This is a genomic window from Telluria sp. AZSoR62 (assembly GCF_058111565.1).
The window spans coordinates 223,550-334,960 of the sequence record NZ_JBYTST010000003.1; the positions used below are offsets into that span (position 1 = coordinate 223,550).

Here is a 111,411-nt window from a genome sequence, read left to right on the forward strand (position 1 = left end):
CGGGCACGGCGGTCTCGTCCTGCTGCGCGGAATAGGGGCCGCCCATGGCGATCGGCTCGCTGCTGGTCACCGGCTCGAAACTCAGGCCGCCCAGGTCGAAATCGAGCGCATTGTCTTCGGCGCGCTGCGCGGCCACGGGGCTCGCCGCCGGGACTGCGGTGGCATCCTGGTCGTGGTCCATGGCGGCATAGGCCGCGCCGCCGGCCAGCGCACCGGCTGCCGCGCCGGATACCGCGCCGGCGCCGAAGCCCGATGCCGGCCCGCTGCTGCGGAACGAATCTTCCAGCTGCTGCGAGAGCAGCGACTGCTGGTCGCGTTCCTGCGGGCTCGGCACGTGCGCCACGGGCGCCGCGCCGCCGGCGCTGGCATACAGCGGGTTGGATGGATCGATGCTCTGGCCCAGCGCCGCCGCCTGCGCCCATTCGTCGCCCTGGCGGCGGGTGATGCCCGACAGTTCGTTGGCCTGGCTCTCAAACGCACGCGTATCCTTGCGCGCGGCGTAGATTTCGAGGAGCTTGAGGCGCACCGCATGGCGCTCCGGATGATTGCGCAGCGCTTCCTTCAGGATCTCTTCGGCCTGGGCGTCGCGGCCGTAGGCGATATAGACGTCGGCTTCGGCGACCGGATCGACTTCGTTCGTGTCCAGCTGCGACGCCGACGGCGCGAAGCTGGAATTGAACACGCTGTTGCTGGTATCGACGCTCTGGCCGCCCGCTTCGGCGTACAGCGAATGCGCAGCCTTGGTCGGCACGCCCAGCACCGAGGGCTCGGCGTCCAGGATGCGTTCGTTGTCTTTCTTCTTCTTGCGGCGCGACAGCCCGAAGGCGCCCAGCAGCAGCACGGCAGCGCCGGCGGCAACCAGGTTGATGTTGTCCATCAGCGTGTCGGCCAGGGTCTTTTCTTCGGCCTTGACCTTTTTCTTCGGCTTGGCAGCGGCCTTGTCGGCCGGCTTGGCCACCGGCGCCGCCGTCGCCTCGACGGTCTTGCCGGCGGCGGCGCCTGCCGCTGCTCCGGCGGCAGTGCCGGCAGCGCCGGCTGCCGCGGCATTCTGGGTGTCGGTACCGGTGCGGCTCTTGACCGTCATCAGCGTTTCCAGCTCGCTGACATTGCGCTCGAGTTCCTTGACCCTGGCCTGGGCCAGCGCCAGTTCGCGCTCGCGCGCGATGCGGTCTTCGGCGCTCGCGGTATCGCCGGCGGCCCCGGCGGTGGCCTGGGTCGCCTTCGACAGGCGCAGCTGGTCCTGCGATTCGTTGGCGGCGGTCGCGCGTTCCTCGACCTTGGCGGTGATCTTGCCGGCCGCGCTCTGGCCGGCCTGCGGCGTGCGCTGCGGCGCGGCGCTGGCCACCTGGCCGGCGAGCTTGTTGCGGTAGGCGTTGAAATCGGCGGCATGGGCCACGACGACGGCGTTGGCCTCGCCTTCGCCGCTGCCGCGCAGCGCGCCGGCATCCGGCACGCTCAGGATCTGGCCCGATTTCAGGCGGTTCATGTTGTTGCCGATGAAGGCGTCCGGATTGGCGCGGTAGAGCGACACCAGCATCATGTCGAGCGAGATGTCGGCCGGCTTGAGCCGGGTCGCGATCTTGCTCAGGGTGTCGCCCGGGCGCACCCGGTAGCTCGACGGCGCATCGACGGCCGGCGTCGCGCGTGGGCTTGGCGCAGCCGTCTCGCGGCGCGGCTCCTGCACCGGGGCGGCCGGCGGCGGCGTGGCCGCGCGCGGCTGGGCGGCAGCTGCGGCTGCGGTTGCGGTTGCGGCGGCTGCGGCGGCCGGGCGCTGGGCCTCGGCGGCCACCTGGGCCGGCTGGGTGGCGCGCAGCTCGGCCGGGTCGAGCAGGAAGGTGTATTCGCGCACCAGGCGACCGTTACTCCACGACAGCTCGAGCAGCATGTCGACAAAAGGCTCGTTCAGCGGCTGGGTCGAGCTCAGGCGGATGAACTGGCGGCCGGCGCGGTTCTCGACGTTGAAGCGCAGCGACAGCAGCGCCGGATTGAATTCGATATTGGCCGCGCGGAAGGCTTCCGGCGAGGCCAGTTTCACTGCCAGGCTGGATGCGTCTTCGCCCGCCGTGGTCGTCAGTTCGATCTCGGCGCGCAGCGGCTGGCCGAGGGCCGACAATACCGTCAGTTTGCCGAGGCCGGCGGCCGCGGCGACAGGCGACAGGAGCACGGCACTGGCGACTGCCGCGGTGACTGTTTTCAGCGCGAATGCCATGAGCGGAGGACGATGGGAAAATGACATATTTGGCAGTGAAGATAGTTGGCTCTGAGCAAGAAACGCCCGGGGAGTCTCAACATAACACCATGCTTTGGAGCATGCAAGCATCCTGCGCACATCCATCGCGCAGCAGGGGATCATGTGTGGCCAGAACCACCCCCACGGGCCAATTTCGATAGCGTTTGATTACCAGCTCTTGGCATTCTTGCAGGAGGTTTGGCAAAGCTGCCAACATGCCCCGCTTGGGTAGCGGCAGGACGGGCCGGGGCCCGTCCCGCACCGGGTTTTACTTGTCCAGCACGATGCGCAGCATGCGGCGCAGCGGTTCGGCCGCGCCCCACAGCAGCTGGTCGCCCACCGTAAAGGCCGACAGGTAGTCGCCGCCCATCGACATCTTGCGCAAGCGTCCCACCGGGATGCCCAGGCCACCGGTCACGGCAGCCGGCGACAGCTCGCGCATCGAGGCTTCGCGCGTGTTCGGCACCACCTTCACCCACTGGTTGTGCGAGGCGATGATGTCGTTGATCTCATCCAGGGGCACGTCTTTCGTGAGCTTGATGGTCAGGGCCTGCGAATGGCAGCGCATGGCGCCGATGCGCACGCACAGGCCGTCCACCGGAATCGCGCGCGTGCCGAAACCCTCGCCGCGGCCGAGGATCTTGTTGGTCTCGGCGCCGGCCTTCCATTCTTCCTTGGACTGGCCATTGCCCAGGTCCTTGTCGATCCACGGAATCAGGTTGCCGGCCAGCGGCACGCCGAACTGCTTCGTTTCTTCGCCGGAGAGTCCATGCTGGGTGGCCAGCACGGTGCGGTCGATTTCCAGGATTGCCGAGGCCGGATTGTCCAGCAGCGGCTTGACGGCGCCGTTGATGGTGCCGAACTGGGTGAGGAGCTCGCGCATGTGCTGGGCGCCGCCGCCGGACGCGGCCTGGTAGGTCATGGACGTCATCCACTCGACCAGGCCCTGCTCGAACAGGCCGCCCAGGCCGATCAGCATGCACGACACGGTGCAGTTGCCGCCAATGTAGTTCTTCACGCCGCGCGACATGGCGTTCTTGATCACGTCCTGGTTGACCGGGTCGAGCACGATGACGGCGTCCTCGTTCATGCGCAGGGTCGAGGCGGCGTCGATCCAGTAGCCGTTCCAGCCGCTCGCGCGCAGTTGGGGGAAGACTTCGCTGGTGTAGTCGCCGCCCTGGCAGGAAATGATGATCTCGCATTTGGAGAGTTCGGCGATGTCGCTGGCGCTCTTCAGGGTGGTTTCGTTCCTGGCCATGCTCGGGGCCGCGCCGCCCGGGTTCGAGGTGGTGAAGAACACCGGCTCGATGTGGTCGAAATCGCCCTCCTCCTGCATGCGCTGCATCAGGACCGAACCCACCATGCCGCGCCAACCTACCAGGCCTACTAAAGTCATTGTTCTCTCTCAGGTATGAAAATTTTGCGAATATTTTACCGGAGGGCAGCGACCACCGCGTCGCCCATCTCGCGGGTGCCGACCCGCTGGGTGCCGGCCTCGAAAATGTCGGGGGTGCGCAGGCCCTGCGCCAGCACGCGCTTGACGGCGGCCTCGATGCGCTCGGCCTGCTCCACGCGCCCGAACGTAAAGCGCAGCATCATCGCGGCGGACAAGATGGTCGCCAGCGGATTGGCCACGCCCTTGCCCGCGATGTCGGGCGCCGAGCCGTGCGAAGGCTCGTACAGGCCCTTGTTGTTGGCGTCCAGCGAAGCCGAGGGCAGCATGCCGATCGAACCGGTCAGCATGGCGGCGGCATCGGACAGGATGTCGCCGAACATGTTGCCGGTAACGAGCACGTCGAATTTTTTCGGCGCGCGCACCAGCTGCATGGCGGCGTTATCGACATACATGTGCTCGAGCTCGACGTCCGGGTATTCCCGGTGGACCTCGGTAACGATGTCGCGCCAGAACTGGAAGGTTTCCAGCACATTGGCCTTGTCGACGCTGGTCACGCGGCGACTCCGTTTGCGCGCGGCCTGGAAGGCGACGTGGGCGATGCGGCGGATCTCGCCTTCGGCGTAGCGCATGGTGTCGAAGCCTTCGCGCTGGCCCGCAAACGGGCCGTCCGGGCATTCGCGCACGCCGCGCGGCTTGCCGAAATAGATGTCGCCGGTGAGCTCGCGGATGATCAGGATATCCAGGCCCGCGACCACTTCCGGCTTGAGGGTCGAGGCGCCGGCCAATTCCGGATACAGGATGGCCGGGCGCAGGTTGGCGAACAGCCCGAGTTCGCGGCGCAGCCCGAGGATGGCCTGCTCGGGACGCAGCGCGCGCTCGAGCGCGTCGTACCGGTAATCGCCCACCGCCCCGAACAGCACCGCATCGGCCTGTTTCGCCAGCGTCAGGGTCGATTCCGGCAGCGGGTGGCCGTGCGCGGCATAGCCGGCGCCGCCCACTTGCGCGGCCTGCATTTCGAAGGGCTCGCCCAGCGCATCGAGCACCTTCACGGCCTCGTTCATGATCTCGGGGCCGATACCGTCGCCCGGCAGGATTGCGATGTTCATGCAGGCTCTTTCAGATCGTGTTGGCCAGCCAGGGCTGGGCCGCCAGGTGACGTTGTTCGAAGCCGCGGATCTCGTCGGCATGGCGCAGGGTCAGGCCGATGTCGTCCAGGCCGTTCAAGAGGCAGTATTTGCGGAAGTCGTCGATGGCGAAGCCGTAGGACAGGCTGCCGTCGATGCTCCCCACCAGCTGCTGCTCCAGGTCGACCACCAGACTGAAACCCGGCGTGCGCGCCACTGCCTGGAACAGCTCCTCGACTGCGCTTTCTTCCAGCACGATCGGCAGCAGGCCGCTCTTGTAGCAGTTATTGAAGAAGATGTCGGCGAAGCTCGGCGCCACGATGGCGCGAAACCCGTACTGCTGCAGGGCCCAGGGCGCATGCTCGCGCGAGGAGCCGCAGCCGAAATTCTTGCGCGCCAGCAGGATCGAGGCCCCGGCGTAACGCGGCTGGTTCAGCACGAAGTCCGGGTTGAGCGGACGGTTCGTACAATCCTGGCCCGGCTCGCCGTGGTCGAGGTAGCGCCATTCGTCGAACAGGTTGGGGCCGAAGCCGGTGCGGCGGATCGACTTCAGGAACTGCTTCGGGATGATGGCATCGGTATCGACATTGGCGCGGTCGAGCGGCGCTACCAGTCCTGCGTGTACGGTGAATGTGTCCATCTGCCTTGCCTTATCGTGCCCGTGCGGGCTGGTTTTCTTATTTGCCGCCGGCGCCGGTGACGACCTGGCCGACCTTCTGCACGTCCCGGCCAATGCCCGAGATGGTGTTGCAGCCGGTGAGGACGAAGGCTGCCAGTGCTGCGAGTGCGATTGCTTTTTTCATGATGATCCAGTGTTGATAGAACGGTTAAAACGGTATTAACGCATCAGAGTGCGCGTACGTCGACAAAGTGGCCGGCGATTCCTGCCGCCGCCGCCATCGCGGGCGAGACCAGGTGGGTGCGGCCGCCCTGCCCCTGGCGTCCCTCGAAGTTGCGGTTCGAGGTCGAGGCGCAGCGCTCGCCCGGTTCGAGGCGGTCGGCATTCATGGCCAGGCACATCGAGCAGCCCGGTTCGCGCCATTCGAAGCCGGCGTCGAGGAAGATGCGGTCCAGTCCTTCGCGCTCGGCCTGCTCCTTCACGAGGCCCGAGCCCGGCACCACCATGGCCAGCTTGACGCTGGCCGCGCGCTGGCGGCCGCGCACGACGTCGGCTGCGGCGCGCAGGTCTTCAATGCGCGAATTGGTGCAGGAGCCGATGAAGACCTTGTCGATCATGATTCTCTCGATCGGCGTGTTCGGCGCCAGGTCCATGTAGGCCAGCGCCTTTTCCATGGCGCCGCGGCGCACGGCGTCCGGTTCCAGGCTCGGGTCGGGTACGCGGCCGTCGACCGAGGTGACCATTTCCGGCGATGTGCCCCAGGTGACCTGGGGGCGGATGGCCGAGGCATCGAGCGTCACGACGGTGTCAAAAGCCGCGCCCTGGTCCGAGTGCAGGGTGCGCCAGTAGGCCACGGCCTGCTCCCATTGTTCGGCTGCCGGCGAGAACGGGCGGCCCTTCACGTAGTCGATCGTGGTGTCGTCCACCGCGACCATGCCGGCGCGGGCGCCCGCTTCGATCGCCATGTTACAGACCGTCATGCGCCCTTCCATCGACAGCGCGCGGATGGTCGAGCCGCCGAATTCGATGGCGTAGCCGGTGCCCCCGGCGGTGCCGATTTCGCCGATCACGGCCAGCACGATGTCCTTCGCAGTCACGCCCGGACCCAGGAGGCCGTCGACCTGCACCAGCATCGATCTCGATTTCTTGGCCAGCAGGGTCTGGGTGGCCAGTACGTGCTCGACTTCCGAGGTGCCGATGCCGTGCGCCAGGCAGCCGAAGGCGCCGTGGGTGGAGGTGTGCGAATCGCCGCAGACCACCGTCATGCCGGGCAAGGTGGCGCCCTGCTCCGGCCCGATCACGTGGACGATGCCCTGGCGCTTGTCGTTCATGTCGAAATAGGTCAGGCCGAAGCTCCTGGCGTTGCCGTCCAGGGTCTCGACCTGCAGGCGCGAGGTGGGATCCAGGATGCCCTGGGCGCGGTCGGTGGTCGGCACGTTGTGGTCGGCCACTGCCAGGTTGGCGGACGTGCGCCACAGTCCGCGTCCCGCTTCGCGCAGGCCTTCGAAGGCCTGGGGGCTGGTCACTTCGTGCACCAGGTGGCGGTCGATGTACAGGACGGTGGTGCCGTCAGGGTCGGCACGCACGACATGGGAATCCCAGAGTTTGTCGTAGAGCGTTTTTGGCATGGTCAATCCGTAAGCGTGCTCCGCTGATGCGGGGCCGGATTTTGATTATGCCATAATTGTGCACTGCCGCACCAAGAGGGGGCGGCGCATTTTTCTGCCAATCAACGGTAACTCATGCAAATATAATTTGCATAGACAACTCAACGTGCAAATAAAAAAAGCCTGCGCGGCGTGCACAGGCTTTTGTATGCGCTTTTGTCACACTACGGGGGAAGCCCCGCATGGCGCACTGCGTCAGAATGGTTTATGCCGCCACGCGCAAATTGCTGCGGCATCCATCCATCAGGAAGGACAGGCCCACCACCAGCACCAGTTCGCCCTCGGCCGAACGCGCGGTACCCGTGATGCCTTCGACGCTCAAGGCCGTCATCGGCTTGATCACCAGGTCGGCCGTGCCATCGACCGCTTCCACCGCCAGGATATACGGCTGCGGTGCGTTGATGACGATGCCCACGCGTTCCGAGCAGGCTTCGTAACCCAGCGCCAGGGCCAGCGAACGCACCGGCAGCGGGCGGCCCTGATCTTTCAGCACCGGGGCGCCGCCGACGCACTGGAACTCTTCCGGCAGCTCGACCACGCGCTCGACGACGGCCATCGGCAGCGCCAGCGAGGCGCTCGAGGTCGACACCAGCATGGTCGGCACGATCGACAGTTCGATCGGCAGGCGGATCGCGAACTTGGTGCCGTGGCCCAGCGAGGAATCGATGCGGATCGCGCCGCGGTTCTTTTCCACCGCCGTCTTCACCACGTCCATGCCCACGCCGCGGCCCGAGACCGACGAGGCGACTTCCTTGGTCGAGAAGCCCGGCAGGAACACCAGCTGGTAGGCGTCTTCGTCGCTCTGGGCGCCGTTTTCGCCGATCAGGCCCTTGTCGATCGCCTTCTTGCGCAGCTTGATCGGGTCCATGCCCTTGCCGTCGTCCTGCAGCACGATCATGACGCTGTTGGCTTCCTGCCAGGCTTTGAGCAAGATGAAGGCCTTGGCCGGCTTGCCGTTGGCGACGCGCTCTTCCGGCGACTCGACGCCGTGGTCGAGCGCGTTGCGCAGCATGTGCACCAGCGGATCGTACAGGCTGTCCACCACGACGCGGTCGACTTCGGTCTCGGCGCCTTCGATGGTCAGCTCGACGTCCTTGCCGAGGTCCTTGGCCAGCTCGCGCACCAGGCGCGGGAATTTCTGGAACAGGCGGCCCACCGGCTGCATGCGGGTCGCCAGCGTGGCGCGCTGCAGTTCGGCCGAATAGCGCGAGGCGCGTTCCAGCGTTTCGGTCAGCGTGGCCATCAGGGCGGCGGCAGGCCCCTCGAACTTGAACTGCTGCAGGCGCTCGAGCAGCACGGCGGCCTGGTTGGCGGCCTGCACCGACTCGCCCGCCACTTCCAGCAGCGCGTCGAGCTTGACCGCATCGATGCGGATGCTTTCGTCTTTCGCAGGGGCCGCTGCGGCGCGCGCATCGGCCACCTTGTCGCTGCGGCGGTCGACGCCATCCCAGCCGCCCGCGCGTGCCGGCGCGGCGGCCTCGCCCTGCGCTGCCGGTGCAGCGGCTGCGGGAACGGCAGCCGGCGCGGCATCGGCGGAGCCGGCGGCGATGGCGGCGCTGGCCGGCACCACGGCGTTGTACATTGCGGTCCAGTCCAGGCCATCGTCGCCGGCGGCGACCGGGGCCGCGGCCGCTGCAACCGGGGCGGCGGCGACAGCGGCAGGCGCCGGCGCTGCAGCAGCTGCCGGAGCAGGCGCGGCGGCCGCCTTGCCTTCGATCGCGTCCGTGAGGATGCGCTCGAGGGCGGCCGGCATTTGCGCCAGGCCTTCCGGCGGCGTGCCGTTGTTCAGGTCATTGAGCTGGTCGGCCACGAAGCCCGAGGCTTCGAGCGCCGCTTCGATCGCCAGCGGCGTGACCGGCGCCTGGCCGGTGCGCAGGGCATCGAACAGGTTCTCGGTCAGGTGGCAGGCCGCGACCAGCGCGGGCAGGCCCATGAAGCCGGCGCCGCCCTTGATCGTGTGGAAGGAGCGGAAGACCGCATTGAGCGTTTCCTTGTTGTCCGGATCGCGTTCGAGGCGCAGTAAATGTTCTTCAACATTGACTGCAAGGTCCATCGCCTCGACGACGAAGTCCTTGAGCATATCGTCCATTAGAACCCCAGATCGGCGAGAAGGTCGTCAACGTTGTCTTGATTCAGTGCCGACTCCGGCACCGACGGGCCCGACATCAGCGGCGCCGGTGGCGGCGGCGCTTCTTTCTTGGCCAGCTTTTCCTTCAGGTCGGCCGGCGCGTGGTCGCGCAGCAGCTGCGCCAGTTCCGATTCCACGGTCTGGGTGATCTTGACCACTTTCTTGATCAGCTGGCCGGTGATGTCCTGGAAGTCCTGGGCCATCATGATTTCGAGCAGGCGCGCCTTTTCGGCTTCGGTCGCTTCGTTCACGGTGGCGGCGAACTGACGCGAGTCGCCGGCCAGGGCCTTGAATTCGTCCAGGCTCAGCTTGCCGGAATACAAATCGGCCCAGCGCGATTCCATGTCCTTGGCCTGCTTCGACAGCAGGTCCTGGGCCGGCATGCCGTCATCCAGGGTGTTGAGCACCTTGTTGGCGGCCTGTTCGGTCAGGGTGGCGACGTATTCCAGGCGGTCCTGGGCGTCGACGATGGCCGACGAGGCTTCGGTCAGCGCCTTGTCGTAGCCCAGTTCGCGCAGCGAATCGTGCAGCAGGCGCACGATGCCGCCGAGGCGTTCGAACATGCCATGCTCTGCTTCGCCGGCAGCGCCGGCCGGGGCCTGGACCGCGGCGGGTGCGGCAGCCGGGGCCGGGGCGGCAGCGGCCACCGGAGCGGCGCTGGACGAGACCTGGTCGAACAGCGACTCGAGGTCGTCCTCGTCGATGGCGGGTGCGGCAGCGGGCGCAGGTTCGGCGGCAGGCGCGCTGGCGCGCTGCGCCGCCACTTCCTCGAATAGTGCGTCGAAATCGTCAGCGGCGTCGGTCATAATCCCTGCTTCTCCATGGTGTTGTGTTCGCAATGAGCATTGCAATTCGGTCGGTGCTGCGGCCATCGGACCGCGCAAACGCGCGCGGTGGCAGATGGTAAGAGTCTGCACGGGAGTGTAGCAGCGTGGTTGCCGTAGGTAAATGTCGGCGAGGGCAGTGCAACAAAATGGACAAGGAATCTTAATTCCGCGACAATCAAAATGCACGGTTCCTGAATGTTTACACAAGGTTGGTGTTGTTTTTCGTAATCGCGATAGCCGGATTCCTGGAAGTTGTTGTCTGCCTGGAAGCGGCCTGATGTTTGATCGAGCTCAACAGTTTGCGTTCCCGCAATAGCCGCCACGTCCCGGACAGCACAGAATGGCGTGGCCATTGGAGGAGTCAACCATGTACCGCAAAATCCTGATCACTACCGACGGCTCGGCGGTGTCGCAGCATACGGCCTGCGCCGGTGTCAAATTTGCGCAACAGATGGGCGCCGAGGTACTGGCCCTGTTTGTCGCGCCCGATTACCAATACCCCGTGTATGTAGAGATCATTCCTCCGTCCTACCCCAGCGAAGAAGAATACATCGCGCAAATGCGCCGCCTGGGCGAGGACTACATGGGGAGAATCATGCGCTCGTGCGCTGACGCCAGCCTCAAGCATGCCTGCATGACCGCCTTCTCCGATACCGCGGCCCTGAAGATCGTCGACGTCGCCGAGCAGGAAGGCTGCGACCTGATCTTCATGGGCTCGCACGGCCGCAGCGGCTGGGGCCAGCTGCTGCTGGGCAGCGTCACCAACAAGGTGTTGTCGCATACGGCCAAGCCGGTGCTGGTGCACCGCCTGATCAGCGAGCCGGCCCAGAAATGACGCCAGGGCCCGGATAGATTCGATGACAATTTGACTTGTCATACTGTGTTAGCCTTGCTTGCTTACTGTCGCTCCCGCTGGAAGGGTGATTTATGATCCGAATTGTCATTGCCGACGACCACACCATCATGCGCGAGGGCCTCAAGCGCATCCTCGACGGCGCGCCCGATATCGAGATTGCCGGCGAGGCCACCAATGGCTTCGAAGTGCTGGCCCAGGTGCGCCAGGGCGGGTTCGACCTGCTGCTGCTCGATTTGTCGATGCCGGGCCGCAGCGGGGTCGACCTGATCCGCCAGGTGCGCAGCGAAGCGCCCAAGCTGGCTATCCTGATCCTGACCATGCACGAAGAAGAGCAATACGCGGTGCGCGCCATCCGCGCCGGCGCCCAGGGCTACCTGACCAAGGAGAGCGCGGGCACGCAACTGGTGGGGGCGATCCGCAAGGTGGCTTCGGGGCGTCCTTATATTAGTACCGAAGTGGCCGAGCAGCTGGCGCTGAATATCATGGCGCCGAATGAGCAATTGCTCCATAAACAGCTGTCGGACCGCGAATTCGAGGTCTTTTCGCTACTTGTCGGCGGCAAGTCGATCACGGAAATCGCGAACGGCCTGCATTTATCCGTGAAAACGGTCAGCACCCACAAGACCCGCATCATGCAGAAGATGGGCATGACGTCCTTGTCGGAAATGGTGCAGTACGCAGTCGCCCATCGCCTGCTCTCCCCGATGAAGGCGTAGGACCATCTGATTTAGACACGCGGTCGCGGTTTTTGTGCCACTGTCCGGCGCAAACCGCCGCCTGCGCCCCGCCCTTGCCCCTCCCCCGCTTTTCCTGTTCCGCCCCTGCCTCTCCCTCTCACGCTCCTGTCGAGCGTCAGACGATTCCTACAAAGCCGTAATCCGTCCTACCTACATATTCAGTAGTCGCTGATATCCGTGCCGGACTCGTGTTGGCATACTGAATTCAACGTTTCGACTTGCCTGCGATCCAAGTCCCAGCGTGAGCCAGCCTGCGGCGGGGTCCGCCTCTACAGTGCCGGTTGGGTCTCCGCCCTGTGGTCGCCGCCTGAAACCCAAGATTTTTCACCTGGAGATGAGCATGCAGTCCCAGCCAACGTCAGAACAACGCAACGTCAATACGCCTACCCTGCACTCGCCCATGGAAGCTGGCCGCCAGCGCCAGGGACGTCTCTGGTCCAACCTCAAGGAAGTCTGCGACCTGCTGCGCATTCCCGCCAGCGTGTCGGTCACCTCCGAAGAACTGCTGTTCCAGCACGTGCAATTCAAGACCGGCCAGCGCGTCCACACCATCGGCCAGGCCTTCGACACCCTCTACATCGTCAACTCGGGCTTCCTCAAGACCGTGCTGATCGACGAATTCGGCAACGAGCAGGTGCTGAGCTTCCCGATGAAGGGCGACATGCTCGGCGTCGACGGCATCCATACCCGCCACTACGCGTCCGAAGCCGTCGCGCTGTCGGACTGCGACCTGATCCTGCTGCCGTTCAAGAAACTCACGGCCCTGGGCCGCGTGCACGCCGAACTCGAAAACATGATGTACGGCGTCATGAGCCGCGAACTGGTGCGCGAGCAAACCATGATCGGCATGCTCGGCGCCCTGTCGGCCGAAGCCCGGGTGGCCCGCTTCCTGGTCTCGCTGGCCGACCGCTTCGCCGCAATGGGTTATTCCAGCAAGCTGTTCAACCTGCGCATGACCCGCCACGAGATCGGCAGCTACCTGGGCCTCACGCTGGAAACCGTCAGCCGCACGCTGTCGGCCTTCAACGAAATCGGCCTGATCACCGTCGACCAGCGCACCATCGGCATCAAGGATGCCGAAGCGCTCAAGACCCTGCGCCGCCTGCCGCCCTCGCGCTCGCGCACCAAGGGCGCGGCCAAGAAGGCCGAGCTCGACCAGGCCGGCGACAGCCAGGTGCTGGCCACGGCCTGAAGTTCCCATCCATATAAAAAGGCCGGCTCCCGCAAGGAAGCCGGCCTTCGTCATTGGGCGGCCGAGCGCCCCGCTTGACTATTTACTGGTCACGCACCAGCACGTTATCGTTCACGCGCACGCGGTCGCCCTGGCGGAAGCCCGGATCGTTCTCGTACTGCAGGGTCTGGGTGCCGCCGTTGGCATAGCGCACCACGACCTCGAAGCGCTGGGCCTTGTTCATGTTGCGCTGGATGTTGCGTCCGGCCAGGCCGCCGGCCACTGCGCCGGCCACCGAGGCTGCCGTGCGGCCGCTGCCGCTGCCGACCTGGTTGCCCAGCAGGCCGCCGACCACGGCGCCGCCGACGGTGCCCAGGTAGTTGCCGTTACCCGACACTTCGATCACGTTGACCGCTTCCACGGTGGCGCAGTTGGTGCAGTAACGCGCCACGCGCGCCTGCTCGCCGCGGGTTTCCATCAGCAGCGGACGGGCCAGCACCGAAGTGGTGTAGCGGCCGTTGGCGCGAATGGTGGCGGTCACGCGGCTGTTCGGGGTGACGGCGTCACGGTTGCGCACCGTGTAGATGGCTTCGTATTCGCCCGGACGCACTTCCGGCAGGAAGAACACGCCGCGGGTGCCGGCGATCGCCACTTCGACGCGGGCGCCGGGCGTGCCGACGACCATGAAGCGCAGTTCGTTGCCCGGGCCGAGATCCGGCGCGCCCTGCACGTCGAAGCGCTGGATTACCAGGTTCGAGGCGATCTGGCCGCGGCGGTCGGCGCGCGGGGCGTTGGCGGACATCACCGATTCGCTCAGCAGGCTGGTGGCGACCTGGTTACCCAGGCGCAGGTTGGCGGTGACGCCGCTGCTGGCCGTGATGCGGTCGCGGGTGCCGATGGTATAGGTGCCGGTGTACTGGCCTGGCTCGACTTCGGTCAGGTTCAGGTTGCGGGTGGCGCCGTCGATGCGCAGGGTGGCGTTGCCGCCCGGGCTGCCGTACATGTCGAAATGCAGCTCGACGCCCGGCGTCAGGCGGCGCACTTCCTCGACGTTGAAGCCGTTGATGACCGGGCCATAGGCACGGCTGTCGCGAACATCGCGGTTTTGGTATTGCTGGGCCTGGACGGCGGCGCCGCCCAGGGCGACGGGGCCGAATGCCACGAGGGTGGCGAAGACGGCTTGTAACAGTTTACGACATTGCATGATATTTCCTCCGTTTTGAATGCAGGCACGAGCTTCTACGTCAATACGTGCAAGGTACGCCCTGGCCCAGCAGGAGTCCGTTCGCTAACGAACGCAGTGGACGGCGTCCCCGGAGGTGACATAGATGGTGTCCCCGTCTTCGCGGCGGATCGCATGCCCGCCGGTGAAGGAACCGAAGGAAGGCAGGATCATGCGCTCGCGCCCGACCACGAAGCACGGCAGGCGCAGCGCGTCGAAACGGGTGGCCAGCACATAGACCGGATGGATGTGGCCGGCCAGGGCATAGCCCGGCGTGTCGAGGTCGGGGTGGTGGCAAAACGCGAAGGGCCCGAGCGCATGCGGCTCGTCCACCAGCGCGATACCGAGCGCCTTGGCCGGATCCCCCGCGTGGCGGTCGTGGTTGCCGCGCACGAGGATCAGGTCGAGCTCGCGCCGGCGCTCGCGCCAGGCCAGCATCGCCTGCTGGGTGGCGCTGGCATGGGCGGCGCGCGCATGCAGGAAGTCCCCGAGGAAGGCGACCTGGCGCGCGCCATGCGCGTCGATCAGCGCGTCCAGCCCCGCCAGGTTCTCGGTGGTGGTCCCGCGCGGCACCGGCACCCCGAGCGCGCGGAAGGCCGCCGCCTTGCCGAAGTGGATGTCGGCGATGACCAGCATCTTCTCGGCCGGCCAGTACAGGGCTTTCTCGGGCAGCAGCAGCATGCTCTCGCCGGCGATGTCCACCCTCAGGCTGGTCGTTCCTGTCGTGGTGCTCATACGGCCGCCGCTTTTTCCAGTTCGCGCACCATGCGCGCGACACGGTCGTTGAGCTTTTCGGTGCTGACCTTTTCGCGGAAGCGCTCGACCATCAGCGCAAAGCCGAAGGGCGTGGCGCGCTTGACTTCGCGGTAGGCCACGCGCCGCCCATGCAGCTCGCCGAGTGTCTCGCGCAGCCGGGTCAGTTCCAGCTCCTGCTCCAGCACTTCGCGCTGGGCTTGCGTGAGCAGCAGGTTGCCGGAGTCGTGCTTGCGGAAGACCTCGAAGAACAGCGAGGACGAGGCCTGCAGCTGGCGGTTCGACTTCGGCTGGCCCGGATAGCCCTGGAAGATCAGGCCGGCGATGCGCGCCACCTCGCGGAAGCGCTGTTGCGACAACTGGGTCGCGTTCAGGCTGCCCAGCACGTCCTCGAGCAGGCAGTCGGTGGAAAACAGGTCCACCTCCGCGCCCACTCCGGACTCGAAGATGCCCGGCCAGTCGACCGGCTCCGGGCTCATGAGCTCGAAGCCGTAGTCGTTGATCGCGATCGAGAAGGTCGAGGGCTGCATGCGCCCCACCCGATACGCGAACAGCGAGGCCAGGCCCATGTGCACCGAGCGTCCCGCGAACGGGTAGACGAACAGGTGGTAGCCTTCGCGGCTCTTCATGTGCTCGAGCACCAGGGTCTCGCTCGAGGGCAGCGCCGACCAGCGGCACTGGATCTCGATCAGCGGGCGGATCGCTTCCATCTCCGGGCTGTCGTAGATGCCCTGGGAGGCCAGGCGCAGTTCTTCCAATGCGGCAGCCGCCAGCTCCGACGACATCGGCATCTTGGCCCCGCCCCAGCGCGCGATCGCGCCGCGGCTGCCGGTGGCGCGTTTCACAAACGCCGTCATCTCGTGCACCCGGATGAATTCGAGGATGCGCCCGCCGAACAGGAAGTGGTCGCCCTGCTTCATGCGGGAGATGAACGATTCCTCGACGCTGCCGATGCGGCCCCCGCTCATGTATTTCACCGAGATCGAGGCGTCCGACACGATGGTGCCGATGCCCATGCGGTGGCGCCGGCCGATGGCGCTGTCCGGCACCCGGTAGACGCCCTCCTCGTCGGGCAGCACGCGGCGGTATTCCGGATACACCGTCAGGCTCTGGCCGCCGCGCGCAACGAAGTCCAGCGCCCACTGCCACTCTTCCTCGTCCAGGTGGCGGTAGGACCAGGCCTGCCTTACTTCTTCGTACAAGTCCTTGGACACGAAGCCGCCGCCCAGCGCCACCGTCACCAGGTGCTGCACCAGCACGTCGAAGGGCTTGTTCGGCACGTAGCGGCCCTCGATGCGGCGCGCCGCCACCGCTTTTTTCGCGCCGGCCGCTTCCAGCAATTCGAGGCTATTGGTCGGCACCAGGGTCACGCGCGAGATGCGCCCCGGCGCGTGGCCGCTGCGTCCGGCCCGCTGCAGCAGGCGCGCGATGCCCTTGGCGCTGCCGATCTGCAGTACACGCTCGACCGGCAAGAAGTCCACGCCGAGGTCCAGGCTCGCGGTGCAGATCACGGCCTTCAACTCGCCTTTTTTCAGTCCCTGCTCCACCCATTCGCGCACCTCGCGGTCGAGCGAGCCGTGATGCAGCGCGATCACGCCGGCCCAGTCGGGCCGCGCCTCCAGGATGTTCTGGTACCAGATCTCGGACTGGGCGCGGGTATTGGTGAACACCAGGGTCGCGTTGTAATGCTCGATCTCCTTGATCACCGGCTGCAGCATCTGCAGGCCCATGTGCCCGCCCCAGGGGAAGCGCGCCACGTTCTCGGGGATCAGGCAATCGACCTGGATCTGCTTGCGCATGTCGCCCTCGACCAGCACCCCGGTGTCGCCCCCCAGCAGCACCTGGCGCGCCAGGTCGAGGTTGCCCATGGTGGCCGACACGCCCCAGACCAGCAATTCGGGGCGCCAGTGGCGCAGCCGCGCCAGCGCCAGCTGCACCTGTACGCCGCGCTTGCTGCCCATCAGTTCGTGCCATTCGTCGATGACGATCATGTCGAGGTGCTTGAACTGCTCGCTGGCAGCTGCGTGGCTGAGCATCAGGGACAGGCTTTCGGGCGTGGTCACCAGGGTCGCCGGCATCTTGCGCGTCTGGCGCGCACGCTCGGCCGAACCGGTGTCGCCGGTGCGGGCGCCCACGGCCCATTCGGGCATGAGCTGGCTCGCGGTTTCTTCGAGCGCGCGCATGGTGTCGGCGGCCAGCGCGCGCATCGGGGTGATCCACAGCACGCGCAGGCCGGCCGTATGACGCCCGCTCTTGAGGCCCGCGCGCTGCAGGGCCGCGAACCAGACGGCGAAGGTCTTGCCCGCGCCCGTATTCGCATGCAGCAAGCCCGATTCGCCCTTGAGCGCGGCCTTCCAGACGTTGCGCTGGAAGGGGAAGACCTTCCAGCCTTTGTCGGCGAACCAGGCGTCGACGCGTTCGGTAACAGGATTGGCTTTACTCATGCACTGGCTGCGGCCAGCAGGCCTTTCAGGGTGTCGAGGGTATCGGCTTCGTCGACCGGCTTGTCCTGGCGCCGGCGCAGGATGCGCGGGAAGCGCACCGCGACCCCGGCCTTGTGGCGGGTCGAGAGCGCGATGCCCTCGAAGCCGAGCTCGAACACCATCGTGGGTTTGACCGAGCGCACCGGCCCGAATTTCTCGATCGTGGTCTTGCGCACGGCATTGTCGACCTGGGCGATCTCGGCATCGGTCAGGCCGGAATAGGCTTTCGCAAACGGCACCAGCTTGCGCTCCTCGCCCTCGCCGTCCCACACGGCGAAGGTGTAGTCGGTGTACAGCGAAGCGCGGCGCCCGCTGCCGGCCTGGGCGTAGATCAGCACCGCATCGACGGTGTAGGGGTCGACCTTCCACTTCCACCAGGTGCCGACATCCTTGGTGCGGCCCACGCCGTATTGCGCGCTGCGCGCCTTGACCATCATGCCCTCGACGCCGCGCTGGCGCGATTCCTCGCGCAGGCTCGCCAGTTCGGTCCAGCTGTCGGCCTTGATGACGGGCGAGGGGCGCAGCTGCGGCGACTCGGCCGCGGCCACCTCGGTTTCCATCAGGGCGCGCCGCTCGTGCTGGGGCAGCGCGCGCAGGTCGACGCCGCCGAATTCCAGCAGATCGTAGCAGCACAGTACTGCCGGCAGTTCGCCCAGCAGCTTGGCGCTGAGCGTCTTGCGGCCGATGCGCTTTTGCAGGTCGGCGAACGGCGCCGGTGCGTCGCAGCCGGGCTGCCAGATCAGCACTTCGCCGTCCAGCACCGTGCCTTCCGGGATACGCACGGCGGCCAGTTCCGGGAAGCGCTCGGTAATCAGGTCTTCGCCGCGCGACCAGAGGTAGTTCTGGCCGCCGCGCCGCACCAGCTGGGCGCGGATGCCGTCGTACTTCCACTCGACCTGCCAGTCGTCGACTTCGCCCAAGGCTGCGGGGTCGCCTTGAAGCTGGTGCGCCAGGAAGAAGGGATAGGGCTGGCCGCCGCGCAGCTTGTGTTCTTCGTCCGATTGTTCGGCGATGAGCTGCAGGAAGCTGGTGGCCGTGGGCCGCACCGAATTGTCGGTCCAGCCCATCAGGCGCTGGGCAATGAGCTTGCTGTCCACCGCGGCAATGGCCGCCAGCGCGCGCGTGACCAGGAGGCGCGAGACGCCGACCCGGAAACCGCCGCCGATCAGCTTCACGAACAGGAAGCGCTCGCGCCAGTCCAGTTCATCCCAGGATGCGAACAGCGCTTCGCGGATGGTCCCGGGGTCGGCGCCGCGCAAGGGGCCGATGCGTTCTTCCATCCACTGCGCCAGGCCGACGTCGCTGCGGCGGCTCGGCGGCGGCAGGATGTGGGCGATGGTTTCGGCCATGTCGCCGACCGCATGGTAGGACTCGTCGAACAGCCAGTCGTCCAGCCCCGCGTATTCGATCGCGTACTGGCGCAGCAGCTTGGTCGGCACCGCCTGACGCGGCTTGCCGCCGGCCAGGAAGTAGACGGCCCAGGCGGCGTTTTCCGGCGCGGCGTTGGAAAAATACTGCTGCAGGGCGTCGAGCTTGCGGGTGGTGGAGGTGGTTTCGTCCAGTTCGGCGTAGAGGCGGGCGAATTCACGCATCGGGCTCTCCCGCCGGCGCTTCAAGCTCCCCTTCCGCCTTTGCTGTGGGCGCGGTTCCAACGCCCGGCGGCGCCGACTCGTCTTCCTCCTCGTCCCCGTATTCGGTATCGAAGCCCTTGGCGTCCAACCCGTTCTGGCACAGCCAGCGCACCATGGTGGGAATCGAGCCGTGGGTGACGATCACGCGTTCGGCCTCGGTCGCCTTGATGGCGCTCATCAGGCCGGGCCAGTCGGCGTGGTCGGACAGCACGAAGCCGCGGTCCACGCCGCGGCGGCGGCGCGCGCCGCGCAGCAGCATCCAGCCGCTGGCAAACGAGTCGCTGTAGTCGCCGAAGCGCTTCATCCAGGGCGAGCCGCCGGCCGAGGGCGGCGCGATCACGATGGCGCGCCGCAGCGCCGCCTTGTCGATGTCGCTGACCATCACGGTCTCGGGCAGCTCGACCCCGCCGGCCCGGTAGACGCGGTTGAGCGGCTCGACTGCGCCATGGCAGACGATCGGGCCGATGGAGGCGTCCAGGCGCGAGAGGATGCGCTGGGCCTTGCCGAAGGCATAGGCAAAGACCACGCTGCAGCGCCCGTCGTCGGCGTTCTTGCGCCACCAGGCGTTGATCTCGTCGATGGTCTGCTGCTCGGGCTCCCAGCGGTAGATCGGCAGCCCGAAGGTGGATTCGGTAATGAAGGTGTCGCACACCACCGGCTCGAAGGGCGCGCAGGTCTTGTCGGGTTCGACCTTGTAGTCGCCCGAGGCGACCCAGACTTCGCCGCCGCATTCCATGCGCACCTGGCTCGATCCCAGCACGTGGCCGGCCGGGTGCAGCGAGATGGCCACGCCGTTATGGGTGACCGTCTCGCCGTATTCGATGCCGTCGATGTGGATGTCGCCGCCCAGGCGCGACTTGAGCACGTTCACGCCGGCGGACGTCGACAGGTAGTGGCCATGGCCGACCCGCGCATGGTCGGCATGGGCGTGCGTGATCACGGCCCGGTCCACCGGGCGCCAGGGGTCGATATAGAACTGGCCGGGCACGCAATACAGCCCTTCCTTGCGCACGACTACCATGTCTCCCATGCGGTCCTTTCTCTCCGGGGCGCGGCTCAAGCCGGCTGTGCTTGGGAACCCTGCAACGGCTGCAGGAACTCGGCCAGGAAAGTGTGCGGTTCTTCCTGGTCCGCGAAGGCCAGCGTCACCTGGTCGCCGGCCACGGCAATGACCGTGCCTTCGCCATATTTCGCGGCCATTGCGCGCCCGCCCACTTCGTACTGCGGCTTGAGCGGCTCGGGCGCCGGCTCGCGGTCGAACTCGTCGTCGCGGATCTCGATGCCTTCCGTCAGCGATTGCGCCGGCGGGTGGAGGCAGTTATCGCATTTGCAGCACTTCTCGAAGCCGTCGACCTCGTCGCCAAAATAGTCCAGCAGCAGTTTCCAGCGGCAAAAGCCACTTACGGCATAGCCTACCATTTGCTCGAGCGACTCGCGGTCCCGTTCGGATTTCTGGACATAGACCCCGGCCAGCTCCTCGAAGATGCCGGGCTTCGGTTCCTTGCTCGACGGTAGAAATTCGAGCTTGCGGTTCTGGCGCAGCAGCTTGCCGTCCTTGAGCAGCTTCAGGCATACCTTGAGCTTGGCTTCGCCGGCTTCTTCCAGCGCCGCTTCCAGGCGCCCGGCGATGACGGCGCCCTCTTCGGCCAGTTCCTGCACCACCGTGTACACCGTCTGCAGCTCGGCCGCGGACGGGTAGTGCTTGACCAGGAAGAATTGCTGGATGCGCTTGTCGTCCTGCAGGAACAGCAGCGTGCACTGGGCGTCGAGCCCGTCACGCCCTGCCCGGCCCGATTCCTGGTAATAGGATTCGAGGTTGGCCGGGATCTGCAGGTGGATTACGAAGCGGGTATCGCTCTTGTCGATGCCCATGCCGAAGGCATTGGTGGCGACCATGACGCGCCGCTCGCCGTTCATGAACATGTCCTGGTTCTGCTTGCGCTCGGCCGCCGTCAGCTTGCCGTGGTAGATCGTGACCGACTCGCCGGCTTCTTCCAGCACGGCCAGCATTTCCTCGGCCACCTTGACCGTGGCGGCATAGACAATGCCGACGCCGCTGGACTGCTGCACCAGCTCCAGCGCCCGAGTCAGTTTGTCCTGGCGGTTGGTCACCTGCACCACGTTGTAGTGCAGGTTGGGCCGGTAGATGCCGGTGTTGATGACGTTGAGCTTGCGGCCCAGCTGCTTGCCGATGTCGGCGATGACCTCGTCGGTGGCGGTCGCGGTCAACGCCAGCACCGGCGGCTTGCCGAGTGCGTCGATGGCGCTGCCCAGGCCGATGTAGGCGGTGCGGAAATCATGGCCCCATTGCGAAATGCAATGGGCCTCGTCGATGACGACGATGTCGAGCTTGACGGTGTTGAGCAGGGCGATGAATTCGGGCGAGACCAGCCGCTCCGGTGTGCAGAACACGATCTCGCACGAATTGTTGGCGATGGCCTCGAGCGCCGCGGCCTCGTCGGCGGCATTCAGGGTGCTGTTGACCTGCACCGAGCGGATACCGAGCTCTTCCAGCTTCTCGAGCTGGTCCTTCATCAGCGAGATCAGGGGCGAGACCACGATGGTCATCCCCTCGAGCATCTTGGCGGGAATCTGGTAGCACAGCGACTTGCCGGCGCCCGTCGGCATGATGGCCAGGGTGTCCTTTCCATCAAGGACACTATCGATAATCATTTTTTGGCCATCACGCAATTGCTCGATCCCGAAGGTCGAACGGAGCAGGCGCTGGATGGAAGTGCGGCGCGCGGCGAGCAGTCCGCGGTTCAGGAGGGTGGGTTCGAGTCTTGTCATGGTGCTAAGGACTGTAGTCCCCGCCCCCTGCGCACACTATAGGACAGGGCCTAGCTCCACCGTAGGAGCGCCCCTTAACAGGCGTGGTGAAAATGTCACAGCGTAAACTCCTACAGGTCCACGGAGTTTATACCGATAGTTACCGCTGGGCTTGGGACGTAAGATGACTCCATCAACAACACATTCAACCGATCAGGAGAACATCATGTCGCGCCACAATCCCATGACGTGGACCGCAGTCCACCTGGCGCTGGCCAGCGCAGCAACCTGGTTGCTGCTGGAAACCGAAGCGCTGAGCGGCGCCATGATGGTGGCTTTCCACTGATCGGGCGCGTGCGGCGGGCGCTGCACGCACCATAGCAAAAAAACGCCGACCGCGGCCACGCGGTTGGCGTTTTTCGTTTGTGGAGGAACGGGCCCTGCGGCCCGTTCTGCTTTCTCAGGCTGCCTTGGCTTCCTGGACCGTTTCTTCCACCGGCTGTCGCATCAGGTAGTCGAAGGCAGCCAGCGACGCCTTGGCACCCTCGCCCACCGCGATCACGATCTGCTTGAACGGCACCGTGGTGACGTCGCCGGCCGCGAACACACCCGGGACCGAGGTCATGCCGCGTGCATCGACTTCGATCTCGCCATGGGCCGACAGGTCCATCGTGCCCTTGAGCCACTCCGCGTTCGGAATCAAGCCGATCTGCACGAACACGCCCTCCAGGTCGATGCGGTGCGTTTCGCCGTTGTTACGGTCCTTGTAGGCCAGGCCGTTGACGATCTGGCCGTCGCCATGGACCTCGGTCGTCTGGGCCGACTTGATCACCGTGACGTTCTTGAGCGAATACAGCTTGCGCTGCAGGACTGCATCGGCGCGCAGCTCCGCGCCGAACTCGATCAGGGTGACTTTCTTGACGATGCCGGCCAGGTCGATCGCCGCTTCCACGCCCGAGTTGCCGCCGCCGATCACCGCCACGCGCTTGCCCTTGAACAGCGGGCCGTCGCAGTGCGGGCAATAGGCGACACCCTTGTTGCGGTATTCCTTCTCGCCCGGCACGTTGATCTCGCGCCAGCGGGCGCCGGTGGCGATGATCACCGACTTCGACTGCAGCACCGCGCCGCTCTCGGTATGCACCTCGATCAGCTTGCCCTCGACCAGCTTGCTGGCGCGCTGGGTATTCATGATGTCGACTTCGTAGTGCTTGACGTGTTCTTCCAGGGCGACGGCAAACTTCGGACCGTCGGTTTCCTTCATCGACACGAAATTCTCGATGGCGAGGGTATCCAGTACCTGGCCGCCGAAGCGGTCCGACAGCACGCCGGTGCGGATGCCCTTGCGGGCGGCATAGATCGCCGCGGCCGCGCCGGCAGGCCCACCGCCGACGATCAGCACGTCGAACGGGTCTTTCTTGTTCAGTTCTTCCGCCTTGCGGGCGCCGGCCTTGGTGTCGATCTTGGCCAGGATTTCTTCCACGCTGGTGCGGCCCTGGCCGAAATGCTGGCCGTTCACGAACATCATCGGCACCGCCATGATCTGGCGTGCTTCGACTTCGCTCTTGAACACGCCGCCATCGATGGCGACGACCTTGATGCGCGGGTTGATCACCGCCATCGAGTTCAGGGCCTGCACGACTTCCGGGCAGTTGTGGCAGGACAGCGAGATGAAGGTCTCGAAGACGTAGTCGCCTTCCAGGTTCTTGATCTGCTCGACGACGGCGGCGTCGAGCTTGATCGGGTGGCCGCCAACCTGCAGCAGGGCCAGCACCAGAGACGAGAATTCGTGGCCGAGCGGGATGCCGGCGAAGCGCACGCCGATGTCGGTGCCGACGCGGTTGATGGCGAACGAGGGCTTGCGCTCGTCATTGCCGTCCTGGCGCACGGTGATCTTGTCGCTCAACGCGGCGATTTCGCGGAGCAGTTCATCCATTTCGCGCGCTTTCGGCGAATCATCCAGCGATGCAACAAGCTCAATGGGCTGCACCACTTTTTCCAGATAGGCTTGCAATTGCTTCTTGAGGGTTGCGTCCAGCATGATGTTGTTCCTTGAATGGCAGTGAATCGGACGTCGGAAAACAAGCGGGCCGCCGCGGCGGCCCGGCAGGGTACTACGCGACTACTGGTTTAGATCTTGCCGACCAGGTCCAGCGACGGGGTCAGGGTTTCAGCGCCTTCGGTCCACTTGGCCGGGCAGACTTCGCCTGGGTGCGATGCGACGTACTGGGCAGCCTTGACCTTGCGCATCAGTTCCGATGCGTCGCGGCCGATACCGTTGTCGTGCACTTCCATGATCTTGATCTGGCCTTCAGGATTGATCACGAAGGTACCGCGCAGCGCCATGCCTTCTTCTTCGATCATGACTTCGAAATTGCGCGACAGGGTGCCCGTCGGGTCGCCGATCAGCGGGTAGTTGACTTTCTTGATGGCGTCCGAGGTGTCGTGCCATGCCTTGTGTGCGAAGTGGCTGTCGGTCGACACGCCGTACACGTTCACGCCCATTTTTGCGAATTCAGGCTGGAATGCAGCCAGGTCTTCCAGTTCGGTCGGGCAGACGAAGGTGAAGTCGGCCGGGTAGAACATGACAACCGACCAGGTGCCCTTGAAGTTTTCTTCGGTCAGATCGATGAACTTGCCATTGGCGTAAGCGGTTGCCTTGAATGGCTTGATCTGGGTATTGATAAGGGACATGTAATCTCCTGTTAAGGGTTGAAAGTTGATAGACGCCAGTGTACGGCTCTGCTCGTCTTTTGTGAAATTGATTGATTCGATACGCGTTATAGATTTTAACTATCGAACAAGTTTGATCTAGGTCAAACTAAGACCATATTGCCGGGGAACCGACAAGTCGTGCAGTGTGGACGAATTGACAGCGGCGTGCAACCGGTGTCCCGGTTGCTCCAGAGCTGGCCGTCTAGGCGCTGGCAGTGGCGGCCGCCACGGTCTGTTCGCAGCAAGGCAGCACCAGGGTAAAGGTGGATCCTTCACCCGGCTTGCTGGTCACGCGCAGTTCCCCGCCATGCGACATGGCCAGCTGGCGCGAGATGTACAGTCCCAGGCCCAGCCCTTTCGGCTCGCCGTTGCGCGCGCCCCGTTCGTAGGGCTCGAAGATGCGGTCCAGGTCGCCCGGAGAAATGCCCTTGCCCTCATCGCGCACGTCGATGCGCACCGTGTCCTCGCTGTACTGCACGCTGACCTCGACCGGCCCGCCGCCGCCGTAGCGCATCGCATTGGTCAGCAAATTCACCACCACCTGCTCGATGCGGAACTCGTCCCAGCAGCCCTGGACCGGATGGTGCTCGCGCAGCGACAGGCTGGTGCCGGTGGCCGCGGCCTGCAGCGACAAATCGCTGACGATCCGCTCGAGCAAATTCATGAGCTCGACCTGGCCCGGGCGGATCGAGAGCTGGCCGCTGCGCATGCGCGAGACGTCGAGCATGTCGTCGATCAGGCGGATCATGGCCTTGATCTGGCGCTCGTCGCGCTTGATCATCGCGTCGAACTGCTCGGGGCCGACGGCGGCGAGGGTGCCGCGCTTGAGCTGCAGGCTGCGCATCTGCGTTTCCAGGAACAGCGTGTTGAGCGGCGTGCGCAGCTCGTGCGCGACCAGCGACATGAATTCGTCGCGCATGCGCAGCGAACGCTGGAGCTCTTCCTGGGTCTGGTTCAGTTCGCGCAGCAGGGTTTCCTGCTCCTGGCGGCTGCGCTCGAGCGCGGCCATCTGGCGACGCATCTCGCGGCGCTGCTGGTCGAGCGTGACGAACACGTTGACCTTGCTGCGCACGGCGTCCGGGTCGAGCGGCTTGTAAAGAAAATCGACCGCGCCGGTCTCGTAGCCCTTGAAGGCGTAATTGAGTTCGCGCCCGGCGGCCGAGACGAACACGATCGGGATGTCGCGGGTGCGCGAGGTGGAGCGCATCATCTCGGCCAGCTCGAAGCCGTCCATGTCCGGCATCTGCACGTCGAGGATGGCCAGCGCGAACTCGTGCTCGAGCATCAGCGCCAGCGCCGCCTCGCCCGACGACGCCTGGAACACGAGGCGCTCTTCGCCGCGGATCAGGGCGTCGAGGGCGCGCAGGTTTTCCGGCAAATCGTCGACGATCAGGAGTTTGCTTGGGTCATGGACGCTCATGGGGTCTCCAACAGGGGAAGCAATGCCCGGATACCGGACAGGGGCAGCACGAGATGCGGCGCACAGCGCCGGATGGCCTCGACCGGCATGGCGCTGGCCTGGGCCTCGCTTGGCTCCTGCACCACCGTCAACCCGCCGCGCTCGCGGATCCGGCGCATGCCCTCGGCGCCATCGTGGTTGGCGCCGGTGAGCAGGATGCCGGCCAGCGCCGGGCCGTAGGCGTCGGCGGCGGACTCCATCAACAGGTCGATCGCCGGGCGCGCGAACTGCACCGGGGGTTCGCAGCTCAGGGAAAAGGTCCGGTCGCGTTCCACCGACAGATGATAGCCCGAACCGGCAAAGAAGATGACGCCGGGTGCGACGGTTTCCTTGTCGCGCGCCTCGCGCGCCGGCAAGCCCGAACGCAGGTGGAACAGTTCGGCCAGCCGGCTTTCGCGGTCGGCCGGCACGTGCAGGATGCACACCACGGCCGAACGGAAGCCCCCCGGCAGCGCCGGCAGCAGGCCGACCAGCGCATCGACCCCGCCGGCCGAGCCGCCGATGACGACCAGCTCGATGCGGCGGCCGGCCAGCGCTTCGCGCGCCTGTGCGGGAATGCTCACAGCGCCCCCTTGCGGAACAGGCGCTCGCGCTTGGCCAGCACGTCGAAGCGGCCGGCGTAGGCCGAGAAGTCGATGCTTTCCTTGCTGCCCAGGCCCAGGAAGCCGCGATAGCAGAGCGACTCGTGGAACAGCCCGAGCACGCGGTCCTGCAGGCGGCGGTTGAAGTAGATCAGCACGTTGCGGCAGCTGACGAAATGGGTTTCCGAGAACACGCTGTCGGTCGCCAGGCTGTGGTCGGCGAAGGTCACGTTCTCGATCAGGGCGCGGTTGAACAGGGCTCCGTCGTAGGCCGCCGTGTAATAGTCCGAAAAGGCTTCCTTGCCGCCGGCCTTCTGGTAGTTCTCGGTGTACAGGCGCATGCGCTCGAGCGCGAACACTCCGCGCCGCGCCGCGTCCAGCGATTCCGGATTGATGTCGGTGGCGTAGATGATGGCGCGCTCGAGCAGGCCTTCTTCCTGCAGCAAAATCGCCAGCGAATACACTTCTTCGCCGGTGCTGCAGCCGGCCACCCACAGCTTGAGCGAAGGGTAGGTCTTCAGGAAGGGCACGACCTGCTCGCGGATCGCGACCCAGTATTCCGGATCGCGGAACATCTCGGTCACGGGAATGGTCAGGTATTGCAGCAGCTGGGCAAAGCCGTCGGGCTGGTGCATTACCTTGGCCTGCAGGCTCGACACCGACTCGCAATCCATCTCGCGCATCGCCACCAGGATGCGGCGCTTCTGCGAGGCGCCGGTATAGTCCCGGAAGTCATAGTTGTACTTCAGGTAGACCGCCTCGACCAGCATCTTGAGCTCGATGTCGAAGTCGTCCGGCGGCACCAGGGGCGCCGGCGGCAGGTTGTCGGGAATACTCAAATCCGCTCCAGTGCCGGCATCCACACCCGCAGCAGCGAATACAGGCGGCTCAGGTCGATCGGCTTGGCCAGGTAATCGTTGGCCCCGGCGGCCAGGCACTGCTCCTGGTCGTCCTTCATCGCCTTGGCCGTGATCGCGATGATCGGCAGGCGGTCGAAGCGCCCGTCGGCGCGGATGCGGCGCGTCGCTTCCAGCCCGTCCATCCCCGGCATCATCACGTCCATCAGCACCAGGTCGATGCTTGGCACTTCGTCGAGCTTGGCGATGGCTTCGAAGCCGTTGCGGCCCACTTCGACTTTCGCGCCGCGCGACTCGAGCGCGCTGGTGAGCGCAAACACGTTGCGCACGTCGTCGTCCACCAGCAAGATGGTGCGGCCTTCGAACACGCGGTCGCGCCCGCGCACGGTTTTCAGCATGCTCTGGCGCTCGGACGACAGCTCGCTTTCCACCTTGTGCAGGAACAGGGTGACTTCGTCGAGCAGGCGCTCGGGCGAGCGCGCGCCCTTGATGATGATCGAGCGCGAATACTTGAGCAGCTCGGCTTCTTCGTCGCGCGTCAGGTTGCGGCCGGTATAGACGATCACCGGCGGGAAGGAGCACAGCTCTTCCTGCGACATGCGCTCGAGCAGCTCCCTGCCCTGCATGTCGGGCAGCTTCAGGTCGATGATCATGCAGTCGTAGACCTGGCTTTGCAGCAGCGCGAGGGCTTCGCTGCCGGTGCCGACCGCATTGATCTCCACGTCGGCGTCGGCGATGAGCTTGACCACGCTGTCGCGCTGGCGCTCGTCGTCCTCGACCAGCAGCACCCGCTTGATCTTCTGCGACGATTTTTCCTGCAGCTTGCGGAACACGTCTTCGAGCTGCTCGCGCGAGGTGGGTTTGAGGGCATAGCCGATCGCGCCCAGGTGCAGGGCTTCGCCGCCGTTCTCGATGCTCGAGACGATGTGCACCGGGATGTGGCGGGTGGCGGGGTTGTCCTTCAGTTGCTGCAGCACCGACAGGCCGGAGCCGTCCGGCAGGCGCACGTCGAGCAGCACGGCGTCGGGCTTCTGGGCGCCGGCCAGCGCCAGGCCTTCGCCGGCGGTGAGCGCCACCAGGCAGCGGTAGTCGAGTTCGTGCGCCAGGTCGAACAGGATGCGGGCAAACTCGGGGTCGTCCTCGACCACCAGTACGGTACGCGTGCCCGCGGCCGGCTTGTCGCGGTCGTCCGCGAAGCTGGCGGCCGGCGCCGCATCGGGCGCCGTATCGGGCGCCGTATCGGGCGCCGCATCGGGCGCCGGCGCGGCCGCAGGCACGGCCACCGGCTGGACCGGCTGGAAGACCTGGGCCGGCTGCACCACCGGCGGCGGGCTGGCCGGCACGGTGCCGTTGCGCGGCAGGCTCAGGGTGAACAGGCTGCCCTCGCCCGGCACGCTTGCCACCGTCAGGCTGCCGCCCAGCAGGTTGGTCAGGTCGCGCGAGATCGACAGTCCGAGGCCGGTGCCGCCGAAGCGGCGGCTGGTGGTGCCGTCGGCCTGGTGGAAGGCGTCGAAGATCTTGTCCTGCTGCTCCTGCGGGATGCCGATGCCCGAGTCGCGCACGGCGAACTGCACCCAGCCTTCGGGCGTGACCGACACCTTCATGCTGACCGCGCCCGCATCGGTGAACTTGACCGCGTTCGACATCAGGTTCTTGAGGATCTGCTCGACGCGCTGGCGGTCGGTGACGATCGTGGCCGGCACGCTCGGCTCGACCGTCACGGAAAAGTCGAGCCCCTTCTGGCGCGCCAGCGGGTCGAAGCTGCGGGACATGCCCTCGACCATGCGGCGCAGCGGCACGTCTTCGGGAACCAGTTCGAGCTTGCCGGCTTCGACCTTCGAGATGTCGAGGATGTCGTTGATCAGGTGCAGCAGGTCGTTGCCGGCCGAGTAGATGGTCTGGGCGAAGCGCACCTGCTCTTCGTTCAGGTTGCCGGGCACGTTGTCGGACAGGAGCTTGGCCAGGATCAGCGAACTGTTGAGCGGCGTGCGCAGCTCGTGCGACATATTGGCGAGGAATTCGGATTTGTAGCGGCTGGCGCGTTCCAGCTCCAGCGCGCGCTCGCGCAGCTGTTCCTGGGCGCCGGTGAGGGCCGCGTTCTTCATGTCGAGGTTGAGCGCCTGCTCGGCCAGCTGGTCGTTGGTGGCGCGCAGTTCCGACTGCTGGTTTTCCAGCGCCGACTGCGATTCTTCCAGCGCCGACTGCGATTCTTCCAGCGCGCGCGACTGCTCTTCGAGTTCCTCGTTGGCGGTGCGCAGCTCTTCCTGCTGCACCTGCAGTTCTTCGTTCAGGGTCTGGGTCTCTTCCAGCGCATGCTGCAGGCGCAGGCGGTACAGCACCGCCGCGATCGAGGCGCCGACGGCAGGCGCGATCAGCGCCATGAATTCGCGGTCGCGGTCCGCCACCTCGCGCAGGAAACCGATTTCGATCACGCCCTTGATCTTGCCGTGGTTGTGGACCGGCGCGATCAAGAGTTCGCGCGGCGGCGCCTCGCCCAGGCTCGATGCGATCCTGATATACCCGGGCGGCAGGTCCTTCAGCACCACGATGCGGTTTTCCAGCACGGCGCGGCCGGCCAGCGAATCGCGCGGCATCAGCACTTGCGCGTCGTCGGCCGCGTCGAAGGCAAAGCCATAGGCGCCGATCCGGCGCAACACCCCGTCCTCGCCGTGCGAATACATCGCTGCCACCACGCCATCGAGGTAGCCGGTCACCTGGCGCAACACCGCATCGGCCAGTGGCTCGAGCGTATGGATGCCGGTGCTCAGCGCAGCCAGCTCGGTCTGGCCGGAGCGCAGCCAGTCCTGGTGGCGCAGCTGGGCATTGTGCTCGGCTTCGTGCTCGAGCGTTTCCTGGTACGAATTCGACAGGGACACGAGCTGGCGGCGCCCGAACAGGGCCAGGCCGATGCCGACCAGGAGGCTGAGCAGCAGGAAGCTCACCACAGACCAGGTCGTCACACGGCGCGCCTGCTCGTTACGATCCTGCAGCAGGCGCCGCTCGACATCGAGGAATTGTTCGAAGGTGCGGCGCACGTCGTCGGTAAGGCTCTTGCCGCGCCCGGCGCGCACCGGCCCGACGAAATCGCCGTCCGCACGGCGCACGGCGATCATCTCGGTGGCGAACTGCTCCCACTGGGTCTGCACCGACTGGATGCGGCGCACGCGGTCGCTCTGCTCCGGATTGTCCGCCACCAGCCGCCCCAGGTCCTGCAAGCCGTCCTGCATGCGGCGCCGCGCCAGCATGTAGGGCGACAGGAAGGCTTCGTCGTCGGCGATCATATAGCCGCGCAGCCCGGTCTCCATTTCGGCCGAGAGCTTGCTGACCTCCTGGGCATTGCCGATCACCCGTTCGGAGTGCTCGACCCAGTTCAGCACACTGATCAGGTAGGCGATGATGCCGACGAAGACAATTGCCGTCACGACGCTCATTGCCAGGGGCAAGGCGACGTTGCGGGTCAGGATGCGGCGGAACTGGGAATTGTCGATGGTTGAGCCGGGCATGCGCGTGGAAAAGTTAGGAGAAAAATATCCTAAGTGTAACGTACGCACCGAATTTCATTCGCACAATTGGATAGTCGAATTGCTACAAAGCTTGTCATGATGAAATCGACTCTCCGCCTGCGTGCAGGTATCACTGGCCGCGCGCCGGCCAGGCCAGGTGCGCCGCCAGGTAGGGCGCCGTCCGGCTCGCCTTGCATTCCGCCACCTCGGCAGGCGGCCCCGCGCACACCACGGTGCCGCCATTGTCGCCCGCCCCCGGTCCCACGTCGATCACCCAGTCGCAGCCGGCCACCACCCGCATCGTGTGCTCGACCACGATCACCGTATTGCCGGCGTCGACCAGGCGGTTGAGCTGCACCACCAGGCGGTCGGCGTCGCGCGGGTGCAGGCCCGTGGTCGGCTCGTCCAGCACGTACAGAGTGTTGCCGCGGCCGGCGCGCTGCAGTTCCGATGCCAGCTTGATGCGCTGCGCCTCGCCGCCCGACAGCTCGGTGGCCGGCTGGCCCAGGCGCAGGTAGTCCAGCCCCACTTCGCGCAGCACTTCGAGCGCGCGCCCGACCAGCGGCTCGCCCTCGAAGAAATCGATCGCCTCCCCCACCGTCATGCCCAGCACCTGGGCGATGTTGCGCCCGCGGTAGGTCACTTCCAGCGTCTTGGCGTTGTAGCGCGCGCCTTCGCAGGTCGGGCATGGCGCATACACGCTGGGCAGGAACAGCAGCTCGACCATCACGAAGCCTTCGCCGGCGCAGTGCTCGCAGCGGCCCTTGGCCACGTTGAACGAGAAGCGCCCGGCATCGTAGCGGCGCTTCTTCGCGTCCGGCGTGGCCGCGAACAGCTTGCGCACGCCGTCGAACAGGCCGGTATAGGTGGCCAGGTTCGAGCGCGGGGTGCGGCCGATCGGCTTCTGGTCGACCCGCACCATGCGCCGCACGCCTTCCATGCCGGAGACGATGCGCCCTTCCAGCGGCAGCGCTGCTTCCTGCTCCAGCCCGGGCTCCTCGCCCTCGCCTGCTTCCAGCTCCGGCGCTGCATGGCCGAGCGCCGCGGCCACCAGCTCCACCAGCACCTGGCTGACCAGGCTGGATTTGCCGGAACCGGAGACCCCGGTCACCGCGCTCAACACGCCGAGCGGGAATTCGGCGTCGAGCTTGTCAAGGTTGTTGCGGCTGACCCCTTCCAGCCGCAGCCAGCCGGACGGTTCGCGCGGCGTGCGCGGCGCCAGCGGCAATTCGTCGAACAGGTAGCTGCGGGTCTGCGAGGCCGCGACGCCTTTCAGGCCGGCCGGCGCCCCGCTGTACAGCACCTGGCCGCCCTTCTCGCCCGCGGCCGGGCCGACATCGACGATCCAGTCGGCCTGGCGGATCACGTCCAGCGCATGCTCGACCACGAACAGCGAGTTGCCGGCGCTTTTCAACTGGGCCAGCGCATCGAGCAGGGCCTCGGTATCGGCCGGGTGCAGGCCGGCCGAAGGTTCGTCCAGCACGTACACCACGCCAAACAGGTTCGAGCGCACCTGGGTGGCCAGGCGCAGACGCTGCAGTTCGCCCGGCGACAGGGTCGGGGTGCTGCGCTCCAGCGCCAGGTAGCCCAGGCCCAGGTCGAGCAGCACGCCAAGGCGCGCGCACAGGTCCTGCGCGATGCGCTGAGTGACGATCATCTGCTCGGGATGCTCCCTGGCGCGGCGCTTGTCCTTCAGGGCTTCGCCTGCCGCATACGGCTTCATGAGTTCACTGAGCCGCGCCAGCGGCGTGCGCGACATCTCGGTGATGTCCATGCCGGCAAAGGTCACCGACAGTGCTTCCTGGCGCAGCCGCTTGCCGCGGCACAGCGGGCATTCGGTACTGACCATGTAGCGCGCGACGCGCTTTTTCATGGACGCGCTCTCGGTATTGGCAAAGGTCTGCAGCACGTAGCGGCGCGCACCGGTGAAGGTGCCCTGGTAGCTGGGCGTCTCCTTGCGCTTGAGCGCCGCCTTGGTTTCCTTGGGCGTGAGGCCGGCATACACGGGAACGGTCGGCGTCTCGTCGGTGAACAGGATCCAGTCGCGGTCCTTTTTCGGCAGCTCGCGCCACGGGGTATCGACGTCGTAGCCCATGGTCACCAGGATGTCGCGCAGGTTCTGGCCATGCCAGGCCGGCGGCCAGGCGGCGACTGCGCGCTCGCGGATGGTGAGCGTATCGTCCGGCACCAGCGACTGTTCGGTCACTTCATACGCGCGGCCCAGGCCCGAGCACTGGGTGCAGGCGCCTTCCGGAGTATTCGGCGAGAACGACTCGGCATACAGCAGCTCCTGCCCTTGCGGATAGTCGCCGGCGCGCGAGTACAGCATGCGCAGGGAATTGGACAGGGTGCTGACGCTGCCGACCGAGGAGCGCGCGGTGGGCGAGCCGCGCTGCTGCTGCAGGGCGACGGCCGGCGGCAGGCCTTCGATCTCGTCGACTTCCGGCACCGGCATCTGGTGGAACAGGCGGCGCGCATAGGGCGAGACCGACTCCAGGTAGCGCCGCTGGGCTTCCGCGTACAGCGTGCCGAAGGCCAGCGAGGATTTACCGGAACCCGACACGCCGGTGAACACCACCAGCGCGCCGCGCGGGATGTCGACATCGACGTTCTTCAGGTTGTGCTCGCGCGCACCGCGCACCCTTACGTAGCCGACCGCGCCATCGTCGGCATCCAGCATCCTTTTATTTTGTTTGCGCATGCCCATTCCATCCTCATGGTCGATGCGCCATTGTCGCGCGCCTCGGGCGCGCCGACCGTGCGCTCACGAACAATAGTGCTAGCCCGTGGCGGCAAGGGTCAGCAGGCGGTCGCATAGCTGTGCCAGGCCGTCCGGGCCGTCGAACCGGGCGCTGGCCTGCCTGGCGCGCAAGGCCACGTCTTCCCGGCCCACCCGGCGCAGCGCGGCCGTGAGACGCCTTGGTGTCAGGCGCGCGGCGTGCAGGCTGGCGCCCACGCCGAGCCTGTCCACCCGCGCCGCATTGTCGAATTGGTCGTGCGCCAGCGGTACGACCAATTGCGGCGTGCCCGCGCGCAGTGCTTCGGCGGTGGTGCCGATGCCCCCGTGATGCACCAGCGCGGCGACGTGCGGCAGCAGGACGCGCAGCGGCACATAGTCCTGCCACAGCACGGGCGACGGCAGGTGGACCGGCAGCTGCTTGCGGTGCGGCGTCAGGAAGATCGCGCGCAGGCCGAGGCGTGCGCACGCGTCCAGCGCGCAGCGGAAATAATGGGCGGCCTGGCGGTTGCCGGTACCCGGCGTGAACACGACCGGCGGCGTGCCCTCTTCGATGAAGCGGGCAATACCGGGCGCCAGTTGCGCATCCGGCGTCGGGTCGTACAGGGGAAAGTCGCCGCGTGCCAAGGGCTGCGGCCAGTCCGGCTGGGTCGGGGCGAACCATTCGGGGAACAGGGTGACCGACAGGTCCGGTACCGCCACGATGTGGTCGATGAGGTCTGCGACCGGCGCCAGGCCATGCCGGCTGCGCGCCGCATTCACATCCGGCAGCGCCACCGGGTTGACGAGCGCATTGCCGATGCGGCGCCACAGCCAGCGGCGCGCACCCAGGGGCACCCAGCGCGGCACCGCATACGGCCCGAGCATGAGCGGGTCGTGCACGGTGGGCAGGTTCGACGGCGCCAGGTAGGCCGCCGCCACCTTCAGGCCGGGCCGGCGCGTGCGGCACAGGTCCGCCTCCGGCAGGGCCAGCGGATGGGCCAGCAGCACCACCTGCTCGCCGGGCGGCAGGGCGGCCACGAAGCCGGGTAGCTGCGCCATGGCGGCGCGCGTCGCACCCCACACGACGGCAAAGCCGCGCGTCGGATGCCACAGGTCGGGATGGTCGAGCACCGCTTCGTCCGCCGGCAGGCCGTGAAAAGGCAAGCCGGCGCCTTCCACGAAGGGCGCATGCTGCACCGGCCCGAGCAGGGTGACGCGCTGCCCGGTCTGTTTCAGCGCCAGGGCCAGGCGCATGAAGGGAAACAGGTCGCCGGCCGACCCGATGGTGACCACTACGAAGTGCGCTGGCGAGATCGGCATGGGGCGGAACCGCCGGTCAGAAGCTCAGCGTGCCTTCGATCGAATCGTCCAGCGTCTTGCCGAGCACCGCGCCGACCACGATCTTGGCGCCGGCCACCGCGTCGCCGTGCTTGTTGTCCCAGTAGTAGCCCTGGCGCGGGATCACGCGGATGGCGGTGATGCGCGGATCGTCTTCGCCTTCGGTGAACCAGGTCTTGAGCATGAAATTCCACAACTGCTTGATGCGCGCGCGGTCGGTCACGATCTCGGCATAGCCTTCGACTTCCAAAAAGCCGGCATGGGCGTTCTTCTGGAAGTAGAGCTTGACCGCCGGGTTGGCCGCCAGTTCGGCGTTCTTGTGGCTGTCGTTGGCGCTGAGGAACCACAGCTGGCCGGCGTCGTCGGCCTCGCGCACGCTCATCGGGCGCACGCCACGGCTCGGGCCGATGCCGTTCTGCGTGATGAAGAAGCACGATTCGGCATCGTCCACCATCTCCTTGAGGCGGGCGATGGCGCCGCTGCCGGTCAGGTCGAGCCGGTTGATTTCAGGTTGGTTGCGGTTGATCGAGTCCATGGCAGCTCCTGCAGGTCGGATTGGGAATGGACCGACTCTACCCGCAGGCCAGGGCTGCGTATGTGGGCGCGCGTACGCTATCCGTCGATCGGGCGCGCCCGGCCGGGTCAATCCTGCTTCGGCGGCGCGTGGCCGGCTTACAGGAAACGGTCGAGGATCTTGCGCGAGTGCTTGTCGATGCGGAAGATGTCGCGCACCAGGAAGTTGATGCCGTGGTTGTCCGCCACCAAGAGCGAAGCCTCGCCGACACGCCGGATGTCTTCGTCCACCTTGAGCACGAACTCGGTGTCGCCGCGGTCGGTCTTCACATACCAGGTGCAGGGCGTGGCGAAGCTCGAGACGTCCTTGATGTGCAGGATCTCGGGAATGAATTCGCGGCCTTCGATTTCTTCCTGCACCAGGCTGCGCACCTGCTCCGGCAGCGCGTCCAGGTCGTCGATCCAGGCCGCTTCCTTGCCCCCGTCGCGCACCAGCGAGATGCCGCGGGTCGGGGCCTGGATCGGGAAGGCGCGTACCGGAATCACGCCCACGTGCTCTTCACCTTCGGCGGTGGTGAGCACCAGCTTGCCAAAGCTGTCGCGGCGTAGTTGAAATGTCGTGCTCATTCAATCGTCCTTGTCGTCTGGATCCTGGTCCACGTTGCGCGCCTGCGCTTCGTAGAGGCGGTGGTAAGCGCCTTCGCGCGCCATCAGGTCGTCGTGGTTGCCTTCTTCGACCACCACGCCGCGGTCCAGCACCACCAGGCGGTCGGCGCGGTGCAGCGTCGACAGTCGGTGGGCGATCGCGATCGTGGTACGGCCCTTGACCAGGTTGTCGAGCGCCTTCTGGATTTCCTTCTCGGTTTCCGAGTCCACCGAGGACGTCGCTTCGTCCAGGATCAGGATCGGCGGGTCGATCAGCAGCGCGCGCGCGATCGAGATGCGCTGGCGCTCGCCGCCGGACAGGCCCTGGCCGCGCTCGCCCACCATCGAGTCGTAGCCCTGTGGCAGGCGCAGGATGAATTCGTGGGCGTGGGCCGCGCGCGCCGAGGCGATGATTTCTTCGCGCGTCGCGCCCGGCTTGCCGTAGGCGATGTTCTCGGCAATCGTCCCGAAGAACAGGAAAGGCTCCTGCAGCACCAGCCCGATGTGGCGGCGGTAGTCGGCCACCGCGAAGCTGCGGATGTCGACGCCGTCCAGCAGGATCGCGCCTTCGGCCACGTCGTAGAAGCGGCAGATCAGGTTCACCAGCGTGCTCTTGCCCGAACCGGAATGCCCGACCAGGCCGACCATCTCGCCGGCCTTGATCTTCAGGGAGATGCCGCGGTTCACGGCCCGGTTACCGTAGCGGAAACCGACTTCGCGCAGCTCGATGTTGCCGGCCACCCTGGGCACCGTGACCGGGTTGACCGGGTCCGGCACGCTCGAGACGTGGTCGAGGATGTCGAAGATGCGCTTGGCCGCCGACGCCGATTTCTGGGTAACCGACACGATGCGGCTCATGGAATCGAGCTTCACGTAGAAGCGGCCGCTATAGGCGATGAAGGCCGACAGCGTGCCCACCGTGATGTCGCCTTGCGACACCTGCCAGATGCCGAAGCACCAGATCACGAGCAAGCCCAGCTCGGTCAGCAGCGAGACGGTGGGCGAGAACAGCGACCAGACCTTGTTCAACTTGTCGTTGACGATCAGGTTGTGGCGGTTGGCTTCGCGGAAGCGGTTCGCTTCGCGCTTTTCCTGGGCAAACGCCTTCACCACGCGGATGCCGGGAATCGTATCGGCCAGCACGTTGGTGACCTCGCCCCACACGCGGTCGATCTTCTCGAACCCGGTGCGCAGCCGGTCGCGCACCACGTGGATCATCCAGGCGATGAAGGGCAGCGGCACCAGGGTGACCAGGGCCAGCCAAGGGTCCATGCTGAACAGGATCACGCCGGTCATGATGATCAGGAGGACGTCCGACAGGAAGTCGAGCAGGTGCAGCGACAGGAACACACTGATCCGGTCGGAACCGCTGCCGATGCGCGACATCAGGTCGCCCGTGCGTTTGCCCCCGAAAAATTCAAGCGAGAGCCGCAGCAGGTGCTCGTAGGTGGTCGAGCGCAGGTCGGCGCTGATGCGCTCCGACGCCAGCGCCAGCACATAGGTCTTGCCCCAGCCGAGCGCCCAGGCCAGCAGGGAGGCGCCGAACAGCCCTCCCATATACAAATAGACGAGCGACACGTCGATGGTCTGGCCGTTCTGGTACGGGATCAGGACATTGTCCATCAGCGGCTTGGTGAGATACGGCGGGATCATGTGCGCCGCCGTCGAACCGAGCATCAGGAGGAAGCCGAGCAGCAGCTGCCCCTTGTAGGGCCGGGCGAAGCGCCACAGGCGGAACAGGGTCCAGGTGGAAGGCGGCGTGTGCAGCACCTTGGCGCACACCGCGCACTCGGCGTCGTCGGCCTCGAGCGGCGCCTTGCAGCTCGGGCAGGCATGCTGGTCGGGTTTCGACACCGGCACGCCCGAGAGGTGGCTCTTGAGCTGGTCGGCAAACGCATCGGCCACGCGCACCGCGTGCAGGTTCTGCCCCAGCGTGAAGCGCCAGGATGCCAGCAAGCCTTCCGTATCGACCAGCTCCAGGTGGCCGACACCGGCGTGGTCGTGGTGGCGCAGCGCCAAACCGGCGCGCCAGCCCCAGTCGCGCCAGTTGCTCTCGCCCGGCGCACGGGCCAGCAGGCGGCGGTCGGTGACCACCACCAGGCCTTTCGTGAAACGTAATTTCGCATCGAGGTCAACCTCGACACTGTTTAAAACGTTTTCCCCTGGTGCAAGCTGTTTCGTAACGTCATTTTGCCAATGTTCAGGCAACACGCCGGCGGTGACCGCCAGGGACGACGGAATAGCAAGTTGTTGAGTTGTCATGTAATGCGCCCGACATCAGGCAATGGGTTCTGGTGGGGTGTGTAACAGGGCCGCCTTGACAGCGCACAGGTCTGCCGGCGCGTCCGTTTGCGTGAAATGCTCCACAAACAGATATAACGTTTCTGCGTATCTTTTGGATGACAGGAACGAAGCTTGGCAGAAAACGTTGCGGCACGGTAAGCTTCGGGCCGGCAAGTATACATGATGTGCGCTGCGGAACCCCGGCTTTCGGTACCGTAGTGACAGGCAGGCAAACATAGGTAAAGGCACGCGGCATGCGAGCAGCGGCGGCCGGCAAAGACATTTTTTCATGAACAAGAAGAACGACATCAAGTTCCTCCGCGTGAACCACCTGCGCGGTCCGAACATCTGGACCTACCGCCCGGTCATCGAAGCCTGGCTCGACATCGGCGAACTCGAAGACTACCCCTCGCACACCTTGCCCGGCTTCACCGACCGCCTGCTCGCCTGGCTGCCCGGCCTGATGGCCCACCATTGCGGCGTCGGCCACCATGGCGGCTTCGTCGAGCGTCTGCACGAAGGCACCTGGGCCGGCCACATCCTCGAGCACATCGTGCTCGAGCTGCAGAACCTGGCCGGCATGAAGACCGGCTTCGGCAAGACCCGCTCGACCGGCGAGCTTGGCGTGTACAAGATGGCCTTCCGCACGCGCGACCCCGTCGTCGGCCGCGCCGCGCTGGACGCCGGCCACGCCCTGATCATGGCCGCCATCAACGACACGCCCTTCGACATGGCCGCCACGGTCCGGCACCTGACCGACCTGGTCGACCGCTTTTGCCTCGGCCCCTCCACCGCGCACATCGTCGACGGCGCCACCAGCCGCGGCATCCCGTCGATCCGCCTTACCGAAGGCAACCTGGTGCAGCTCGGCCACGGCGCCGCGCAGCGCCGCATCTGGACCGCAGAGACCGACCGCACCAGCGCCATCGGCGAAGGCATCGCCAGCGACAAGGACCTGACCAAGACCCTGCTGTCCTCGTGCGGCGTGCCGGTGCCGGAAGGCGCCCTGGTACGCAGCGCCGAACAGGCATGGGAAGAAGCCCAGGACATCGGCCTGCCGGTGGTGGTCAAACCGGTCGACGGCAACCACGGGCGCGGCGTGACCCTGAACCTCATGACCGAGGCCGAAGTCACCACCGCCTACGCGATCGCCTCGGAAGCCGGCGACAGCAGCGCTGTGCTGGTCGAGCGCTTCATCCCGGGCAACGAGCACCGCCTGCTGGTGGTCGGGCGCAAGGTCGTCGCCGCCGCCAAGGGGGACTCGCTGTGGGTCACGGGCGATGGCGAATCGACCGTCACCCAGCTGTGCGACAGCCAGATCAACACCGACCCGCGCCGCGGCGACAGCGAAGAGCACCCGCTGGGGCGCGTCACCCCGCAGGACGACGAGATCCTGCTCGACCTGAAGCGCCAGGGCCTCACGCCCGATTCCGTGCCGCAGGCCGGCCAGAAAGTGCTGATCCAGGTGAACGGCAACGTCGCCGACGACGTCACCGACCAGATGCATCCGTCGGTGGCGCATGCCGCGGCACTGGCCGCGCGCATCGTCGGCCTGGACATCGCCGGCATCGACCTGGTCACCAGCGACATCAGCCGCCCGCTGGAGGAACAGCGCGGCGCCATCATCGAAGTCAATTCGAGCCCGGGGCTGCTGGCGCACATCAAGCCGGCCAGCGGCGAGCCGCGCAATGTCGGCAAGGCGATCGTCGACCACCTGTTCCCGGAAACGGAAACCGGCCGTATCCCCGTGGTCGGCGTCACCGGCACGCTGGGCACCAGCCTGATCGCGCGCCTGGTCGGCTGCCTGGTGCACATCACGGGCAAGCACGTGGGCGTGGCCAACGGCGAAGGCCTGTACCTGGATGCGCGCAAGGTCACCGCGAAAGACGCTACCGGCTTCGACGCCGGCCAGCGCATCCTGATCAACCGCACCGTGCAGACCGCCGTGTTCGAGTCGAATGCGCGCTCGATCCTGGCGGAGGGCCTGCCCTACGACCGCTGCACGGTGGGCATCGTGACCGACATGGAAGGCTTGGACGATCTGGCCGAGTTCTACATCCGCGACCAGGACGCGCTGCATAACGTCGTGCGCAGCCAGGTCGACGTCATCCTGCCGGAAGGCGCCGCCGTGCTCAACGCCGCCAATGAAGCCGTGGCGGCGCTGGCCGAACTGTCCGACGGCCGCGTGATCTTCTACGCGCTCGACGAAGAGAACCAGGTCATCGCCAGCCACCGCGCCGAAGGCGAGCGCGTCGTCTTCGTGCGCGACAACCGCATCATCCTGGCCGAGGGCTTCGATGAGGAAACCGCGCTGCTGGAGCTGTCGAAGATCCCGCCGGCGACGGTCAAGCATCCGGACAGCGTGCTGGCGGCAGTGGCCGCGGCGTGGGCGCTGGGCGTACCGCCGGACCTGATCTGCGGCGGCCTGCGCGCCTTCGACGCCACCCCTAAAAAGACGCATCACTAATACAAGCATGGCCCGGCCGCCGCGCCGGGCCCTGGCGCCCGCACTGCTCGACGAGCATGCGGCGCCGCGAAAGGACTGACGGTTTATGGAAGTATCTCGCGTACGGGCCCTGCGTGGCCCCAACCTCTGGAGCCACCACACCTCGGTGGAGGCGATCGTCGCCTGCACCCCGGACGAAGAATCGATCGGCACGCTCGACGGCTTCGAAGCGCGCCTGCGCGCCCGCTTTCCGCAGGTAGGCTACCTGCAGCCGACCGGCCATGTCGACACCGTGTCGATGGCCCAGGTGCTCGAGCGCGCGACGCTGTCGCTGCAGGCCGAAGCCGGCTGCCCCGTCACCTTCAGCCGCACCACCGCCACGCTCGAACCGGGCATCTACCAGGTGGTGGTCGAATACAGCGAGGAAGAGGTCGGCCGCCTGGCCATCGAACTGGCCCAGCAACTGTGCGAGGCTGCCCGCAACGACACCGCCTTCGACCTGGCAGGCGCCCTCGCCCGCCTGCGCGAAGTCGACGAAGACGTGCGTCTTGGTCCGTCCACCGGTTCGATCGTGCAGGCGGCAGTGGCGCGCAATATTCCCTTCCGCCGCCTGACCGAGGGCAGCCTCGTCATGTTCGGCTGGGGCAGCCGCCAGCGCCGCATCCAGGCCGCCGAGATCGACGCCACCGGCGCGATTGCCGAGACCATCGCGCAGGACAAGGAACTGACCAAGAAGCTGCTCGACGCCGCCGGCGTGCCGGTGCCGCAAGGCCGCAGCGTCAGCGACCCCGACGACGCCTGGGCCGCCGCCCAGGAGATCGGCCTGCCGGTCGTGATCAAGCCGAAGGACGGCAACCAGGGCAAGGGCGTGACGGTCAACGTCACCACCAGGGAACAGCTCACGGCCGGTTTCCACACCGCGTCGGAATTCCGCGACGACATCCTGGTCGAGCGCTACCTGCCCGGCTACGACTACCGCCTGCTCGTCATCGGCGACAAGCTGGTGGCCGCCGCGCGCCGCGACCCGCCCTTCGTGGTCGGCGACGGCGTGCACACGGTGCGCGAACTGGTCGAGCAGGTCAACCGCGACCCGCGCCGCGGCGAAGGCCATTCGACTTCGCTGACCAAGATCCGTTTCGACGACATCGCCCTGGCCACGCTGGCCGCAAGCGGCATGAACGCCGATTCCAGGCCGGCCCAGGGCCAGCGCGTCGTGCTGCGCAATAACGCCAACCTGTCGACCGGCGGCACCGCCACCGACGTCACCGACGACGTGCACCCGGAAGTCGCCGAGCGCTGCATCGCGGCCGCCCACATGGTGGGCCTGGACATCTGCGGCGTCGACCTGGTCTGCGACAGCGTGCTCAAACCCATCGAAGAACAGAACGGCGGCATCGTCGAAGTCAATGCCGCGCCGGGCCTGCGCATGCACCTGTCGCCTTCGTTCGGCAAGAGCCGCCCGATCGGCGAGGCCATCGTCTCGACCCTGTTCGCGGACGGCGACGACGGCCGCATCCCGGTGGTGGCCGTGACCGGCACCAACGGCAAGACCACGACCGTGCGCCTGATCGCCCACCTGCTCACCGCTTCCGGCCTGCGCACGGGCATGACCAACACCGACGGCGTCTACATCGAAGGCCGCCGCATCGACAGCGGCGACTGCTCCGGCCCGCGCAGCGCGCGCAACGTGCTGCTGCACCCGGATGTCGACGCCGCCGTGTTCGAAACGGCGCGCGGCGGCCTGCTGCGCGAAGGCCTGGCTTTCGACCGCTGCCAGGTAGCGGTGGTCACCAACATCGGCGCAGGCGACCACCTCGGCCTGAACTACATCACCACGCTGGAAGACCTTGCGGTACTCAAGCGCGTGATCGTCCAGAACGTGGCCGTGGGCGGCATGGCCGTGCTCAATGCCGCCGACCCGGTGGTGGCCGCGATGGCCGAGAACACCCATGGCGACGTCACCTTCTTCGCGCTCGACGTCAACAACCCCCTGATGGCCATGCACCGCGCCCAGGGCCGCCGCGTCGTCTTCGTCGAAGACGGCCAGCTGGTCGCGGCCCAGGGCAAGGTCGAGCACCGCGTGCCGCTCGCCGACGTACCGATCACCCGCGGCGGCGCCGTCGGCTTCCAGGTCGAGAACGTGATGGCCTCGGTGGCTGCCGCCTGGGCGGTCGACATCTCGTGGGACGTTATCCGCGCCGGCCTGCGTACCTTTGTCGGCGAGAGCGACAACGCGCCGGGCCGCTTCAACGTGTTCGACTACCGCGGCGCCACCCTCATCGCCGACTACGGCCACAACCCGGACGCGATCGCCGCCCTGGTCAATGCCGTCGAAGCGATGCCGGCGAAACGCCGCTCGGTGGTGATCAGCGGCGCGGGCGATCGCCGCGACCAGGACATCACCCAGCAGACCGAGATCCTCGGCCGGGCTTTCGACGATGTGCTGCTCTACCAGGACCAGTGCCAGCGCGGCCGTCCGGACGGCGAAGTCGTGGCGCTCCTGCGCAAGGGCCTCGATGGCGCCACCCGCACCAGCCACGTCGAGGAAATCAACGGCGAATTCGTCGCCATCGACCGCGCCCTGTCGCGCCTGGAAGCGGGCGATTTGTGCCTGATTCTGATCGACCAGGTCGACGAAGCGCTGGCGCACATTGCGCGCCGGGTCGCCGAAGGCTGATGTCGTTTTCTGCGCCGGCCCTGCCGGCGATGGGTTTGCCTACCCTGCTGCGGGCGCTGCTGAAGTTTCCAGGGCAGCGCCCGCAGTCATGTCCGGACGGGGCGATGCCGGAACTCGTCACCGCGTACCGGCTGGATAGCCTTCCCGTCGAAGACATCGCCCGCTACCGCGCGGCTTTTGGTTTCATGGAAGGGCGTGTCCCGCTCACGTGGTGGTACGTGCTTGCGCAGCGCGCGCACCTGGCCACGATGCTGGACCCGCGCTTTGCTTTCCGGATCGTGGGCATGGTGCATATGGAGAATGCGCTGACCGAACATGGCCGGGTCGAGCCCGGGCAGCCGCTCCTCCTGCGTACCAGCCTGCGCTTGTTACCGACGTCAAGCAGCGGCGCCCTGCGCTGCGTCCTGGAGACCATCGGCAGTGCGAACGATGCTCCGGTATTTGCCTGCACCAGCACCTATCTGATCAAGCGCGGAACCCGACGCGATGGAAAGCCAGCGCAGGAAGCCGCGCCCTCGCCTGGGAAGATCGTCACGGATTGGACACTCGACGCCGCCGCAGGCCGCCGCTATGCGCGCCTGTCCGGCGACTGGAATCCCATTCACCTGTACCGTTGGAGTGCCCGCCTCATGGGTATGCGCGCACCGATCATCCACGGCATGCACACACTCGCAGCCAGCTGCGCCGCGCTGGAAAAGCATGCCGGGCGCCATGCCACGTCCATCGCCTGCCGCTTCCGCGCACCGGTTGCGCTGGGAACGACCCTCGCATTGCGGGCGGAAATGGAATCGGGGGATTTTGTGGTGGAAGCCGGCGGCAAGCCGGCCGTGACGGGACACTGCACGCTGGCCTAGCGGCAGTAGAACTGCAGACCCGGGGTCAAGAACTGCAGACCCGGGGTCAGGTCTGACATTCGGACACGGCCTCAACCGTAAGCGCATCCTGGCCTTCAGGGGTAGCGGTTCTGCACAGCCCAAACCTCAAACTCAATGCCGAGCTCGTGTCCAAATGTCAGACCTGACCCCGAATTGTGTGCGTGACCCCGAATTGTGTGCGCTGGCGTGATGCCAGCCGCACGATTACTTCTGCTTGCGCAGGCGGCGGCGCGTCGCGGCCAGCCCGAGCAGGCCGGCGCCGAACACCAGAACGCTGGCCGGCTCCGGAACGTCCGTGCCTGGTGTGCCCAGCTGCCCGGTGAACACCAGGCGCGAGCCATATATCTCGAACGGGTCGTAGCGCTTGGTATCCTCGAAATACAGCTGCCAGTGGCCGAACATGTCCATGCCGTCGAACAGGGAGAGCGATTCCACCGGGCGGAAGGAGCCCGCCGCCACGCGCCGCCCGAGCGCCGCGCCTTTGTCGTCGAAGTTCGCGGTGACGCGGCCAATGCCGCCGGTGTCGCCCTGGTCATAGGTGTTTTCGTTGACCAGGCGGACGACGCGGCCATCCGGCCCGATGAGGCGGATGACGATTTCGTTCTCGAAGGGTTTGTTTTCGCTGAGGCAGGCCTGGCCGTTCATGCTCAGGTAGGGGTTGTCGCATTTCGAGAAGGTGATCGCGACATCCAGGTCCATGATGAGGCCGTGCGTCGTGATGTCGAAACCGACGTAACCGGATGAGGCGTCGAATGCGCGGTAATCGGTATCGACTGCGATCACGCCGGCCTTGGCCGACACGGCAGCAAGGCCGAGCACGGCGTATCCGATCAATCTGGCGAATGCTTTCATCTTGAACTCCCTGTTTTTCTCAAAGACAAGCAAGTTTCGCACCAGAAATATCAGTTTTCTTTGATTTCAAGCAGTTAGCTGGTCAAAACGCCAGGTCGGCAACAACACTTGTTAAGTTTTCCGACAGCTAAGTCGTACTTTCGGTCACAGCGCAGCGTCACTGCCCTGGGCAGCTTATTTTTGTTCGACCGGCCTTGCATTCGCGCTTTTTCGCATCTGCGCCTCGGTCTCCTTCAACACCTTGCGATGGCGTACCCACAACCAGATCGCATACCCCGCGGTCAGCGGCATCGCCAGCACAGCGCCACCGAACACGCCCAGGCGAAGCCGCAGCGAATCGATCTCGCTTGCCGTCGTATTCAAGGGCAATGCGCCGAATTCCACAAACTGGAAATACACCAGGCTGGCTAGTAGAGAAGCGGCCACCAGGATGCCGGACCGGGCGAGGCTTTGCTTCCCGGTTGGATACTTGTATTTCGCCCTGGTGCGGACAAAAGCCTCCCAGTACGCCGCATCGACACCTTTGGGAGCCTTGCCTGCATCGTTTGAACTGTTCACTTTCTATCCTCGTCGCGTGTTGTTGGATGTCGCCCCACTGACAGCGGAAGCCGGCGTCATTGTAGGGCTGGAAACCGCTTCGCCGGGAGCAAATTTTCTCGTTGCCGTGACCGGCCGGGCGATCACGCACCTGGCGCCACGCTGACTTGTCCCTTTTACAGCTCGCCACCCGATCGCGGTAAAATGACAAGTCCAGGCTTTGCACCCGCCCTGCCGCACGACCATCGACTACATGACCACCGCTCCAATGGAAATCAACGCCGCCGCCCTCAAGAACAGCACGGCGGAAAAGCTTACCCCCATGATGCATAGGCGTGTTCTACTATGAAGAAATGCTTGTTCTGTTGAAACTTACGCCATAAGCTACGCCAGCAGCCAGATGTTTTGTGCGATCTAAGTATTGCCTGATCAGAAGTATACGTATAATCGTGTCACTTTATTATCAGGACTACTATGTTGACCGACGTTAAAATTTGGCTATACGAGCTTCCCAAGTGCGGCTACTTCACCTTTCGCGGCAATACACCAGCTTTGTTCGGTGGCATCTCCCAAACTTTTGACGCGCTTACTTCTTGGGCGAGCGGCAAGCAACTTGGGGAGACATCGACCTTCTCGACCGAAGAGCCCGATGGAACAGTAGTAGGTGGGGCTTACTTTCTCGATATAGCCAAGCACACGAACGGTGATTTCCTGATCGGCATCTGGAATCGCCTTCCGGGCAACAAGAACAACATCACTTCAGTGGGTGTTGGTGACGTTGTAGGGAGCGCTTCGGCGGCCGAGACTGTCATCGATAGAAATCGAATCCCGGGTTTCGCAACTTATTTCTGGGTCATGCCGGCAGAGCAACGCATCGCATGTCTTCGGTTGAAACATGAGACTCAAGGCCTCGATGCTTTCAAGAAGTACATGCTTTCGTTCCTTAAAAACGTCAATCCGCAGAACGTGATTCAGGGCCCGCCAGGTCCAAATGGCGAGATCAACATTGTGGGCTATCGCCCGGACACGACGACCACTACACCAACTGCGGGCGCTTTTCCTAAACTTTCTGTAAAATCCATTGTGCTCTCTGGGGACATCACCTACCTTAGACACAACGCAGCCGCGATTGACAAAGTGCTCAGCAAGACCACGTTGTCGTCCGAGTCTCCTGGAGATTTTCAACGCTGGCAAAAAGTGATGGACATCTCCCGCTTTCTGCGCAAACCTCCGCCGCTACGCGAAGAGTCATTGATACGGCTAGAGTTTCCGATGAGCTTCACCACTCAGGAGCTAGATGCTGCCATTTCTAGCTGGCAGGACCGGGAGGGAAATAGTGATGCCAGCGATCAAGATGACCTAGGTTTTCATCTGCGCACTGGTGAAACGAAATGGCTTAGCAAAAGTCAGGCTCGAGTCGGCTATCAAATTGATGTGATATGGACTGACGCCGAGCTGGTCAATGTGACTACCCTGCTTTCACAACTGCAGGTTCACCGCAGTGCAGTACTTGCTCTAGGATGATATGAACTTTTTCCGCTTTGGGATTGTTGTCGTAATAGCCTGGCTAGGCTATTACTTCGGCGCGCCCATAGCGCTTAAAGATCAGTGGCCGCTATACGACACGCTTCGAAATACGACCTCAATCGTGTTCGGGATCATGGGCGCGTTGATTGCATTAGTCTATCCCGATGCAGTCAAGAATGCCTTACGTGGCGGGCAGCCGGCGCAAGCAGTCGATGGAGGGCTCGGGAAACTGATCACTCCTTGTGGTCACTCAGCCCTACTTCTGATCATGCTTGTCTTGCTCGCACCAGTTATCGCTTGGGTTGCGACCTTTGAGCCAGCTACACGAGCTGCAGACATAACGACCCTCCAAAAAGTTTCGTTCTCACTATTCTGTGTGTTGTCTTATTGGCAGGTGGTGATTCTTCTGATGGTGCTTATCCCGTTTGATGAGATGTACTCAAAGGTGCACGATGACATCAGACGGGCTAGGCTGCGTCGCAACTTGCATAGTAACGGCCCTGGCTGATCGTTCGGACATCGATTGCCGACGGAACGACGCCCATATCGTAAGCTTGGGAAGCTGCATAAGGAATGGCTCAACCATGCGGGCCAACGAGCCGTTTCCGCTCCACAAAACGGCAGAGCAAGCGCTTCTACAACCTACTACCCATGCGGACAATCAGAAATTTGTGGAGCGTATTTAGGCTGCCGGCGGTAACCGCGGGAACTCCTTCACGCATGGCTCGTCGACCAATTTCTTCCGAAGCGAATCGAGAAGATCTCCCTGCTGACTAGGCAACGTGTTGATCATACGCTGAAGCTGGTCCGTGTAGAGCACCAGGGACCGCAACCGCGCGACTCCACAGAAGGGCCTGCACGTCGCAATCGCCGGGGTTTCGATCCTGGATCGCCCGTAGTTCAAAGCGTGTGAGGCAGGCTTGAAGCGCATAGCACGTCAGTATAACAACTGCTCCATCCGATGAGGTATATGGAGCCGAAGCGGCAAGATTTGTTGCCAAAGGTTAAGAGTTTCTGTAATGTATGTCCCAAACTTTTTTGCAAAAAAATGGGAATATCATGAGAATTCTGGCCGCGCTAAGAGTATGGTTCGAACGCTTGTATCCCGCGCATAAATGGGAGTACGACGGCTACGAAAAGCGAACATGCACCATCTGTGGCTGCGGTCAGGAGCTCGACATGGGCGGCGGGCACTCCGGTTCCACGTGGGACGAGCTGATTAAAGGTGACCGCACCGCGCATGTGACCGCGGTATCGCCCGTTGTTGGCGGGCATATTCAGCTAGTCGAGACGCCGGCATTATCGGGGAATGAAATCCTGCGCTAATCACCATACGGCCACCCAAATTGACTTGGCTCTTAAATTGGTCGCTCTCCGCGGTGTAGCCGCCTGCGCCAGCGCGCTTGTCGAGCAGGGTGTCCCGCTTGACGTGCCCGAACGGGTACTGATTCACCCGTCAGCGAGCCAGCTATACACATGACGAACGCGCCTGTCGAATGTGTGATCTAACGCTGATTCACTGCGTGACAGGCCTCGAAGCGCTCGACGACGCGCTCGTATCGCCGCACGAGTCCAGCAACGTCTGAGGCGACGCCGAGAAGGTCTGCAGCAGCTTCCGGCACAATTGCCGGTCCTCCGACGTCACTGCCAGGTCCAGCGGCAATGGATCGATCGCCGGCCGCGGCGGTTGTTGGTACTTGCCCGGCGGGGCAGCGCAGGCGGTCGTCGCCAGTACGCATGCGACGCTGAGCGACTTCAAGAGATATTTCATATGTACGCTCCATTGTCTGTGCATTGAGATCTTTCTCGCGCAGCTGCGCGCGCAGGCTCGACTCGGTTTTCCGGGCGGCCGCCACGTTGCGTTCAAACTCCGCTTTGCCTGCGGCAACCGCAGCGGCGTGGCCGGCATCGTACTTGGCGGTCCCATAATGGCGCACACCAAACCAGGCAGCGAGGATCAAGCACACCCCGACCAGGATGCGGAACAGTAGCCGCTCGAGCGCGCTCATGCCAGCACCGCCTTGCACATCTGTGCACCGATCAAGCGGTCGTGGTAGCCGATCGCATCGCCCACGCGATCAGTCTGCCGACCGATGTTGATGATGTCCGACACGGCGTCCACATCGTCGCGGTCAGCAAGTTCGTTCAAGCCATGCTTGCGCCAGAACCATCCGGCCGACAGCGCGCCGCCAGACGGCGTCGACAGCCACTGCCCTGCTACGCTCGGATGGACATCGAAGAAGTCTGCGCACTCCAGCTGCGAATCCTTGCCGGTCAGCTGGATCCAGCCCGCGCCCCGGTACTTCCACCCGTCGCCGCTGGCTACATCTCCGTTTCCCATCCGCTTTGCGTAGGCGATATTGGCGATCATCTGTTGATCCGCTTGGTGCGCGGGCGTCCGGCCGTACTGCTCCGCCTCCGCCGGCGTGAAGCGCTTCACCTTCTGGTTGAAGGTGGCCATGATCGCGCTCGGGGTGTAATTCAAGTTTTCCCGGGTGCGGGTGAACTGCCCGCTTTCGTGCACCAGTTGCGCCAGGAAGTGGGCGGCGCGGCGCTGGGTGTTGATGCCGAAGCGCGCCATCGCCGCATTCAGCGCGGGCACGATGTGATCGACGGATCCCGCTGAACGTGGGGCGATCTTCCGTATCTGTTCGTTAGTGACCGCCATTACAAACTGCCCTTCACTTCCCTGACAATCTCCATCAGGTCAGCGTCCTTTTTCTTCTCCATGAACTTGAACCAAGCGCGCACCAGGCCCCACGCCGGCAGCCCACAGGCAAACACCAATGCAAGCATGGCAATCATCCCAAATATGTCTTGGACCCAATGCTGAATTTCGAGATATCGGACCAGGGCCGCCCCGCCGCCGATGGAGCCAACAAGCGTTGATACCAGAGCGACACGCCACTCTTGGTCGGACTTCGGCTTTGTCATCGACATCACCACGAACGTAGCAAGGCCTGCGCCGATAGCGCCCATGCCAGCAAGGCCGCCGATGATCTTCCAGCCGGCGACACCCACCGCCGCACCTGAAATGGGCTCGCTCATTAAGTTTTCTCTCATAGTCGGTAAGTTCCCGCGAAGTCCATAGTGTCGCGTTGCCGTTGTCTCATTTCTAGGAAAGTTGAGACTATTTCGCACACTCCGTGCGCTATTTGACGGAAGCGTTTGAGAGACCTGCCAACAAAAAAACCCGCTAGTAAGCGGGTCGATTAAGCAGCGTCAGCGCGCTGGCCAGCGTGCTAGGGTCGTACCGCCAAGGCTCGGGAATTCCGAGTGCGGCAGCAACCGCTTCTGAGCAGAACCAGCAGTCCCTGTTTTGCGGGACCGCTGCGATCACGAACTGGATGTTTCCCATCAAATCGTACTTAGCCCCACGATGTGCTTGGAACCAGGCTAAGGCACCCTGCTCGAGATGCGCGGGCAAGTTGACCTGGTGCCACTTGGCCGGATCGAAGTCGATCAGCTTGGAGCGCACTCCGCCGTCTTCGAATGAGGATGACCAGGCGCGGCCGGTCGACATCACCAGTTCGACATGCGAGTAATCGGAATTCGTCCACCACCGGACGAGGCGGTTGTACACGCCAGCGATGCCTGGGCGAGTGCCTTTGTAGAACGCAATGCGCATCACAACCCCGCTGCCGTGATGAACAGCTGATCGAGCTCCGCGGCATCCAAGCCCAGCGCGGCGCCGATCTGAATCACCAGAGGTCGCGAACGAACGAACTCAAGAGAGTCTTCCCACTCAATCTGCGCCATACGGCGCGCAGTCAGGTCGGGAATTACCGCGATCGCCGCAGGCACGTTGTCCAGCAGGCCGGCCAGCAGCAGCGCCTGCCGTGCCTGGCGGCGAGTGACCGTCTGCGGCACGGCAGGCGCTGGTGGCTCGGCAGGCGGGAGCAGTTCGAGCCCGGCGCGCGCAGCATTGGCACGGTACGTGGCCCAGCTGAGGCGCTGCTCGTCGCTGACCTCGATATGGCAGTGAGCATGTTCCGCCCGCAGCTCCTGCTGGTATGCGCCGGTCAGGCCGCCGTCCGCATCGTAGGTGACGTAAGAGATGTTCTTCATCATGCGACCTTTCTGAAAAGTGCCTCGGCGTACGTTGCATTGCTGCCGTCGCTCGGCGATTGCCCGCCGCCAGCGCTGTTCCCGTAATGGCGGACCTCGAAGACCTTGGCCGCTGCGATGGTGAACCGTCCTTGTGCGCGGCTCGGGATGCCGTCGGAATATTGGTTTGGACCGGCATAAGAGCTGTTACCGATTGCGACCACGGCACCGTCGGTCACGTTGTACACCTTGATCCGGTTGGCGGTACCGTTCGACAGCAAGGTGGCGGTGGCGTCAACATCGTAGGTGCCTGCGGGCAAGGTCACCTGATTCGATGCGAGCGACGCACCGGTGATGCTGTTGGAGAGCACGGTGTTTAGTACGCGCGCTGCGCCGCTGCCGGCGCTTGGCGCGTTTGTGCCCTGCCCATACTCCTCGCGCACATGCAGCAGAGGCACGTTGAAGGTGGCGGGACCGGTGTCGCCCTTATCGCCCGTTCGCTGGAAGAACAGCAGGAGCGGCTCGCCGTTGACGAACGGATTCGCCTCGCTGCCGGCACCGTTTGAGATCGTCAGCGTGCGATAGCCCGCCGGGCTGGTGCGGGCCGTGACGTCGAACGTGAGCCACTTGCTCGGGTCCGTTACGCGTACCAGGCGCAGCTTGCCCTTGACGGTGCTGGTCGAGACGTCGAACTGGTCGAGCAGCGCCGTCACGTCCTGGGCGGCGGAGCTAGTCACGTCCAGATTCAGCGCCGTCGCGGCGGATTGCGTCACGTTGTTGAGACGCAGTTTGCCCGCGCCCGGGTCGGCCGTGGCCGTGCTCGAGTCGAAGATATAGGGGGTTGCGTATGCTCCGCCGGCGGCAAACGCAGACATAGAACCCTCCGTCGCGTTGATCTCGCTGATGAGCAGGGGGAGCTTCGACATGAAGAGGGCATCGAGGTCGCCTTTGAACGACGGGCTGGTTCGGTCAAGCGGGGCAAGTGGGGTAAGTGCCATTTAGCTGAGTCCTTCGATTTCGATATTAAGCAAATGATGACTTGGGTACGGGACTGCTATCCCGAAGTCCTTGTAGAACCCATATGTGATCATGGGCTCATAGCCGACTTGGTCGGTGCCGATGTAGACGCAGGGGGTGGCACGAAGCGAAGCCAGCGTCCTGTAGATCTTGTTGAACTTCGCCTTCTCGGTAACGACCTGCAGACTGCTGCGCTTGCTGTAGGTACGCTCGATCACATCCATGTTGCCGAACTGGTCCTTTTCCTTCCGGCTGTTGTCGATGATGCCGACCGAGGCGCCGTACTGCGCGCGTCCGATCTCGATCACCTGGCCGACTAGCAGGACGCCGACAGCGACGCCGGATGTTCCGGTCTGGGTGTAGGTCAGCTCGCACCCCGCGTAATGCTGTGGCATGTCCGTGAGCACCACATCCGTGAGCTGTTCGAACTCGGCGAAGAACCAGTCGTAAACGCTTTCGATGACAGTTCCGTCGAGCGATACCGTCCGGTCATAGACGACAGTGCCGCCGGGCGCGTCCTTCATTTGCACACGCAGCTCGCGGCCGGTGAGCTCGAGGGCGCCAATACCTGAAACGCCACCGGGCCGCAGCGTGACGGTCAGCGAGGCCGCGCTTGTCTCCGTCCCGACCTTCCGATCGAACATCGCCCAACGGGTTGTCGGGCCAATGTCCAGCCAATTGACTGGGTCCGCTTCCGGTGCCGTGGCGGTCGTGCCGGCAACCAGTCGCTCATACTGGCGATGTGTCGTGGCGCGGATCACGACGGCACCTTTTGCATAGGTCGTCGCTGCACTCCAAGCTATTTCGCCGACTGCCGGCTCCGCGACCGAACTCCCGGTCAGCATCCCCTCGGTGATAACGGTGGGCTTGATGATTTTCATGCCGCTCATTCAGCCTCCACTTTCACATTGAGAACGTCTTCACGGACGACCCTACCCAGAAGCCGCGCCGATTTCTCGGTGTGGGCAGCTGTTGCTCGAGCCTCGACCCGTAGCCCTTCGACCTCAGCACGCAATGCCTTAATTTCGGCAGCGAGGGCTGCGCTGTTATCCGGCGGGCTTGATAGCCTGCGCATGAACTGCTCGTGGCTGACGATCCGGCTAGGTCCAGTGAACTCCACCTCCGGACCCCGCTCTCCGATCACCCGGATGCCGCCGGCAAAATCCCCGCCTGCGGCAAACCCCGGAATGCGGCCCAAACTGGCGAACTCGCTGCTGCCCTTGATGAGTTCTCGGATTCGCTCGATCGACATACCGCCCGCGGCCTGGTCCTGCCAGTAGGCCAGGCCGGCCGAATCGGGCGCGCGGCCCAGCAGCGACTGGTAGAGGTTGGCGATGCTGCCGCCAGAGCTGGCGACGGGGTCAGCTTGGGCCGCACCAAGGGCACGGCCCATCGCACTGACCGCGTCCGCCACCGTCAGCACAGAAAGGTCGATCCCCTTGAGCACGTTGATCTGCAGCTCCGACTTTTCGAGGATGCCGTCGAGCGACTTCAGCGACTGTTCTTCGATGCTCAATGCTTTATCGGTCAAGTCCGCAAGGCCGGCGATATCGTTCTGAGTCGAGTAGAAATCGCGCAGGTAGTCTTCCTGCGTTGCGAACATGGCCGACGAATCCCTCGTCACGATCGACAGGGCGCCCTTTAGGTTGTCGATGTCAGGCAGCGTGCCGGACGCCTTGGCGATCAGCAAGGCGGCGCGGATCTGGGCCTGCGCGCTCTGGCGCTCCTGCGGCTCCTGGCCAGCCACATTCATGCCGTCCAGCGCGCCGCGCAGGGCTGACGCGAGCGCCTGGTGCTTACCAGTGACCTCCTGCAGCAGCGCCTTCTCCCGGCCGACCACGGTTTGCAGCGCTGAGAAAGCACTGTCCACGCCGGACAGAAGATTCGCGCCGCGTTGCTTGGCGGACTGAGTCGCGGCCTCCTGAGCCGCAGCAGCATCCTTGATCGCCTGCACCTGATCGAACAGGGCACGGTTGCTCTCGTGGAGTGCATCACGCTGCTGGGCCAGCAGCTGCGCAGACGACATGGTTAGCTCGTCGTACTGCCGCTGCAGGTCCGCACGTTCTTCAAAGATAGAGGCATCGACATCCGCAACCTGTTTGAACGCAGGTGCGATCTGCATCAGCACGGCATACGCCTGAGCGCCTGCGGCAGTGGTCAGGTCGAGCCCTGTGACGACGTTGCGGAACTGCCTGAGCGAGTCCTCGGCGCCAGTCGTGATCCCGTACTGGTCAAGGGTCGGCGTCAAACGCTTGCGCAACGCATCGGATTGTTCCTGTTCGGTATAGAAATCGGAAAGAAATTGCTCGGCGTTCGAGGTGAAGTCTTCTAGACCGCCAGCCAGCTCGATCAGGCGCTCGCGAGCCGCAATCGATTCGATGCCGACGGCGCTGAACGACATGCCCAGCGAGTCGGTAACGACGGTCACCGTCTGGTAGCCGGCTGCCACGCGGGTCAGCGTTTCGAGATAGCCTTCGCCGACCTGCTGGAACTGGCCAAGCCCGCCCACTGCAGATGCCGCAATCTGGTCTCCCAGCTTGGAGAACACAGCCTGCAACTCCGCTTCTATCTCGTCGGGCTTCATCCCCTTGAAGCTGATCTTGCCAATGTCAACAACGAAAGAGTTCAGCTCGCTGGTAAAGTTTTCGCCGGTCAGACCGAACGTCGCTGCCGCAACGGTGACGCCGTCTCGCAGCTTCAAGATAACGTCCGCAATCTGCTTGTTGCCGGCTTCCCCCAGGCTGGCCGTGGTCGTGCTGTACTTGTCGCTAGAGAACCAGCCACCTGACTTCTTGATGTCGGCATAACTCTTTGCGTTGAGCCCGCCGCCGGCGATCGCAGCGAGCGAGGTCGAGTCCATGGTGAAGCCGCTGTCCTCGAGCGTCTTCTTGCCGCCGAAGATCGAATTGCCCAACTTGGAAAAGAAATTCGAATCCGATCCATCCATCCCCGCAAATTCCAGCGAAGTGCCACGGATATCGGTATCGCGCACCACGAGCTTGGCGAACGAGCCAATGCTGTTCCTGATGTCGGTGAGCGCGGTCAGCATGTTCATGCTGACGGTCAGGCCCTGGAACGTGTGGTCTTCAATCAGACCGAGTGCATTGCCAATCGACTCCGACTTTGCTGCGCTGTCGCCAAACACGGTCCCAGCCCCTTGGGTTTCCTGACGCTGTTCGGCAATATTCACACTGCTGCCGCCGCCGCTGAATGCGCCGCCCAGCACCGCGGCAATCGCCACGCCGGCCGCAGCCATTCCCCACGGGCCCATAGCGCTCATGAACGACATGAAGACGCCGGGGACTTTGGCGGTATTGCGAGCCGCCTCGCCCGCCACGACTGCGCCAGTTTCAACCGCCTGGCCGGTCGCTGTCGCTGTTGCCTTTGCGCCGGTGACAAACAAGTGGGTGTACAGCGATTCCATTTGGCTCGCGAGTTCCACCAAGCGGAAGCCGCGCTCGGCGCCTTCCAGCAACTTATAGCCAGTCGTTTTTTCTTTGAAGAACCCTTTCGCGGCACTAGCCATGTCGCCGTAGCCAGCAAGCCGATTCTTCGCCTCCCTGTCGTTCAAGTCGGAGATCTTCTTGAGGTACGAAAGTTCGTTCAAAAGCGGAGTGCCACGCAGGGCGTCGGCAGCAGCCTTATGTTTCGCAATTTCCGCTTGGCGTTGTGCGAATCCATCCAAAGATGCAGTCATCTGCGCGATCGAATCTCCTGCCCCGCCGAACGCTTCGCGAAGCGCTTCGCCGAATGACTGCGCCCTGGAAGGGTCGAGGAACTGGTTCAGGTCATCGAGAGCCTTCTTGCCGGATTCAGCGGTTTCGATAGCGCCCAGCGCGCCCACGTTACGCTTCTTGGCGGCGATCAGCTTTTCGAGATTCTCGATTTCGACGAGTGTGAGGGGGATGCCCGCGCGCTGGGCAAGCTGCTCTTCCAGTCGAGAGAGCTCGAGCTGCTCCACCGCCGACTTGGTCAAGCCGAAGGTGCGGGCCAGCTCCTCGTTCTTGAGAGCCTCCTGCGTGGCGTCTTCGATCGTGCGCGCCGTGGTGGCCTGGTGCGCCTTCATCATGGCGTCCCAGGCACGCCCGCCCTCCGCCGCGCGCTTGTTCGATTCCTCGAGCGCCTTGGCCTGTTCGTCCATCCACTTCCTGGCGCCGGGCTGTTTGGAGATCAGCTCGGTGACCAGCTCGACGTACCGCTCCTCGCCTAAATTGCCGGAGGCGCGCAGCTTCTGCAACCTCTCTAGGTTCTCCATGTAGTCGGCGGTTACCCCAGACAGCTCAGCCAGCAGGGCCGCATTCTTACGCATGGCTTCGGCCGCGGCTTTCTCCTCGCTATCACCTCCGCCATACTTCAGCTGCTTTGGTGGTGCGCCCGGTGGCGCGGCAGCGGCTGGGGTGCCGCGTTCGGAGATGCGCTTGAGGATAGCCTGCTCGACCTGGTTGGCCGGCTTGTTCCACAGTTCGTCATAGATGCGGTTGGCCTCGGCCAGCACCTGGTTGCGCTCCTCAGCCGCCTTGCGAATCTCGGCTATCGGATTCTCTCCCTTTGCTACCTTGATCGCGGCGGTCACCGGATTGAGGTTCTGGGAGGTGACCGAAAGGAGGTTCAAGTCGGCCGCCACCACCTTCACGCTGCTCGCGACGGCCGTGAACATTCGCGGGAGCAGCAAGGCGACATCGGCCACCCGGGCCAGCCCTACTGCCAGGTCGTCTGCCCACTGCGCGCCTTCGCCTCCGGCCATGCCTTCCTGGGCGGTGGCGACATCGGTCAATGCGCCGGCGAGGTCGGTCAACGCAGGCAGGGCTGCTTCAGCAACCGACATATACAGCTCATCGGTACGCACACGGAGAAATCCGAACTGGTCCTGCAGCGCCGCAGCGCGCTTGGCCGATTCGGCCGACACCGCGGCGAATTTATCGACGTTCTCCGACAGGTCGTTCATGAACGGCAGCAGGTCGGCACCTGAGCGCCCGAGCAGATCGTTCATCAGCGCGGCCTTGGCCGCACCGTCCTCGTAGCCCTGCAACTTGTGGGCGACATCGACCATGACGTCTGCCGCACTGCGGATTTTTTTGTCCGCATCGAGCGACGACACACCGAGTGCGGCCAGGGCCTTGCCGGTCTTGGTTCCCTTCTCGTCAGTACCGGCCATACCCTTGGCCAGCTTGGTCAGGGCGGCATCGACAGTTCCCATGTCGACGCCGAAGGCGTTGGCCACTTTCTGCAGGCGCGACAGGCTTTCGACGCTGGAACCGGTCTTCTGGGCCATGTCGTCGAGGTCACCCATGACGTCGATCGCGTCCTTGACCTTCGAGGCCAGGGCGCCCAGCGACAAGCCGGCGATGCTGAACCCGGCAACGTTTGCGATCGTGGACTGGAGGCTCGAGAACCTGCCCTCCATGGCCGAGACCTGGCCGCTGATCCGATCGAGGGATGCTGCATTCATGCGCCGAAGCGCGTCACCGACGGTCTCAATCTCCCGGCGTGACGCGTCCGCGCCTTCCACACCCATGGTGATAGTTGCCGAACCTTGACGGGAAGTTGATGCCATGTGCTTTGCTCCTTGGACTTAACGTCGATGTGCCCACTCTTCGAGGGCCACCTGTTCCATTGCCTGTATCTGTTCGAACGCCTGGCAGCTTTTCTTGCGGCCCATGCCCTTCAGCCGCATGCAGGTTTCGACGCCGAGATAGTTCAGGCCGGTTGCGCCACCCATGCCGGCCACGTTCCACTGGGTCTGTACCGCGAGCCAAAGCCGGAACGGTTCATCGTTCTCCGGCCACAACCAGTATTCGTCTCGGTCGAGCTGCAGCGCATCGACGGCATATAGGCCGAAGGCGGCCAGCGCCTTGTCCACGTACTCTTCGGCCGGCGGCTCGTCGTCGCCGCCGAAGCGGAGCTGGCCGCGCGCCAGGTAGCGCGCGGCCGTGGTCAGTTTTTTACGACGGCACCCGAATCGCGCAGGTAGGACTGGAAGCAGACCATCGCCATGCCCGGGTCCTGGTTGAGCACGCGGTCGAAGTTTTCGGCGCTGAAGGCGAGCGGCTGGCCGGTCTCGTCCTGCATGTCGCTGTCCCAGCCTTCGGTGTTTTCCTTCATGAAGTCCTTGATCGGCTGGCTTGCGCCGCCGCCGATCAGGGCGGTGAGCTCGTCCTGCGTCTTGCGCTTGCAGTGCAGGTGGAAGTCGAACGGCAGGACGCTGCCGTCCTCATCCTTGAGTTCTCCCTTGACGTGGACCTTGAGCTTGTTGCGTACGATGAGTTTGTGTGCCATGTGTTGGTATGTGATCTGAGGATTAAGGGGTACCGCCACCCATTACTGGGTGACGATCAACCATTCGTCGTTGCCGTTGACCGGGACCAGGCGCACGTCGAAACCGATCAGGCGCTTGCCATTCAGTTCGGACTTGCGCGGGGTGGTCAGCTGTGCGGCCGCTGCAAAGACGATGATCTTGTTGCCGGCCACGGTACCGATGGTCAGGGCCAGGCTCTGCGTCGTGTTCGCCTTGACGGCGGCCATCAGCGCGACTTCCTGCGCCGCGGTCAGTTCGAGCTCGAGCGATGCGGTCGACGCACGGTCGGTGATGTCGACGGTCTCGGTGCCCAGCATCGGGCTGAAATTCACGACGTTGCCGAAGTTCAGTTCGAGGCCGGTGCTGTTGTAGACCGTGCCGCCGGTCAGCGCACCGGCCGCATAGGTGGCGCCCAGGGTGATGTCGACCACGTTGGCCTTGGTCATCGCCACTGGCTTCTTCCATGGCGTATAGACCGGGGTGACGTTCGGGGTGGCCGCAATGCCGCCGTCCAGACCGACCCACTCGAAGCGCAGGACCGGGCGTTCGCCGACCTTGGCCGACAGCGTGCAGTTGCCTTGCGTGTCGAGCAGCTTATGAACCACGCCGTCGTCGTAGTAATACTGGGTCAGCGCCTTCAGGTTCGAGGACTGCGGCGAGTACTCGACGCGCGCCGGGGTGGTCAGCAGACCTTCGCCAGCCGCACAGCCTTGCAGGAGCTTGCCCCACGCAGGCGCGGTGGCCGCGGTGCCGGAACCGGCGAGCTCGACCGTATAGCTGACCTTCACGCTGGACGGGCCGACCAGCTGTTCGCTGCCACCGAAGTAGCCGCGGATCAGGTTGCGGTCGATAGCCTGCGCGTCCAGCGGGGTGATGCTGACATCGGAGACGAGAACGGCATCCGCGCCGGCTGGCGCAGCGTCCAGACCCGCGCTGGCTTGCACCTTGGCAGTAACGACAGTGTTCTTGATAATACGGGCCATGGGTTACTCCTGGTCGGTGGCCGACGGCTCGGCCTGTTCGTTGCCTGCAGCAGCAGGGACTTCGGCACGTGCTGGATCGTTCGAGATCCACGCCCATTGCCCTTCGTCGAAGGTGTACGAGCCGCCGCCAGGGAGCGGCGGGATCGCGCGGGGGTTCGGTTTGTCGAGTGTGTTCATGTCAGCTGATAAGTGAATTTTCGGTACGATGCTGCGCGATGTAGGTGAGCCGAGCCCACCCGGTCTTGTTTCCTTCGACGGTGTTCTCGGTTTCGATGCCGACGATCGCCAGATCGTCCACCATCCCGCCCAGCGTCGCGTTCGCCGCCAGCCGCTCGTACACGCGCTCGAGCAGCGGATCCACGGCAACGTCGCCGGTTTCCTGCTTGCTGCGTGCGTAACAATCAACGGTAACCCGGGTCGACCAGTCAATCGGTGCGCCAGTGATCGTGCCGGCTTGCGGTAGGCCCTGCTCCCACTGCACGCTGATCGCCTCACCCACCTGGTCGGGGATCTCCACAGCGCGGGCGCGGTAAATGGCTTTGGTGTTGCAGATCGGCGGTTGCGCGGACAGCGTGGCGATGACGGCGCTGACCACCTTCGAGAAGGCGGTGCTCACTGGATGCACTCCACGGTGAGCAGCGTCAGGCCAGTGCCGTCAGGCGCAGCAGCGACGATCGCGTACGGAACACCGGCGATGTGGATCAGCTGGTCGACCGGATCGGTCATTACCGCGCTGGTGGCGACGGAGACGGTCGGACTGGTGTCGGCGGCGCCATGCCCCAGCGACGCGACCATCGAAGGCTTCCGGAAAATGCCCGGCACGGTCACGCCCGCGAGCGTCACCTGGACATTGGCCAGGTGGTTCAGCACGGCAGCGTTGACGGCGACTTCAAAGGTGGCGAAGAGCATGGCGGCTAGGACTTAGCGAATCGCGCCATCGAGCAGCACGGTTGCATTGGTCTCGCCGTTGCCCTTCGCGGCCACCAGGCAGCCAACCAGCGCATTGGCGCCGGCGGTGACGGTGATGCGCTTGGCGGTGTTATCCCAGTACGCCTTGGCGCCGACGGCGCCCACATCGGCGGTGGTGGCCGCCAGCGAGTACACGCCTTCGCGGTCGATTTCGACCGGCGCGCCGTTGGCGGCATCGTTCGATGCGACGCCGACGAGCGCGCCTACCTGCAGGGCCTGTCCGCTGGTGACAGCGTATGGGGCGGTGACCGAGATCACCGAGCCCTTCTGGATCTTGTTCTTCATGGCTTTTGCTTCCTATCGTTCGTTGGACGGGTAGACTGCTAGGGACGGGCTTACGCGCCGTTGCCCTTGTACAGACCACGGTGGTCGACGGCCTTGGCAGCGAAATCGAGGCGGCACTTCCAGGTGACGCCATCGACTTCGAAGCCGTTCTGGCTGTCGATAACCGGACCTTCGGCGCCGTCCAGGTAGCAATATTCGACGGTGTCGATCTGGCCGCTGTTGCTCGCGAGGTACCAGGCGGAGGCGCTGATACCATCCAGGATAGGCTCGACGATCGGCTCGACCGCGGTGCGGCCGCCCGTGCGGAATTCGTTCACGTCGCCGGCCTTGGCAGGGACATAGTTCGAGCTGGTCAGCTGGTAGGCATCCTGCTCGAGCGAAGCCGGCACGATCAGGAAGTTCGGCGCCAGGTTCAGTTCTTCGTTCTGCATGCCCTTCTGTACGCGCATCGCGGTGCGGCCAGCTTTGAGCGAGGACAGCTGCAGGGCCGACGGTGCGCCGGTGCCGAGATTGGCGTGAGCAGGGTCGAACAGTGCGACGCCGTCGCCCATGACCGGGTTGCCCGTCAGCTGGCTGTACACCAGGCGGTTTTCCAGGCGGCTGGAGCTCGCGCCGAAAGCCGACACAAGGCGCTCGAAGGCGCGCAGATCATCGTTGACGATGGCCTGGCGGGTCAGCGATACCATTCGGCCGTAGGTGACCAGGGCGTAGTTCACGCCGGCATCCTTCATCGTGCCGTACTTGAATTCGCCGTGCTCGTTGGTCTGCAGCAGTTCGGGTGCGCCCGACAGCTGCACCAGGCTGATGTTCTTGAAGTCGGCTGCATTTGGCGCGCGGCGTGCCCACTGGGTATAGGTGCCGGCGTTCTCCGCGTAGGCATCGCGCAGGCGCTTGCTCGCGACGTTGGCGAACAGGGCGGCGAAGTCGCTGGTGCCGTGCATGCCCGAACGGTAGTGCAGCATTTCCTTCGCCAGATCCATACGGGCCATTCCGCGGGTTTCAACGCCCTGCGATTCCAGGAAGTCGCGGCCGATCTCGAGCAGGCTCATACCGCGGAACTGGCGGCCGTTGTCGGTCAGCTTGGTGCCCGCGTGGATGCGGTGCATGATCGCTTCTTCAATGCCAGCCATGCGAACTTGCTGGGCGTCGCCGACCACCACGATGCGGCCGGAATTCAGATGGCCACCGCGAGCGGCGTCGTTGCGTGCCAGCTCTTCCAGCACGGCAGCGCGGGCTTGGTCGACCGAGTTGCCGCTGCGGATCAGGCCTGCGGCGAGGTTGGTTACGCCGTGGCGCACGCACAGTTCGGTAATGTCGGCGGAACGGGTAGCGGCGTCCTGGGCGGCGCGCACGGCGGCGTCGTCAGCAGCTGGAGCAGGCGCAGCGGGCGCGGCAGCTGGTGCCGGCGCGGCCGAGGCGGCCGAACGGTTTTCGATGACAGGCGCGGGATTCGGTGCGCCCGACTGGGTACCTTGAGCTTGAGGCATTGTGGTTTCCTGGGAAGTTGAAGGATGGGCGGGCGCCCGGGTGATGAACTCGCATGGGACACCGTTCGTCGGCTGGCTGCGCGTGCTTGCATCAGCATCGGCCGGAACGGTGACAAAACTGATTTCGTAGGGCTGCCAAGCGACGGCGCGGTACAGAGGCATGGTGCCGCCGTCGGCGCGATCGATGGTCTTGGTGACTTCGTACTTAGTGACGCTGTAGCCGACGCTGATCGAACGGATGATGCCGGCCTTGATGTCGGCCACGATCTCGGCGATGTCAGCGCGCTTGGACAGGCGGAGCGTCGCGCGGCCCTCGCCGTTCTCGATGCTGCCGCGCACGGCTACGCCGAGGATCGAACCGATACCGCCATGGATTCGGTGGTTGTCGAACACTTGTACGGTGCCGGCTTCGAAGCGAGACATGTCGACTGCTTGTGGCGTGACGTCCAGCTCCTCCTCGTACGCAGAGTCGGTCCACCAGTCGTAGCGGCGCACGCGGGCGCCAGTGGTCCAGACCACCTCGACGGTGTTGTCGGCGTCATTGAAAGTAGCTGGGACCAGCTCAGCCGAGCGGCTGAGCATTGGCATGTTCCGAGGGTCGGTCTCGGCCCGGGCTTGGTTGGTCGCAGAGGTAGGCGTCGTCATGTAGCCCATTCTGCTCATTGCTTTGTCTCAATTCTCGGAAAACTGAGACAGATTTACTAGCGCCCTATTTCGTGTCGTCGGCGACGTAATAGCGCCCAGCCTCCAGGGCCAGACGCTTGCGCGGGTAGGCCTGTGCAGGATTGGCTTTGTCGCCCGATGCTGGATGCGAATCGACAGCTTCAGCTGTTCCTTCCAGCGCTGTCGGCTGGGCGGGCTCGCTGGGCACGCGCGGAAGTCTGGTCGCGTCGTACATCAGTTCTCTACCTTCGCGAAATGGATGGTCCGGTCGAACTGCTCGCTATTTGCGCAGGTCACGCGGAAGATGCAGAAGCTCTCAGCCTCACCCTCGCCCATGCCACCAAGCTTCACTGGCAGCAGGCCGCCATGCTCACCCTGGGGGACGCCCTTCTCAAGCAGCTCGACACCCTCCGGGATGACCTCGAACGAGATGGTCGTGGTCGCGCTGTCCACCAGCTGGGCGGTAACGTCGGCCACGTAAAACAGCTTGTCGTTCGGATCTTTGTCGATGTACCACCTGCCGTCCTTCTCGTACGGTTTGTTCTCACCCATTAGAACCTCACTATTCTGGTGCCGCCGCCAAACGTGACGACACGGACTCCACCGCTGAAAATAACCGTGCGCACGCCGCCGCCGAAGACCACGGTGCGTGATGCCGATACTGTTGTTGCATCGATCTCGCTGTCGCTGCCGACGTAGCCGAGGCGAATCAGCTGTCCCTCGATCTGGAAGGTGGCCGCCTGCACCGGGATCCGGCGCGCCACGCGCATCGCGACGGCCCCGCCGGCGAGAGCAAGCGCCGCGGGCGAGACCGCTACCGTATAGCTGCCAGCACCTGGAGCAGGTGTGTAATGGAACTGGATCGTCCCGCCAGTCACCACCATCTGCACCGGCGCCACGGTCAGCCGCCGGGATGCGCGGACCTGAGCCGCGCCGGCCTGCATCGCCAGATTGGCCGCACTCACCGCAAGCTGCCGTGCTGCCCTTAGTCCGACTGCGGCGGCCGTTGCGGTCATCGCCGCCGGCTGTACGCTTACGCGGCGCGCGGCACGCAGGCCGAAGTCACCACCGGTGGCAGCCAGTGCTGCAGGTTGAACGCCAAGGCGCCGGGATGCCTTGAGCGCTACCGCACCACCAGCAGCCGACATCGCGCCGGCCTGCACGCCAACGCGACGGGACGCCCGCAGCCCGACGTTTCCGGCGCCCAGCAGCAGAGCGGCCGGGGTCACTGCGACCGAAAGGCCGATGGCAGCTGGAACGAAATAGGCCTCGTCATCCTCTGGGTCAGCGAACAGCTGCCAGGGGTTCGCTGACACCTGAGCGATCTCGGCATCCGATAAGGCTCGGCGCCACACCATCACCAGCGGCAAGACTCCGCCACCGAGGTGAGAAGCTGTATCGTAAGGGTCGCCGCCGATTACGGCATTGCTACCGTTAAAGGCATTGGGAACATTCGTAGATGTCTCCGACGCTACTTCTCGTCCGTTGACGAAAATCTTGTGATTGCTGGACGATCGCCGAGTCCCGACGATGACCCGCGGGACACCCTTGTCGGTGATGATATCTTCGGCGCTCGCCAAATAGACCAGCGCACTACCATCCCTGTCTCTAACAACCAGCCGCGGACCGAGGCTGCCGTCCCGCATCGCTAGTTTTACAATTTGCGTGTCGTTCGGGCGCTCGCAATAGAGCGCCTGCCCGCCAGTCTTGATGTTGTCCGAGTTGGACGCAAGCATGGTAAGGATCGTCCACGCGGGCGACAGCGAGATCGCTGCGGAGTCGCTCGCCACCCACCAGGAGCTGTTGGCGGTCGAAGTGAAACCCATGCCCACATAACAGGCCTTGACGAGGGCACCATTTACCGAGCGAGCGCCGCCGATATGCGGCGTCCAAGCCCCGGCAAGCTCACGCGCTAACGGGTGCCCTCGGAGGAGTGAGGCCCGGCCCTGCGGCTGATAGCGCATGCCACCCATTTAGCTACTCGCTGCGAGGTCGGATTCGTACAGAACCGAGTTCGTGGTGTTGCCGTAGCCGATGGCGCGCACGAACTTGACTTCCTTGTCCAGGCGGACGCTGGCCGTGACGTCGCCCGTTGATGCGGTATCGCCACCGAAGGTCCAAAAATCATAGATCTTCGGCGTACCGGCAGTAGGGTCGGGCGACCACTGCCAGGTGAGCGTACCCACCGCGCCGACGGCGCCGTTGTTCTTGATCCGGCCACCCAGCAGGCCGCCGTTGTAGCCGGTGACGTCAACCCATGCGCCGGTGAAAGCGGGCGCCGTCTTCGTGGTTGTGCCGGCCGCGCCGGTTCCCGAGGCGATTACAACCGAAGTTTTTGTTACAGCAGCCATTATTTCTCCGAGCCGTCAGGGTTATACATGGCGGCATTGACCTGGTCCCGCGTGACCAACGACGGCCTCATGGCAAGCGCCTTGAGCTGTTCGACGTGCGATGCCTGCAGGGTGCCGCCTCGTTGGAGCTGGTCGAGCAGAGCGAGTGCGCCAGAGTCGCCAATGTCGAGGCCTGCGTCTTGCGCGAGAAAGCGCACGGCCCAGGCCACGGCCACGCTATGCGGGGCGGCCGCCTCCAGTGCCTCCAGGATTGCGGCGCCGTCAGCACACTGCGTCAGTACGGCTCGCGCGCTGATGAAACGCTGCTGCGGCACCAGCGGTGCGGCAAGGTTCAAGGCAGCAGCCAGGCCGTCGATGTCCCGCGCGGCGCGCATCGCGTCGAGGTCGCGGCGCGCGTGAATGCGTTCGTGGATGCTCATGATTAGGTCAGCGTGAGAACGCCGGTCGTCACATCGAAGTCGACGGTCAGCGTCTCGCCATCGTTCAGCGTGATGCTCGAGCCGTAGTCCACGTAGCCGATCAGGGGCTTACCCGCCGCGCTGTCGTTGTAGACGACGGCGTAGCGCAGCGGGCCGACGGCGCCGCCGGTAGCAGTGATCACCTCGTCGGCAATCACGACCTTGGCCGTGCCGGCGGTCTCGGACAGAACGACCGAGTCCAAGGTATAGCCGCCGGAGACATATCCTCCGGCCGTCGCTACCTGCGTGATGTCGGCCAGCACCGTGTTCGTCGCAGCCGGAGCCGCGTTGGTCAGCACAGCCTTGAAGGTGTGCGAGCCAAAGTCGTGCTTCCCGCGCAATACCTGCTCAGCAAAATCTTGAAACTTCAGCAATGTTGGCATTCGCCATCTCCAAAAGTAAAAGGGTGTTATGACGACCGCTGGCCAGCAGCGGGTCTGTGATTCAGCTGTCGCTCTTGTCGCCAGACGTTGGCGGTGTCGGTGTCGGCAAATTGCCGCGCTGCAGGAACAACAACACGTCAAGGATTCCCATATCGCGCAGCTTGTCGATATCACCTTTCAGCTCAGTGAAGACCACGTCCGGGTCGTAGCCGCGCTGGCGGAGCTTCTCGCTGATGCTCGCCAGGCCGCCCCCGATCTCGGCCAAGTCGGCCTTCACGTCCTGTTCGGGATTGACGTAGTCCCACTTCGGCGGGCTGAAATCGACCGCCTTGTCGAGAACCTTGATCAGGCCTGCCAGGAAGGCGTGCTCAATGAAGGCGTCGTGCACCGGGACGAGCAGCTTCGGGATCAGCGTGATCCACTGCATTTGCGTGACCGCGCGGCGGAAGTCGAGCAGGCGCACGCGCGCGCTGCTGAAGTTCACCTCGTTCAGGTCGCCGGTAAGCAGGTGGTACGGCACGCCGATGCCGGCAGCGATCAGGTGCAAATTGAATTTGAGATAGTCGACGTATCCCGGCGCGGCCTTCGGCTCGACGACGGTGAAGGTCATCCCGGCAGGCATGCCAAAGATGTTGCCGCCGCCAAGTTCGCCCATGTCCCGCATACCAGGCCCCTGTGCACTGCTGCCCTCTCCCATTCCAGCCGGGTTTTCCATCTGGGCCATGTCGCCGCTGGCCAGCACCGACAGGCGCGTCTCCAGGTTCTTGCGCGCCAGCTCGGCATCCTCGTACAGCTGGAGGTCGCGCACCCGGGTGATTACGGGCGCCAGTCGGGTGAAGCCGCGGCCCTGCCCAGGACGGCCCGGGTTGAACAGGTGGATGATGTCCTTGGCCGGTACGCGCTGGCTCTGCGCGCGACCCCGCGCGACGGCTATCTCTCCCGGGTGCTGGTCCCACAGGTAGTAGGCAGCGACCGCGCCCAGCATGTCGTACTCGATGCCGTTGATGATCTGGTTGCCGTTATGGCTGCCTGCGCGTGCGTCGTCGAGCCAGTCGATCTCCAGCAGCTGGAGCTGCAGCGGCACGGGCAGCCCATCCGTTGGGCGGCGCGAGCGCAGGCGCACCAGCACTTCGCCGTCCTGCTCCATGGCGAAGTAAGCCGCTTTCACCAGGCCGAAGAAGTCGAAGCGGCCATCGGCGTCGCACACCTTCCACCAGTCCTTGAGAAGCAGATTGATCTTGTCCTTTTCGCGGCCGGTCGCGCGCGGGATGATGCCAGCGCCGACGGTGGCCACCGCCAGCCCGTCCAGGCCGGCCCAGATATACGGAACGTTCTGCACCAGGGCGCGGGCTTTGGTGCGCAGCGTGCGGGCGTCGGCGCGGTGGTCGGTGTTCGCGCTGGCCCCGGCGCGGCGCGGGCGCCAGCTGTCGCGCGGACTGGCCGCCTCGTATGCGCGTTCGAGCTGGCGGCGGGCAAAGTGCCGCGAAATGCCGGCGCGGGGGCTGACCCAGCCAACGATCTTGTCGATCAGGTTCGGCATCAGTCGCCCCTGCTGGTAGTAAAGCGGAATTTGAAGAGGTGCGGGCCGCGGTCCTGGATCCCGCCGCTAAGAACTTGAGCGGTGTGGTGGCGCGCAGCGATCATCTGCGCGGTGTTCTGGTAGGTGATGCGCCGGCCGTCGAATTCCACCGACAGGGCGCCGGAGGCGATTGCTGCGTCGAGCGCGTCGAGGTCTAGTTGAGAAATGGCCATGCCGCCAAGGGTAGCGGGGCGGCTGTCTCAATTCTCGGAAAACTGAGACTTATTTAGGGCGGCCCGATGTCTTGATGATCCGGTACACCGTCGCGCGGCTGAGCTGCAGGCGGCGGCCCACCTCGGCAGCGTTGCGGCCGTCAAACATCCGCAGCACGTCCTGGACGACCTTGTCTCGCTCGGCCTGCGAGCGGCGCGGGATATAGGTCTCGATTCCGGCGAACTCCCGGCGCGCCATCTGCTTGAGCTCCTCCGCGCGATCGCGCATGTCGGGGAACTCGACGACGATGAACTCGAAGATCCGGTCGACCAGGTCCGAGTTGTCCAGGATGGCGTCGCTCACCACTGCCTCCCGGCTGGCCGGCGCGGAGCGCTGGAGTTCGAGGAGGGCTTCGCTGTCGGCTGCCATGGGTCGGTCCCGGTATTATTTTGTGGTGTGGGTAGTGGTGTTGCAGCGGACGTTGGCGCGGTGTCGCTGTCTGCCGCTGCTGGCTGGTCGAACATGTCGGGCGTGTCCGGATCGACCAGGGCGCGCACCATTTTCCATTGAGCGGGGGTTTTCTTGTGCAGGCCCAGGTACTGCGCGCACGCGACGGCGTAGACCATCAGGTCACCCGCCTCGTTGCGATCGCTCTTTTTCTTTTCCCAGATCCGCACCTTGCGCCCTCGCTTGAACACGTTTACGCAGTACTCGGCGGTCAGCTGCTCGTAGTACTCCTTCGGCAGGTCGGCCGGGAAGTGGATCGCGCCCGGGCCGCTGGGCAGGTGGTAGCGCGCTGCCAGGTAGTCCTTCGCCGTGTCGGTACCGATCATCCATAGCTTGACGCCGTGCGGCATCGTCTTGCCCTGCCAGCTGGCATCCACCAGCGAGGGCTTCACGCCGAGGATAGGCTTGTTCGGGGTGGATGAGCCCTTGATCGCGTAGATGTGGCGGTGCTGGCGGGTGCGCGTAAAGTTGTAGACGTCATTGGTATTCGCGCCGCCCGAGTCGATGAAGGCAGCAGAGATCGCCAGCATGCGCCCGCCTTCATGGCGGTACCGGACCTGCAGCGCCTCCTCAAGCTTGTCCTGGGTGGCCTGGTCGGAGGGCGAGCCGGCGATCACTTGGTAGTCGACGATCCAGGCTTCCATGCCCTCGCCCCACGCAACGACCTTCAGCTCGAAGCGGTCGGGCTGGGTGTCGACGGTCGCGCTCAGCACCAGGCCGCCCTTCGGCACGGTGCCGCACTTGTAGCTTTCGGCCCGGGCCTGCAGCTCGCCCGCCTTGGTCTGTTCCTTCTTCCGCTCCCAGCAGCGCGCCAGGCGCGTGTTGTAGAACGTGATCATTAGCTCCTCGCTGCCCTCGTCCAGCTTGGCCCGGGCGGCGCGGTACTCGCGCAGCATGGCGATCCACGGCAGCCAGCCGTAGGGCGCGAACATGGCGTTGATCGTGAAGCTCACCGTCTCCCCGTCGCCGGGCACACCGTGGGACCACAGGCCACGCGTGAACATGCGGTTCTTGTCGGTCTCGTACATCACGGCGCCACAGTCGACGCAAGGGTAGACGGCGCGGCCCTCGTCGTCCTGCTGCAGCCGCTCGAACACCAGCGTCTGGGCATGGCCGCAGTGCACGCACTCGGCCAGCGCCTCCTGCTGGGTGCCCTGCTGGTACAGGCTCTCGATGATCGACTGGCCGGTGATGGTCGGCGAGCTGGGGAAGTAGCTCTTGCGGTTGCGCTCGAACGTGGTCTGGCGGGCCTTGGCCAGGGCGACCGGATCGCCCTCCCCGTTCACGTTGTTCTCCGCGCGGTCGACCTCGTCGAACAGCACCCGGCGCGCCGGGATCTCCGACAGGTTGGCTGCGGCGCCAGCGGTGACGATGTGCAGCGAGCCCCCGATGTATTCCTTGGTATCGAGGGTATTGACGGAATCGCGCGACCGCGGCGCGGCGACCCGCTCGCGCACTTCCGGTACGGCGGCGATGGTCTTGCTCACGCGAGCGCTGGTGCGCTTGGCGAGCTTGCCGGTCGGGAGGATCCAAAGGAAGTTGGCCGGCGACTGGTGCACGCTCGCGCAGAACCAGTTCAGGCCGACCTGGGTCTTGAGCATCTGGGACGCACCCATCAGCGCGACGGTCTTGCACCAGTGGGAATCGGACAGCGCCTCCATCACCTGGCGCGCGTGCGGGGTGCGGCTGGTGCGGTACTTGCCTGCCTCGTTCGCGCCCGACTCCTTCGGGATGATCATGTAGCGGTCGGCCCAGGCGTCGACCGTCATGTTCGGGTCAGGCGCAAGCCCGCGTGCAAGCGCTGGCTGTACGACGGCGGCAGCTGGTGCGAAGCCTATCATTCGAACGCCGCCTCCACCTGGGCGCCCAGCTTCTCGTTGAAGCCGTGCGCCAGGCTTTCAAGCAGGAGGCGGTGCTCGCGCTCGATCACCGCCTCGCATTCGTCGGCGGTGGTCAGGGCCGCTACGTCAGCGGCGATGCGGCGGGCGCAGTTCACCAAACCATCCCGCAGGGCCCGCGCCGCCTCGAATACGGCCGCATCGACTTCGCTCTTGACCAGGAACTGGCCGGCCTGCTCGGCCAGCTTGAGCTCCGCGAGCGTTGCCTCCGCCGCCTCCCGGCGAGCGCGGCTCGAATCGTAGCCCGGCACCTTCGCTGGAGACTCCGGACCTCCCGCCCCTCCCGCACCCGCTGTCGCCCCGGGCTGCACCCCATTTGCCAGAGGGTCAGGGCGGTTGCCGTTCGCGCGCTGGCGGGTGTTCTTCGCGTAGAGGTGCGACGCATACTCCGGGTCGACCTTGCCATCGGTGACCGGGATCTCGCAGCGCTTCACCGCGTCATACGCGGACTGGCGGGAGATCCCCACCAGCTTGGCCCAGTCGGCAATGGTTGTCAGGTTCGGCATGTGTTTCGAGTCGTTGTCAGGATGATTGTCAGGAAATGTTTTCGGGTTCCGCTAGTGCGCTGACGGGGCCTGAATTACCCTTGCCAGCCATACCCCGGGAAGAACCTAACCCCGGGGGGGTTCACCCAGGGCGCGTCGCGTCGCCTACGTTTTTCACTACATCGCGCAGGGCCGTGGCGGTTTACGGTTCGCGTTTATCGGTGAGCGAGCCACCGAGCGTGATGACATCTGCGACTACTGCTACCGGTGTGGCGACGACCACCCCGACGGCGGCCTTGGTCAAACTACCCAGAATTCCAAACATGACATCCTCCTTCGATTGCCGCCCTCATCGCCGGGCGACATGGCGTTGTTCTTATCGCAGGCGGGCCGTGGCCAGCGCCTTGGCCAGCTCGGCCTCGAAGTGCACCGGGAAGCGGGCCTCGGCAGTGGCCTGGCCGACCTCATGGAACTTTAGGCGCGCGCGGTACTCGACCTTCGACACGAAGATGAAGACCGGGCGGATGGCACTGCCGTGCGCGAACCGGCGCTTCAGGTACACACCAGGTGGCAATCCACGGTTCCCGTTCGGCAGGGCGAAGTAGGTCACGCCTTGGCGCGCGATCGTGCGGTTCGAACGCTGGCTGCCGGTGGCGCGCGACTCGTGGCCAGCGCCGCGCTGCACCTTCAGCTGCGAGAGTATCTGGGTGATCTGGCTGCGACGGATGTTGCCGTTGGCGTCCAGCTGGGCGCCGGCGGCCGGGACCAGGAACCAGCCGGCAGGCATCAGGCCGTTCGCCTGCAGCAGGCGCTCAGCACCCTTGTGGCCACGGCCGCCGCCCAGGATCTGCGGCAGCAGGAAGCGGTCAGCCGGCGTGCCCTTGCCGAATGGGTTGTCCTTCACCCAGACACGCGCCTCGAGGCTGGCCTTTGTTGCGCCCTTGAGGAAGGTGCCGTTCAGGGCGTACGTGGTCGGGCGGTCGAATGAGGCGCGCATCTCGTCCTTGATCGCGGACTGGACGTCCTTCGCGGTGCGGGTCAGCGACACTGCGGCCACGAATGCACCCTGCCGGCCCAGCTCGCTGATCCGGTCGGCCATGGCCGGGAAGGTCGTCTTGATGCTCATCCGCATTTCAGTTCCTCACTTTGCAGGCTTTGCAGCCTTGTTTTCAAACCCTGCGCGCTTGAAACCCGCATGGGCACTATTTCTTAGCTGGGTATGCAGGCATGCAGGGTTGTTTTAGATATGGCTCAGAAAAAAAGAAGGCCATATCAATTCAACGATTCGCGCCTACATGCGCAAAACCCGGCAAACCCTACCTACCCTGCTACAACCCACTATCCATGCGGCTTCCAGCCGCGCAGGGTTTACATGCAACCCTGACTAACCCTGCAATACTCGATCCGCACGAACGTCGGACAGCTTCCTGAACTTGGCAATCTGCTCATCCAAGGGGTGCGGGTAATCGGGGTTCTCGACGACGAACACCATGCGGGTCTTCTTGTGCGTGCTGTCTACCGCCACCAGCTTCTTGGTCTTGTGCTCGCGGCTGCCCACCAGACCAGCGAACTTGCAGAGCGTCAGGGGCTTCTCACCACTCTTGTCGCACCAGCGCTTGTAGATGATATATAGGTCTTCGGACAGGCAGGAGCAGTACGGCGCATCCAGGTAGCCGTCCTTCCAGGTGCGGTGGAAGCTCATCCACCCGGCCAGGCCGAACTCGATCACGCGCTCTTTCGCCAGCGTCATCGGCGGCTTGGTGTGCTCGTTGAAGTCGTCCAGCGGCAGCTCGAGCAAGAAGTGGTAGAAGGCTTCGATGCCGCCCTGGGCGATCGACTCCTGCACCGCCTCATAGAAAGCCGGGTCTTGCTTGCGCCTCGCCTCGACCACCATGAAGCGCCGGTCTTCCAACTCGATCGGAATCGGCTGCGGCTCGTTCGACAGGAACACCGAGTTCATGTGGTTCCGCTCGTCGCGCTCCGGCAGGTTCTTCTGGTTGATGCTCATCGACTTGCCGGTGATCATGTACTTCAGCGTGCCGTTGTGGCTGTACTTGTCGTCGCGCGACAGCACCTCCTCGAACAACACGAACAGCTTGCGGCTGCGCCAGGCTGTGAAGGAGGAGTCAAGCTGGTGTTGGCTTGCCACCGTGCCGTAGTCGCCGTAGATCGGCAGCATCACATCCTGGAAGAACAACGACTTGCCCGTCCCCTGCTTCTCGCCGAACATCAGCAGCGCGGTCTGCATCTTGGCGCCCGGGTGCTGCAGCGGGTAGGCCAGCCAGCGCAGGATCCATTCGACACAGTCTTCGGTCTTGTCTTCGGCGTCGCACAGTGAGGCCAGGAGCGCGAGGATCGGCCCGATCAGCTCGGGCTTGTTCTTCGGCTGCAGCGGCCAGCCCAAGAAGATGTTCATGTGGCTGACCGGATCGGCGGTCTGGGTCGGATCGAACACCAGGTTCTTCGCCTCGATGGTCTTGCGCTGCGCATGCTCTTGCCACTTCCCCGTCAGCTCCGCGGTGTAGTCAGCGCGCACTGCACCAAGCGACATCACCTGCTGGCCGATTGCGTCCCAGACTGTCTCGGTGCCGCGCAGCAGCGTCAGGTTATCGAGCATCTCGCCGAGCTTGCCGCCCCCGCTCCCCCCTTCGACGGCGCGGCCGCCCACGAGGGTAGGCAGGGAGTCGCGAAGGATGGTCCGGCGCTTCGGGTCTTTCTCCCAGGTCGATGCCAAGTCTTTGCCGACCCATGCGGCGAAGGCCGATTTCTTGAGCCGCTGACGGCGCAGGCTGTCCCACACGTCGGTAGTCGGATAGATCAGGCTGAAATGCGCGAGCAGCACCTCCAGGGTGGGAACAACGACTCCTGGCGTTTCGACCAGGTCGGAAGGCGCGGAAAGTAGCGGCACGTCATCTAGGTAGGCCGGAACATCGGGCCTGGTGGTGGCCGCGCCCCTCAGTGCAATGGGCGAACCAGGAGGACGCGGAGGACGCCAGCCAGCATCGACGGCCATCTTGTAGACCGTGGCCACCGTGATGCCGCCGTCACCGCCGAAGGACTTCCAGTGCCCCTCGAGATCCTTGATCCCGGCATACTTCGATGAGCGCGAAGACCAGTAGTCCCACACCGCCAGCCCGTTCGGGCCCAGGGCAGCATAGATGCCCATGCCTACCCGGATCCAGTCGTCGTATCCACAATCCGATTTGATGCAGGCAAGCGCCGATTCAAGCTTGGCACGCTCGTCGGTGGCGACAGGTGCTGGCAGTGGGGGACGAGAAGGGCTCACACCCTTGGCCTGCTGAACCGTCAACTGCAGGCGGGCCAGCACACGTGGATCGATCGCGGCAACGTGCCCGGGGGTGTCGGGGAATTGGGACGCGGTAAAGGTAAAAAATTGGGCGCCGCAGAATACCTCGAGGCCGATATCGTTTGACTTAAAGGTCTTCGTTTCACCGGCAACGATGATGTGCACGCCCTTACGGGACGGCGAGTACTCGGTGTACGAACCGCAGGCGGAGATAATGTCGGCTGCACGCTGAGCGACGGTACCGCTTTCGTCAATGCACCCGTCGATGTCGATACCGATCAGTCCATCTCCTGGCAGGAATGCGAAGCCGATACCGGAATAGCCGGCGCCAAGCCGCGCGAGCGCAGCAGGCAGCGACACCAGCTCGCCGCGGTCCTCGTCGCTGCCCTGCTTACCAGCACGGCGGCGCCCGGAGACGTAGTACGGCATTTTCTTTGGCTTCTTCTCACCTGGTTCGAACTTCCAGACCAGCCATTGCGGCCGGCCTGCCAGTTCTGCAGGGATTGCGCTCACGTTAAGCTGCGACACGATCAACCTCCTCGCTTTGCAGTTCGGCCAGCTGGGCGCGCAGGTGCGCGAGGACGCGGCTCTTGTCCACCGGCGCTGGAGTCGGCGGCATGTCACGGAGACGACGGCGCTTTGATTCGATCACAGTAGGGTCCGGTGTCTTTGAATCAGCGGCCATGACCAGCAACTTCAACTGCGGCTGCCGGCTGGCGGCAGTAAATCTGGAACATCAGGGTCATTAGCTCGCCCATCGTCTTGTGCATGCGCTGGCCGATGCCTTCGAGGTCGTGGCGCTCGCGCGCGTCGATCTCGTCGTCCTTGACCGCCTGGGTGTATGTGGCCGACAGTTCGCCCAGCTCGGAATACAGCTCGTGGAACTTGTCGTGCAGTTGCTCGCCGCTGAGGCCTTCCGCCTGCGGCAGCTCCATGAACACGCCGCCAGATGCAGCAGCGACGGCCTGAGCAAAATGCGTGGTGCCGGCGTGCGCCTGGATCAGCATCGCTGTGGTCACACGCATGCCGGAGCCCTTGACCTCGTACACGCGCGCTTCAAGCTGCGACCTAGTCATGCCGAGCGTCGCCGCGGTGCCGGTCCAGCCGTGCACCTTGATCATGTCTTGGTAAGCGGTCAACATTTCCACAGTATTTCCTTCCGTCTCTTGGGTATCGCTGCCGCGAACGGCTCGTTATCATTTCTGCCAGAAAACCAATCCATGAATAAATGATTTCCTATGTGCAACTCTTCACGCGGCATCAAGTCACGCTTGCTTCAAAGGCTCACTAGGGAGCGCAAACGGGATGCTTTAGTTTTTCAAGTGACTTTGTTTGTTCGATCAGGGCGGTTGCTTACCCTGTCGGCCGCAAGAGTCAACGGCCATGTGATGTGGAGCTACGAACTAGGCCCAGCAGGAACCGCCTCGCCCGCTCTGTCGGTCGTACGGCGTTTAGGCCCCTCGCAATGCTGAGCATGAAGCCCGAGGATTGCGGCCCAGGTAGTACTCAAACATCTGGCCTGACCGTTGAGGATGCGGTTCACGGTCGGCTGAGACATCTTGAGTTCAGACGCAAGTCGGGTTTCGCTCCACGAAGTCGCGGTCTTTACTTCCCGTAAAAGGGTCGAAGGGTCTTTGTCCATGCATGTAGTCTATACGCGAATGAATAGAAATGCAAACCACGAATGAATAGCTTGTTGTGTGCGCGATATACGCGCGCGTATAGTCTTGGGATGACTATCTCTACCAGGCTCGATCAAGCGATGCAGCAGGCGGGGATCCCGTCGCAAAGCGCACTTTCGCGTGCCTCAGGCGTGCCTCAGCCGACTATTAACCGAATTCTCAAAGGGATCGGCAAAAAAGGCCCTGAAACCAACACGATCACGGCCCTGGCTCATGCCTGCAATGTCTCGGCCCAATGGCTGACTGAAGGCACGGGCCCGATGTTGCGCGCGCCCAGCGAAGCGCCGAACGAAGCCGAGGTGTTCACCGTTTCAGTCGACGACGAGACAACCGGGTTTGTCGCAGTGCGCATGGTGGCCAGGTACATTCATGCAGGCGTTGGCGGCCACGGGGGCGATATTGAGTACGAAGACCATACTGTACTGAGCTTGCCCGTACCCTGGGTCGTTGAGAAAAGGCTGAACGCGTCAAAACTAATTGCGATTCGTGTGATGGGGGATAGCATGTACCCAACTCTCAGAAAAGGTAATGTAGTTATCGTTAACACTGCCGACAGCGATCCTCATAGGTTGATTGATGGGCAGCTCTATGCAGTGAATCACAACGAAAGACCCGTTGTGAAGCGCCTAGAGCTTTCGAGCGGACGCTGGTACCTTGCGTCCGACAACCCCTTACCCGAGTATCGCAGTCGACCCGTAGACGAGACGACCGAGATCATCGGGCGCGTCGTGCGTATGGAAATGGACTTTATCTAATGAAGATCCAGGTTGCCGAGGTCACACCGTACGGCTCCCCCGTCTTGATAACGATTGTGCCTCCCGAGTTTACCAATCCATCGAACGGCAGCGGCCTTGTTCTTCGCATCCAGCCCTATTTTCCGACGCACCCCATCATGCTTGTTTCGATTCAGGGCAATGGGTTCCGTGGCTATGCGGCTTTCGAGACTCATACGCTCTTGGCATTGATCCAACTTGAGTACCTTGACCTTAAAGAACTGGACCTTGACATCCCCCCTCCCGAGCCCGACGAAGAACTTCCTTTCTAGTCACATTTGGTGAGCTTTTGCAGGGTCACCGTACGTTAGACTCCAGATGCGAAACGGCACGCTGAGATGCCGAATTAGGTAACACATGGCACTGATCTCCTGCCGCGAATGCGGAGCCAAGGTTAGCGATCAAGCAAATGCTTGTCCTCAATGCGGGGCTCAACCTAAAGCTAAAACCAGCCTCTTTACAAAGATCGTGGGCGGGTTCTTCGCCATAACTGTAGTCAGCGCGATCATTGGACAAAATTCAGGGTCTGGGCCGGCAGCTACAGCCACCCCAAAAAAGCCGCCAGATCCGGTCGCGGAAGCCAGGTTTCAAAAAACCGTACTCGTTGCCAAGTCAATTAAGTCTTCGCTTCGCAATCCGGACACCGTTCAGTGGGCGTCGTTCGCAGCTAACGAGGACGCGAGCGTCGTCTGTATCGAATACAGAGCCCAGAATGGTTTCGGAGGTGTGAATCTGGAGCACGCCACCTACGCGAAGGGGAAAATTCATACCTCAACCACTGCGTGGAACAAGAATTGTGTGGGCAAATCCTTGTACGACCTTCGCCATACAAAGCACGCTCTCTAAGCCGAGAGTCGACCATCCTTCTCAGCCACAGCGATCCGCATCGCGCATAGTGGCATCGTAACTGCACCCCAGCTACCGACTTTTTTACGCAACAACTATTCGTTCGCGTATTGCACTTTCTATTCATTCGTGTATAGTTCTCCCAGGTTAGATCTAGGAGACAAGAATGAGCATTTTCAAAATCACTGTCCAAACTGGCACCGCGCCGCACGTCTACAGTGCCATCGCCGCTTCGGCCGGCCAGGCTGCCGAAGACGCTGCCGAGCGCTTCGCTGACATCCCTTGCGGTATCACAGTCACTAGCGACCAAGTGCAGTGATGACGACCGTCGCCAACATTCGCGAAGCCATCAAAAGCTGCGCTGCAACCGCCTCCACTGAACATCCTTTCGATACCGATGGCCGCCTCAATTCGTTCGTTGCGCGCCTCTCCGGAATGATGGAGCGCCTGGGGGAACGCGAGCTTGACGCGGTGCTCTACAGCCTGTGCGAGACCGTCCTCCCACCAGCGCACACTGCGGCTGCTGGAGCCTGACATGGGTTTCTTCGCCGGCTACCGCTACTTCCGCTTCACCGGCCTGGGACGCATCGAGTCGATCCGCCGGGCCTACAAGTTCCGCATGTACTGACATGCAGCGCATCTCACCAGACCGCGCCGCCCTCGAAGTGGCGCACATGAGGCTCCAAACGGATGCCGACCTGGACGAGATGCTCAAGCACCCTGCCCTCAAAGTTATTTTGGAGGCCGTCGCCCGCCGGCATATGCAGCGCCGCGCGCGCATCGACGTAAAGAAGCTGCAGGCCAACGACAATTAACAATGGCATACGCAAACCACATGGCCTCCCTGAAGGCCGCAGCCGAAGACAAGAACAACCCGGCCGTATCGAAGACGAGCCAGTTTGCCGTCGACCCGCGCGTCATGGAGGTCGAGGAAGGGTTTAACGCTCGCCCACTGAATGCTGACCACGTGGCCGAGATGTCGCTGGCCCTGCGCAACGGCGCGACTTTCCCTCCGCTCGACGTGCGTGTCGACGACAACCGCATCCTGATCGTGGACGGCCACCATCGCCACGCTGCAGCGCTCGATGCGATCGCCAAAGGCTTCGAGATCAAGGCTCTCGACTGCCGCCAGTTCCGGGGGAACGACGCCGACCGCGTCGCCCACATGCTCAACAGTGCATCCGGCCTGGCGCTCACGCCGCTGCAGCTCGGTGTCCAGTACCGCAAGCTGATCGGCTTCGGCTGGACCGAGAAGCAGATCGCCGACCGTCGCGGCAAGTCCGGCCAGCACGTGAAAGACATGCTGCTGCTCGCCGAATCGAACAGCGACGTGCACCAGGCGGTCAACGCCGGCCAGATCTCGGGTACCGCTGCGCTGAACATCGTCAAGAAGCACGGCAGCAAGGCCGGCACGGTCATCCGGGAAGGTCTGGAAGCTGCCCAGGCATCGGGAAAGAGCAAGGTCACCGCAGGCGTCATCGCGCGCAGCGGCGGCAAGGCCACCGACAAGCAGCTGCTCACATGGCTGCTGGCCAACGGTCAGGTCGAACCCTTCGGCGTCGTTACCGACACCCGCGATTTCAGCATCACCTTCACCGTCCCGGCCAGCGTCGGCGACACCACCGACCTGCGCGCCCTGCTCTGCGCTGCCGCAGGCCAAAACTAACTTTTACCCAAAGGAGAACCATGGACCGCAACACCATTGCCGCCGGCAGCGCTGTCAAATTCGACAGCGAGCATGGCCCGCAAAACGGCACCGTCGAGGACATCAAGACGGACATCAGCAACGGCGCCAAGATCGCCCTCGTGCGCGTGGAGGGCACCCTCGGCGGCGCGCCCTGGCGCGTCCCCGTCAATGAACTGCACCACGCGGCGGCGGCATGAGCTCGCGTGCATTCGGCCTCTTCCTCCAGGAGCTGCGTGACGGCCGCACCCATACCGAGCTTACAACCCAGATGGCGGCGCTCCTCGAGAAGGTCAAGGAAACCGGCAAAGGCGGCGAGATCACGCTGAAGCTCAAGGTCAAGCCAGCTGGCCGCGGCTCGGACGTGGACAAGATCGTCATCGCCGACAGCATCACCGTGACGCTGCCGAAGCCGGAACGCGGCGAAGACTTCTTCTGGCTGACCGAGGAGAACGACCTGTCCCGCAACCACCCGCGTCAGCATTCGCTCCCGCTGCGCGAAGCCGCCACCGCCCAACCCATCACCTTTAAGGAAGCATCGAAGTGAACGACAACAATAACGGACTGGCCCGGGCCATCGAGAAAATCAGCGAGATGTCGCTCGCTGCGGCAACTCTCCAGGAAGCAGGGGGCGCCAGCTATATCATCATCCCGGAACACTACAAACACGTCGACGTGACCGGCATCATCGAACGCGCGGGCCAAGCACCCAACCGCAAGACGGGCACGGTGCAGCTGAGCGACATCTCCAGCTTCAACGTGTTCGTCGCGGACCAGGGCGAGCCGGGCAAGGTGTACATCTACGCCGACCCCGAGGCACGCACGCTAACTGCTGTCCTCAACGACCACGTCCACAGCGACGAAGAGGCCGGCTGGCGAGATCATCGCGCCGTATTCAAGGCCGAGCTCAGCCGCGAGTTCAGCACCTGGATGCGCTCGGACAAAAGGCCGATGGAGCAGGAAGAGTTCGCCATCTTCCTGGAAGACAACATCGCCGACGTGGTCGAGCCCTCCGGCGAAACGCTGCTCCAGGTCGCGCTCACCCTGCAGGCCAAGACCGAGGTCAACTTCAGCAGCCACCGCCGTCTCGACAACGGCCAGGTGCAGCTCACCTACAACGAGACGATCGATGCTCGCGCCGGTACCGGGCTGATCGAGATCCCGCGCGAGTTCACCATCGGCGCCCGCCTGTTCAAGAACGGCGAGGGCTATAAGGTCCGCGCCCGCCTGAAGTACCGCCTGCACAGCAGCAAGGTGAAGTTCTGGTACGAGCTGGATCGCGCCGAGAACGCGATCGAGGACGCCTTCCAGGCCTACATCAACCAGGCCCGCGAGAACGGCTTCACCGTGCTCATCGGCAAGCCGTAAGTAGGGTCCGCCATGCGCTCCCACCGCCGCCCCACTTTCCAGCCGAAGGCCAACGTGCCGATGGCGACGGAGACGCGCGACCGGCTCGCACTTCAGGTGCGCATGGCGGGCGAGTCCCTGATCGAACAACCGAGCGTCGGCGCCTATAACACCCTGTCAAAGATGCTCGCATCGCTGACCCGCGCCGGCCTGCGCGCCGACCTGGTCGACCCGGGCTCCGCGCTGATGAATGCCATCTGCGATCGCTACGAGCTGACCAGCGGCATCACCGTAGAGCCTGATGAGGCGGCGCGCTTGCGCCTGGTGATCGCCAACATCGACGCCGCCCTGCATCGGATCCCGGTGCAGCGGTTCGCCCGAGCCGTCGCCGAAGTGGAGGCGTTTTTCGCCCTATCGGATATCGATTCACCCAACGAGGTTGAACCATGAGATTCGGAACCCCCAGCGCAGGGACGCTTGAGCGCTTCCGCGAGCGCACGTCTACCGCTACCCCCATCAGCCTGCGTCGCAAGCAGTGCGCCTGCGGAAAGATCGTCACGGCCAAGCAGCTTGTCCAGCACGGTGCCTGTGCCATGTGCGCGCAAGCCATGGCCCAAGCAAAGGAAGCAGCATAGTGAAAGCAATCGACCTCTTCGCAGGCGCAGGTGGCTTCAGCACTGACGCCCACATGGCTGGAATCGAAGTCGTATGGGCGGCCAACCACTGGCCAGCCGCAGTGGAGATCCACGCCCGCAACCACCCGAGCGCTTCGCACCTATGCCAAGACCTGCAGCAGGCGAACTGGCGGGACGTGCCGACGCATGACCTGCTGATGGCGTCGCCCTGCTGCCAAGGCCATAGCAAAGCGCGCGGCAAGGCCAACGGCAACCCGCAGCACGATGCCAGCCGGTCCACCGCTTGGGCTGTCGTGTCGGCCGCCGAGTACCACCGTCCCGAGCTGGCCGTGATCGAGAACGTTCCCGAGTTCACCGGCTGGGCGTTATACCCGGCCTGGTGCGCCGCCATGGACGCGCTTGGCTACGCGCTGACGCCGATGATCGTCGACGCCGCCGACCACGGGTGCCGCAGCACCGCGAGCGCCTGTTCATCGTGGCAGCACGCGCGAAGCATCCGCTGATGATCCGGCTGGAGAAGCGCGCGCACGTTCCGGCCAGCAGCTTCATCGACTTCGGCGCTGGTAGCTGGCAGCCGATCGGGAAGCCAGGCCGCGCCGAGAACACGCTCGCGCGCATCGCATCGGGCCGCCGCATGCATGGCGACCGCTTCATCAGCAGCTACTACGGCGCCGAGAAGGGTGGCCGCTCTCTGGGCCGGCCTGTCGGGACGATCACCACGCGCGACCGCCATGCCATCGTCGATGGTGCCCGGATGCGCATGTTCTCGGCGCAGGAGTGCCGCGCCGCCATGGGCTTCCCCGACGACTACATCCTCCCGACCAAGCATGCTGACGCCGTGCACATGTTGGGCAACGCCGTCTGCCCTCCCGCCGCTCGCGACGTCATTACCGCTGCACTCGCGGCGGCCTGAGACGAGGTCGCCATGAACGACAGCCAGGACATACCGCTGGATCCGGTGGCCTACAAACAGCAGCTGCTGCTGCTCAAGTCCGCTCACTGCGCGCGGCCCGTGATGCACCAAGGCCTCAATCGATTCATCAATGCGCTATCGCTCTACCAGAACGGCGGCCGCGTCTCGATGACGGTTTACCTGGCCGGGATCACAGGCGGCATCGACAGCATTGAGATTCAAGTGAACACCGCATCGCCAGAAAGAACCGCATGAACACCGACCACCTGACCGAGACCGAAAGCAAGCTGATGCTTCGCGCGCTGCACAACTTGATAGCGAACGACGGTTACGCCATTACCTTCCAGTCCACGCAGCAGTACCGCACCGCCCTGCTCAACCATTTTTTCGACCTGGTCGGCACGCCAGAGGATGACGGCGCGGAGCTGCCGAGCCAGTGGCCGCCTGTATCGATGTTCACGAAGCCGCAGGTGAGGATCTTTACGCTCGATGGCGACCAGCAGGACCGAGCCCAGGTAGCGGCGCTCGCTAAGCCAGGAGCTGCCTGATGCGCGACTCGTACATCACTCGCTCCCCGTGCGTTTGCGTGCGCTGCGGCCAGCCTCAAGGCGCCAAGCACCTGCCAACTTGCCCAATGCAAAGAATTACATTGAAGGACACAATATCGTGAAGCCTCTCTACCTCGAACTGGAGGCAGTGTCCGGTGTGGTCGCTCTCGCGGCTACGACTATTCAGCGCTTGGTCAGAGAAGGCGAATTCCCAAAACCACGGCAGCTGTCCGGCCGTCGCGTAGCTTGGTTGGTACGCGAGGTAGAGGAGTGGGCTGAACTGCGGCCCGTGTCCGATCTGGCACCGCCGGCGAATACGGGCCATACCAACCGACGCCCGCGAGTTAAGCACGAAAACAACTAGACATTAAGCGGAGGTCGCCATCGGACTTAGATGAGCACGCCAGAGCGCCGCGCCCACCGAATATTCCACTACTTATTTTGTTTAATTCCACGAGGTTGATTTCATTAAACATCGCAGTCTCTCTTTCTGGTCGGCGTTTGCCTCAACCAGACTCCACATAACTGACTGCCTATGCCCCCCGATGCTTATCCCACCTCGGCAAATTCCTGGAAATATGAAAGTTGAAATTAGAATCCCGTCACAGCGCCCCTTGAGAACAAACTGCATTAGCTTCCTATGATTGCGCTGCAAAAAATCTCGATGCAAATTCTTCAGAAAACTGGATGAACTTTCCAGCGAGTCAGTCACCAATATTGCATGCTCTTGCACTAGCTCATCAAGATTCAATGCCACAATACCCGGATGTCCTGATTTTTCGATCTGCTTTACTCCTTTTCTAACCTGAGCTTCCACCCCAACTTCCGAGTATATTTTCTTGCAGGCAATTCCGTAATCACCGAAACCCACATTAACTATCAGATCAGGCTCAGCGTGCTCAATATTTATCCCATGCCGCTTCAAATCGGCTGCGAGATCGAGTTCCCACAAAGCATCTTTACCACATGACTGTTGACGGTCGAGCGACGCAATCTGCTTGCTGGCAATCCTTCTAAAACAATCGAGCGAACCACAATCAGATGCTGCCGCATTCATAGATCTCGCAATACGATGGGCGTAATTTAGATCGATAATTGCGCGCCGTTGCCCAGTTGTTTTTCCGCTTTTCCATTCCGAAATTGCGCCCTCAGCATTACGCAGTATTTTCCCTAAGCTGCTATCCCTGTGAAACTTGATGCGTAAATCGGTCAGCCGTATTCTAAGTTTGATAATTTCCTCTTCGATCTCTCCAACAGTTGATCGGTATGTTGCAGAACCTCCACATTCCGGATCTTCAATTAATACCAACTTACGTTGGCACCCGCTGCTGTTCGACGTCTCCATCATTTTTTCCCCAGAGCTTCATAATGCTCACTTAATTTTTGCAGCCATTCACGTCGCTCGAGATCATAACGATGAAGGTTATACACTCCGGCAATCCCTGCTGGCATGTGTCCTAGTACCGCTTCCGCTATCTCATCCCGGCACCCGAGAGCAGCAAGTTGCGTGCGCCCTGTCCGGCGTAGGTCATGGGCCGACCAGTGAGAAACCGGCAGGCGTGGCCGAAGGTAATCAGGGCGGGTCTTAGCGTATGGTTGATGCATCCACACTGACGCACTGATGTTCTTCTGCTCGGTGTGCCCAGATCGGCCGCTCGAGGGGAACAAGTAACCAGTACTTACCAGCTCCAGGCGCCGTTGTACGATCGCTTCAGCACGCCCTATGAGCGGCACGCGCAAATCAGTTGCCCCTTCGCGCCACGCGTTCTTTGTTTTTGCTTTTGGCAGGGTCCACCACATGCCGTCGACCTCACGGGAAATCTCGGACGCCTCCATAGAGACGATTTCGCCACCACGTGCGCAAGTCCACATATACATCGTGACCACGTCTCCGACCAGGCGTGAGAAATTTGGCATCCAGCGGAGCAGCTGTCCGATCTCTGCCGGGCTTAGAACGCGTTTGTCGGTCCCGATCGACGCGCCGTCCCGCGTATGCCCCTTACTGCGAAGCTTGCCGCGCATGATTAGCCGCCACCAGTTGGGCGCGTCTTGATCAAGTCGTCCAGCGTCGTGCGCGTAGTCCCACGCAGCGCCTAGCTCTGCACGCAGTTTCGCGGTCACCACCGGGGTGTCCAGGTACGATTCCAGCAGGTCGAACGCTTGGGCGCGTGTAACCTTTGCGGCATCGACGTCCCCGAAGTCCCCCAACATTTTGTCGAACAGTCGGCGAACCTCGGCAGCGCCCTTCTCTTTCCGGCTCCGATCAACATGCCCTTCTAGGTACTGATCACACAGGCGTCGCACGGTCAAGCGACCCACAGCGGCCAAGCGGGCACGCTCATCTGCAGCCCTTTCTTCCCGGCGCTGCGCGCGGCGCTCCTCGGCTGGATCGCGCCCGTCCGCACGTACAGCCCGCAATTTCTCCCACTCGCTCATCGCGGCCACGGCCGACATCTTCGGCCAGGTGCCAATCTTCACCTGACGCATCTTGCCGTCAACTGGACTCTTGTATCGATAAGTCCACGATCGGGTTGTTGCCGTTGCCTCCAAACGGAGCCCCGGGCAGTCGGAAATGGTAAAGTGTTGGCCGGGCTCTAGGAGCTTCGCGGCCTTTGCATCAAATTGCATATTCCCTCTCGGCGTAACGCCTGCGTAGCTTTATGGCTACCGGCTCTAGTGAGCGGAGATTGTAGCGTAACCTACTGATGAGCGACCTCAAAAAGCTACGCTAAAATAGGGAGTGTTGCGGTATGTTGAGGAGTGTCGCGACTAAACCCGAATACACGCAGAAATCAATGCACGCCCTTACAGAACATGGACTTAGCTGAACAAATGCCGTTAGATCAACCACTTACCGACAACGGCAAAAGCAAGCTTACCCCCATGATGCAGCAATACATGCGCATCAAAGCCGACTACCCGACTATGCTGGTGTTCTACCGCATGGGGGATTTCTACGAGCTGTTCCTCGAAGACGCGGAAAAAGCCTCGCGGGTGCTGGGCATCACGCTGACGGCGCGCGGCTCCATGAACGGCGCGCCGATCAAGATGGCGGGCGTGCCCTTCCACTCGCTCGATGGCTACCTGGCCAAGCTGGTCAAGCTGGGCGAATCCTGCGCGATCTGCGAGCAGATCGGCGACCCGGCACTGGCCAAAGGGCCGGTCGAGCGCAAGGTGGTGCGCGTGGTCACGCCGGGCACCCTGACCGACAGCGACCTGCTGCCGGAAAAAGCCGATCGCCCACTGCTGGCGCTGTGCATGCACAGCCAGCGCAAGACGGTCATCGTCGGCATGGCCTGGCTCTCGCTCGCCAGCGGCAACCTGCGCCTGATGGAATTCTCGGGCGACGCGCGCGCGGTCGAAGCGCGCCTGGCGCATGAACTCGAGCGCATTGCGCCGGCCGAGATCCTGCGCGCTGACTGCGCCGACCTGTTCGAATCCGAGCCGGTCGCGCACACCCAGCGCATGCCGGAATGGCATTTCGACGTCCTGAAAGGGCACCAGTCGCTGCTCGACCAGATGAAAGTCGCCACCCTCACCGGCTTCGGCGCCGATGGCCTGGGCGCCGCCTTCGGCGCGGCCGGCGCGCTGCTGCGCTATGCGCAGTCGACCCAAGGACGCGGCCTGCAGCACGTGAACAGCCTGGCCTGCGAGCTCGAAAACGAATACATCGGGCTGGATGCGGCCACGCGCCGCAACCTGGAACTGACCGAGACCATCCGCGGCCAGGAAGCGCCGACCCTGTTCTCGCTGCTGGACGGCTGCCGTACCGCGATGGGCTCGCGCCTGCTGCGCCACTGGCTGCACCACGCCAAGCGAGACCAAGCAGTGGCGCGCGCGCGCCACGAGGCGATCGAGGCGCTGGCCCAGGCCGATGCCACCGGCAGCCTGTCCAGCACGCTGGCGAATGTGCCGGACATCGAACGCATCACCACGCGCATCGCGCTGCTGTCGGCGCGCCCGCGCGACCTGTCCTGCCTGCGCGACGGTCTCAAGCAACTGCCGGCGCTGCGCGAGCAGGTGGCGCGCTGCTTCATCCCGGGCGACACCTGCCTCCTGCGCGAAGTCCACGAACTGCTGGCGACGCCCGAAGCCTGCCTCGACCTGCTTGCGCGCGCCGTGATGGAAGAGCCGAGCACGATGGTGCGCGACGGCGGCGTGTTCGCGCGCGGCTTCGACGCGGAACTCGACGAGCTGCGCGCGCTGTCCGAGAACGCCGGCCAGTTCCTGGTCGACCTGGAGACGCGCGAGCGCGCCCGCACCGGGATTGCCAACCTGCGCGTCGAATACAACCGCGTGCACGGCTTCTACATCGAAGTGACCAACGGCCAGACCGACAAGGTGCCGGACGATTACCGCCGCCGCCAGACCCTGAAGAACGCCGAACGCTACATCACGCCGGAACTCAAGGCCTTCGAAGACAAGGCGCTGTCGGCGCAAGACCGCGCACTGGCTAGAGAGAAGATGCTGTACGACCAGCTGCTGGCCGACCTGGCGCCCTTCATCGCCTGTTTGCAGTCGATCGCGAACGGCCTGGCGCAGCTGGACACCCTGGTGGCGCTGACCTCCCACGCGGTACGCAACAACTGGTGCGCGCCACAGCTCGTCGACGAGCCCTGCCTGACCATCGTCGAGGGCCGCCATCCGGTGGTGGAAAACCAGATCGAACGCTTCATCGCCAACGATTGCCGGCTGTCGAACGACCGCCGCCTGCTCCTGATTACGGGCCCGAACATGGGCGGTAAATCGACCTTCATGCGCCAGGTGGCCCTGATCACGCTGCTGGCCTATGTCGGCAGCTATGTGCCGGCCACCAGTGCCACGATCGGCCCGATCGACCGCATCTTCACCCGCATCGGCGCCAGCGACGACCTGGCCAATGGCCGCTCGACCTTCATGGTCGAGATGACCGAATCGGCCGCGATCCTCAATGGCGCGACCGAGCATTCGCTGGTGCTGATGGACGAAGTCGGCCGCGGCACGTCCACTTTCGACGGACTGGCGCTGGCCTGGGCTATCGCGCGCCACCTGATCGACAGCAGCCGCAGCTTTACCCTGTTCGCGACCCATTATTTCGAACTGACCCAGCTGCCCGAGACGCACCCGAGCGCGGTGAACGTGCACCTGTCGGCCGTCGAGCACAAGGACAACATCGTGTTCCTGCACGCGGTGCAGGACGGTCCGGCCTCGCAAAGCTATGGCTTGCAGGTGGCGCAGCTGGCCGGCGTGCCGCCCGCCGTGATCAAGGCCGCGCGCAAGCACCTGGCGCGCCTCGAATCGCAGGCGCTCGATGCGACCCCGCAGCTCGACCTGTTCGCCATCGGCAGCGAAGCGCCGCACGAGGCGATCGAGGAACCTGCCGCGCATGCGCCATCGAACGACGCGCTGCAGACGGCCCTGGACGCGATCGACCCGGATGCGCTCACGCCGCGCGAAGCGCTCGAACGGCTCTACGAGCTGAAGCGGCTGGCTGCCTGATGCCGGCGCGCCGTTCCCTCCTCCTCGCCGCCCTGCTCGCGGCCGCGCTGGCCTCGGGGCCGGCGATGTCGGCAGGCGCGCGCGACAAGAAAAAGGAGAAGGACGAGCAGGCGCATCATTTCGTCGTGGCCGGGCACCGCGCCGCCGACGGCGGGGAAGCGGCGCTCAAGGAGCTGCTGACCGGCACCAAGGACGAGCACCTGGCTTTCCTGGTCGTTACCGGCATCAAGGGTGCGCAGGAGGGCTGCGGCGACCGCCTGCTGCAAAAGCGCCGCGACCTGTTCGACCAGGCCAGCCGGCCGGTGATCGTCTCGCTGACCGGCAGCGACTGGACCGGCTGCCGCAACTCGGCCGGCCGCACCAATGCCATCGAACGCCTGAACCGCCTGCGCGAACTGTTCTACGGCGAGCCGGAATCGCTCGGCAAGGAAAAGCTGCCGCTCACACGCCTGTCGAGCAGTCCGCGCTTTCGCAGCTATGCCGAGAACGCGCACTGGCAGGTCGACAAGGTGCTGTACGCCACCATCAACCTGCCGGCCGCGAACAACCACTACCTGCCGGCGGCGGGCCGCAACAGCGAATACGAAGACCGGGCCGTGGCCAACCGCTTCTGGCTGAACCGCCTGTTCGCGATCGCGCGGCAGGACAAGATCCATGCGGTGGTGCTGTTCTCGGAGGGGAACATGCTGCCGCTGCTGCAGCCGGCCAACGGCCTGCGCGCCCTGCTGCAGCGCGCGCCCTCAGGGCATGACGGTTTTGCCGATACGCGGCGTCAGGTGCAGATGCACGCGGCCAAGTTCAAGGGGCAGGTGCTGGTGATCGACAGCGCCGGGCTGCCCAAGGATGCGAAGCCGGCGATCGAATGGCGCGGCAATATGGGGCATCTGTCGGTCGGGGCGCACGCGGTGGAGCTGCGCGTGGCGGATGAGGGGAAGAATGTGTTCAGCGTGGGGGAAACGCTGCGCTAAGGTGGCTTCAGCGGCTGCTCATGCAAACTTGGGTCCCGACCTTCGCCGGGACCCAAGTTACACGCACACCCGCGCAATCACGAAGCCGCAGGCGCGCATCAAGAATTACTGCAGCGGCTGGCTACGGAAATGATCGCCTTCGTCGCTGTCGTCCATCTCTTCATGGTGATGGCCGTGCGCGCCGTGCACGTGGCCGTGGGCGATTTCTTCGTCCGATGCCGCGCGCACGTCGACCACGTTCAGCTCGAAGCGCAGGGCCATGCCGGCCAGCGGGTGGTTGCCGTCGAGGACGACCTTGTCGTCAGCGATGTCGGTCACGGTGAAGATGGTCGGCTCTTCTTCCGCGCCATCGGCCACGCCTTCGAACTGCATGCCGACTTCGAGCGGCTCAGGCAGGCGCTTGCGGTCTTCGACCTTGACCAGGGCAGGATCGTAGTCGCCGAATGCGTCGTCCGGCTCGACCTGGATCGTCGATGCATAGCCCGCTTCCTTGCCGTCGAGCTCTTCTTCGATCTTCGGCAGCGTGTTCTCGTAGCCGCCGTGCAGGTAGACCATCGGCTGCGAACCTTCCTCGATCAGGTTGTTCTGGGCGTCCGACAGTTTGTAGTTGACCGTCACGACCGTATTCTTGGCAATCTTCATCGCGATTCCTTTCATTGTAAGGTGCGGATTATACCTCCAGCCCGGGCGTAGCCTCTGTCTGGCTGGTTATAATGGCGCATGAAAAAATTACAGCTCCTTGGGAATATTACTCCCGCTCAGTTCCTGCGCGATTACTGGCACAAGAAGCCGCTGCTGATCCGCCAGGCCGTCCCCGGCCTCAAGCCGCTGCTCCCCTTCGACAAGCTGGCCGCGCTGGCGCGCGAGAACTACGTCGAGTCGCGCCTGGTCACACTGCGCGACGGCCAGTGGAACATGCAGCACGGTCCCCTCACCGAACTGCCGGCCCGCACCGAGCGCGACTGGACCATGCTGGTCCAGGGCGCCAATCTCTTCGATGAACGCGCCGACGAACTGCTGCGCGAGTTCCGCTTCATCCCGGACGCGCGCCTGGACGACCTGATGATCAGCTTTGCCGGCGACGGCGGCGGCGTCGGTCCCCATTTCGATTCCTACGACGTCTTCCTGCTGCAGGCCCAGGGCAAGCGCCGCTGGCGCATCAGCGCCCAGCAGGACCTCGACCTGGTCGAAGGCCTGCCGCTGAAGATCCTGGCCAACTTCGAGGCCGAGGAAGAATTCGTGCTCGAGCCGGGCGACATGCTCTACCTGCCGCCGCACTATGCCCACGATGGCGTGGCGATCGGCGAATGCATGACCTATTCGATCGGCTTCCGCTCACCGGGCTACCAGGAAATCGGCGAAGCCTTCCTGCAGTTCATGGCCGACTCGATCGACCTGCCGGGCCGCTATGCCGATCCGGACCTGCAGCCGGCAAAAAACCCGGCCGAGATCCCGCGCGAGATGCTGTCCACCATTACCGAAGAACTCAACAAGGTGCGCTGGGACGAAGAGGACGTCGCGATCTTCCTGGGCGAATACCTGTCCGAACCGAAGCACAATGTGTTCTTCACCGCCCCGGCCAAGCCGCTGGTGGTGGGCCGCTTCATGGAACAGGCCGCGAAGAAGGGCCTCAAACTGTCGAGCAAGACCCTGATGCTCTACCGCGGCAAGAACGTCTTCATCAATGGCGAGTCGTTTGCCGTGGGGCGCGCCGACAAGGCCGTGCTGGACGTGCTGGCCAACGAGCGCCGCCTGGCCGGCGCCCAGCTCGCCGGCGCCACCGACGACGTGCTCGAGGCGCTGTACACCTGGTACCAGGACGGCTGGGTCGAGCTCGGTTAATCACCACAGACGGAGGAGCCATGCAGGAAGCACGGACGCTGCGTTTCGACACCCGCGCCGAATTCGAGGCGCAGTTGCGGGCCTGCCTGGCCGCCGCGCGCACGCGCCTGGACCTGTTCGATCCGGATTTCGAGGTCTTTCCCCTGGGGTCGAGCGAGGTCGACGCACTGCTGCGGGCGTTCTTTGCGCGCGGCGGCGTGCTGCGGCTGGCGATGCACTCCCCCGTTTACGTCGAGCGCCACTACCCGCGCCTGCTGCGCCTACTGCGCGACTTCAGCCACTGTACCGAATGCCGGGTCACGCCAAGGACGCTCGACAACCTGACCGATTCCTTCTGCATCGCGGACGACCTGCATGTCGTACGGCGTTTTCATAGCGACCACATGCGTGGCGAGGCGGCCTTCGACGCCGTGGGCGCGGTCGACGTGCCGCGTCACCGCTTCGATGCGATATGGGAAGAGTCTAGAGTCACTTTATCGTCAACCAAAACCGGTCTCTGAACGTTATAAGACGGTTATTAGTAGTCGCTGGGCTTGCCGGTTGCAACTTGTAACAATATGAAGCTTATTAAAGCGCAAAATACTTTCGCTAGAGCATGAGTTCGCTATTGCGATTAAGTAAATTTGGCTATAATATCGGGTCAGGAAGGTTCCGTTGCCTATCTGGCAGTCTTGCTTTCAATGAAAGCACGAGAATTCCGCTGAGCAATAATTACCGGTAATTATTATTCAACTAGCAGTACTTACTTTTGAAAATATTAAGGAAAATCATGAAAAAATCCCTGCTGATCGTTTCCCTGATGGCTGTTGCTCTGGCTGCTTGCAGCAAGAAAGAAGAAGCTGCTCCAGTCGCACCAGCTGCTGTTGAAGCGCCTGCTGCAACCACCACCGACACCACCGTCGTCGCTCCAGCTGCTACCGACGCAACCGTCGCTGCTCCTGCTGCTGACGCTGCTGCTGCTGCTTCGATGGCCGCTTCGACCGCTGCCGACGCTGCTGCTGCCGCTTCGACCGCTGCTTCGCAAGCTGCTGACGCTGCAACCAAGTAATCAGATTTATCTGGTTATGAAAGAGCCGGCCTTCGGGCCGGTTTTTTTACGCCTGCCGGTTTGTGGGGTGACTCCACAAACCACCGGCACATGAAAAAAACCGGCCATCGAGGCCGGTTTTTCATTCGCCGCAACAACGCGTTTACTTCAGCTCATCGGTCAGCAGCTTCAGGATCTTCGCACCGGTCGGGCCGGTATCGGTCTTGCCGTCATTGGTCTGCACGGTCACCTGGCTGGTCGACGCGCCCTGCTCGCCCTTGACGATGACGCGGTAGCGCTGGGCTTCCTTGGCCTTGTCTTCCGCGCTGCCGAAGGTGAACAGCTTCTTGAAGAAGCCTTCCTTGTTGGCCGCGTCCGGATCGACATAGCGCACGAAGTACACGCCCTGCACGCGGTCGCGGTCTTCGACGGTGAAGCCGACGCGGTCGAGCGCCAGGCCGACACGGCGCCAGGCGCGGTCGAAGCCTTCGCTCAGCTGCACGGCATTGCCGCTCAGGGTGGCCTGCTGGGCCGCCACCGGGGCGTTGGCGACCATGGTCTCGGCCTGCTTGGTTTCCTTCACGCCGGTCAGCTGGGCGACCAGGCGGCCCAGGAATTGCGATTCCAGGCCCGGGTCGTTCGGGCGCACGGTCCAGACGGTGGTTTCCTTCGAGCTGCCGCTCAGCACTTCTTCGGCGCCGCGGTGGCTGACGTAGATCTCGGTCGAGCCGTCCGGCAGGCGCTCGAGGCGGGTGCGGAACTTGTCGCGCTCGCCGGTCGAATAGGCGCGGTCGAAGACCTTGCCCAGCGCGTTGCGGATGAAGTCCTGCGGGATCTTCGAGCGGTTCTCGACCCAGTTGGTTTCCATGGTGCCCGTCGTTGCCGACTCGGTCTCGATGGCGAAGCCCTGGTTTTCCCAGAACTGGCGCAGCTGCGGCCAGAGCTGTTCCGGGGTCTGCTTGACCACCAGCCAGCGCTGGTCGCCGTTGCGCTGGACGCTGACGGCGTCGGTCGAGACCGGGCCGATCGCGTCCATCGAGCCCGCGACAGGGGTGGCGCCCTGCGCAACGGCGCCGCGCTGCTGTTGCTGGAAGCCGGATGCGGTGGCGACGCCCTTGCCGTCCGGGACGGCGTAGCGGTTGTCGCGCTGCAGGGCGGTGAGATCAGGCGGCACTTCCAGCGCGGCTGCCTTCTTGGCGCCGCGGTAGTCGACCTTGTCCGATTCGAAGACGGTGGTGCAGGCTGCCAGGCTCAGGGCCAACGCGGAAAGCGTCAGCACGCGGACGGCGGCGGGCGCGGAAACCAATTGCGCCGGGTTCAAGTTCTTGTTGGTGCGAATAGTCATGTCGTTCGATGTCAGTTGCTGGGAACCGGAACCCTTGCGGGATCAGGACTGGAGAAGGCCCGCCTGGGCCAGTGCGGTACGCACGGTATCGTGGAAAGTGCTGGACAGCGGCGCCAGCGGCAGGCGCAGGCCCGATGGCATCTTGCCCATCTCGGCAAGCGCCCACTTGACCGGCACCGGGTTCGGCTCGACGAACAGCCGCGCGTGCAGGTCGAGCACGCGGTTGTTGATCTCGACGGCGCGGGCGATATCGCCGGCCATCGCGGCCGCGCACAGTTCGTGCATGGCGCGCGGGGCGACGTTGGCGGTGACGGAGATATTGCCGGCGGCGCCGCAGAACATCAGGGCCATCGCGGTCGGGTCGTCGCCCGAATATACGGCGAAGGATGGGTCGACCATGCGCAGCAGCTCGATGCCGCGGCCGACATTGCCGGTCGCGTCCTTGATGCCGATGATGTTGTCGATCGCCGCCAGGCGCGCGACAGTCTCGTTGCTCATGTCGGCAACCGTGCGGCCGGGCACGTTGTACAGGATGACCGGCAGGTCCACCGCTTCGGCGATCGCCTTGAAGTGGCGGTACATGCCTTCCTGGGTCGGGCGGTTGTAGTAAGGGACTACCTGCAGGGTCGCGTCGGCGCCGACTTCCTTCGCGTGGCGCGTCAGGGCAATGGCCTCCACCGTCGAATTGGCGCCGGCGCCGGCGATGACCGGGATGCGGCCGGCGACGTGGTCCACCGCCAGCTTGATCAGTTCGCCGTGCTCTTCCGGGGACACGGTGGCCGACTCGCCCGTGGTGCCCACGATGACGATGCCATCGGTGCCTTCCGCGATGTGCCAGTCGAGCAGCTTGCGCAGCGAATCGCGGTCAAGACTGCCATCCTCGAACATCGGGGTGACGATTGCTACGATGCTTCCCTTAATCATATGCGTTGACCGTGCCACTAAGTAAATAAAAGTCTGATTGTAGCGGATCGCCCGCCGGTATGGTTCATTTCACGGACACAATATGGTCGAGCCCTGCTTCGGTTTTGGCAAAGGCCGGGCCCGCCGCGCACAGCCGCTGGACCTGGGCCGGATGCGGACGCTCGACATGGCCGTCTTCATAGGCCAGCACCTGCAGGCCGCCGTTCGCCGCCAGCGCCAGCAGTTCGCCGGGCGCGAGCAGGAAGTCCGGGTTCGAGGGCTTGCCGAAGACTTCGTTGCCTTGCGCGAAGGTTTCGTAGATCAGGATGCCGTCGGGGCGCAGGCTGCGCGCGAGGTCGGCGAACAGCGGCCGGTGCAGGTAGTTGGTGACGACGATGGCGGCGAAGCGTCCGGCCTCGAAGGGCCATACCGCACCCTCGATCTCGAGGTCGTGCTGCAGCGTGGCGATGTTCGGGCCGCCCAGCTGCACCAAGTGGTCGGCGTTGCGGTCCAGCGCCAGCACCTGCAGGCCGCGCGCGGCGAACAGGCGCGCATGGCGCCCGGTGCCGCAGGCCAGGTCAAGCACCTCGCCGTCTTTCGCCAAGGGTGCGAAGCGCGCGACCCAGGGCGAGACCGGCACATTCAGCATGGGGCTCACGTCAGCAGCAAGGTCAGCGGGGAGGCGATCAGCTGCAGCAGCATGCGGCCCAGCATCATCACCGGACCGACCCAGAAGGACAGCAGGTTGAAGAACAGCAGGCCCAGCACGATGAAGAAGCCGTAGGGTTCGATGCGCGCGAACTTGTAGGCCAGGCTGTTGGGCAGCATGCTGGTCACGACGCGGCCGCCGTCCAGCGGCGGGATCGGCAGCAGGTTGAAGGCGAACATCAGCAGGTTGGCGATCAGGCCGGCCTGCGCCACCTTGTGCGGGAACTCCTCGCCCACGCCGAAGGCCACCAGCAGCACCGCCAGGATCAGCCACATCAGCGCCATGATGAAGTTGGCGCCGGGACCGGCCAGCGCCACCCAGGCCATGTCGCGCTTCGGGTTGCGCAGGCGGCTGAAGTCGACCGGCACCGGCTTGGCATAGCCGAACACGAAACCGGTGGTCAGGTAGAGCGCGATGGGAATGACGATGGTGCCGAACAGGTCGACGTGCACCAGGGGATTGAGGGTCATGCGCCCCGCGGCATAGGCGGTGTTGTCGCCGAAATAGCGGGCGACGTAGGCGTGGGCGGCTTCGTGCAGGGTAATCGCAAAAAGAACGGGCAGCGCATAGACTGCGATATTACGAATCATTTCATCCATACGCGGATTCTATCAGAGGCGGAAGGCCCCGCAGTTAGGCCAGGCTGAAGGCGCAGGGAGACGGGCACAGCCCCGCACGCCGGACTACAGGCCGAACGCCGCCGGATCGCCCCTGCCCTCGCGCAGCAGCACCGGCGCGTCGCCGGTCAGGTCGATGACGGTGGTGGCCTGCAGCGTGCCGGCGCCGCCGTCGATCACCAGCTCGATGAGCTTGTCGAGCCGCTCGCGCACTTCGTCGGGATCGGACAGCATGTGGTCGTCGCCCGGCAGCTGCAGCGTGGTGCCGATCAGCGGCTCGCCGATTTCCTCCAGCAGCGCCAGCATGATCGGGTTCTCCGGCACGCGCAGGCCGATGGTCTTGCGCGAAGGGTGCGACAGGCGGCGCGGCACTTCGCGCGTGGCCTCCAGGATGACCGTGTAGGGGCCCGGCATGGTGGCCTTGAGCAGCCGGTACTGGGTGTTGTCCACGCGCGCGAAATGCGCCAGCGCCGACAGGTCGTGCACCAGCAGCGTCAGGTGGTGCTTGTCGTCGACCCCGCGGATGCGGCGCAGCTTCTCGACCGCGCCCTTGTCGTCGAGGCGGCAGACCAGCGCATAGGCCGAGTCGGTGGGCACGGCGACGATGCCGCCGCCCGTGATGATCTGCGCGGCCTGCTTGATCAGGCGCACCTGCGGGTTCTCGGGATGGATCTGGAAATATTGGGCCATTCGGGGTCTCTTGTTATCGGGTGGGCGCCTGGCGCAGGGCCTGGAGTGCGGCGATGCGCGCTTCCATCGGCGGGTGGGTCGAGAACAGCGCGCCCCAGCCGCCGCCGCTGCCGGAGATGCCGGAAGCGGCCATCGATGATGGCAGCGCGCCGGGCGCGAGGCCGCCGAGGCGGGCCAGCGCATGCTGCATCGGCACCGGGGTGCCGATCAGCTTGGCCGAGCCGGCGTCGGCGCGGAACTCGCGCTTGCGCGAGAACCAGGCCACGATGATCGAGGCGACGATGCCGAACAGGATCTCGCACACGAACACGGTGACCATGTAGCCGATGCCGGGGCCGCGGCCTTCGTTGCGCAGCAAGACCTTGTCGACGAAAAAGCCGACCACGCGCGCCAGGAACACGACAAAGGTATTGACCACGCCCTGGATCAGGGTCAGCGTGACCATGTCGCCATTGGCGATGTGGGCGACTTCGTGGCCCAGCACGGCCTCGACCTCGTCCTGGTTCATGTTGGCCAGCAGTCCCGTGGACACCGCCACCAGCGCGGAATTCTTGAAGGCGCCGGTCGCGAAGGCGTTCGGTTCGCCGTCATACACGGCCACCTCCGGCATCTTGACGCCGGCGCGCTCGGACAACTTGCGCACGGTCGCGACCAGCCACTGTTCGGTGCTGTTGGCGGGCGTCTGGATCACGCGCGCGCCGGTGGACCACTTGGCCATCGGTTTGCTCAGCAGGAGCGAAATGAAGGAGCCGGTAAAGCCGACCACCAGCGAGAACACGGCGAGCGCGCCGACATCGATCCCCTGCCCCGTGACGGCGCGCCCCACCCCCAGCAGGTTCAGCACGAGCGACACCACCAGCACGACGGCCAGGTTGGTAGCGAGGAACAACACGATGCGTTTCATGGAACGGGCCCTCCGGGCAGCAAGAAGATATCAGGCTGCCAAGATTGGGCTCGAGGGTAGGGAATTCAAGGGCTCGGCCGTGGGATCGACGAGCCTGCGGCCCGTGGGTGGGCAAATCCTTTGCCCACGCGTTCAAATCACGTGTAAACAGACGCAGCGATGAATGTGAAGCCGGTTGAATGCGTGGGCAGGAAACCTGCCCACCCTAGGAAAACCGTCACACCCAGTCGTGCCAGACCGGCGTGAGCCCCGCCGGCAGCGGCGGCAATTCCGCGAACTCCACGCGCGCTTCCCCCGGCGCATGGAAATCGGTGCCGCGCGAGGCCAGGAAGCCGTAGCGGCGCGCCTGCTCGGCATACATGCCGTACTGGTCGGGCGTGTGGCTGCCGGTGACCACCTCGATGGCGGCGCCGCCGAGCTGGCGGAATTCGTCGAACAGCGCGCCTTCGGCGGTAGCGCTGAACTTGTAGCGGCCCGGGTGGGCAATCACGGCGACGCCGCCGGCGCCGCGGATCCAGCCGACCGCCTGGGCAAGCGTGGCCCAGCGGTGCGGCACATAGCCCGGCTTGTCCTCGGTGAGGTATTTACGAAAGACTTCCGGGGTCGAACCGCAGATGCCGATCTCGACGAGGTAGCGGGCGAAATGGGTGCGCGAGATCAGGTCCGGGTTGCCCACGTAGTTGAGCGCGCCCTCGTAGGCGCCGGGGATGCCCGCCGCGTCCAGCTGGGCGGCGATCTCTCTCGCGCGCGCCTCGCGCCCGTTGCGGGTGGCGCGCAATCCGGCCAGCAGCGCGGGGTTGTCCTCGTCCACCTGCAGGCCGACGATGTGCACCGTTTCGTTGGCCCAGGTGACCGAGATCTCGACTCCGGCCACGAAGCGCATCCCCAGGTCGGCGGCGGCAGCGCGCGCGGCCTGGATGCCGCCCACCTCGTCATGGTCGGTCAGGGCCCACATGTCGACGCCGCTCTTGCGGGCGTAGGCCGCCACCGCGGCCGGTGCGAGCACGCCGTCGGAGACATTGGAATGGCAGTGGAGGTCGACTTTCATGGCACGGCGGACGAATGGCGGTGGAGGCGATTATTGTACGCGCCAACGGCCGGCCGTGTGGTGCAAGAACTGCGGCTCAGTTCGACTGCAGCATCGAGCGTACCGTGGCTTCTTTCGCCAGCACGTAGTCGTGCCCGGCCAGCACCAGGTTGGTGGTCGGCTGGATCACCTTGACGTTGATGAAGATGGCGTTGCGGGTCTCGGCATACGAGCCGACCACGACGGCCTGCGCGTTGTGGGTGTGGGCCACGTCGCCGATCTCGCGCGTGAGCATCAGTTCCCCCTGCCCGCGCTTGAGGTAGACGCTGTTACGGAGCTTCATCTCCAGCATCTTCATGCCGCCCTGGGCCAGTCGCGTGGACAGCTGTTCGGATACCAGGCGCCCCAGCATCGACGTCTGCTCGAGCGAGTCGATGTTCACGACGGTCGCCATGATCAGCGGCTTGTCTTCCAACAGCTTGCCGCGCAGTTGCAGCGCCAGCGCGTCGGCGGCGCGGTAGTTGGCGGCCACGAAAGCGTTGGCCGAGACCGAGGTGTAATTGGTGTCCTGCTGCGACTGGCTGGCGCAGCCGCCGAGCAGCAGGGCCGGGACCAGCGCGGCGACGCGCATGAAAGTGGTTCGCATGGCGGGCCCTTACTGGTTGCGGACCGTGAAGGTCTTCGATAGCTGGAAGGCGGCGTCGTACAGGGCGCGGTCGGTGTCCAGCGTGTAGTAGACGTTGGTCGAGCGCGCGTAGTAGCGGTGGTCGTCGGCCAGCGACAGGTTGACGATGATCTCGGTCTTCGGCGTGGCGCCGGTGGCGAACTGGGAGCGGAACCACGAGTAGGCGTCCTGGCCGGCGATGGCGGCCGTGGCCAGCCATTCGATGGTGTGGTCGATCCCGGTCAGCACCCACAGGCTCGCCACCAGCGCGGTGCGCTCGCCGGCGAACTTGTACTGTGGGCGGTTGGGCGAGAAGGCGACGACCTGGGTATCGAGCTCGATGCGCAGCGTGTTCGCGTCCGGCACCTTGACCACCGTGTAGCCGTCGTTGACCAGGGCCGTGACCAGGTGGCTGCTCACGCCCTGGGCGAACGCGGACGACTGCTGGGACGACACGTAGAGCGGACGGCGCACGTTGACCTTGAGCGAAGGCGCGAGCTGGCCGGCCATGTGGCGCGCGATCACGCCCCAGTGCCCGGCTGCCTGCAACTTCGCCTGCTGGGTGCTCTTGAAATGGGTAGCTACCGGAGCCGGGCTGTACGGCATGGCGCAGCCTGCCAGTAGCAGGGCGCCGGTGAGCGCGAGGGCGGCGCGAACTTGCATGTCTATCCTGTGGGTCGGTCGGGGCGGCGACGGGTGGCCGTTCAAGCAGCGACTCTAGCACAGTGGTTTCCACAGAGCAATTTTGGCGCCTTCGGGTGACGGATGCTTACAACGCCGACGGCACCTCGCTCCCATTCAGGAAGGCCTCGATCATGGCCGCCAGCAGCTCCGGCTGGTCGTGGTGCAGCATATGCCCCGCCCCCGGCACCATGCGCGCCGTGACCTGTTTCAGGTGGCCGCGGCGGCGGTCGACTTCGGCACGGGCCTCATCCTTCGGCCCCATCCAGCGCCACATGTCGGTGTCTTCCGCCTCGACCCACAGCACCGGCGCCGCGATCCGGGTCCAGCAGGCCAGCACTTCCTCGGCGTGGTACAGCAGCGGGCCGCTCATCTTGTGGGCCGGGTCGCCCAGGATGCGCCACTGGCCGTCGTCGTCCAGCGCCGACCAGTGCCCGGCCAGGAAGGCCGCGCGCTCGCCCGCCAGGCGCGGGTTGGTCTTTTGCAGGCGCGCCGCGACCGCTTCCAGGCTGGGATAGCCGCGCATGTCGGGCTTTTCGCGCAGTTCGTCGAGCCACCGGGCAAAGCGGCCAGGAGCCTGGGCGGGCCGCGAGTCGGGCAGGCCGAAGCCCTCCAGGTTCACCAGCTTCGCGATGCGCTGCGGGCGCACGCCGGCGTACAGGCTGGCGATGTTCCCGCCCATGCTGTGGCCGACCAGGTGGATGGCCTCGTTCGGCGCGTAGTGGTCCAGCACGACCTCGAGATCGGCCAGGTAGTCGGGGAACCAGTAGGTGTCGGAGTGCGAGCGCTCGCTCAGCCCGAAGCCGCGCCAGTCGAAAGCGATCACATGCCAGTCGCCCTTGAGACAATCGACCACGAACTGGAACGAGGCGGCGACGTCCATCCAGCCGTGCTGCATGAAGATCTTGGGCGCGCCCTCGCGGCCCCAGTGGCGGACGTGGGTGCGCAGGCCGCGCACAGTGAGGAATTCGGATCGGGAGGGGTGCATTGGAGCCTCGGAGCGGTAAGTGCGGTAAAAAAAAGTACGATCGTTCGCATTATACCGCCGTGCTTGATTTCCCGTTGCCAGGCCCCATTTGCCCTCGACCGGACGATGGCGCGCGGGCGCAAGGTTTACAATAGCGGCATTTCAACCCTCCCGCGAGCACATCCATGGCGATTTACCAGCTGGGCGAGATTGCGCCCGAGATCGACCCTTCCAGCTTCGTGGCCGACTCGGCCACCCTGATCGGCAAGGTCACGCTCGAGGCCAATGCCTCGGTGTGGTACGGCGCCACGCTACGCGGCGACAACGAACGCATCACCATCGGCGAAAACAGTAACGTGCAGGAAGGCACGGTGATGCATACCGACATGGGCTTCCCGCTGACGCTGGGCAAGAACGTGACGGTGGGCCACCAGGCGATGCTGCATGGGTGCACGGTCGGCGACGGTTCGCTGATCGGGATCCAGGCGGTGATCCTCAATGGCGCCCGCATCGGCAAGGGCTGCCTGGTAGGCGCCGGCGCCCTGGTCACCGAGGGGAAGACATTCCCGGACAACTCGCTGATCCTCGGCTCGCCGGCCAAGGTGGTACGCACCCTGACGGAAGAAGACCTGCTGCGCCTGCAGGCCAGCGCCGCGAGCTATGTGGCGCGCGGCCAGCTGTTCAAGGCGCAGCTCAAGAAAATCGGATAAAGAATGACGACTGACGCTATGACGGACACCCGCGATACCCTGCAAAAATTCATCTTCGATAACGCTGCCGTGCGCGGCGAGCTGATCGAGATCTCCGACACCTGGCGCGAGGTGCAGGCCCGCCACGCCTACCCGAAGGCCGTGCGCGCGGTGCTGGGCGAAATGGTGGCGGCCAGCGCCCTGCTCTCGGCCAACCTCAAGTTCAACGGTGCGATCGTGATGCAGATCCACGGAGACGGGCCGGTGCGCCTGCTGGTGGTCGAATGCGACGCCGACCTGCGCATCCGCGCCACCGCCAAGCTCGCGCCCGAGGCCGAGATCGCGGACGACGCCACCCTCACCTCGATGTTCAATGCCCACGGCAAGGGCCGCTTCGTCATCACGCTCGACCCGGTCGACAAGATGCCGGGCCAGCAGCCCTACCAGGGCGTGGTGCCGCTCGACGGCGAGGACATGGCCACGGTCATCGAGAACTACATGCTGCGCTCCGAGCAGATGGACACGCGCCTGTGGCTGGCGGCCGACGACAAGATCTCGCGCGGCCTGCTGCTGCAAAAGCTGCCGCGCCACAGCGGCAAGGACGACCAGCTCAAGCAGGCTTCCGAAGCCGAGGACCTGGAAACCTGGAACCGCGCCGTGATGCTGGGCCAGACCCTGAAACGCGAGGAACTGCTCACGACCGGCATCGAAGTCCTGCTCAAGCGCCTGTTCTGGGAAGAGACCATCCGCGTGTTCGAGCCGCAGCACCCGCAATTCCATTGCAGCTGCACCCGTGAAAAAGTCGGCAACATGCTCAAGATGCTGGGCCAGGCCGAAGTCGATTCGGCGATTGCCGACCTCGGCGAACTGGGCATCAACTGCGACTTCTGCGGCAAGCACTACTCCTTCGACAAGGTCGACTGCGCCCAGTTGTTCGCCAGCGATATCCCGGTCGAGACCATGTTGCCGCCTAGCGGCAGCATCAATTGAGCGTGAGATTCTATTCTTCAGGCCACATGGAGAATTGAACGTCTTCCAAGCGTATTGAACACACTGACAGAATAATCATCGCCGGGCGTTTGCTCCGTATTCCATGGCCCCGCAGGAATACGGACTGCCTTCCTCCTGTCGGAGTTCTTTACAATATGCAATTGAGTACGTAATCTTTTTCCTACAACCCATTGATTGCAATCAATAATTTATCCCTGGCATAATTCCTGCTTTTCTACTCGCATTCGAACCTTATGAAGGCTGAAATGCGTCAGATTATTGCAGGGCTGTTCCTCCTCGCCGGCATCGCCGCCTCGTCCATCGCCGGCGCCACCGTCATCAATGGCCAGATCGCCAATTTCGACGGCGACCGCGACGGCATGGCCGACGACCTGAAGATCTCGCGCGTCACGTTCAATGTGACCGCGGGCACCCGGGTGTTCTTCGACTCGATGGTCTACGAGTCGGACTTCGCGACCTTGAAGGACCTCAATGGCGACGGCAAGATCACGGGCTTCGACAGCTACATGATGCTGTTCGATGCCGCCGGCACCAACCTGTTCTACACCGACGATTCCACCGCCACCTTCGGCGACGGCTCGGTCAACACGATGGATGCGGCAAGAAGCTGGACCTTCAGCCAGGCCGGCACCTACATGATCACGATTGGCCAAGGCACCTCTTTCGAGCTCGAAGCGCTGCAGGGCTTCGAGAAAAACACCTCTCTCGAACAGTTTATCGGCCAACAGAATTTCGCCGCCTGGCGCCTGACCATGAGCGCTACCGACGGCACCCTGTCGCAGGTAGCCGAAGTGGGCGTGCCGGCCGCCGACGTGCCGGAACCGGCATCGCTGCTGCTGCTGGGCGCAGGCCTGGCAGGTTTCGCCGCCTCGCGCCGCAAGAAGAATCCTTCGGCATAATCTTGCCGGTCACGCCGGGGGCGGCCAGCCCGCCCCCGGCGCCAGTTTCTCCCCTCCCCTCGCTCCCCCTGCTTCCAGGATCGTGACGAGCTCCGCCGCATCCACGCGCCGCGGACCGGCAAGGTTTGTCATCACTCTACCCCGTACCCGTTTCATCCGCCCCGAGATTGAACCGGAGCAGCGTGCCGCACGAAATTCGAGCCAGTGCTAAGATGATGCATCTTTGACAGCGTTGCGTAATCGTTACGTTGCTGCCGCCTTTGACCACTGGGAGAATTAGTCATGCATATGGATACTGGCATTAATACCGAAGACCGCGCAAAAATCGTCGAGTCGCTCTCGACCGTCCTGGCGGACGCCTACATGCTCTACCTGAAGACGCACAATTTCCACTGGAACGTGACCGGCCCGATGTTCTCGTCGCTGCACGTCATGTTCGAGCAACAGTACACCGAGCAGTGGACCGCGCTGGACGACATCGCAGAACGCATCCGCTCGCTGGGCCATTTCGCGCCGGCTACCTACAAGCGCTACGCCGAGCTGTCGAACATCACCGAAGAGCCGGAAGTCCTGTCGGCCAAGGAAATGATCCGCCAGCTGGTCGATGGCAACGAGATCATCACCCGTACCCTGCGCGCAGGCGTGAAGGTCGCCGATGAGCTCGACGATTTCCCAACCGCGGACATGCTCACCACCCGCATGGAAGTGCACGAGAAAAACGCGTGGATGCTGCGTTCCTTCCTCGAGCAAGGCGCTGGCGCCATGCAGGGCGAGGCCTCGTCGGACTAAGCAGGAATTGGCAGGACAGTCGCCGGGAAACCGGCTGGAAACCCCCGGGAGCCCGGGGGTTGTCGTTGGTGCGGGCCGTGCGCCCTAGGCGCGCCCGCCCGACATGTGCAGATCGACCACCTTCATGATCTCAAGGGTCAGGTCGAGATTGAACTCCTCGGCCGCGAGCGCCGCCTGCAGCGCCTCGCGCGACAGGCCCACGGCGGCAGCGAGTTCGCCCAGGCCAGGGGCCAGCGCCACGGCCTGCATGGCGCCGGCGATCACGCTGCCCTCGCCATCCTCGAAGGCCTCGGCCAGGCAGTCGGCGATCGCGTCGAGCGAGTCGAGCCTGGCCGGGTTGATTGGTTCGCTCATGTGCAACTCCTCTCGAGGCGCGTTCAGCGCTTCGTCTTGTCTTTCGGCTCGGGCGGTGGCGGCGGGACGGTCATCGAGACTGCCGGCTGCTCGTCCTTGCGCAGCACCTGCACGAAAATTTCATTCTGCTTGATCATGCCCAGGTCGTAGCGGGCACGCTCTTCGACCGCGCCCAGGCCTTCGCGCAGGTCGCGTACTTCCGAATCGAGCTTGGCGTTGCGCGCCTTGAGCTGCTCGGTCTTGAGCCGGGTCGCCTCGACCTGGCTGCGCATGTCGGCAACCGACAGCCAGCCGCCCTTCTTCAGCCACAAGGGGTACTGGATCAGCAGCAGCAGGACGGCGAGCGCAATGGTGATGAGTCGCATGGACGTAAAAAAGGCCAGGCAGTCCCGCGGGGCCGCCCGGCCGTTTGCCTTACTTCAGGTTGTAGAACGCGTCGCGGCCCGGGTAGCTGGCGACGTCGCCCAGGTCTTCCTCGATACGCAGCAGCTGGTTGTACTTGGCCATGCGGTCCGAACGCGACATCGAGCCGGTCTTGATCTGCAGGGCGTTCAGGCCGACGGCGATATCGGCGATGGTCGAGTCTTCGGTCTCGCCCGAGCGGTGCGAGATCACGGCGGTGTAGCCGGCGCGCTTGGCCATCTCGATGGCGGCGAAGGTCTCGGTCAGGGTGCCGATCTGGTTGATCTTGATGAGGATCGAGTTGGCGATGCCTTTCTGGATGCCCTCTTTCAGGATCTTGGTGTTGGTGACGAACAGGTCGTCGCCCACCAGCTGCACGCGCTTGCCCAGTGCGTTGGTCAGCACTGCCCAGCCGTCCCAGTCGCCTTCGGCCATCGCGTCTTCGATCGAGATGATCGGGTACTTGTCGCACCAGGTGGCCAGCATGTTGGTGAAGTCGGTCGCGCTGAGCGACAGGCCCTCGCCCTCCAGCACGTACTTGCCGTCCTTGTGGAATTCGCTGGCGGCGCAATCCAGGCCCAGCGCGATCTGCGAACCGGCTTCGTAGCCTGCCTGCTCGATCGCCTGCATGATCAGCTTGATCGCTTCTTCATGGTTGGCCACCGACGGGGCGAAACCGCCTTCGTCGCCGACCGCGGTCGACAGGCCCTTCGAGTGCAGGATCTTCTTCAGGGTGTGGAACACCTCGGCGCCCCAGCGGATCGCTTCCTTGAAGCTCGGCGCGCCGACCGGGATGATCATGAATTCCTGGATGTCCAGGTTGTTGTCCGCGTGCGCGCCGCCGTTGATGACGTTCATCATCGGCACCGGCATCTGCATCGCGCCCGAACCGCCGAAATAGCGGTACAGCGGCAGGCCGGCTTCCTCGGCGGCGGCCTTGGCCACGGCCATCGAGACGGCCAGCATGGCGTTGGCCCCCAGGCGGCTCTTGTTTTCGGTGCCGTCGAGATCGATCAGGGTGCGGTCCAGGAATGCCTGTTCATTGGCGTCCAGGCCCATGATCGCTTCGGAGATCTCGGTGTTGATATTCTCGCAGGCCTGCAGCACGCCCTTGCCGAAGTAACGCTTCGGGTCGCCGTCGCGCAGCTCGATGGCTTCGCGCGAACCGGTCGAGGCGCCCGAGGGCACGGCGGCGCGGCCCATCACGCCCGATTCCAGCAGGACGTCGCATTCCACGGTCGGATTGCCGCGCGAGTCAATGATTTCGCGGCCGATAATATCAACGATAGCACTCATGTTTTACAGTCTCCGGAAGGGTAAGAATTCGGTAGTAATGCGTCGGTAGCGATGCGTCGGCAGGCAGATGGCCTGCAGCGCGCTCCCAGCCGCCGGGAGCGCGCGGTGCGGTATTACTTGAAGTCCGTTTCGAGGAAGCCGGCCTTCTTGACGATGCGGTCGATCTCGACCAGGGTCGTGAGCAGTTCCTTCATGCGGCCAAGGGGCACCGCGTTCGGGCCGTCGGACATGGCCTTGGCCGGGTCCGGGTGGGTCTCCATGAACAGGCCGGCGATGCCCGCGGCAACCGCCGCGCGCGACAGCACCGGGATGTGCTCGCGCTGGCCGCCCGACGAGGTGCCCTGGCCGCCCGGCAGCTGCACGGAGTGGGTCGCGTCGAACACCACCGGGCAGTTCGATTCGCGCATGATGGCCAGGCTGCGCATGTCGGACACCAGGTTGTTGTAGCCGAACGAGGCGCCGCGCTCGCAGGCCATGAAGTTATCTTCAGGCAGGCCCGCTTCGCGCGCGGCGGCTCTAGCCTTGTCGATGACGTTCTTCATGTCGCCAGGGGCCAGGAACTGGCCCTTCTTGATGTTGACCGGCTTACCCGAACGCGCGCAGGCGTTGATGAAATCGGTCTGGCGGCAGAGGAACGCGGGCGTCTGCAGCACGTCGACGATGCTGGCCACATGCGGGATCATTTCTTCGTCGTGCACGTCGGTCAGCACCGGCACGCCGATTTCGCGGCGCACGTCGGCCAGGATCTCCAGGCCTTTTTCCATGCCCGGGCCGCGGAAGGAGCTGCCCGACGAGCGGTTGGCCTTGTCGAAGGACGACTTGTAGATGAAGGGGATGCCCAGCGCGCTGGTGATTTCCTTCAGGGTGCCGGCGGTATCCATCGCCATCTGGCGCGATTCGATCACGCAGGTACCGGCGATCAGGAAGATGGGCTGGTCGAGGCCGACGTCGAATCCGGCGAGTTTCATGCTGCGTCTCCTTGCAGTGCTGGCGCACTGGTTTGAACATTGGCGGCGACGTTGGTGTTGGCCGCCTGGTGCGCCAGCGCGGCGCGGATGAAGGACGTGAACAGCGGGTGGCCGTTACGCGGGGTCGACTTGAACTCGGGGTGGAACTGCACGCCCATGTACCACGGGTGCGCGTTGCTGCCTTCGCGCGGCAGTTCCATGATCTCGAGCAGGTCTTCGTTCGGGGTGCGCGCCGACACGATCAGGCCCGCGGCTTCCACCTTCGGCAGGTAGTAGTTGTTGCCTTCGTAGCGGTGGCGGTGGCGCTCGGTGACCACGTTGCCGTAGATTTCGGCGGCCAGCGTGCCCGGGTTCACCGCGCAGGTCTGCGCGCCCAGGCGCATGGTGCCGCCCAGGTCGGAATTCTCGTCGCGGCGCTCGACCTTGCCGTCGTGGTTCTGCCACTCGTTGATCAGGGCCACGACCGGCTGGTCGGTGTCCTGGTCGAACTCGGTGGAGTTCGCGTTCGGGAAGCCGGCCATGTGGCGCGCGTATTCGATCAGCGCGACCTGCATGCCCAGGCAGATGCCCAGGTAGGGAATCTTGTTTTCGCGGGCGTAGCGGGCGGCCATGATCTTGCCTTCCACGCCGCGCTTGCCGAAGCCGCCCGGCACCAGGATGGCGTCGTATTTCGCCAGGTGGTCGCAGCCACGGCTTTCGATCTCTTCCGAGTCGAGGTATTCGATGTTGACGCGGCTTTCGGTATGGATGCCGGCGTGGCGCAGCGCTTCGGTCAGCGACTTGTACGATTCGATCAGGTCGACGTACTTGCCCACCATGCCGATGGTGACTTCGTGCTTCGGATTCTCGAGCGTGTGAATCAGCTTGGTCCACACCGACAGGTCGGCCTTCGGCGCTTCCAGGCCGAGGGCTTCGAGGATGATGTCGTCCAGGCCCTGGTCGTGCAGCACCTGCGGCACCTTGTAGATGGTGTCGACGTCCCAGACCGAGATCACGGCCTGCTCTTCGACGTTGGCGAACAGCGAGATCTTGGCGCGCTCGTCGTCCGGGATGCGGCGGTCGGCGCGGCACAGCAGCGCGTTGGGCGAAATGCCGATCTCGCGCAGCTTCTGCACCGAGTGCTGGGTCGGCTTGGTCTTGAGTTCGCCGGCCGAGGCAATCCACGGCACCAGGGTCAGGTGCACGAAGGCGGCGCCCTTGCGGCCCGAGCGCAGCGACAGCTGGCGCGCGGCTTCGAGGAAGGGCAGCGACTCGATGTCGCCGACGGTGCCGCCGATTTCGACCAGCGCCACGTCCACGCCTTCGGCGCCGCGGCGGATGTAGTCCTGGATTTCGTTGGTGATGTGCGGGATGACCTGCACGGTCTTGCCGAGGTATTCGCCGCGGCGCTCCTTGCGGATCACGGATTCGTAGATCTGGCCGGTGGTGAAGTTGTTCACCTTCTTCATGCGGGTGCTGATGAAGCGCTCGTAGTGGCCCAGGTCCAGGTCGGTCTCGGCGCCGTCGTCGGTGACGAAGACTTCGCCGTGCTGGGTTGGACTCATGGTGCCCGGATCCACGTTGATATACGGGTCGAGCTTGAGCATGGTGACTTTGAGGCCGCGCGATTCGAGGATCGCGGCGAGAGAGGCGGCCGCAATCCCTTTGCCAAGGGAAGACACGACGCCGCCAGTGACGAATACAAATTTGGTCATTGTGCTGAAGGTGCCGAACGGCACACGCGGGAAATAGAAATTATACCTTAAACGGCGCAAATACTCCCGGCCACCCTGCCGGCTGGAGCCCGATTAGTTCGCGCATAGCAACTTCTGGTTCCGGCTATTCTGGAATTTTCCTACAGAATATGCGCGGCAATTTGACCTGTTGGCATAAGGCAATCCTATACTGCATCTTTTTTGCGGCGTCGCCATGCATACACTCTCCGATGCACCCGTTACCCCCGGCATCGCCCCGCCAGTGGGCGCGCCGCGCGCCTTGGCCGTCTCGTTTACCGGCGACGGCAAGGAATATTTCCGGATCTGGGTGGTCAACCTGCTGCTCACGCTGGCCACGCTCGGCATCTATTCGGCCTGGGCCAAGGTACGGCGGCTGCAGTATTTCGACCGCAACACCGTGCTGGCCGGCGCCACCTTCGATTTCCACGGCAACCCGAAAGCGATCCTGAGCGGGCGCCTGCTGGCGCTGGTCATGCTGGTCGGCTACGAGTATGCCTTCGGTTTCTCGACCGCGTTCGGCATTGCGGTATTCGCCGGCCTGCTCGCGCTGTTTCCCTACCTGATGCGCGGCGCGCTGCGTTTTCGCCTCGGGAACACGACCTACCGCGGCCTGGCGCTCGGCTTCGACGGTTCGGTCGCGCAGGCCTACCTGGCCTGGTTGCCGCCCGCCCTGCTGTTCCTGCTGCCCAGCGTCGCGCTGGTGTTGTATCCGGCCCGTCCGGAGTTCGCGGCCGCGGTGCTGCCGGCCTACCTGGCGTGGCCCTTGATGCACGCACGGATCCGGCACTTCCAGCATGCGCACCTGCTGTTCGGCGACCGGCACTCCGACTACAGCCTGCGGGCCCGCAGCTTCTACAAGCCCTATCTGGCCGCGGGCGCGCTGGTCCTGGCAGGCCTGGCCTGCGCAGTTGGCATGGCCATGCTCGGGACCTCTACGGCGGGAGGCGCCAAGGCCACCGTATGGGCGCCGATGATCGGTGCGGTGATCTGGGTGTATGTGATCTACCTGGTCACGAGTCCCTACATGGTGGCGCGCGTGGCCAACCTGGCCTGGTCGAACACGCGTTTTCCCGGCGTGCGCATCCGTTGCGAACTGCCGGTACGCCGTTTCATGGCATTGCAGTCGAAGAACGCGCTGCTCACCATCATGACGCTGGGACTGTACCGGCCCTTCGCCGTGGTCAGCGTCTACCGCTTCCGCCTGGCGCACGTGCACGTCGAGCTAGACGGCGATCTCGACGCGGCCGCGGCCCGGATCTCTCCACGCCACGCCGGCGTCGTGGGCGACGGCGCCGCCGACGGTTTCGGCATCGACCTTTCCTGGTAAGGACATCATGATCCCAGCGCATTATTTCGACGGCCGCAGCGCGCGCCTGCACCACGTCATGCTCAGCGCCGAAGGCGACACGATCCGCCTGCACGGCGACGCCAGCCGCAGCTATCCCACGGCGGCCGCGCGCCTGGCCGAACCCTTCGAGCACGCCCCTGCGGTGGTGTACTTCGGCGATGGCAGCCATGCCGAAGTGCCCGATGCGGCCATGCGCGAGTCCCTCGCGCAAGCCCTTGGGTACCGCAAGTCCTGGGTGGTGCGCTGGCAGGAGCACCCCGTTGCCGCGGTGGCGGCACTGGTGCTGCTGGTGCTCCTGATTGCCCTTACCTGGCGCTGGGGTATCCCGGCGGCGGCCGAGCGCGTGGCGCGTGGCATCCCGGTCTCGGCCGACCAGGCGATCGGGGACCATGCGCTGACCCTGCTCGAAGAACAGGAGATACTCCAGCCGTCCCGTTTCAGCGACGAGCGGCTGGCGCAGCTGGACGCCGTCTTCGATGCGATCCGGCCGGGCGCCCCGCGCATTCCCGTGCGGCTGGCCATCTATCACTCCCCACTGTTCGGGGCCAATGCCCTCGCCTTCCCGGATGGGACCATCGTCGTCACCGACCAGATGGTGAAGGAAATCTACCCGCGAGGAGACTACCTGAGCGCCGAGGCGGTGAGAAAGCTGCAAGGCATCATGGCGCATGAAATCGGCCACGTCGAAATGCGCCACAGCGTGCGCATCATGGCGCGCTCGTCGCTGACCGCAGCCTTGTCCGCGACGCTGTTCGGCGACTTCAGCGCCGTCGCCGCCGGGCTGCCGGCGGTCTTGACCGACACCGCTTTCTCGCGCGAGATGGAGCTGGCTGCCGACGATTATGCGATCGCGGCCCTGCACCGCAACAAGATCTCCGTCATCCCGCTGGCCAACCTGTTCGACCGGTTCGACACGAAACAGCAAGGCGCGCTGCCTGCCTTCCTGCGCGAGACCATGTCCTATGCATCGACCCATCCCGACAGCCACTTCCGCAGCCAGCGCATGCGCGCGGCGGCGCGGGCGAAGGAAACCGAGCAATACGACGATTATTAGGCACCTGCCGTTGTAAATTGTCTATACAAGCGAGGATGTTCCGTGCATTTAAGTTGCGGTTGAGCAATAATCATCGCTTCACGAACCAACCCATGTAACGCTTGGCGCTCACCAGAGCGCCGGCCTCACCGACCTTCATGCGCACCTTGAACGCCTTCCCGATCGGCATCCGGCTTGCTGCCGGCTTTGCCCTCACCCTTTTCATGGCGGTGATGATCGCCGCCACCGGCATGTGGCGCCTCGACCAGGTGGCCACCGCGGCCCGCGACACCCTGGCCACGCCGCTGGCCAAGGAGCGCCTGATCGCCGAGTGGTACACCCAGATCTTCGGCGCCGTGCGCCGCACCGCCGCCATCGTCAAGAGCAGCGACCCGTCCCTCACCGCCTACTTCAAGGAAGACGCCGCCGTAACGGCCAAGGCCTCGGCCGACCTGGTCAAGCAGATCGAGCCGCTGATCGACGGCGACAAGGAAACCGCCCTGTTCAAGCGCATCCAGGACCAGCGCAAGGCCTACGGCACGGCGCGCGACAGCGCCGTCAAGGCCAAGGCCGACGGCAACCAGGAGCTGGCCGACAAGATCCTCGACGAGTCGTTCACCCCGACCGCGAAGGTGTACCAGGAATCGATCCAC

The 111,411-nt window shown here is 64.3% G+C and carries 113 protein-coding genes (2 of these 113 only partly in view); 37 read left to right on the forward strand and 76 right to left on the reverse strand.

Annotation, left to right across the window (positions count from 1 at the left end; translation table 11 throughout):
- The 8 genes from AC3XQU_RS06925 to AC3XQU_RS06960 form a co-directional block, all read right to left on the reverse strand.
- Positions 1–2,209, reverse strand: the 5' portion of a protein-coding gene (locus tag AC3XQU_RS06925) for a motility hub landmark protein FimV (protein WP_489873407.1). It extends 920 nt beyond the left edge of the window; the window shows 2,209 of its 3,129 coding nt (coding positions 1–2,209); its start codon is at positions 2,207–2,209; its stop codon lies off the left edge, out of view.
- Positions 2,210–2,498: 289 nt separating this feature from the next.
- Positions 2,499–3,626: an aspartate-semialdehyde dehydrogenase gene (gene asd / locus AC3XQU_RS06930; protein ID WP_489873408.1), complete on the reverse strand. Its 1,128-nt coding sequence runs from the start codon at positions 3,624–3,626 to the stop codon at positions 2,499–2,501.
- Between the two features lie 35 nt (positions 3,627–3,661).
- Positions 3,662–4,732: a 3-isopropylmalate dehydrogenase gene (gene leuB / locus AC3XQU_RS06935; RefSeq protein WP_489873409.1), complete on the reverse strand. Its 1,071-nt coding sequence runs from the start codon at positions 4,730–4,732 to the stop codon at positions 3,662–3,664.
- A 10-nt stretch (positions 4,733–4,742) separates the two neighbouring features.
- The gene (gene leuD, locus AC3XQU_RS06940) at positions 4,743–5,390 is read right to left on the reverse strand and encodes a 3-isopropylmalate dehydratase small subunit (RefSeq protein WP_489873410.1); all 648 of its coding nucleotides are present in this window, start codon (positions 5,388–5,390) and stop codon (positions 4,743–4,745) included.
- Between the two features lie 37 nt (positions 5,391–5,427).
- On the reverse strand, positions 5,428–5,553 hold the full coding sequence (locus AC3XQU_RS06945; RefSeq protein WP_489873411.1) for a hypothetical protein: 126 nt from the start codon (positions 5,551–5,553) through the stop codon (positions 5,428–5,430).
- Between the two features lie 43 nt (positions 5,554–5,596).
- Positions 5,597–6,997, reverse strand: coding sequence for a 3-isopropylmalate dehydratase large subunit (gene leuC, locus AC3XQU_RS06950; protein WP_489873412.1), 1,401 nt, complete (start codon positions 6,995–6,997; stop codon positions 5,597–5,599).
- 244 nt (positions 6,998–7,241) lie between these two features.
- The gene (locus AC3XQU_RS06955) at positions 7,242–9,125 is read right to left on the reverse strand and encodes a chemotaxis protein CheA (RefSeq protein WP_489873413.1); all 1,884 of its coding nucleotides are present in this window, start codon (positions 9,123–9,125) and stop codon (positions 7,242–7,244) included.
- The gene (locus AC3XQU_RS06960; protein ID WP_489873414.1) at positions 9,125–9,970 is read right to left on the reverse strand and encodes a protein phosphatase CheZ; all 846 of its coding nucleotides are present in this window, start codon (positions 9,968–9,970) and stop codon (positions 9,125–9,127) included. The genes AC3XQU_RS06955 and AC3XQU_RS06960 overlap by 1 nt, the downstream gene beginning before the upstream one ends.
- A gap of 388 nt (positions 9,971–10,358) precedes the next feature.
- Here AC3XQU_RS06960 and AC3XQU_RS06965 point away from each other — a divergent pair, with 388 nt between their 5' ends.
- The 3 genes from AC3XQU_RS06965 (at position 10,359) to AC3XQU_RS06975 (ending at position 12,776) form a co-directional block, all read left to right on the forward strand.
- On the forward strand, positions 10,359–10,826 hold the full coding sequence (locus AC3XQU_RS06965; RefSeq protein WP_489873415.1) for a universal stress protein: 468 nt from the start codon (positions 10,359–10,361) through the stop codon (positions 10,824–10,826).
- A 92-nt stretch (positions 10,827–10,918) separates the two neighbouring features.
- Entirely contained in the window at positions 10,919–11,563 is a 645-nt protein-coding gene (locus AC3XQU_RS06970) for a response regulator (RefSeq protein WP_489873416.1), read from the forward strand.
- 421 nt (positions 11,564–11,984) lie between these two features.
- On the forward strand, positions 11,985–12,776 hold the full coding sequence (locus tag AC3XQU_RS06975; protein WP_489873594.1) for a Crp/Fnr family transcriptional regulator: 792 nt from the start codon (positions 11,985–11,987) through the stop codon (positions 12,774–12,776).
- Between the two features lie 82 nt (positions 12,777–12,858).
- Here AC3XQU_RS06975 and AC3XQU_RS06980 read toward each other — a convergent pair whose 3' ends face one another.
- The 17 genes from AC3XQU_RS06980 to AC3XQU_RS07060 form a co-directional block, all read right to left on the reverse strand.
- A complete protein-coding gene (locus AC3XQU_RS06980) occupies positions 12,859–13,959 on the reverse strand; it encodes a glycine zipper 2TM domain-containing protein (RefSeq protein WP_489873417.1) in 1,101 nt (366 codons plus the stop codon).
- Between the two features lie 84 nt (positions 13,960–14,043).
- Positions 14,044–14,712: a ligase-associated DNA damage response endonuclease PdeM gene (pdeM, locus tag AC3XQU_RS06985; RefSeq protein ID WP_489873418.1), complete on the reverse strand. Its 669-nt coding sequence runs from the start codon at positions 14,710–14,712 to the stop codon at positions 14,044–14,046.
- Positions 14,709–17,174, reverse strand: coding sequence for a ligase-associated DNA damage response DEXH box helicase (locus AC3XQU_RS06990; protein ID WP_489873419.1), 2,466 nt, complete (start codon positions 17,172–17,174; stop codon positions 14,709–14,711). Before AC3XQU_RS06990 ends, pdeM begins: the two co-directional genes overlap by 4 nt.
- A complete protein-coding gene (locus AC3XQU_RS06995) occupies positions 17,171–18,805 on the reverse strand; it encodes an ATP-dependent DNA ligase (RefSeq protein ID WP_489873420.1) in 1,635 nt (544 codons plus the stop codon). Before AC3XQU_RS06995 ends, AC3XQU_RS06990 begins: the two co-directional genes overlap by 4 nt.
- Positions 18,798–19,874, reverse strand: a complete 1,077-nt coding sequence (locus AC3XQU_RS07000; protein WP_489873421.1) for a ligase-associated DNA damage response exonuclease — start codon at positions 19,872–19,874, stop codon at positions 18,798–18,800. Before AC3XQU_RS07000 ends, AC3XQU_RS06995 begins: the two co-directional genes overlap by 8 nt.
- A gap of 26 nt (positions 19,875–19,900) precedes the next feature.
- A complete protein-coding gene (locus AC3XQU_RS07005) occupies positions 19,901–21,634 on the reverse strand; it encodes a RecQ family ATP-dependent DNA helicase (protein ID WP_489873422.1) in 1,734 nt (577 codons plus the stop codon).
- A 439-nt stretch (positions 21,635–22,073) separates the two neighbouring features.
- Positions 22,074–23,651 carry an alkyl hydroperoxide reductase subunit F gene (gene ahpF, locus AC3XQU_RS07010; protein WP_489873423.1) on the reverse strand — a complete coding sequence of 526 codons (1,578 nt, stop codon included), beginning with the start codon at positions 23,649–23,651 and terminating at the stop codon, positions 22,074–22,076.
- 89 nt (positions 23,652–23,740) lie between these two features.
- Entirely contained in the window at positions 23,741–24,304 is a 564-nt protein-coding gene (ahpC, locus tag AC3XQU_RS07015) for an alkyl hydroperoxide reductase subunit C (RefSeq protein ID WP_489873424.1), read from the reverse strand.
- A 223-nt stretch (positions 24,305–24,527) separates the two neighbouring features.
- On the reverse strand, positions 24,528–25,745 hold the full coding sequence (locus AC3XQU_RS07020) for a hybrid sensor histidine kinase/response regulator (protein WP_489873425.1): 1,218 nt from the start codon (positions 25,743–25,745) through the stop codon (positions 24,528–24,530).
- Positions 25,742–26,347 carry a chemotaxis protein CheB gene (locus AC3XQU_RS07025; RefSeq protein ID WP_489873426.1) on the reverse strand — a complete coding sequence of 202 codons (606 nt, stop codon included), beginning with the start codon at positions 26,345–26,347 and terminating at the stop codon, positions 25,742–25,744. The genes AC3XQU_RS07020 and AC3XQU_RS07025 overlap by 4 nt, the downstream gene beginning before the upstream one ends.
- Positions 26,344–27,135, reverse strand: a complete 792-nt coding sequence (locus tag AC3XQU_RS07030; RefSeq protein WP_489873595.1) for a CheR family methyltransferase — start codon at positions 27,133–27,135, stop codon at positions 26,344–26,346. The genes AC3XQU_RS07025 and AC3XQU_RS07030 overlap by 4 nt, the downstream gene beginning before the upstream one ends.
- A gap of 65 nt (positions 27,136–27,200) precedes the next feature.
- Positions 27,201–30,725 carry a response regulator gene (locus AC3XQU_RS07035; protein WP_489873427.1) on the reverse strand — a complete coding sequence of 1,175 codons (3,525 nt, stop codon included), beginning with the start codon at positions 30,723–30,725 and terminating at the stop codon, positions 27,201–27,203.
- A gap of 130 nt (positions 30,726–30,855) precedes the next feature.
- The gene (locus tag AC3XQU_RS07040; protein WP_489873428.1) at positions 30,856–33,426 is read right to left on the reverse strand and encodes an excinuclease ABC subunit UvrA; all 2,571 of its coding nucleotides are present in this window, start codon (positions 33,424–33,426) and stop codon (positions 30,856–30,858) included.
- 78 nt (positions 33,427–33,504) lie between these two features.
- Positions 33,505–34,764, reverse strand: a complete 1,260-nt coding sequence (locus AC3XQU_RS07045; RefSeq protein ID WP_489873429.1) for a glycosyltransferase — start codon at positions 34,762–34,764, stop codon at positions 33,505–33,507.
- A 16-nt stretch (positions 34,765–34,780) separates the two neighbouring features.
- On the reverse strand, positions 34,781–35,317 hold the full coding sequence (locus AC3XQU_RS07050) for a pyridoxamine 5'-phosphate oxidase family protein (RefSeq protein WP_489873430.1): 537 nt from the start codon (positions 35,315–35,317) through the stop codon (positions 34,781–34,783).
- 137 nt (positions 35,318–35,454) lie between these two features.
- A complete protein-coding gene (locus AC3XQU_RS07055; RefSeq protein WP_489873431.1) occupies positions 35,455–35,922 on the reverse strand; it encodes a cyanophycin metabolism-associated DUF1854 family protein in 468 nt (155 codons plus the stop codon).
- Positions 35,923–38,202, reverse strand: a complete 2,280-nt coding sequence (locus AC3XQU_RS07060) for a cyanophycin metabolism-associated ABC transporter (protein WP_489873432.1) — start codon at positions 38,200–38,202, stop codon at positions 35,923–35,925.
- A gap of 310 nt (positions 38,203–38,512) precedes the next feature.
- Here AC3XQU_RS07060 and AC3XQU_RS07065 point away from each other — a divergent pair, with 310 nt between their 5' ends.
- The 3 genes from AC3XQU_RS07065 to AC3XQU_RS07075 all read left to right on the forward strand — a co-directional run bounded on the left by AC3XQU_RS07065 (position 38,513) and on the right by AC3XQU_RS07075 (position 44,200).
- Entirely contained in the window at positions 38,513–40,690 is a 2,178-nt protein-coding gene (locus tag AC3XQU_RS07065; protein WP_489873433.1) for a cyanophycin synthetase, read from the forward strand.
- 85 nt (positions 40,691–40,775) lie between these two features.
- On the forward strand, positions 40,776–43,346 hold the full coding sequence (gene cphA / locus AC3XQU_RS07070) for a cyanophycin synthetase (RefSeq protein WP_489873434.1): 2,571 nt from the start codon (positions 40,776–40,778) through the stop codon (positions 43,344–43,346).
- Complete coding sequence (locus AC3XQU_RS07075) at positions 43,346–44,200, forward strand: MaoC/PaaZ C-terminal domain-containing protein (protein WP_489873435.1); 855 nt, start codon at positions 43,346–43,348, stop codon at positions 44,198–44,200. Before cphA ends, AC3XQU_RS07075 begins: the two co-directional genes overlap by 1 nt.
- A 225-nt stretch (positions 44,201–44,425) precedes the next feature.
- Here AC3XQU_RS07075 and AC3XQU_RS07080 read toward each other — a convergent pair whose 3' ends face one another.
- Positions 44,426–45,073: a PEP-CTERM sorting domain-containing protein gene (locus AC3XQU_RS07080; protein ID WP_489873436.1), complete on the reverse strand. Its 648-nt coding sequence runs from the start codon at positions 45,071–45,073 to the stop codon at positions 44,426–44,428.
- Between the two features lie 174 nt (positions 45,074–45,247).
- Entirely contained in the window at positions 45,248–45,631 is a 384-nt protein-coding gene (locus AC3XQU_RS07085; protein WP_489873437.1) for a hypothetical protein, read from the reverse strand.
- 453 nt (positions 45,632–46,084) lie between these two features.
- Here AC3XQU_RS07085 and AC3XQU_RS07090 point away from each other — a divergent pair, with 453 nt between their 5' ends.
- The 3 genes from AC3XQU_RS07090 to AC3XQU_RS07100 all read left to right on the forward strand — a co-directional run bounded on the left by AC3XQU_RS07090 (position 46,085) and on the right by AC3XQU_RS07100 (position 48,463).
- On the forward strand, positions 46,085–47,134 hold the full coding sequence (locus tag AC3XQU_RS07090) for a hypothetical protein (RefSeq protein ID WP_489873438.1): 1,050 nt from the start codon (positions 46,085–46,087) through the stop codon (positions 47,132–47,134).
- Between the two features lies 1 nt (position 47,135).
- The gene (locus tag AC3XQU_RS07095; RefSeq protein ID WP_489873439.1) at positions 47,136–47,645 is read left to right on the forward strand and encodes a hypothetical protein; all 510 of its coding nucleotides are present in this window, start codon (positions 47,136–47,138) and stop codon (positions 47,643–47,645) included.
- Between the two features lie 551 nt (positions 47,646–48,196).
- Positions 48,197–48,463 (forward strand): hypothetical protein, encoded by a 267-nt coding sequence (locus tag AC3XQU_RS07100; RefSeq protein ID WP_489873440.1) that lies wholly within the window; start codon positions 48,197–48,199, stop codon positions 48,461–48,463.
- A gap of 179 nt (positions 48,464–48,642) precedes the next feature.
- Here AC3XQU_RS07100 and AC3XQU_RS07105 read toward each other — a convergent pair whose 3' ends face one another.
- From AC3XQU_RS07105 to AC3XQU_RS07255, 31 genes are all read right to left on the reverse strand, one after another.
- On the reverse strand, positions 48,643–49,146 hold the full coding sequence (locus AC3XQU_RS07105; RefSeq protein WP_489873441.1) for a hypothetical protein: 504 nt from the start codon (positions 49,144–49,146) through the stop codon (positions 48,643–48,645).
- Positions 49,143–49,805 carry a glycoside hydrolase family 19 protein gene (locus tag AC3XQU_RS07110; protein ID WP_489873442.1) on the reverse strand — a complete coding sequence of 221 codons (663 nt, stop codon included), beginning with the start codon at positions 49,803–49,805 and terminating at the stop codon, positions 49,143–49,145. Before AC3XQU_RS07110 ends, AC3XQU_RS07105 begins: the two co-directional genes overlap by 4 nt.
- Complete coding sequence (locus tag AC3XQU_RS07115; RefSeq protein ID WP_489873443.1) at positions 49,805–50,185, reverse strand: hypothetical protein; 381 nt, start codon at positions 50,183–50,185, stop codon at positions 49,805–49,807. Before AC3XQU_RS07115 ends, AC3XQU_RS07110 begins: the two co-directional genes overlap by 1 nt.
- A gap of 148 nt (positions 50,186–50,333) precedes the next feature.
- Positions 50,334–50,765 (reverse strand): hypothetical protein, encoded by a 432-nt coding sequence (locus tag AC3XQU_RS07120; protein ID WP_489873444.1) that lies wholly within the window; start codon positions 50,763–50,765, stop codon positions 50,334–50,336.
- A complete protein-coding gene (locus tag AC3XQU_RS07125; protein WP_489873445.1) occupies positions 50,765–51,208 on the reverse strand; it encodes a hypothetical protein in 444 nt (147 codons plus the stop codon). The genes AC3XQU_RS07120 and AC3XQU_RS07125 overlap by 1 nt, the downstream gene beginning before the upstream one ends.
- The gene (locus AC3XQU_RS07130; RefSeq protein ID WP_489873446.1) at positions 51,205–52,182 is read right to left on the reverse strand and encodes a hypothetical protein; all 978 of its coding nucleotides are present in this window, start codon (positions 52,180–52,182) and stop codon (positions 51,205–51,207) included. Before AC3XQU_RS07130 ends, AC3XQU_RS07125 begins: the two co-directional genes overlap by 4 nt.
- Positions 52,183–53,091, reverse strand: coding sequence for a hypothetical protein (locus AC3XQU_RS07135; protein ID WP_489873447.1), 909 nt, complete (start codon positions 53,089–53,091; stop codon positions 52,183–52,185). It lies immediately after the preceding gene.
- The gene (locus tag AC3XQU_RS07140; protein WP_489873448.1) at positions 53,088–57,755 is read right to left on the reverse strand and encodes a DUF4214 domain-containing protein; all 4,668 of its coding nucleotides are present in this window, start codon (positions 57,753–57,755) and stop codon (positions 53,088–53,090) included. Before AC3XQU_RS07140 ends, AC3XQU_RS07135 begins: the two co-directional genes overlap by 4 nt.
- Before the next feature lie 18 nt (positions 57,756–57,773).
- Positions 57,774–58,061, reverse strand: a complete 288-nt coding sequence (locus AC3XQU_RS07145; protein ID WP_489873449.1) for a DUF1799 domain-containing protein — start codon at positions 58,059–58,061, stop codon at positions 57,774–57,776.
- Between the two features lie 74 nt (positions 58,062–58,135).
- Positions 58,136–58,477 carry a hypothetical protein gene (locus AC3XQU_RS07150; RefSeq protein ID WP_489873450.1) on the reverse strand — a complete coding sequence of 114 codons (342 nt, stop codon included), beginning with the start codon at positions 58,475–58,477 and terminating at the stop codon, positions 58,136–58,138.
- 42 nt (positions 58,478–58,519) lie between these two features.
- The gene (locus AC3XQU_RS07155) at positions 58,520–59,479 is read right to left on the reverse strand and encodes a phage tail tube protein (protein WP_489873451.1); all 960 of its coding nucleotides are present in this window, start codon (positions 59,477–59,479) and stop codon (positions 58,520–58,522) included.
- A 3-nt stretch (positions 59,480–59,482) separates the two neighbouring features.
- Positions 59,483–59,656 (reverse strand): hypothetical protein, encoded by a 174-nt coding sequence (locus AC3XQU_RS07160; protein ID WP_489873452.1) that lies wholly within the window; start codon positions 59,654–59,656, stop codon positions 59,483–59,485.
- Between the two features lies 1 nt (position 59,657).
- On the reverse strand, positions 59,658–60,095 hold the full coding sequence (locus tag AC3XQU_RS07165) for a hypothetical protein (RefSeq protein ID WP_489873453.1): 438 nt from the start codon (positions 60,093–60,095) through the stop codon (positions 59,658–59,660).
- Positions 60,092–60,388 carry a head-tail joining protein gene (locus AC3XQU_RS07170; RefSeq protein ID WP_489873454.1) on the reverse strand — a complete coding sequence of 99 codons (297 nt, stop codon included), beginning with the start codon at positions 60,386–60,388 and terminating at the stop codon, positions 60,092–60,094. The genes AC3XQU_RS07165 and AC3XQU_RS07170 overlap by 4 nt, the downstream gene beginning before the upstream one ends.
- 12 nt (positions 60,389–60,400) lie before the next feature.
- A complete protein-coding gene (locus AC3XQU_RS07175; protein ID WP_489873455.1) occupies positions 60,401–60,733 on the reverse strand; it encodes a DUF2190 family protein in 333 nt (110 codons plus the stop codon).
- A 50-nt stretch (positions 60,734–60,783) separates the two neighbouring features.
- Complete coding sequence (locus tag AC3XQU_RS07180; protein ID WP_489873456.1) at positions 60,784–62,802, reverse strand: prohead protease/major capsid protein fusion protein; 2,019 nt, start codon at positions 62,800–62,802, stop codon at positions 60,784–60,786.
- A gap of 127 nt (positions 62,803–62,929) precedes the next feature.
- Positions 62,930–63,118, reverse strand: a complete 189-nt coding sequence (locus tag AC3XQU_RS07185) for a hypothetical protein (protein WP_489873457.1) — start codon at positions 63,116–63,118, stop codon at positions 62,930–62,932.
- Positions 63,118–63,435, reverse strand: a complete 318-nt coding sequence (locus tag AC3XQU_RS07190) for a hypothetical protein (protein WP_489873458.1) — start codon at positions 63,433–63,435, stop codon at positions 63,118–63,120. The genes AC3XQU_RS07185 and AC3XQU_RS07190 overlap by 1 nt, the downstream gene beginning before the upstream one ends.
- Positions 63,435–64,709: a LamG-like jellyroll fold domain-containing protein gene (locus AC3XQU_RS07195; RefSeq protein ID WP_489873459.1), complete on the reverse strand. Its 1,275-nt coding sequence runs from the start codon at positions 64,707–64,709 to the stop codon at positions 63,435–63,437. Before AC3XQU_RS07195 ends, AC3XQU_RS07190 begins: the two co-directional genes overlap by 1 nt.
- 147 nt (positions 64,710–64,856) lie before the next feature.
- The gene (locus tag AC3XQU_RS07200) at positions 64,857–65,234 is read right to left on the reverse strand and encodes a hypothetical protein (RefSeq protein WP_489873460.1); all 378 of its coding nucleotides are present in this window, start codon (positions 65,232–65,234) and stop codon (positions 64,857–64,859) included.
- Complete coding sequence (locus AC3XQU_RS07205) at positions 65,234–65,653, reverse strand: hypothetical protein (RefSeq protein WP_489873461.1); 420 nt, start codon at positions 65,651–65,653, stop codon at positions 65,234–65,236. Before AC3XQU_RS07205 ends, AC3XQU_RS07200 begins: the two co-directional genes overlap by 1 nt.
- A 2-nt stretch (positions 65,654–65,655) precedes the next feature.
- A complete protein-coding gene (locus AC3XQU_RS07210; protein WP_489873462.1) occupies positions 65,656–66,075 on the reverse strand; it encodes a hypothetical protein in 420 nt (139 codons plus the stop codon).
- Positions 66,076–66,136: 61 nt separating this feature from the next.
- Positions 66,137–67,615, reverse strand: coding sequence for a phage portal protein (locus AC3XQU_RS07215; RefSeq protein WP_489873463.1), 1,479 nt, complete (start codon positions 67,613–67,615; stop codon positions 66,137–66,139).
- Positions 67,615–67,827 (reverse strand): phage head-tail joining protein, encoded by a 213-nt coding sequence (locus tag AC3XQU_RS07220; RefSeq protein WP_489873464.1) that lies wholly within the window; start codon positions 67,825–67,827, stop codon positions 67,615–67,617. The genes AC3XQU_RS07215 and AC3XQU_RS07220 overlap by 1 nt, the downstream gene beginning before the upstream one ends.
- A gap of 49 nt (positions 67,828–67,876) precedes the next feature.
- On the reverse strand, positions 67,877–68,170 hold the full coding sequence (locus AC3XQU_RS07225; RefSeq protein WP_489873465.1) for a Mor transcription activator family protein: 294 nt from the start codon (positions 68,168–68,170) through the stop codon (positions 67,877–67,879).
- Positions 68,167–70,083, reverse strand: coding sequence for a phage terminase large subunit family protein (locus tag AC3XQU_RS07230; RefSeq protein ID WP_489873466.1), 1,917 nt, complete (start codon positions 70,081–70,083; stop codon positions 68,167–68,169). Before AC3XQU_RS07230 ends, AC3XQU_RS07225 begins: the two co-directional genes overlap by 4 nt.
- A gap of 68 nt (positions 70,084–70,151) precedes the next feature.
- Positions 70,152–70,718, reverse strand: coding sequence for a hypothetical protein (locus AC3XQU_RS07235; RefSeq protein ID WP_489873467.1), 567 nt, complete (start codon positions 70,716–70,718; stop codon positions 70,152–70,154).
- A 181-nt stretch (positions 70,719–70,899) separates the two neighbouring features.
- Entirely contained in the window at positions 70,900–71,022 is a 123-nt protein-coding gene (locus AC3XQU_RS07240) for a hypothetical protein (RefSeq protein ID WP_489873468.1), read from the reverse strand.
- Between the two features lie 51 nt (positions 71,023–71,073).
- Positions 71,074–71,823 carry a hypothetical protein gene (locus AC3XQU_RS07245; protein WP_489873469.1) on the reverse strand — a complete coding sequence of 250 codons (750 nt, stop codon included), beginning with the start codon at positions 71,821–71,823 and terminating at the stop codon, positions 71,074–71,076.
- Positions 71,824–72,081: 258 nt separating this feature from the next.
- Complete coding sequence (locus AC3XQU_RS07250; RefSeq protein WP_489873470.1) at positions 72,082–74,532, reverse strand: DUF5906 domain-containing protein; 2,451 nt, start codon at positions 74,530–74,532, stop codon at positions 72,082–72,084.
- Between the two features lie 146 nt (positions 74,533–74,678).
- Complete coding sequence (locus tag AC3XQU_RS07255) at positions 74,679–75,146, reverse strand: YmfL family putative regulatory protein (RefSeq protein ID WP_489873596.1); 468 nt, start codon at positions 75,144–75,146, stop codon at positions 74,679–74,681.
- Between the two features lie 590 nt (positions 75,147–75,736).
- On the opposite strand from AC3XQU_RS07255, the gene AC3XQU_RS07260 reads away from it, so the two are divergent.
- The 16 genes from AC3XQU_RS07260 (at position 75,737) to AC3XQU_RS07335 (ending at position 82,796) form a co-directional block, all read left to right on the forward strand.
- Positions 75,737–76,441, forward strand: a complete 705-nt coding sequence (locus tag AC3XQU_RS07260) for a LexA family transcriptional regulator (RefSeq protein WP_489873471.1) — start codon at positions 75,737–75,739, stop codon at positions 76,439–76,441.
- Positions 76,441–76,731, forward strand: coding sequence for a hypothetical protein (locus AC3XQU_RS07265; protein ID WP_489873472.1), 291 nt, complete (start codon positions 76,441–76,443; stop codon positions 76,729–76,731). The genes AC3XQU_RS07260 and AC3XQU_RS07265 overlap by 1 nt, the downstream gene beginning before the upstream one ends.
- 85 nt (positions 76,732–76,816) lie before the next feature.
- Positions 76,817–77,305, forward strand: a complete 489-nt coding sequence (locus AC3XQU_RS07270) for a zinc ribbon domain-containing protein (RefSeq protein ID WP_489873473.1) — start codon at positions 76,817–76,819, stop codon at positions 77,303–77,305.
- Between the two features lie 166 nt (positions 77,306–77,471).
- The gene (locus tag AC3XQU_RS07275) at positions 77,472–77,624 is read left to right on the forward strand and encodes a hypothetical protein (RefSeq protein WP_489873474.1); all 153 of its coding nucleotides are present in this window, start codon (positions 77,472–77,474) and stop codon (positions 77,622–77,624) included.
- On the forward strand, positions 77,624–77,839 hold the full coding sequence (locus tag AC3XQU_RS07280; protein ID WP_489873475.1) for a hypothetical protein: 216 nt from the start codon (positions 77,624–77,626) through the stop codon (positions 77,837–77,839). The genes AC3XQU_RS07275 and AC3XQU_RS07280 overlap by 1 nt, the downstream gene beginning before the upstream one ends.
- 95 nt (positions 77,840–77,934) lie before the next feature.
- Complete coding sequence (locus AC3XQU_RS07285) at positions 77,935–78,120, forward strand: hypothetical protein (protein WP_489873476.1); 186 nt, start codon at positions 77,935–77,937, stop codon at positions 78,118–78,120.
- A 20-nt stretch (positions 78,121–78,140) separates the two neighbouring features.
- On the forward strand, positions 78,141–78,971 hold the full coding sequence (locus tag AC3XQU_RS07290; RefSeq protein ID WP_489873477.1) for a ParB/RepB/Spo0J family partition protein: 831 nt from the start codon (positions 78,141–78,143) through the stop codon (positions 78,969–78,971).
- 20 nt (positions 78,972–78,991) lie between these two features.
- A complete protein-coding gene (locus tag AC3XQU_RS07295) occupies positions 78,992–79,189 on the forward strand; it encodes a hypothetical protein (protein ID WP_489873478.1) in 198 nt (65 codons plus the stop codon).
- Positions 79,186–79,536: a YfdP family phage-associated protein gene (locus tag AC3XQU_RS07300; protein ID WP_489873479.1), complete on the forward strand. Its 351-nt coding sequence runs from the start codon at positions 79,186–79,188 to the stop codon at positions 79,534–79,536. The genes AC3XQU_RS07295 and AC3XQU_RS07300 overlap by 4 nt, the downstream gene beginning before the upstream one ends.
- Positions 79,533–80,357 carry a DUF2303 family protein gene (locus AC3XQU_RS07305; protein WP_489873480.1) on the forward strand — a complete coding sequence of 275 codons (825 nt, stop codon included), beginning with the start codon at positions 79,533–79,535 and terminating at the stop codon, positions 80,355–80,357. Before AC3XQU_RS07300 ends, AC3XQU_RS07305 begins: the two co-directional genes overlap by 4 nt.
- Positions 80,358–80,369: 12 nt before the next feature.
- Positions 80,370–80,786, forward strand: a complete 417-nt coding sequence (locus tag AC3XQU_RS07310) for a hypothetical protein (protein WP_489873481.1) — start codon at positions 80,370–80,372, stop codon at positions 80,784–80,786.
- Positions 80,787–80,970: 184 nt separating this feature from the next.
- Positions 80,971–81,474 (forward strand): DNA cytosine methyltransferase, encoded by a 504-nt coding sequence (locus AC3XQU_RS07315; RefSeq protein ID WP_489873482.1) that lies wholly within the window; start codon positions 80,971–80,973, stop codon positions 81,472–81,474.
- Complete coding sequence (locus AC3XQU_RS07320) at positions 81,474–81,884, forward strand: DNA cytosine methyltransferase (protein WP_489873483.1); 411 nt, start codon at positions 81,474–81,476, stop codon at positions 81,882–81,884. The genes AC3XQU_RS07315 and AC3XQU_RS07320 overlap by 1 nt, the downstream gene beginning before the upstream one ends.
- 12 nt (positions 81,885–81,896) lie before the next feature.
- Positions 81,897–82,139, forward strand: coding sequence for a hypothetical protein (locus AC3XQU_RS07325; RefSeq protein WP_489873484.1), 243 nt, complete (start codon positions 81,897–81,899; stop codon positions 82,137–82,139).
- A complete protein-coding gene (locus AC3XQU_RS07330) occupies positions 82,136–82,432 on the forward strand; it encodes a hypothetical protein (protein WP_489873485.1) in 297 nt (98 codons plus the stop codon). The genes AC3XQU_RS07325 and AC3XQU_RS07330 overlap by 4 nt, the downstream gene beginning before the upstream one ends.
- 148 nt (positions 82,433–82,580) lie before the next feature.
- Positions 82,581–82,796, forward strand: coding sequence for a helix-turn-helix transcriptional regulator (locus tag AC3XQU_RS07335; protein WP_489873597.1), 216 nt, complete (start codon positions 82,581–82,583; stop codon positions 82,794–82,796).
- 81 nt (positions 82,797–82,877) lie between these two features.
- Here AC3XQU_RS07335 and AC3XQU_RS07340 read toward each other — a convergent pair whose 3' ends face one another.
- Together AC3XQU_RS07340 and AC3XQU_RS07345 are read right to left on the reverse strand one after the other, a co-directional pair.
- Positions 82,878–83,780, reverse strand: a complete 903-nt coding sequence (locus AC3XQU_RS07340) for a hypothetical protein (RefSeq protein WP_489873486.1) — start codon at positions 83,778–83,780, stop codon at positions 82,878–82,880.
- Entirely contained in the window at positions 83,777–85,060 is a 1,284-nt protein-coding gene (locus tag AC3XQU_RS07345) for a tyrosine-type recombinase/integrase (protein WP_489873487.1), read from the reverse strand. Before AC3XQU_RS07345 ends, AC3XQU_RS07340 begins: the two co-directional genes overlap by 4 nt.
- A gap of 204 nt (positions 85,061–85,264) precedes the next feature.
- On the opposite strand from AC3XQU_RS07345, the gene mutS reads away from it, so the two are divergent.
- Positions 85,265–87,910 carry a DNA mismatch repair protein MutS gene (gene mutS / locus AC3XQU_RS07350; RefSeq protein ID WP_489873488.1) on the forward strand — a complete coding sequence of 882 codons (2,646 nt, stop codon included), beginning with the start codon at positions 85,265–85,267 and terminating at the stop codon, positions 87,908–87,910.
- Positions 87,910–88,878, forward strand: coding sequence for a hypothetical protein (locus AC3XQU_RS07355; RefSeq protein WP_489873489.1), 969 nt, complete (start codon positions 87,910–87,912; stop codon positions 88,876–88,878). Before mutS ends, AC3XQU_RS07355 begins: the two co-directional genes overlap by 1 nt.
- Positions 88,879–88,983: 105 nt before the next feature.
- On the opposite strand, the gene AC3XQU_RS07360 is transcribed toward AC3XQU_RS07355, so the two are convergent.
- Complete coding sequence (locus tag AC3XQU_RS07360; protein WP_489873490.1) at positions 88,984–89,520, reverse strand: FKBP-type peptidyl-prolyl cis-trans isomerase; 537 nt, start codon at positions 89,518–89,520, stop codon at positions 88,984–88,986.
- A gap of 78 nt (positions 89,521–89,598) precedes the next feature.
- Here AC3XQU_RS07360 and AC3XQU_RS07365 point away from each other — a divergent pair, with 78 nt between their 5' ends.
- The 3 genes from AC3XQU_RS07365 to AC3XQU_RS07375 all read left to right on the forward strand — a co-directional run bounded on the left by AC3XQU_RS07365 (position 89,599) and on the right by AC3XQU_RS07375 (position 91,768).
- Positions 89,599–90,720 (forward strand): JmjC domain-containing protein, encoded by a 1,122-nt coding sequence (locus AC3XQU_RS07365; protein WP_489873491.1) that lies wholly within the window; start codon positions 89,599–89,601, stop codon positions 90,718–90,720.
- Between the two features lie 20 nt (positions 90,721–90,740).
- Positions 90,741–91,220, forward strand: coding sequence for a DUF7931 domain-containing protein (locus tag AC3XQU_RS07370; protein WP_489873492.1), 480 nt, complete (start codon positions 90,741–90,743; stop codon positions 91,218–91,220).
- 269 nt (positions 91,221–91,489) lie between these two features.
- On the forward strand, positions 91,490–91,768 hold the full coding sequence (locus AC3XQU_RS07375) for a hypothetical protein (protein ID WP_489873493.1): 279 nt from the start codon (positions 91,490–91,492) through the stop codon (positions 91,766–91,768).
- A 142-nt stretch (positions 91,769–91,910) separates the two neighbouring features.
- Here the strand turns inward: AC3XQU_RS07375 and bamC are convergent, their stop codons facing one another.
- The 10 genes from bamC to AC3XQU_RS07425 form a co-directional block, all read right to left on the reverse strand.
- Positions 91,911–93,092: an NlpB/DapX family lipoprotein gene (bamC, locus tag AC3XQU_RS07380; RefSeq protein WP_489873494.1), complete on the reverse strand. Its 1,182-nt coding sequence runs from the start codon at positions 93,090–93,092 to the stop codon at positions 91,911–91,913.
- A gap of 42 nt (positions 93,093–93,134) precedes the next feature.
- The gene (gene dapA, locus AC3XQU_RS07385) at positions 93,135–94,016 is read right to left on the reverse strand and encodes a 4-hydroxy-tetrahydrodipicolinate synthase (protein WP_489873495.1); all 882 of its coding nucleotides are present in this window, start codon (positions 94,014–94,016) and stop codon (positions 93,135–93,137) included.
- Between the two features lie 64 nt (positions 94,017–94,080).
- Positions 94,081–94,644 carry a class I SAM-dependent methyltransferase gene (locus AC3XQU_RS07390; protein WP_489873496.1) on the reverse strand — a complete coding sequence of 188 codons (564 nt, stop codon included), beginning with the start codon at positions 94,642–94,644 and terminating at the stop codon, positions 94,081–94,083.
- A gap of 5 nt (positions 94,645–94,649) precedes the next feature.
- A complete protein-coding gene (locus AC3XQU_RS07395; RefSeq protein WP_489873497.1) occupies positions 94,650–95,303 on the reverse strand; it encodes a site-2 protease family protein in 654 nt (217 codons plus the stop codon).
- Between the two features lie 84 nt (positions 95,304–95,387).
- Positions 95,388–96,011, reverse strand: coding sequence for an L-threonylcarbamoyladenylate synthase (locus AC3XQU_RS07400; RefSeq protein WP_489873498.1), 624 nt, complete (start codon positions 96,009–96,011; stop codon positions 95,388–95,390).
- A gap of 13 nt (positions 96,012–96,024) precedes the next feature.
- Positions 96,025–96,915: a protease HtpX gene (gene htpX / locus AC3XQU_RS07405; RefSeq protein ID WP_489873499.1), complete on the reverse strand. Its 891-nt coding sequence runs from the start codon at positions 96,913–96,915 to the stop codon at positions 96,025–96,027.
- Positions 96,916–97,132: 217 nt separating this feature from the next.
- The gene (locus tag AC3XQU_RS07410; RefSeq protein ID WP_489873500.1) at positions 97,133–97,963 is read right to left on the reverse strand and encodes a 3',5'-nucleoside bisphosphate phosphatase; all 831 of its coding nucleotides are present in this window, start codon (positions 97,961–97,963) and stop codon (positions 97,133–97,135) included.
- A 76-nt stretch (positions 97,964–98,039) separates the two neighbouring features.
- A complete protein-coding gene (locus AC3XQU_RS07415) occupies positions 98,040–98,588 on the reverse strand; it encodes a FlgO family outer membrane protein (RefSeq protein ID WP_489873501.1) in 549 nt (182 codons plus the stop codon).
- 9 nt (positions 98,589–98,597) lie between these two features.
- The gene (locus AC3XQU_RS07420) at positions 98,598–99,269 is read right to left on the reverse strand and encodes a hypothetical protein (protein ID WP_489873502.1); all 672 of its coding nucleotides are present in this window, start codon (positions 99,267–99,269) and stop codon (positions 98,598–98,600) included.
- Between the two features lie 106 nt (positions 99,270–99,375).
- Complete coding sequence (locus AC3XQU_RS07425) at positions 99,376–100,275, reverse strand: alpha/beta fold hydrolase (protein ID WP_489873503.1); 900 nt, start codon at positions 100,273–100,275, stop codon at positions 99,376–99,378.
- A gap of 164 nt (positions 100,276–100,439) precedes the next feature.
- On the opposite strand from AC3XQU_RS07425, the gene AC3XQU_RS07430 reads away from it, so the two are divergent.
- The 4 genes from AC3XQU_RS07430 to AC3XQU_RS07445 all read left to right on the forward strand — a co-directional run bounded on the left by AC3XQU_RS07430 (position 100,440) and on the right by AC3XQU_RS07445 (position 103,642).
- Positions 100,440–100,964, forward strand: a complete 525-nt coding sequence (locus AC3XQU_RS07430; RefSeq protein ID WP_489873504.1) for a gamma carbonic anhydrase family protein — start codon at positions 100,440–100,442, stop codon at positions 100,962–100,964.
- Between the two features lie 3 nt (positions 100,965–100,967).
- Complete coding sequence (hslO, locus tag AC3XQU_RS07435; RefSeq protein ID WP_489873505.1) at positions 100,968–101,933, forward strand: Hsp33 family molecular chaperone HslO; 966 nt, start codon at positions 100,968–100,970, stop codon at positions 101,931–101,933.
- 266 nt (positions 101,934–102,199) lie between these two features.
- A complete protein-coding gene (locus AC3XQU_RS07440) occupies positions 102,200–102,853 on the forward strand; it encodes a DVUA0089 family protein (protein ID WP_489873506.1) in 654 nt (217 codons plus the stop codon).
- A 282-nt stretch (positions 102,854–103,135) separates the two neighbouring features.
- Positions 103,136–103,642 (forward strand): Dps family protein, encoded by a 507-nt coding sequence (locus AC3XQU_RS07445; RefSeq protein WP_489873507.1) that lies wholly within the window; start codon positions 103,136–103,138, stop codon positions 103,640–103,642.
- An 84-nt stretch (positions 103,643–103,726) separates the two neighbouring features.
- Here AC3XQU_RS07445 and AC3XQU_RS07450 read toward each other — a convergent pair whose 3' ends face one another.
- From AC3XQU_RS07450 to pyrG, 5 genes are all read right to left on the reverse strand, one after another.
- Positions 103,727–103,996: a helix-turn-helix domain-containing protein gene (locus AC3XQU_RS07450; RefSeq protein ID WP_489873508.1), complete on the reverse strand. Its 270-nt coding sequence runs from the start codon at positions 103,994–103,996 to the stop codon at positions 103,727–103,729.
- 23 nt (positions 103,997–104,019) lie between these two features.
- The gene (ftsB, locus tag AC3XQU_RS07455; RefSeq protein WP_489873509.1) at positions 104,020–104,361 is read right to left on the reverse strand and encodes a cell division protein FtsB; all 342 of its coding nucleotides are present in this window, start codon (positions 104,359–104,361) and stop codon (positions 104,020–104,022) included.
- A gap of 49 nt (positions 104,362–104,410) precedes the next feature.
- On the reverse strand, positions 104,411–105,694 hold the full coding sequence (eno, locus tag AC3XQU_RS07460) for a phosphopyruvate hydratase (RefSeq protein ID WP_489873510.1): 1,284 nt from the start codon (positions 105,692–105,694) through the stop codon (positions 104,411–104,413).
- A 113-nt stretch (positions 105,695–105,807) separates the two neighbouring features.
- On the reverse strand, positions 105,808–106,662 hold the full coding sequence (gene kdsA / locus AC3XQU_RS07465) for a 3-deoxy-8-phosphooctulonate synthase (protein ID WP_489873511.1): 855 nt from the start codon (positions 106,660–106,662) through the stop codon (positions 105,808–105,810).
- Positions 106,659–108,356 (reverse strand): CTP synthase, encoded by a 1,698-nt coding sequence (gene pyrG / locus AC3XQU_RS07470; protein WP_489873512.1) that lies wholly within the window; start codon positions 108,354–108,356, stop codon positions 106,659–106,661. Before pyrG ends, kdsA begins: the two co-directional genes overlap by 4 nt.
- Before the next feature lie 214 nt (positions 108,357–108,570).
- On the opposite strand from pyrG, the gene AC3XQU_RS07475 reads away from it, so the two are divergent.
- The 3 genes from AC3XQU_RS07475 to AC3XQU_RS07485 all read left to right on the forward strand — a co-directional run.
- Positions 108,571–109,704, forward strand: coding sequence for a YjgN family protein (locus AC3XQU_RS07475; protein WP_489873513.1), 1,134 nt, complete (start codon positions 108,571–108,573; stop codon positions 109,702–109,704).
- A gap of 7 nt (positions 109,705–109,711) precedes the next feature.
- Positions 109,712–110,779: a M48 family metallopeptidase gene (locus AC3XQU_RS07480; protein WP_489873514.1), complete on the forward strand. Its 1,068-nt coding sequence runs from the start codon at positions 109,712–109,714 to the stop codon at positions 110,777–110,779.
- A gap of 137 nt (positions 110,780–110,916) precedes the next feature.
- Positions 110,917–111,411, forward strand: partial view of a methyl-accepting chemotaxis protein gene (locus AC3XQU_RS07485; protein ID WP_489873515.1) — the start only. Its footprint extends 1,230 nt past the window's final position; the window shows 495 of its 1,725 coding nt (coding positions 1–495); its start codon is at positions 110,917–110,919; the stop codon falls past the right edge of the window.

Coding starts and splice junctions, on each gene's coding strand:
- asd (WP_489873408.1), bottom strand. CDS start 3,626: ATGACTTTAGTAGGCCTGGTAGGTTGGCGCGGCATGGTGGGTTCGGTC.
- leuB (WP_489873409.1), bottom strand. CDS start 4,732: ATGAACATCGCAATCCTGCCGGGCGACGGTATCGGCCCCGAGATCATG.
- leuD (WP_489873410.1), bottom strand. CDS start 5,390: ATGGACACATTCACCGTACACGCAGGACTGGTAGCGCCGCTCGACCGC.
- AC3XQU_RS06945 (WP_489873411.1), bottom strand. CDS start 5,553: ATGAAAAAAGCAATCGCACTCGCAGCACTGGCAGCCTTCGTCCTCACC.
- leuC (WP_489873412.1), bottom strand. CDS start 6,997: ATGCCAAAAACGCTCTACGACAAACTCTGGGATTCCCATGTCGTGCGT.
- AC3XQU_RS06955 (WP_489873413.1), bottom strand. CDS start 9,125: ATGGACGATATGCTCAAGGACTTCGTCGTCGAGGCGATGGACCTTGCA.
- AC3XQU_RS06960 (WP_489873414.1), bottom strand. CDS start 9,970: ATGACCGACGCCGCTGACGATTTCGACGCACTATTCGAGGAAGTGGCG.
- AC3XQU_RS06965 (WP_489873415.1), top strand. CDS start 10,359: ATGTACCGCAAAATCCTGATCACTACCGACGGCTCGGCGGTGTCGCAG.
- AC3XQU_RS06970 (WP_489873416.1), top strand. CDS start 10,919: ATGATCCGAATTGTCATTGCCGACGACCACACCATCATGCGCGAGGGC.
- AC3XQU_RS06975 (WP_489873594.1), top strand. CDS start 11,985: ATGGAAGCTGGCCGCCAGCGCCAGGGACGTCTCTGGTCCAACCTCAAG.
- AC3XQU_RS06980 (WP_489873417.1), bottom strand. CDS start 13,959: ATGCAATGTCGTAAACTGTTACAAGCCGTCTTCGCCACCCTCGTGGCA.
- pdeM (WP_489873418.1), bottom strand. CDS start 14,712: ATGAGCACCACGACAGGAACGACCAGCCTGAGGGTGGACATCGCCGGC.
- AC3XQU_RS06990 (WP_489873419.1), bottom strand. CDS start 17,174: ATGAGTAAAGCCAATCCTGTTACCGAACGCGTCGACGCCTGGTTCGCC.
- AC3XQU_RS06995 (WP_489873420.1), bottom strand. CDS start 18,805: ATGCGTGAATTCGCCCGCCTCTACGCCGAACTGGACGAAACCACCTCC.
- AC3XQU_RS07000 (WP_489873421.1), bottom strand. CDS start 19,874: ATGGGAGACATGGTAGTCGTGCGCAAGGAAGGGCTGTATTGCGTGCCC.
- AC3XQU_RS07005 (WP_489873422.1), bottom strand. CDS start 21,634: ATGACAAGACTCGAACCCACCCTCCTGAACCGCGGACTGCTCGCCGCG.
- ahpF (WP_489873423.1), bottom strand. CDS start 23,651: ATGCTGGACGCAACCCTCAAGAAGCAATTGCAAGCCTATCTGGAAAAA.
- ahpC (WP_489873424.1), bottom strand. CDS start 24,304: ATGTCCCTTATCAATACCCAGATCAAGCCATTCAAGGCAACCGCTTAC.
- AC3XQU_RS07020 (WP_489873425.1), bottom strand. CDS start 25,745: ATGAGCGTCCATGACCCAAGCAAACTCCTGATCGTCGACGATTTGCCG.
- AC3XQU_RS07030 (WP_489873595.1), bottom strand. CDS start 27,135: ATGCTGGTCGAGGCGGTCTACCTGAAGTACAACTATGACTTCCGGGAC.
- AC3XQU_RS07035 (WP_489873427.1), bottom strand. CDS start 30,725: ATGCCCGGCTCAACCATCGACAATTCCCAGTTCCGCCGCATCCTGACC.
- AC3XQU_RS07040 (WP_489873428.1), bottom strand. CDS start 33,426: ATGCGCAAACAAAATAAAAGGATGCTGGATGCCGACGATGGCGCGGTC.
- AC3XQU_RS07045 (WP_489873429.1), bottom strand. CDS start 34,764: ATGCCGATCTCGCCAGCGCACTTCGTAGTGGTCACCATCGGGTCGGCC.
- AC3XQU_RS07050 (WP_489873430.1), bottom strand. CDS start 35,317: ATGGACTCGATCAACCGCAACCAACCTGAAATCAACCGGCTCGACCTG.
- AC3XQU_RS07055 (WP_489873431.1), bottom strand. CDS start 35,922: ATGAGCACGACATTTCAACTACGCCGCGACAGCTTTGGCAAGCTGGTG.
- AC3XQU_RS07060 (WP_489873432.1), bottom strand. CDS start 38,202: ATGACAACTCAACAACTTGCTATTCCGTCGTCCCTGGCGGTCACCGCC.
- AC3XQU_RS07065 (WP_489873433.1), top strand. CDS start 38,513: ATGAACAAGAAGAACGACATCAAGTTCCTCCGCGTGAACCACCTGCGC.
- cphA (WP_489873434.1), top strand. CDS start 40,776: ATGGAAGTATCTCGCGTACGGGCCCTGCGTGGCCCCAACCTCTGGAGC.
- AC3XQU_RS07075 (WP_489873435.1), top strand. CDS start 43,346: ATGTCGTTTTCTGCGCCGGCCCTGCCGGCGATGGGTTTGCCTACCCTG.
- AC3XQU_RS07080 (WP_489873436.1), bottom strand. CDS start 45,073: ATGAAAGCATTCGCCAGATTGATCGGATACGCCGTGCTCGGCCTTGCT.
- AC3XQU_RS07090 (WP_489873438.1), top strand. CDS start 46,085: ATGTTGACCGACGTTAAAATTTGGCTATACGAGCTTCCCAAGTGCGGC.
- AC3XQU_RS07095 (WP_489873439.1), top strand. CDS start 47,136: ATGAACTTTTTCCGCTTTGGGATTGTTGTCGTAATAGCCTGGCTAGGC.
- AC3XQU_RS07100 (WP_489873440.1), top strand. CDS start 48,197: ATGAGAATTCTGGCCGCGCTAAGAGTATGGTTCGAACGCTTGTATCCC.
- AC3XQU_RS07105 (WP_489873441.1), bottom strand. CDS start 49,146: ATGAGCGCGCTCGAGCGGCTACTGTTCCGCATCCTGGTCGGGGTGTGC.
- AC3XQU_RS07110 (WP_489873442.1), bottom strand. CDS start 49,805: ATGGCGGTCACTAACGAACAGATACGGAAGATCGCCCCACGTTCAGCG.
- AC3XQU_RS07115 (WP_489873443.1), bottom strand. CDS start 50,185: ATGAGCGAGCCCATTTCAGGTGCGGCGGTGGGTGTCGCCGGCTGGAAG.
- AC3XQU_RS07120 (WP_489873444.1), bottom strand. CDS start 50,765: ATGCGCATTGCGTTCTACAAAGGCACTCGCCCAGGCATCGCTGGCGTG.
- AC3XQU_RS07125 (WP_489873445.1), bottom strand. CDS start 51,208: ATGATGAAGAACATCTCTTACGTCACCTACGATGCGGACGGCGGCCTG.
- AC3XQU_RS07130 (WP_489873446.1), bottom strand. CDS start 52,182: ATGGCACTTACCCCACTTGCCCCGCTTGACCGAACCAGCCCGTCGTTC.
- AC3XQU_RS07135 (WP_489873447.1), bottom strand. CDS start 53,091: ATGAGCGGCATGAAAATCATCAAGCCCACCGTTATCACCGAGGGGATG.
- AC3XQU_RS07140 (WP_489873448.1), bottom strand. CDS start 57,755: ATGGCATCAACTTCCCGTCAAGGTTCGGCAACTATCACCATGGGTGTG.
- AC3XQU_RS07150 (WP_489873450.1), bottom strand. CDS start 58,477: ATGGCACACAAACTCATCGTACGCAACAAGCTCAAGGTCCACGTCAAG.
- AC3XQU_RS07155 (WP_489873451.1), bottom strand. CDS start 59,479: ATGGCCCGTATTATCAAGAACACTGTCGTTACTGCCAAGGTGCAAGCC.
- AC3XQU_RS07160 (WP_489873452.1), bottom strand. CDS start 59,656: ATGAACACACTCGACAAACCGAACCCCCGCGCGATCCCGCCGCTCCCT.
- AC3XQU_RS07170 (WP_489873454.1), bottom strand. CDS start 60,388: ATGCTCTTCGCCACCTTTGAAGTCGCCGTCAACGCTGCCGTGCTGAAC.
- AC3XQU_RS07175 (WP_489873455.1), bottom strand. CDS start 60,733: ATGAAGAACAAGATCCAGAAGGGCTCGGTGATCTCGGTCACCGCCCCA.
- AC3XQU_RS07180 (WP_489873456.1), bottom strand. CDS start 62,802: ATGCTCAGCCGCTCGGCTGAGCTGGTCCCAGCTACTTTCAATGACGCC.
- AC3XQU_RS07185 (WP_489873457.1), bottom strand. CDS start 63,118: ATGTACGACGCGACCAGACTTCCGCGCGTGCCCAGCGAGCCCGCCCAG.
- AC3XQU_RS07190 (WP_489873458.1), bottom strand. CDS start 63,435: ATGGGTGAGAACAAACCGTACGAGAAGGACGGCAGGTGGTACATCGAC.
- AC3XQU_RS07195 (WP_489873459.1), bottom strand. CDS start 64,709: ATGGGTTTCACTTCGACCGCCAACAGCTCCTGGTGGGTGGCGAGCGAC.
- AC3XQU_RS07200 (WP_489873460.1), bottom strand. CDS start 65,234: ATGGCTGCTGTAACAAAAACTTCGGTTGTAATCGCCTCGGGAACCGGC.
- AC3XQU_RS07205 (WP_489873461.1), bottom strand. CDS start 65,653: ATGAGCATCCACGAACGCATTCACGCGCGCCGCGACCTCGACGCGATG.
- AC3XQU_RS07210 (WP_489873462.1), bottom strand. CDS start 66,075: ATGCCAACATTGCTGAAGTTTCAAGATTTTGCTGAGCAGGTATTGCGC.
- AC3XQU_RS07215 (WP_489873463.1), bottom strand. CDS start 67,615: ATGCCGAACCTGATCGACAAGATCGTTGGCTGGGTCAGCCCCCGCGCC.
- AC3XQU_RS07220 (WP_489873464.1), bottom strand. CDS start 67,827: ATGGCCATTTCTCAACTAGACCTCGACGCGCTCGACGCAGCAATCGCC.
- AC3XQU_RS07230 (WP_489873466.1), bottom strand. CDS start 70,083: ATGACGGTCGACGCCTGGGCCGACCGCTACATGATCATCCCGAAGGAG.
- AC3XQU_RS07235 (WP_489873467.1), bottom strand. CDS start 70,718: ATGCCGAACCTGACAACCATTGCCGACTGGGCCAAGCTGGTGGGGATC.
- AC3XQU_RS07240 (WP_489873468.1), bottom strand. CDS start 71,022: ATGTTTGGAATTCTGGGTAGTTTGACCAAGGCCGCCGTCGGGGTGGTC.
- AC3XQU_RS07245 (WP_489873469.1), bottom strand. CDS start 71,823: ATGAGCATCAAGACGACCTTCCCGGCCATGGCCGACCGGATCAGCGAG.
- AC3XQU_RS07255 (WP_489873596.1), bottom strand. CDS start 75,146: ATGTTGACCGCTTACCAAGACATGATCAAGGTGCACGGCTGGACCGGC.
- AC3XQU_RS07260 (WP_489873471.1), top strand. CDS start 75,737: ATGACTATCTCTACCAGGCTCGATCAAGCGATGCAGCAGGCGGGGATC.
- AC3XQU_RS07265 (WP_489873472.1), top strand. CDS start 76,441: ATGAAGATCCAGGTTGCCGAGGTCACACCGTACGGCTCCCCCGTCTTG.
- AC3XQU_RS07270 (WP_489873473.1), top strand. CDS start 76,817: ATGGCACTGATCTCCTGCCGCGAATGCGGAGCCAAGGTTAGCGATCAA.
- AC3XQU_RS07275 (WP_489873474.1), top strand. CDS start 77,472: ATGAGCATTTTCAAAATCACTGTCCAAACTGGCACCGCGCCGCACGTC.
- AC3XQU_RS07280 (WP_489873475.1), top strand. CDS start 77,624: ATGACGACCGTCGCCAACATTCGCGAAGCCATCAAAAGCTGCGCTGCA.
- AC3XQU_RS07285 (WP_489873476.1), top strand. CDS start 77,935: ATGCAGCGCATCTCACCAGACCGCGCCGCCCTCGAAGTGGCGCACATG.
- AC3XQU_RS07290 (WP_489873477.1), top strand. CDS start 78,141: ATGGCCTCCCTGAAGGCCGCAGCCGAAGACAAGAACAACCCGGCCGTA.
- AC3XQU_RS07295 (WP_489873478.1), top strand. CDS start 78,992: ATGGACCGCAACACCATTGCCGCCGGCAGCGCTGTCAAATTCGACAGC.
- AC3XQU_RS07300 (WP_489873479.1), top strand. CDS start 79,186: ATGAGCTCGCGTGCATTCGGCCTCTTCCTCCAGGAGCTGCGTGACGGC.
- AC3XQU_RS07310 (WP_489873481.1), top strand. CDS start 80,370: ATGCGCTCCCACCGCCGCCCCACTTTCCAGCCGAAGGCCAACGTGCCG.
- AC3XQU_RS07320 (WP_489873483.1), top strand. CDS start 81,474: ATGATCCGGCTGGAGAAGCGCGCGCACGTTCCGGCCAGCAGCTTCATC.
- AC3XQU_RS07325 (WP_489873484.1), top strand. CDS start 81,897: ATGAACGACAGCCAGGACATACCGCTGGATCCGGTGGCCTACAAACAG.
- AC3XQU_RS07330 (WP_489873485.1), top strand. CDS start 82,136: ATGAACACCGACCACCTGACCGAGACCGAAAGCAAGCTGATGCTTCGC.
- AC3XQU_RS07340 (WP_489873486.1), bottom strand. CDS start 83,780: ATGATGGAGACGTCGAACAGCAGCGGGTGCCAACGTAAGTTGGTATTA.
- AC3XQU_RS07345 (WP_489873487.1), bottom strand. CDS start 85,060: ATGCAATTTGATGCAAAGGCCGCGAAGCTCCTAGAGCCCGGCCAACAC.
- mutS (WP_489873488.1), top strand. CDS start 85,265: ATGCCGTTAGATCAACCACTTACCGACAACGGCAAAAGCAAGCTTACC.
- AC3XQU_RS07355 (WP_489873489.1), top strand. CDS start 87,910: ATGCCGGCGCGCCGTTCCCTCCTCCTCGCCGCCCTGCTCGCGGCCGCG.
- AC3XQU_RS07360 (WP_489873490.1), bottom strand. CDS start 89,520: ATGAAGATTGCCAAGAATACGGTCGTGACGGTCAACTACAAACTGTCG.
- AC3XQU_RS07365 (WP_489873491.1), top strand. CDS start 89,599: ATGAAAAAATTACAGCTCCTTGGGAATATTACTCCCGCTCAGTTCCTG.
- AC3XQU_RS07370 (WP_489873492.1), top strand. CDS start 90,741: ATGCAGGAAGCACGGACGCTGCGTTTCGACACCCGCGCCGAATTCGAG.
- AC3XQU_RS07375 (WP_489873493.1), top strand. CDS start 91,490: ATGAAAAAATCCCTGCTGATCGTTTCCCTGATGGCTGTTGCTCTGGCT.
- bamC (WP_489873494.1), bottom strand. CDS start 93,092: ATGACTATTCGCACCAACAAGAACTTGAACCCGGCGCAATTGGTTTCC.
- dapA (WP_489873495.1), bottom strand. CDS start 94,016: ATGATTAAGGGAAGCATCGTAGCAATCGTCACCCCGATGTTCGAGGAT.
- AC3XQU_RS07390 (WP_489873496.1), bottom strand. CDS start 94,644: ATGCTGAATGTGCCGGTCTCGCCCTGGGTCGCGCGCTTCGCACCCTTG.
- AC3XQU_RS07395 (WP_489873497.1), bottom strand. CDS start 95,303: ATGGATGAAATGATTCGTAATATCGCAGTCTATGCGCTGCCCGTTCTT.
- AC3XQU_RS07400 (WP_489873498.1), bottom strand. CDS start 96,011: ATGGCCCAATATTTCCAGATCCATCCCGAGAACCCGCAGGTGCGCCTG.
- htpX (WP_489873499.1), bottom strand. CDS start 96,915: ATGAAACGCATCGTGTTGTTCCTCGCTACCAACCTGGCCGTCGTGCTG.
- AC3XQU_RS07410 (WP_489873500.1), bottom strand. CDS start 97,963: ATGAAAGTCGACCTCCACTGCCATTCCAATGTCTCCGACGGCGTGCTC.
- AC3XQU_RS07415 (WP_489873501.1), bottom strand. CDS start 98,588: ATGCGAACCACTTTCATGCGCGTCGCCGCGCTGGTCCCGGCCCTGCTG.
- AC3XQU_RS07420 (WP_489873502.1), bottom strand. CDS start 99,269: ATGCAAGTTCGCGCCGCCCTCGCGCTCACCGGCGCCCTGCTACTGGCA.
- AC3XQU_RS07425 (WP_489873503.1), bottom strand. CDS start 100,275: ATGCACCCCTCCCGATCCGAATTCCTCACTGTGCGCGGCCTGCGCACC.
- AC3XQU_RS07430 (WP_489873504.1), top strand. CDS start 100,440: ATGGCGATTTACCAGCTGGGCGAGATTGCGCCCGAGATCGACCCTTCC.
- hslO (WP_489873505.1), top strand. CDS start 100,968: ATGACGACTGACGCTATGACGGACACCCGCGATACCCTGCAAAAATTC.
- AC3XQU_RS07440 (WP_489873506.1), top strand. CDS start 102,200: ATGCGTCAGATTATTGCAGGGCTGTTCCTCCTCGCCGGCATCGCCGCC.
- AC3XQU_RS07445 (WP_489873507.1), top strand. CDS start 103,136: ATGCATATGGATACTGGCATTAATACCGAAGACCGCGCAAAAATCGTC.
- AC3XQU_RS07450 (WP_489873508.1), bottom strand. CDS start 103,996: ATGAGCGAACCAATCAACCCGGCCAGGCTCGACTCGCTCGACGCGATC.
- ftsB (WP_489873509.1), bottom strand. CDS start 104,361: ATGCGACTCATCACCATTGCGCTCGCCGTCCTGCTGCTGCTGATCCAG.
- eno (WP_489873510.1), bottom strand. CDS start 105,694: ATGAGTGCTATCGTTGATATTATCGGCCGCGAAATCATTGACTCGCGC.
- kdsA (WP_489873511.1), bottom strand. CDS start 106,662: ATGAAACTCGCCGGATTCGACGTCGGCCTCGACCAGCCCATCTTCCTG.
- pyrG (WP_489873512.1), bottom strand. CDS start 108,356: ATGACCAAATTTGTATTCGTCACTGGCGGCGTCGTGTCTTCCCTTGGC.
- AC3XQU_RS07475 (WP_489873513.1), top strand. CDS start 108,571: ATGCATACACTCTCCGATGCACCCGTTACCCCCGGCATCGCCCCGCCA.
- AC3XQU_RS07480 (WP_489873514.1), top strand. CDS start 109,712: ATGATCCCAGCGCATTATTTCGACGGCCGCAGCGCGCGCCTGCACCAC.